The sequence below is a fragment of the Roseovarius sp. THAF9 genome (genome assembly GCF_009363715.1).
GTDB lineage: Bacteria > Pseudomonadota > Alphaproteobacteria > Rhodobacterales > Rhodobacteraceae > Roseovarius.
Map to the genome: position 1 here is coordinate 1682770 of NZ_CP045404.1, position 110305 is coordinate 1793074.

The following is a 110305-nucleotide window of genomic DNA, read 5'->3' on the forward strand; positions in this document are numbered from 1 at the left end:
AGCCCTCAGGGCACAAGTCGAGAAAGCCGGCCTTCTCGTCCGGCAATCCATCGAGTTCGGTGAAAGTTACAGTCAGACGCTCCGCCGCTGGCACGACACGTTCAACGAAAAGTGGGAGCAGATTGCCGAGATGGGCTTTGACGAACGCTTTCGCCGGATGTGGAATTTTTACCTGACCTCTTGTGCGGCAGCGTTTCATGCGGGTAACTGCGATGTGACACAGATCACAATCGCGAGGCCCGCAGAGGAATGCCCGTAACCGATAGTATGCCGACAACCGGTCGAGGCGTCGCCGCCATATTGATGGCGATCCTTGCCTGGTATGCCTCCGAGATGTTTCGCCCGCTCATGCCCGAAGGTACCGGGTTCGGCTGGTTCAACGAGGTGAATGTGGCGCTTGGTCTGTTGATGGGCTGGGTGGTCATTGGCTCAAGGCTTAACTACGGATACAGCAACGCGATCGGCGCAGGCTTGACCGGCGTGGGTGCGATGGTGTTTTGGGCGCTTTTTCTGCAAAGCTTCAACGAGATGCTGCGCCTCGCGCTGGAAAATCGCTATGACGGACCGGTTGAAGGGATCATCGCGATTTTCGAGCTTGGTATCGATTACCTGTTCACCATGTGGCACATCCCGCTGATCGTTCTGCTTGTGGGCGGAGGGATCGTGATCGGCCTCGTGTCGGAATGGGTCGCGCGGCGCTGGCGCTGACCGTATGGGACGCGTCACGCTGAAAGGTCCGATCTGGACGAACGGTTTGTTGCGATGTCTCGGGGCCGGGGACGTCAGCTCGGGCAATCTGGAAGGGCAGGCAGCGGCCCGAGCTGTGTTCTTCGCGAGGGTTGCAGGCTTGCCGTGCAAGACGACGGAACATGGCACCGTGCTTTGCTCTGGTGCGCCGTCGGATGTGGCTCTTTATGAACATGCCGCGCCCGAAATTATGGGATACTTCGGGAGGCTTTCGGCGCAGGATCTTGAGCCGCGTCGTCAGATGATCCTGTCGCGGGCCGCCGCTCGTTCGGCGGCCGCGCGCAATCCGGCCCCGGTGACCCAGCGCAGCCCATTGCGGTCCGACGAGGTCGAGGTCGTGTCGCTCGACACACCGCACGAAGGTTTCTTCCTGACGCGCAGCTATCGTTTATGCCATCCGCAATTCGACGAAAGGATGAGTGCTGCTCTATCGCGCGAGGTTTTCGTCGCCACCGATGCGGCCATCGTGCTGCCCTATGACCCCCTGCGCGACCGAATCCTGCTGATCGAGCAGTTCCGTATGGGGCCTTTTGGACGCGGCGATCCATACCCTTGGGTCTTGGAACCCGTGGCGGGCCGCGTAGATGCGGGTGAGACACCGGAAGAGACCGCGCGCCGTGAGTGCAGGGAGGAGGCCGATCTTGCTCTTTCGCAGCTTGAGCATGTCTCCTCGCATTATTGCTCGCCCGGCTGTTCGACCGAAATGTTTCACTGCTATGTGGGTCTGTGCGATCTGCCTGACCGCGGGCAAAGCCATGGCGGGCTGGATGTCGAACACGAAGATCTGCGCCGCCACGTCATTCGCTTTGATCAGGCAATGGACATGGTCCGCACTGGCGAAGTCAACATCGGCCCTCTGTTTGCACTGCTGCTCTGGCTTGAACGGGAACGCCCACGGCTGACCGCATCCGCTTGAGTTCATGGCGTTTCGGCCTTAATCAGATTTCGAATGCTGATTTAAGGAGCCTCAGCGATGCGGATCGCCAAGGATCTGGCCGACGCGGTCGGAAACACCCCTCTCATCAAACTGCGTAAAGCCAGCGAAGAGACTGGCTGTGATATCTATGGCAAGGCCGAGTTCCTTAATCCTGGCCAATCGGTCAAGGACCGTGCCGCGTTGGCGATCATCACAGACGCAATGGCGCGTGGCGACCTGAAGCCGGGTGGTACGATTGTCGAGGGAACGGCCGGGAACACCGGCATCGGTCTTGCGCTGGTGGGCGCGTCGATGGGCTTCAAGACGGTGATCGTGATCCCCGAGACGCAGAGCCAGGAAAAGAAAGACATGCTAACGCTGGCGGGCGCGGAACTGGTTCAGGTGCCGGCGGCCCCTTACAGCAACCCCAATAACTTTGTGCGCTATTCCGAGCGCCTGGCTCAGAAACTGGCCGAGACCTCGGAGAGAGGCGTGATCTGGGCCAACCAGTTCGACAACACCGCCAACCGTCAGGCCCATGTCGAGACAACCGGCCCCGAGATATGGGAGCAGACCGGTGGCAAGGTCGACGGTTTCATCTGCGCCTGCGGCTCCGGGGGAACTCTGGCAGGCGTGGCAATGGCGCTGCAGTCCAAGGGTGTCAAAATGGGTATTGCGGATCCGATGGGTGCAAAGCTTTACTCTTACTACACCACGGGCGAACTTGAAGCCGAAGGCAGTTCCATCGCCGAAGGAATCGGCCAGGCGCGGATCACCGCCAACCTAGAAGGCTTCACGCCCGATTTCGCCTACCAGATTCCCGATGAGGAAGCGTTGCCGATCGTGTTCGACCTGCTGGAGCATGAAGGCCTGTGCATGGGTGCGTCCACCGGCGTGAATATCGCTGGTGCGATCCGAATGGCCCGCGACATGGGGCCGGGGCATACCATCGTGACGGTGCTTTGCGACTATGGCACGCGATACCAATCGAAACTGTTCAATCCGGAGTTCCTGCGCGAGAAGAACCTTCCGACGCCAGATTGGCTGTCCGAGGCGCCGCGCAGCATACCCGGGGTGTTTGTCGAATGATGAGAGTGCTGCGCTGTCTGGCCGTACTGGTTCTTTTGATGGCCGGCTACGGGGCAGGGCTGACGACGGCACTCGTATCGACCGCTTCGCCTGCAACAGCGCAATCGCAGGCACCCGACAACTTGCCGGATTACGAAGCTTGGACGCGCGTGGCGACAAGGGCCGATGAAGCCATCGAAACCGGCCGCGCCTCGACCAACGCACTGGAAGCGTTGCGCCGCGAGCTGGCCGACTGGCGGCAGCGGTTCCTCGAGGCCCAGGACATCAATCGCAACGCGATTGAGACCGCACAGCGGCAACTGGAAGCGCTCGGTCCGGCGCCGGCAGAGGGCGAGACAGAACGCGACGAGATCGCGGCGGAGCGCGCCCTTCTGGAAGACCGGCTTGCACGTCTGCGAGAGCCGGTACGCCAAGCTGAACTGTCATTTACCAGGGCCGACGGGCTGATTCAGGGGATCGACACCATCATCCGTGAGCGACAGACCCGGGAAATCCTGGAGTTTGGCGCGTCCCCGCTCAATCCGGTTCACTGGCCGGAAGGTTTCGCCGCGCTCGCGCAGACCGCTACGACTCTGCGATCAGAGGCGACGACCGCCTGGGCCAACCAGGTCCAGCGCGAAGAGACCATGCAAGATATTCCGGCCTTGCTGGTTATGTTTGTGATCGGACTGGTGCTGCTGGCGCGAGGGCGCAAGTGGACTCACAAGCTGAACCGCAGGATTCTGGGCGAAAACCCGGGCGCGGCGCGATGGATCATTGGCTTCATCGTGTCGATGGGCACCCTGTTCCTACCGCTTTTCGGCGTTTATTTCCTGATCGAGGCGGCCTCCAGCACCGGCTTGATCGGGTTGCGCAGCAGTCAGATACTGGACGTTCTCGGCCCGCTGGTCTTTACCTTTCTGTTGGCGCGGTGGCTGGCCTCGCGCGTGTTTCCCGCAAAAGAGGCCCGCACGCTGCCACTGAATCTGTCGCCCGAGAGTCGCCGCAAGGGTCGATTCTACGGAATGCTTCTGGGCGCTGTGGCATCGGGCAGCTTCTTTCTACAGCAGGTTGGCGAAATCTTGCAGTGGAGCCAACCAGCCTCGGTTGTGATCCTGTTTCCCCTGATGGTGCTTTGCAGCCTGCTGCTTTTGCGTATCTCGAGGCTTTTGCGGGAACACGTACGTGCCGACGTGGAGGATGATGGCGAGGAAACCTATCGCTCTCGCATGACCGGAATATTGGCCTTTCTGATGGCTGCGCTGGCCATAGTGGTGCCGGTATTGGGCGCGGTCGGTTACTTCAGGCTAGCGCAAGCGCTGCTTTATCCCTCGCTGGGCTCGATCCAGCTGCTGACGATGCTGCTGGTGCTGCAAAGGGTCGTGGTCGAAGTCTACGTACTTGTGACGCGAAACCGCGCGGGCGCGGCCGAATCCCTGATCCCGATCCTGATCGGAGTGGTTCTCGTCCTTCTCTCCTTACCGGTCTTCGCCCTGATCTGGGGCGCGCGCGTCGCGGATTTGACCGAGCTTTACGCCCGCGCGGCGGAAGGCTTCATGATCGGCGAGACGCGCATCTCGCCAATGATCTTCCTCACGCTCGCCTTTGTGTTCGTGCTGGGATACACCGCGACACGGCTTCTTCAGGGTGCTCTCAAGAACACGATCCTGCCGAAGACCAAGATCGATCCGGGAGGCCGTAACGCGATCCTGTCCGGTGTCGGATATATCGGGATTTTCCTGGCCGCGGTCATCGCCATCACGAGCGCGGGCATCGACCTCACGGCGTTGGGCTATGTTGCGGGCGCGCTTTCGGTCGGTATCGGGTTCGGCCTGCAAAACGTGGTGTCGAACTTCGTAAGCGGCATCATCCTTCTTGTCGAACGGCCCATCTCCGAAGGCGACTGGATCGAGGTGGGCGGCGTGCACGGCAACGTCAAGGACATCTCGGTGCGTTCGACCATCATCCAGACCTTCGATCGCTCTGACGTGATTGTGCCCAATGCCGACCTCGTGTCGGGACGGGTCACGAACTATACTCGTGGCAATACCGTGGGTCGCCTGATCGTTCCGGTCGGCGTGGCATATGGCACGGATACGAAAATGGTCGAGGGAATCCTGCAAGAGGTTGCCGAGGCACATCCGCTTGTCCTGCTGAATCCGCCACCGGCGGTGGTGTTCCGCGGTTTCGGGGCTGACGCGCTGGATTTTGAGATCCGGGCTATACTGCGAGACGTGAACTACGTTCTGTCGGTGCATTCGGAAATGAACCACGAGATCGCCAGCCGGTTTGCGGAAGCCGGAATCGAAATACCGTTTGCGCAGCGCGACATCTGGCTTCGCAACGCCGAAGTGCTGGGCGGTAATGCCGGCAAAGCCGGAGGCGATGACGCAGAAACGCCCTTGCCGGGCACCGCGCCGGCCGCCAGCTTGCCGCGCCAGCGCGACGAACCACCGGACATGGACGGGGATGCCGCCGGCGACAGCGGAGCGGCAGGCGACGGCCGCTGAGTGATGCGCAAGAAAGCTCTTGAACTGGCATGATCGCTAGCGATAAAGAGGCCAGACCGGAGAGGTGGCCGAGTGGTCGAAGGCGCACGCCTGGAACGCGTGTAGGCGGGAAACCGTCTCCAGGGTTCGAATCCCTGTCTCTCCGCCACCGACCTATCATATTGAAAATGAACGGAAATACTCCGAATATCCGCCCCTGATTTCCGGGCTTTGCAGCCTTGTCGCCAACCCAGAGACGCCTCCTAGAGACAGAAACGCGGGCCATGCGGGCATGTGTCTCTGAAGGCCGCATCAGCAGGTTCGGTTTTGGCCAAATTTCCCTGCCAGCAGAGAATTTGCAGGGAATTTTTCTGAATTTTAGTTGGAAATGCGCCTAGCGTCGCTGATTATCTTATTGGGATCCGCGGCTTACGGGGCAATTCCCTGCGCGCGTGAGCAGGGAATATGCAGGGAATTTCGTGCGCTTTGCAGGGACTGCGAGATCTCATGCGGAAAATCTTTGCACGTGCTGCTTGCCACACTGACTCACACTCCGAAAAGGTCTTCCTGTTTGCGCCAGTCGAGCGGGATCTTCATGCGCAGAATCTGCCGGAGCGTGAGCGCGGGCGGAAGGGTGCCATCCCGGATGGCGACCTGGAGCCTCGGGGAGAGGAAAGCCAACGCAGTACGGGTGCGGATAAAGGAGTCGTGATGCCCGGTATTTTTTTCGATCTGCGACAGCGGCGTACCGGCATGCAAAGCGGCGGTCCAGCGATGCGCCTCGGCGAGCGTGCGCAGCAGCACCGGATCGGGCGTGGGCGCGGCAGTGCCAACGACCAGCTTGGCCTCGACACCGCGCCGGCGCAGACCGATTGGCGCGACAATGCTGGTAAGATGCGGCGCGAGGTCTGCGACAGGGATCTGTAGAGCGTCGGACAAAACGGATGGATCGAGATCAAGCCGGATCTCGCGCGGTGCGATGCTGCCGCCGAGAAGCACACGCCGGAGCGGCTTCGGGTCCCGCGCCCGCAACCTGTGCGCCAGGTCCCGTGCCGCCCGCAGGAGATTCGGATCCGCACGGAGATCCGGTGTGTCGCGAAGCCGGTGCTCCATCGTGGCGCCGGCGATATGATCAACGATGGTGGTGGCGACGATGGCTTCGAGCTTGCGACCCGGCAGCCGCCAGCCGGTGGGATCGGGCCCACGCGAGATCAGCCGGTTCGAGACATAGTAGCAATGTGGCGTGTCCTTCCTGATACAGTGGGTCGGGGTCAGCCGGTCGCCGGTCTCGTCCCGCAACTTGCCGGTGAGCAGCGCGGCCTCCGCATTGGTCTTACGCCCGCGCTTTCGTCTTGTAGCCGCTTGCAGCTTGTTCTGGATCCAGAGGTCCTCGTCGATGATCGCTTTGTGCCGTCCCGGCCAGACAAGGTCCTTGTGACGGATCTGTCCGCGATAGACATGGTTGGTGAGGATCTTGTAGATCTGGCCGGTGGAAAGATGCCCGCCACCCTGTTCCCTACCGGAGGCAAAGCGATGTCGCTTGGAACGCAGGGCTCTATCGTCCGCCGCTCGCGCCACCGCGTTGATCTTGCCGTGTATGTTGTAGAGATCGAAGAGGGTGCGCACCGTTTCCGCCTCGGCCGCATTGACCACCAGTTCTCGCGTGTTGGGATCCGGGTGGGGATCGTAGCCTAGCGGGGGCACCCCGGCCATCAAGAGGCCCTGTTTCTTGGAGGCGGCGATCTTGTCGCGGATTCGTTCGGCGGTCACCTCGCGCTCGAACTGGGCAAAGGAGAGCAGCACGTTGAGCGTGAGCCGCCCCATGGACGTGGCCGTGTTGAAGGCCTGGGTGACCGAGACGAAGGAACAGTCCTTCTGGTCCAGTCGTTCCACCAGCTTGGCGAAATCCGCCAGCGATCGGGTGAGACGATCGATCTTGTAGACCACGACCATGCGGATGCGCCCGGCCTCGATCTCCTGCAGCAGGCGTTGCAGGGCAGGGCGCTCGAGCGTGCCGCCGGAGATCCCGCCATCGTCAAAGCGTTCCCTCGCCAGGATCCAACCCTCATGTCTTTGACTTGCGATATAAGCCGCGCAGGCTTCGTACTGGGCGTCCAGCGAATTGAATCCCTGCTCGAGCCCTTCGTCCGATGATTTGCGCGTGTAGATCGCGCAGCAAATCCGGGGCGCCGCCATCAGTGCGTTCCCTTGAGGCCGAAAAACCGCGGACCGGACCAACGTGCCCCGGTAATTGCACGGGCGACCGATGAGAGGGACTTGTAGGGTGTGGCTTTCCAGAGGTAGCCGCTCTCGGTGACCTCGACTGCGTGCGTCACGCCGTTCCATTCACGAAGCAGGCGACCACCGGGCCTGAGCGTCGGCGCGGCGGCTGTGGAACGCCCCGCCACGCAGCGTTCGAGATCGGCCAGAAACCCCTTGGGCAGACCGCCGTAGCTGCGGGCCTGGATCTCGAATGCCAGGATGCGCCGCAGGAAGTATTGGCTGAGACTCTTCGGAACGGGCTCCTCGAAGAGGGTGTTCCAGACCGCAATGAGCGCCGCCCGGTCCATGGTCTCGATCTGGTCCACATTGGGCAAGGTCATGCTTTCTCCGGCGATCCGGTGATGCGGTAGATCGCCGGACCGCCATTCGTCTTCGGGGGAAGGCGGTCGATGGTGTAGTCCGCCTTGCGCACTCCACTAAGTGCGGCGCGCACTGAATGCGGTTGCCAGCCCGTCGCTGTCTCAAGTGCCGGCAGATCCGCGCCGGCCTTGCGCGAGAGCAGCTTGCGGACGAGCGCGGTCTTAGTCGCGGGCTTGCTGGTCCTAGCGTTTGTCATGAATTTCTCCTCTGTTGCGCGGCGCCGTAGGAGGCAGCGCCGTCACCGAGGAAAGTCCGGGCGTCGATCCGGGCGCGTGATAAATGACGCTCTGTTCGGCGCGGATGTCCAATGAATTCGACGGAACATGCTTCCAAAAGACAGTGGCGCGTTCGTCAACCTTTTCAATAGCGTATGGTTGACTTCGAATGTATTTTCGAAGCGAGCTATGAGAAAGAGGAAGACCCTGTAGAGTAGTCTTCCGTTTCCACAGCGGTCGGCGGTGGTTGCGGTGGAATTCTTGGGTTTTCTCGCTCCACCGATCTGGTCCTTGATACAAAGGTGGAGACGAATTCGAAAAAGAAATTACGCAACAAATCTGGCGACCATGTCGCGCACAACGACGAGCCGGTCTCTCAGTCACACACCGACCGAAACGATCTCTTTCCGTCCTTAGCTCTGCTCTGGATTGCCGTGAACAACATCAATGCGAAGCCGCGCCGCGTAAGGCGCGCGTTGAAGGCACAAGAAGATGCGGTCTTGCGATCCATCGAGCGGTTCGGTTTCCGGATTCCGCTGCTGGTGCGACGCAAATCCTGCGGTGACCGGTACGAGGTAGTCGATGGGCATACGCGCCTGACCGCAGCGCAACGCCTTGGTGCCGAAAAACTACCCTGCCTCCTTGTTGATGGGCTGCCCGAGGTAGAAATCAATCGGCTGACCCTTTCTCTCAACAAGCTCCAGGAGAGTGGTGAGTGGGACGCTGATGCGCTGCGTCTTGAGATCAAGGACATCATCGATTTCAGCGGCGACTACGAAATCCCCGGCTTCGAGGTTCCGGAAATCGACCTCATGCTGCAGGACCTGTTGATCGAGGCTAACGATCGCAACCCGCTTGATGATCTCGACTGCGCCGCTGCTGACAGCACCGATCCGGTGACAGTGCTCGGTGAAATCTGGATTGCGGACGGCCAAAGGGTTGCCTGCGGGCGCGCGCAGGATCTGGCCAGCCTTGCCTGCGCCACATCCATAGGCACAACCGCGATGATCATCACAGACCCGCCCTACAATGTGCCGGTGAACGGCCATGTCAGCACGGTTGCTGGTTGACACGCGGAGTTCGCGCAAGCCTCCGGCGAGATGAGTCCTGACGAGTTTGTCGCGTTCTTGGTGGCATGTCTCAGCCCTTCGATTGCGAGTTTGCAGCCGGGCGGGATCTCTTATGTGTTTATGGACTGGAGGCATCAGGGGGAGCTCCTTGCGGCCATCCGTGAATTGGGTTTGGGGGCCATAAACCTCGCGGTTTAGGTGAAGGCGGCCGCCGGAATGGGTGAGCTCTATCGGTCATAGCACGAACTTGTCTACGTTTTGCGAAAGCCCGGTGCACCGCATCGCAACAACGTTGAGCTCGGGCGCTACGGCCGTAACCGGTCTAATGTCTGGGAGTACGGGGGCGCCACTAGCGGCAAAACCGAGCAGGATGACTTCTCCGTGCGCCCGACCGTCAAGCCGGTGGCCATGATCCGCGACGCCGTTCTCGATGTCTTCGCTCCCGGTGAAGTCGTTATCGACAGTTTCCTTGGGTCGGGCTGGACGCTGATCGCGGCAGAGACCGCGCACCGTCGCTGCCTCGGCGTCGAATTCGAACCGGTCTACGTCGACGTGGCGCTACGGCGCTGGATGAGCCTGACCGGGCGCGAGGTTCGACACGCAGCGACCGGAGAGACCTTTGCCCAAGTCGCCGAGCGGCGTTCGATAAAGCTTCTGCCTGCGCCTAATGAGGAGGAAGCCGATGCCTGACGACTATGAAGTCGGCTACGGCCGCCCGCCGGAGAGTGGAAGATTCAGGAAGGGTCAGTCGGGTAATCCGGCCGGACGGCGGGCCGAGCAGGAGCGCTTCGCCTCGGTGCTGCGCGAAGAGCTGGCGAACGATACCGGCCTGCCAAATCAGTCCCTTGATGCGCTGCGCCAAGAACTGGACGCGCATGAGGATGCCATAGGCGGCTTTGACGCCCTTGCAGACCTTTACCTTGATGCTGGTGGACGGCTTCAGTGCCTCAGCGAGCCTTACACAGGCTAAGTTGGCCGAAAATAAGCGATTCCTGCGCCACGAGACGCGCAACGCCCGCAGGAATCAGATCAAAGCCATTTTAAGCGCGGCTGATGGCAGATCACGGCAAGACCTGTTCGATGAGCAGATCCGGAAATGTCCGGGGCAACGCCGCAATGGAGAGCTTCTTCTCCTCGCTGAAAACCGAGCGGGTCAGGCGAAAAACCTACCGGGCCAGAAAACAGGCACGCGCCGATGTGTTCGATTACTTTGAGCGGTTTTACAACCCAACGCGTCGTCATTCGACCATCGGCTATCTAAGCCCCATGACCTTTGAGGAGCACGCTATGAAAGCTTAAGTTGCCGTCCACGAAATCGGCGGCAGGCCAGTACGTTATGGTCGCTAACGTGCCACGGCGAAGAACCTTAGCTGTATTTCGACAGGCCGCAACGCGCTTTGGTTTTGCGTTACAGCAACCCCTTGTCACGGGCCAACATCGCGGCGTGGGTGCGGTTGCGGGCGCCAAGCTTGCGCGACAGGGTCTTCACGTGCAGCTTCACGGTCACCTCTTGAATGTCCAACTCGCGGGCAATCTCTCGATTTTGCTTGCCGTCCGCGACACCGCGCAGAACCATTTGCTCCCGTGGGGTCAGATGGGTTGCAGTTGCACTTGCAGGCGCATCATTCCGGAAATGCTGAGGAAGATAGGTTTCGCCGATCAGCATCTGATTTATCGCCGAAACCAGCTGATCCGGGTCGAGCGTTTTCGGCAGAAAGCCCGCTGCGCCGGCCCGAAGTGCCCGACGCGCGATATCCGGCGGCGCGGTACCCGACAGGATAGCCACAGGACATCCCGATTGCGCCCGCATCCGCGTCAACCCTGCCAACGCATCCATCCCGGGCATTGTGTAGTCCAGAAGGATCAGGTTGAACGGCCCTCTCTCTGCGTTGACCTTCAAAGCCTCGGGCAGCGATCCGGCTTTTTCCACCTGGAACCCGGCCTGGCGGGTCAGGAAATACACAATTGTTTCAAGGACGAGAGCGTGGTCGTCGGCCAGCAATATCCTGTTCATGCGCCGAGAGCTTTCCCTCGATTGGTGCTGCTTTCGCGCCGTGCTCCCAGACTGGGCAGCGACGGTCGACAGCCTCTCTACACTATCCGTAAGCGCCGCGCCATTGTTTACCATGACCGAATGCGCCACATGCGCCCGGATCCCCGCGCGCGGCGCTCACGGATATGTGAAGGCCGGCAGGCCCAAGCTTCGTTCGGCGTATCGCTTCGGACGGGTGTGTGCGCTTGCTATTCGGGGCGGTTAATCTAACCTACGGCAACCTGCCCGATGTGGTGACGCCACTGCGGGACGGGGAGATGGAGCCGCCGGATGTCCGTATTCAAACAATTATTGCTGATCGGCCTTCTGGGCCTGATCAGCTATGGTGGTTATTGGGGCTATGAGACCTATCTTGCACCTCCGGCAGAGGCGGTAGAGATCCGCGGGTCCGGCCCCGTCACCATCGAGACGGCACAGGCCGAAACCGAGCGCATTTACCAGAACGTCGAGGCCGTGGGCACGACACGTGCTGTCAATTCGGTGCAGATTGTGCCCGAAACCGACGGCCGCATTGTGGAACTGGCAATTACGCCGGGTGCCCGGGTTAAAGAGGGCACTGTCCTTGTCCGGCTGGACGATGCGATAGAACGCGCCGATTTGGCCGAAGCCAAGGCGCGGCTGGTCGAGCGCCGCCAAGTGCTGGAGCGGATCGAGCAATTGCGCAGCACCAACGCCGTAAGCCAGGCCACCCAGGAGGAAGCGGTCGCGCGACTGGCGGAGGCCGAAGCGCAGTTGGACCGCGCCCAACAAAGGCTGGACCAGCGGACTATAATCGCGCCTTTTGCTGGCGTTCTGGGTTTGCCGGAAGTCGACCGTGGCGCGCGTGTGACGAGCAATGACATGATCGCGCGACTTGATGACCTCAGCCAAGTGGAGCTTGAATTCTCGTTGCCCGAGACCCTGTTTGCGAAAGTCCGCCGCGGTATGCCGGTCGAGGCGCAGAGCGTGGCCTTCGAGGATCGGGTCTTCGAAGGGCAGATCGACGCCGTGGACAGTCGGATCGACCCGGTGTCGCGGGCGTTTCGGGCGCGTGCCCTTATCCCCAATCCACAAGGCCTATTGCCGGCGGGCATGTTCATGTCTTTGACGCTAACGCTTTCCGAGGACGACGCGCTGGTGGTCCCGGAGGAGGCGATCGTGTTCCAGGCGGCCGAAACCTATGTTTTCGCCATTTCCGACGGTACGGCCACCCTAAAACCCGTGCAGACCGGGGCGCGACAAACCGGCAAGGTTGCAGTTCTGAACGGACTGGAACCGGGCGAGGAGGTGGCGATACGCGGGCTTGGCCGATTGCGCGATGGGGCTGAAGTGACGGTTAAATCGACCGAACCGGCCTCTGAAGGGTCGGAGGGCGATACGTGACACTCTCGGACATCGCCGTGCGCCGCCCGGTTCTGGCAGCGGTGGCCAGTCTATTGATCTTGGTCTTCGGCCTTGCGGCAGTGCAGAGCATCCCCGTGCGCGAATTGCCCGATGTCGACAACGCCGTGGTCACGATCACGACCGAGTATCGTGGCGCGGCTCCCGAGGTGATCGACACCGATATCACTGAAACGCTGGAAGGCGCCGTCGCCGCAATCACCGGCCTGCGCTCGATCAGTTCGGAATCGCGCCAGGGCCGCAGCCGCATCACTCTGGAATTCGAGACCTCGCGCGATCTGGACAACGCGGCCAATGACGTGCGCAACGCCATCGGACGGGTTACCGGGCAACTGCCTGAAGAAGCCGGCGAACCTCGAGTGGTCAAGTCCGACGCCGACGCGGACCCGGTCATGCGGCTGGCCGTGACGTCGGACCGGATGACGACCGCCGAAATCACCGATTACATCGACCGCTTCATCGCCGACCGCATCGCCACGGTTGATGGCGTGGCGGATCTGAACATCTATGGCGAGCGCCCCTTCGCGGTGCGCATCTGGCTTGACCGGCGTGCGCTGGCGGCGCGCAAGCTGACGGTGGCCGATGTCGAAGCTTCTTTGAGGCGCAACAACCTCGAGTTGCCGGCTGGCGAGGTCAAATCGCAGGACCGGCAATTGACCGTCCGGTTGAACTCCCGCCTGAGCAATATCGAGGATTTCCGCGACGTGGTGCTGGATCGTGTGGCGGGCTTTCCCGTGCGCCTTGGTGATGTGGCAAGGGTCGAACCGGGCGTGGCCGATGACAGCACCATCGTGCGCACTGATGGGACCGACGCGGTGGGCATCGCCGTCCTGCGCCAAAGCAAGTCGAACACCCTGGCCATTTCCCAGGCCGTGCGCGCCGAGATCGAGGCGATCACGCCAACCTTGCCCCAGGGCATGACACTGATCGTCGGATCGGATGACGCGCTGTTCGTCGGAGCCTCGATCCGCGAGGTGGTTATCGCGCTCAGTATCTCGCTTACACTGGTGGTTCTTGTCATTCTCGTATTCCTGCGCAGCCCCCGGGCAACATTGATCCCCGTCGTTGCGATCCCCGTGTCCCTGATCGGTTGTTTCATCCTGATTTCCGCCTGGGGATTCTCGCTTAACACTTTGACGCTGCTGGCGCTGCTTCTGGCTATTGGCCTTGTGGTCGACGACGCCATCGTGGTGCTGGAAAACATCCAGCGCCGGATCGAGATGGGGGAGAGTCCGCTTGCCGCCAGCTATCGCGGAGCGCGTCAGGTGACGTTTGCGGTCATCGCCACATCGCTGACCTTGATGGCGGTCTTCGTGCCCCTGTCGTTCATGCCCGGACAGGTCGGGCGCCTTTTCGTCGAGTTCGGATGGGTCATGGCTGGGACGGTGGCGATATCAACCTTCGTGGCCCTGACCGCCTGCCCGGCGCTGGCCTCGAAGGTGCTGCGTCAGCGCGACGGGGTGTCCGGAGACGACGCCGACAAATTGGGATGGGCGCAACGCAAGTACGAAGCGCTGCTGAAACGCGCGGTGCAAGCGCCACTTGTAGTGCTTGCTGTGGCTCTGAGCGTGACCGGGGGCGCTGCGCTCTTCTATGAGGGCCTCCCTCGCGAGCTTGCCCCGCGCGAGGACCGCGGCGTGGGATTCGTGCCGCTGACCGCGCCCCAGGGCAGCACGGTGGAGCATTCCGATATCGCCGCGCGGCAGGTCGAGGGGATTTTGGAACCACTGCGCCAGTCCGGCGTGATCGAGACGGTTTTCACCTTTACCGGCTGGGGTAACCGGGCGTGGCGGTCTTTCGTGGTGTTTCGCCTTGCCCCCTGGGACGAACGTGACATGTCCGTTTCAGAGGTGGTCGGCCAAATCGCACCTCGGATGGGAGACGTGACAATCGCCCGTGGCTTTCCGGTAACGCCGGCCGGTCTCGGCCTGCGCGGCAACTCCACCCCGGTGCGGGTGGTCGTCGGTGGCCCGGATTTCGAGAGCGTCAAGGAATGGGCCGAACTCCTGCAAGCGGAAGCCGAGACCATTCCGGGGCTGGTCAATCCCGAGATCGACTTCGACCAGAATCTGCCGCAACTCGACGTCACGATCGACCGCGCGCGTGCGGATGACCTTGGCATATCGGTGGAAACGATCGCCGGTACCTTGCAGACGCTGCTGGCCTCGCGCGAGGTCACAGGCTTTGTCAGCCGGGGCCGGGAGTACCCGGTGATCCTTCAGGCGCAGGATGACGACCGGAACACGCCGTCGGATATCGACAATATCTTCGTGCGGGCGGGCGACGGCGAAACACTCGTGCCGCTCGGGGCCCTGGTCGATCTGCGAGAGAATGCCGCCGCCCCCAGCCTGCGACGCTTTGATCGCCTGCCGTCCGTTCAGCTTTCCGGGGCTCTGGAACCCGGCGCGCAGCTTGGTACCGTGCTTGACACGATCGAAACGGCCGCGCGGGATATCCTACCGGTCGAGGCCAAGTTGGGGTACGAGGGTCAGTCGCGTACTTTCAAGGACACGTCGGCGGGCGTCGGCTTTGTTCTTGCCCTGTCGCTGCTGATCGTGTTCCTTGTACTTGCCGCCCAGTTCGAAAGCTTTGTGCACCCGGTCACGATCATGCTGACCGTTCCGGCGGGACTGGCCGGGGCGATCTATGCGATGGCGCTGGGGGGACTCACGCTCAATGTTTACAGCCAGATCGGGATCATCCTTTTGGTCGGGCTGGTCGCCAAGAACGGCATCCTGATCGTGGAGTTCGCCAACCAGCTGCGCAATGACGGGCTTGAAACCCGCGAGGCGGTCATTCGCGCTGGCACCCTGCGCCTGCGACCGATCGTCATGACGGTGGTCTCGACCATCCTCGGCGCCTTGCCCCTTGTCATGGCTACCGGCGCCGGCGCCGAAAGCCGACAGGCCATCGGCACGGTGATCGTCGCCGGCCTATCGTTGTCGGCGGTCCTGATGCTCGTGGTAACGCCCGTGCTCTACGACCTGCTGGCACGCTTCACGCGGCCCCAGGGAACCCTGGAAAAGCGTCTAGACCGAGAGCTTTCGCAGACCCGCGCGGCGATGTAGGCAGCCTAGTTGCCCGATCACGCCGGCGGGCTTTCCATGGCTTCCGCGAAATCCGCGATCAGGCGCTCCGTTTCTTTGTGTGAGAGATGCTCGGAGCCCGCCGCCCGCCAAACGACTTCACCCTGGCGATAAACCGTGCCATCATTGTCTATCAACTCGCCCCCCAGCATCACGAATTCCTCTGCCCCGCCATGGCGGGGCGGGGTCGATCGTGCGCCCGGCTACATCCTGTAGATTTAAAAGCCCACGTCGCGCGGCATGTCGCGGTCGAGCAAAAGCATGGCGGTGCCCGTCTCGGTGACGTGATCATACGTCACAAACGCGTCGGCGTCCCGGATGTTCGCGACCCGGCGATCGCTCGGCATGATCGGATTCATTTATGTGTCCTTTTTTATTCCTCAGCAACGAGACTGACCCAGTTGGTCGCCTTCCGGCAAATCAAGTTGAGCCGCCGTGTCACCGGACGATGCGTGCGCTGAATGCGCTCAGCCCTTTGACGGTTTCGGCCTGGCTGTTGCCGGGGGGACGCCGAGCCGAGCATAGAAGCGGTCAAGCTCGTTCGTCGTCGGGTTTTCACCGCAGAATGTCTTCACATAGCCGGGTACCCGCATCACGCGCACCGATGGCTCTTCCTGAACCTGCATCGAGATATAGCCGATCTGGGTCAAATAGACCGTCCGCGCCCGCACATCGGCTTCGGGCGGGTCGTAGCAAAATCGTTCGAAAATCCGCCGGATCGCCTGAAGCCGCGCGTCGTCGGCGCTGTTCACGCGAGACATCACCGCGTCCGACTGGTGCGCCCAGCTTCGAATGGCGAAATCAAGCTGCGGTTCGAACAGGGTGTCATCGTGAAACACCACGATCAGGTTCAGAATGGCCTCGGTGATCGTCTCGGCATAGGCATCTGCGGCGTCCAGAAAGGCCCCGGTGTTCTTTGCGTCCCAGTGTTCGAGCAGCGCATCGAGCAACGCCTGGCGATCCTTGAAAAACCAGTAAAAACTTGTGCGCGCGATATTCAGCCGCGTGGCCAAGAGTTGAATCTTGACCGCGTCGAGTCCGGTCTCGACCAGGGCCTGCTTCGCCGCTGCAAGCCAAAGCTCGCGCGATCCGCGCCAGCCCGAGGTCTTATCGGGCGCCTCCGCCGTCATGTTCTTCACGCTCATAGATTCATGAATAAGCTGCACCATGCCGAGGTTCAACAAAAATATACAGCAATGAACTTTAACTTGACATACATGAACATTTTTTGAAAGGTCGGTTTGTCTGCACAGGAGCCAGCCGTGACAAGCGACCCTCTTCTTCAGCCGTTTCAACTCAAGCATCTGACCTTGAAGAACCGTTTGATGATCACCAGCCATGAACCGGCCTATCCCGAAAATGGCCTGCCGACCGACCGCTACAGGGCCTACCACGCCGAACGGGCGCGCGGCGGCGTTGCCCTGACAATGACCGCCGGATCTGCGGTGGTGTCGCGCGACAGCCCGCCAGCTTTCAACAACATCCTCGCCTACCGCGATGAGGTCGTGCCGCACATGAAGGCACTGACCGACGCGTGCCACGAGTATGGTTGTGCGGTTATGATCCAACTGACCCATCTCGGCTGGCGAACCCGCTGGGACCGCGGGGACTGGTTGCCCAGCCTTGCGCCGGGCCATGCACGCGAACCGGCACACCGCGCCTATCCCAAGAAGATGGAGGACTGGGATATCGCGCGCATTATCGAGGATTACGCCGATGCCGCCGAACGGATGCAGGCCGCCGGTCTCGACGGGATCGAACTCGAGGCCTATGGACACCTGATGGATGCGTTCTGGTCACCGCAGCTTAACCAGCTTGACGGTCATTTTGGCGCACACAATCACGACAGCCGCCTGCGCTTTACGATGGAAGTGCTGACGGCGATTCGCGCCCGCGTGGGCGAGCAGTTTATCGTCGGCATCCGATATGTCGCGGACGAAGACAAGCCCGGCGGGATCACGCGGGAGGACGGGATCGAGATCACCAGGCGGCTGAAATCCTGCGGAATGGTCGATTTCCTGAACGTCATCCGGGGCTACGTGGCCACCGATGCCGCCCTGACCGACGTGATCCCCGTGCAAGGCATGCGATCTAGCCCACATCTGGATTTCGCCGGAGAGATCCGGGCCGAGGCGCACGTTCCCACCTTTCACGCCGCCAAGATCCAGGACGTGGCGACCGCCCGCCATGCCATCGCGTCGGGCAAGCTGGACATGGTGGGCATGACCCGCGCGCACATCGCAGAGCCGCATATCGTCGCCAAGATCATGCGCGGCGAAGAGGACCGCATCCGCCCCTGCGTCGGAGCCAATTATTGCCTAGACCGGATCTATCAGGGGGGCATGGCATTATGCCTGCACAACCCGGCTACCGGGCGAGAGACCGAGCAGCCGCATAAGGTGGCGCCAGCCGAAACCCGGCGCGGCGTCGTCATCATCGGCGCCGGGCCCGCAGGGCTTGAGGCTGCACGGGTTTCGGCGGCACGCGGTCACGAGGTGATCGTATATGAGGCCGCAAAAGACCCTGGAGGACAGGTGCGCCTGACCGCGCAGACCGACCGCCGCAAGGAAATGATCCAGCTGATCCAGTGGCGGTTCGAGGAATGTACACGCATGGGCGTAACCTTTCACTTCAACACCTTCGCCGACGACTTGACCGTTCTGGCAAACGAACCTGACGTGGTTATCGTCGCCACCGGCGGCCTGCCGCAGGTTGAGGTTTCAGGCGGCGGCGAAGATCTTGTCATTTCCAGTTGGGATATCCTTTCCGGAGACGCGCAGCCTGGTACAAATGTATTGATCTATGACGAGGCGGGCGATTTTGCAGCACTTCAGGCTGCCGAGAAGATCGCGGCCACCGGCGCACGGGTCGAGATCATGACCCGCGACCGCAGCTTTGCGCCCGAGGTCATGGGCATGTCGCTGACGCCCGCCATGCGAGAATTGCAAAAGCGCGACGTGACCTTCACCGTGACCTGGAAGCTGGCTTCGGTGGAGCGTGAAGGCAATGCGCTCCTCGCCAAGATCGACAGCGATTACGGCGGTGTCACCGGGCACCGCCAGGTGGACCAGGTGGTCGTAAACCACGGCACTCTGCCGCTCGACGATCTTTACTTCGACCTTCGGCCGGGGTCGTCCAACCTGGGCGAGGTCGACTATGACGCGCTGATAGAGGGAAAGCCGCAGGCAGTGACGCGCAATGAGAGCGGCGCTTATCGGCTCTATCGTGTCGGTGACGCCGTGGCGTCGCGCAACACCCACGCCGCGATCTACGAGGCGCTGCGCCTTTGCAAGGCGCTCTGACATGCGCTCGGTTAAGACGATCCATGTGGTCTCGGCCCATGCCGAGGGCGAGGTCGGCGATGTGATCGTCGGGGGCGTCCTGCCCCCGCCCGGCGAAACACTCTGGCAGCAAAGCCGCTGGATCGCCCGGGACGGTGGCCTGCGTGATTTCGTCCTTAACGAGCCACGCGGCGGAGTCTTTCGTCATGTGAATTTGCTGGTGCCGCCGAAACACCCCGAGGCCGATGCGGGCTTCATCATCATGGAACCGGAAGACACGCCACCGATGTCAGGCTCGAACGCGATTTGCGTGGCAACTGTGCTGCTGGATGGCGGGCTGGTGCCGATGCTGGAGCCAGAAACGCGACTTGTGCTCGAAGCGCCGGGCGGGCTGGTGCGGGTGCGGGCCGAATGCCGCGACGGCAAAGCCGAGCGGATTTTCTTGCAGAACGTGCCTTCCTTTGCCGGCGTTCTCGATGCGGCGCTTGAGGTCGAGGGCCTTGGCACGCTGAGTGTCGACATCGCCTATGGAGGCGACAGCTTCGTCATCGTTCGCGCGGAAGATATAGGCTTTGCTTTGGTCGAAGACGAAGCGCATGACATCGCAACGCTTGGCGTGCGGATCACAGAGGCGGCACATGCTCAGCTCGGTTTCAGTCATCCGGAAAACCCCGATTGGCGGCATATCTCGTTTTGCCTTTTCGCAGGTCCGTTGCGTGACGGCGCGGGCGGGCTGGAAACCGCTGCTGCCGTTGCCATCCGGCCGGGAAAGGTGGACCGTTCGCCGACCGGCACGGCGCTGTCGGCACGGATGGCTGTACTTCAGGCGCGGGGCCGCATGGGGCGCGGCGACCGCCTGACGGCACGGTCACTGATCGGGTCTAGTTTTTCCGGACGGATCGTCGCCGAGACAACCGTCGGGTCCAAGCCGGCAATCATCCCCGAGGTTTCAGGACGTGCTTGGATCACCGGCACGCATCAGCACATGCTCGACTCCTCCGACCCTTGGCCCGGCGGTTACCGACTGTCCGACACCTGGGGCGCGCGCTGACACTCTGGATCGGGCGATCAAGCCCAAAGGGTTCCTCAAAACCCATCTGCGCTGAAGGGGCTCAGGTCGTGGTTAACCGGCTTGCTCACTGCTATGTCGGCCACGATATCGCCAGGCGTGTCTCAATACGATCGAGTACCTCAAGAAGTTCGGCTGTACCGCTGCGCAGGCCTACGCGATCCTCGGCACCGCGCCCGTGCAGGGGCATATCTCGGGTGTGGTGGATATTCCCAACGCCTGCGCCACGCTCTGGTTGCCAAACGAGATCTTCGATTTCGACATCATGCCGGGCTCAGACGCATTGACCAAACATCTCGATGGCTCGGTCGACATCCAGCTGGCCGCAGATCACTGAGACCCCGATTGCCAGACAGGCCACCGGCGTGAACCGTCAATCCGGTTACGCGGAGATTTCAATGCCTTATTATGACTACAGCTGCCTTGAATGCGGTCCCTTCACCGGTTTCGCCGCGATGACGGATTTCGACAAACCTTGCGTCTACCCCACCTGTGAGGCAACCGCCCCCGTGTTCTGTTGCGTGCCCCAGCCTTTGCCAACACGGACGGAGGTAAGCGTGCAGCTATGGCCACCAACGAACACAGCCATCGGCTTGCCCAAATCCACCAGATCCCATAAACGCGGCTGTTCGTGCTGCTTTGCAGGTTCAAAAAAAGCTGCCCAGTCGCACCTTGCACCGCGCGGACGGTTCCAAGAGTTTCCCTTCCTACCGCCCTTGGATGATAAGTCATTGAGCGACAACGCCGTGTCCAAAAACCAACGTTCGACCAAAGGCGATGGATAATATCTTATATGATCGCCTTTGCTGGAGGGCCTGGGAAACTGTTAAAGCGCTCCCATCCGAAGCCCAGAGGCGGTGCAGTGACGTTCTACATGTATTAACCTCGCCTCGACTAACCTGAGTCGTCGGATAAGCGCGCGTCGGACATTCGCTGCGAATGTCATGAATTACCGCTTTGAGCCGTTTGCGGAAGTTGAACTTTACCCCACTGAATTCATGAAATACTCGTCTGAACTGTTGAGCGGACGTTTTGCAATGGTAAGGCCTCAGCCTTCCAAGCATGAGCTAACCTAGTGTCCAAGAGATCATATTGTATATCGATCTGTTCCGCAGCGTTTTGAGGAAAGAAATTTCGTACGAATTGCCTGCAAGCTACACAACTCACTTAACAAAGGTGTCTAGGTTGTCGGGAAGTTTAAGGCCTCAAGAAAGCGCCCTAATGTAGGATGATTAAAATACTAATTAAGTTTCAATAAGTTGAAAAGATAAAGTGGCGGAGAGACAGGGATTCGAACCCTGGGACCCCGTGAAGGGTCAACGGTTTTCGAGACCGCCCCGTTCGACCACTCCGGCACCTCTCCGCGGGGGTCTGGACGGTGCGTTTAATCGCCTTTGGCGGGGCTGACAAGGGGTTTGCCTTGTTTCGCCACGGATTTTGCCTACGTTGAGGAAAGCAATGCTACGTCAGGAGGTATCGTGACCCAGACGCGCCAAATCCGCCCCCTTTTTTTCATGGCCGTTCTCGCAATCGCGACGATGGCCGCGCTTCAGACCCGCGCCGCGGATCGTGATCGGCTAGACGCGTTTCTCGAAGTGACCGGCTTTGGTGTCGCGCTTGACTCTATCGCGCTTGCCGCCGGGGATGCGCCGGCAATGCTGGGGATGCAGGCCAGTGATTTCGGGTCGGATTGGTCGCGCGTGTCAAAGGACGTGTTCGATACCGAAAAGATGCAGACGATGGCGCTCGACATATTGTCCGAAACTCTGAGCGACGAGCATTTGACCCACGCCGCAGAATTCTACGCTTCGCCGCTGGGACAGCGTCTGGTGGAGGCCGAGAATGCCTCGCACATGGTCGAGGATGACGAGGCAAAGCAGCAGAAAGGCCGTGCGCTGGTGGCCGAAAGTGTGGAGCAGGGCGACGAACGCATCGAAACCCTTCAGAACCTCAACGAAGCGGTGGATTCCGACGGAAATTCGGTCCGCGCTGTACAGGAAATCCAGGTTCGCTTTCTGATGGCCGCATCGAATGCCGGCATTCTGAACCAAGAGCTTGACGAAGGCGCGTTGCGCGCGGCCATGAAGGCCGGTGAGGAAGAGATGCGGATGACCATGAAGGCCGGCGCGCTGGCCAATGCCGCATACACCTACAAGGATTTCTCGAACGCGGAGCTGCAGGAATATCTGGCCGCGCTCGAACATCCCGACATGCAAACGGTCTATCAGCTGATGAATGCGGTCCAGTACGAGATCATGGCCAATCGCTTTGAGGTGCTCGCCTCGCGAATGGCCGAAATGCATCCCGGGCAGGAGCTTTGAACTGATATGCATATCGCGAGAACATTGGCCGCCGTCGGCGCACTTTCGGCGGTGCTCTTGGCCCCGGCTGCCGCCACCGCACAGGACGACGACCGGGAGCGCCTGATCGAGTTGATGCGGATCGACGACACCGTAGAGGTGATGCGCAAGGAAGGTCTGCGCTACGGCGCCGAGATCGGTGCGGAGATGCTGCCCGATCTGCCAAAGGACGACTGGGAACGCACCGTCTCGCGCATCTATGATGCCGAGAAGATGGAGGCGGTGATCACCCAAGGGTTCGAAACTGCCCTCGAAGGAGAGGAACTGGGCACTTTGGTCGAATTTTTCGATAGTGGGCTTGGGGAAGAGATCATCGGTCTAGAAATCTCGGCCCGAGAGGCGTTTCTCGACGAGGAAACCGAGATTGCGGCGATGGACGCCTTCGAGATGGCCCGCGGCGACGAAACCGAGCTGTACCAGCAAGTCGAGACGATCATCGCCGACAGCGACCTTGTGGAATACAACGTGATGGGTGCGATGAACGCCAACCTCATGTTCTATCGTGGGCTGGCCGATGGCGGCGCGATCGATCTTGGGGAATCGGACATGCTGGCCGATGTCTGGGCGCAGGAATCGGACATCCGCGCGGAATCAGAGGCTTGGCTTGGCTCCTTTCTGATGATGGCCTATCGCCCGCTGGAGGCGGAGGAACTCGAAGCTTATGCCGCGCTATATCGGACACCCGAGGGGCGCATTCTGAACACCGCGGTTTTCAACGCCTATGACCGCATGTACGACGAAATCTCCTACCTTCTGGGGCAGGCGGTCGCCGAACATATGCGCAGTCAAGAACTCTGATCGGACCCGGCCGGCGCCGAACCGCGCCGGTCGCCCCAAAAAACCGGGCTTTTGCAGGGCACAAGGCTTGACTTTGAGGGGCGCCCCTAGGATAAGCGGCCATCCCGGCGGGGCGACTCGTGCGGGATTTGTTTTTTTGACGCCCGAGGGGCGCGCCGTTCGAGGCACCAAACGCCGGTTGATCCCGGGGCCACAGAACGCGGATGAGAAAAGGAAAGACACATGTTTGCGGTTCTGAAGACCGGTGGCAAACAGTACAAGGTTCAGTCGGGCGATATGCTCCGGGTGGAAAAACTTGCTGCCGACGCCGGTGAGAAAGTTCAGTTCAACGAGATCCTGATGCTGGGCGGCGACGCGCCGGTCATCGGTGCTCCGCTGGTCGACGGCGCAGCCGTGCAGGCCGAGGTCGTGGACCAGGTCAAGGGCGACAAGGTCATCAACTTCGTCAAGCGCCGCCGGAAGCACGGCTCGCAACGGACCCGTGGCCACCGTCAGCAACTGACCCTGCTGCGGGTGACCGAGATCCTTGAGAAGGGCGCGGACAAGTCCGGCGTGAAGGCTGCAGTCGGCGCAAGCGCACTGGCCGTCGGCATGGGCAAGACCCGTTACGCCGACAACAAGGCCGAGCAGGCCGAGATGGCCAAGCGCGTGAAGAACAACGAGGCCGAGGAAAAGAGCGTCGCCAAGAAAGCCGAACCCAAAGCCGAGAAGAAGGCCGAAGAGAAGAAGGCTGCCCCCAAGAAAGCCGCGAAGGCCGAAGGTGGCGACGACCTGAAAGAGCTGTCCGGCGTGGGCCCGGCGCTTGAAAAGAAACTGCACGAGGCAGGCGTGACCACGTTTGCCCAGATCGCGGCATGGACCGCCGATGACATCGCCGAGATGGACGAGAAACTGTCCTTCAAAGGCCGCATCGAGCGCGAAGGTTGGGTCGAGCAGGCCAAAGAACTGGTCAAAGGCTAAGGAGAGACGATATGGCACACAAGAAAGCAGGCGGTTCATCCAGAAACGGTCGCGATTCGGTCGGTCGTCGTCTGGGCGTCAAGAAATACGGCGGCGAGGCCGTGATCCCGGGCAACATCCTGGTGCGTCAGCGCGGCAACAAATTCTGGCCGGGCGACGGCGTCGGGCAGGGCAAGGATCACACCCTCTTTGCGACCGTCGAAGGCTCGGTGCATTTCCGCAAGGGCCTCAAGGGCCGTACCTTTATTTCGGTTCTCCCGGTGGCGGAGGCCGCCGAATAAGCCGAACCTTCAAGGTGTGAAATTCAGGGGGATCGGCACATCGCCGGTCCCCTTTTCTGTTTTTCGGAGGCACGTCATGAGCGTGGCTGTCACATCCTTTCTGGTCTTTGGCGCGTCGCAAGTCGGCACGCCCGGGCCCGCCAACATGGCGCTTCTGGCAACGGGCGCGCGGTTCGGGTTTCGCGCGGCGCTGCCCTTTGTTGCGGGGGTGGTCATCGGCAAGCAGTTCGTGATCTGGCCGGTCGGTTTCGGCCTGATGGAACTGGCCGACCGCGCGCCTTACATTTTCGACATTCTGAAGTGGGTTTCGGCGGCCTATATTTGCTGGCTCGCGTGGAAGGTTGCGCAACTGCGGCTCGGTCCGGCCGACGCGCAGGTGGCCGCGCCCGGCTTTCTGGCAGGGCTGATCGTGCATCCGCTCAACCCCAAGGCCTGGGCGATGATCGTCGCCGGCTTCACCAACTTCGTCGCTGCGGGTACGCCCGCCGTGCAGGCCACGCTGACCATCTCCATCTGCCTTCTGAGCCTGCAATTGCTACTGCACCCGATCTGGACACTTGGAGGAGACCGGATCGCGCGCACCGTGGCGGGAACGCCGGCCGAGCCGCACCTGATGCGCGCCTTGGCCGCGCTGACCGTCGCATCCGTCCTGTTCGTGCTTTTCGGAGGAGACAGCACATGAAGCTTGAGACCATCGCGACCGACAAACTTCTGGAAACCGAACGGTTCGACCTGCGGCCCGTCCGTGAATCCGATGCGGGTCTTATCTCGCTTTATGCCGGCGACGAGCGTGTGGCCCGGTTCACCACGTCTATCCCGCATCCTCTTCCGCCTGGCACCGCCGAAGCCTTCATCGCGCGCGTCATGGATCCGGACCACCCCGAGGATGTCTGGGTGATGGACGGCACGCGCATCGGTGGCGGCGAGGTCATGGGCCTGATCGGCCTGGATCGGATGGACCGCGATCAGTTCGAGATCGGCTATTGGGTCGCGCCGGCCTATTGGAACAGCGGTATCGCCTCGGCGGCCGTCGAGGCGATCCTGTTGGCCAATCCCCAGAACGCGCAGACAATCTTTGCCAGCGTGTTTCAGGACAATGCCGCCTCCGCCCGGGTGCTGACGAACTGCGGTTTTCGTTATCTCGGCGATGCGGAAAGCTTTTCGGTCGCACGGAAGGCCAATGTCCCGACCTGGACCTACAGCCGGGCGATGGACAATGGCTGAAACTGTCTTTGCCCGCACGCCGCGCCTTGTCTGGCGCGCAGGCACGCCGGATGACGTAGAGGCGCTTTACGCGATCGTCAGCGATTTCGACGTGGTTCGCCAGACCGAGACCTGGCCCTGGCCCGCGGACCTGTCCTTCACGCGCTCGCGCTGTATCGTCACCGCGTCGGATCAGGGCGCATCAGGTGTGGTCTGCCAAGGCGACGAGGTCGTCGGCTATCTCGGTCTCAGTCCCGAGGGCAAAATCGGCTATATGTTTGGCAAATTCTATTGGGGCCGGGGTCTGGCCACCGAGATCGGAGCCGCCGCGGTTGCATATGCATTTGACCGCTTTGACTGGCAATGTCTCGAGGCTTGTGTCTTTGCCGACAACCCGGCTTCTGGCCGGGTTCTGGAAAAGCTGGGATTCGAGGAGGGCAACGCCTGCCAAGGTCCCTGCCGCGCACGCGGCGGGGTTTACCCAATTCGCACCTTCCGGCGTCCCCGGGCTTGAGCCGGGCCGCATTTGGTTCTACGGACGGTTTCTGACGCCATCTGAGGCTATGACATGAAGTTTCTCGATCTCGCCAAGGTTTACATCCGCTCGGGCAGCGGCGGCAACGGTTGCATCAGCTTCCGGCGCGAGAAGTATATCGAATACGGTGGCCCCGACGGTGGCGATGGCGGCGGCGGCGGCTCGGTCTGGGCCGAGGCGGTTGACGGACTGAACACGCTGATCGACTTTCGCTACCAGCAGCATTTCTTCGCCGACAACGGCACGCCCGGCATGGGCAAGCAGCGTACCGGCGCGGACGGCGACGACATCGTCCTGCGTGTGCCCGTGGGCACCGAGATCCTGGACGAGGACCAGGAAACGGTGATCGCCGACCTGACCGAAGTGGGCGAGCGCGTTTGCCTGGCCAAGGGAGGCAACGGCGGCTGGGGCAATTTGCGTTTCAAGACCTCTACCAACCAGGCGCCACGCCGCTCCAACCCGGGGCAGGAGGGTGTCGAACGCACCATCTGGCTGCGGCTCAAGCTGATTGCCGATGTGGGACTGGTCGGGCTGCCCAACGCGGGCAAGTCGACCTTTCTGGCCGCGACGTCGAACGCGCGGCCCAAGGTCGCCGACTATCCGTTCACGACTTTGCATCCCAACCTCGGTGTCGTCGGCGTCGACAATACTGAGTTCGTCGTGGCGGATATCCCCGGCCTGATCGACGGCGCGTCCGAGGGGCGGGGCCTGGGCGACCTGTTTCTGGGCCATGTCGAGCGGTGTGCAGTACTTTTGCATCTGATCGATGGGTCATCGGGCACCTTGATCGAAGACTACAAGACGATTGTCCGTGAACTCGAAGCCTACGGCGTCGGGCTGTCAGACAAGCCCCGCGTGACTGTGCTGAACAAGATCGACACGCTTGACGAGGAAGAACGCACGTTCCTGCGCGAAGAGCTCGAGGCTGTGGCGGGCCCCCCAGTCATGCTGATGTCGGGGGTGTCGCGCGAGGGTGTCACCGAGGTGCTGCGTGCTTTGCGGGCGCATATCGACGAGGGCCGTCTGCGCCAACGGTCCGTCGATGACGAGGATGCACCGTGGCAGCCGTAGCCGACGCCAAGCGTCTCGTGGTCAAGATCGGCTCGGCCCTTCTGGTCGACCGCCAGACGGGCCAACTGCGCCGAGACTGGCTGGTGGCGCTGTCCGAGGACGTGGCCCGTCTGCGGGCGCGGGGCACGGATGTTATCCTTGTGTCTTCCGGCTCCATCGCGCTGGGACGAGGCGTCCTGAAACTTCCCTCCGCCGACTTGTCACTGGAACAGTCGCAAGCCGCCGCCGCCGTGGGCCAGATCCAGCTCGCCACCGCCTATACCGAGGCGCTGGCCGCACATGACATCATCGCGGCGCAAGTGCTGGTCACATTGGAAGACAGCGCCGACCGCCGCCGCTACCTCAATTCCCGGGCGACTATGGAACAGCTTTTGTCACTGGGCGCGATCCCCATCGTGAACGAAAACGACACGGTCGCCACGGACGAGATCCGCTACGGCGACAACGATCGGCTGGCCGCGCAAATCGCGGTGACCGCCGGGGCCGATCAACTGATCCTGCTCAGCGACGTGGACGGCTTTTATTCGGCCAACCCGCAGACCGACCCGACCGCCAAACGCTTCGACGTTATCTCGGAAATCACCCCCGAGATCGAGGCCATGGCTGGTGCCGCAGGCTCCGGCTTGTCGAAAGGCGGCATGAAGACCAAGCTGCTGGCGGCGCGGACGGCCACCGCCGCCGGCTGCGACATGGCGATCACCGAAGGGTCGGTGCTGCACCCGGTCCGGGCTTTGGAACAGGGTGCTCCGGCCACTTGGTTCACCGCCCAAGGCGACCCGCAGCAAAAACGCAAGCAATGGATTGCCTCGATGAAGCCCAAGGGCCAGATTGTCGTCGATGCCGGCGCAGTCAAGGCGCTTCGGGCAGGCTCCAGCCTGCTGGTTGCCGGCGTGGCGCAGGTTTCAGGCCGGTTCGAGCGCGGTGACGCGGTCGAGGTCGCCGACGAGACGGGCGGTATCCTGGGTCAGGGTTTGACGCGTTACGACGCATTGGATGCCGAACGGATCAAGCGCCTGCGCTCGGACCAGATCGAGACCGTGCTGGGCTATCCCGCCCGTGGTCCGTTGATCCATCGCGACGATATGGCCATATGACCGAACGACTGCTAGGTTCGGCTGAACAAACAGGTGCCTTGATGAAAGATCTCGACAACATACCAGCTCTGATGGCCGAGATCGGCCGGCGCGCCAAGGCCGCCGCCTCGGTGCTCGCCACCGCCACGGCAGAGGCCAAGACCCGTGCGCTGACCGCCGCGGCGGATGCGGTGTGGGCCAGCCGCGCCGACATCCTCGAGGCCAACGCCAAGGACCTCGCGTTTGGCCGCGACAAGGGCCTGTCGGACGCGATGATGGACCGCCTGATGCTGGACGAAGATCGGATCAAAGGGATCTGCGATGGTCTGCGTTCGGTCGCCAGCCAGGACGATCCGGTGGGCGAGGTGATCGAAGAATGGGACCGCCCGAACGGCCTGCATATCCGGCGCGTGCGCACGCCGCTTGGCGTGATCGGGGTGATCTATGAAAGTCGCCCCAACGTCACGGCGGACGCGGGGGCGCTCTGTCTGAAATCTGGCAACGCGGTGATTCTGCGCGGCGGCTCGGAAAGCTTTCATTCCTCCGGCGCCATTCATCGCTGCCTCTGCGCCGGCCTGACCGAGGCCGGTCTGCCGGAGGACGCGATCCAGCTCGTCCCGACTCGCGACCGCGCGGCGGTGCAGGAAATGCTGACGATGACCGGCACAATCGACGTGATCGTGCCGCGCGGCGGCAAGGGGCTTGTCGGCCTCGTTCAGAGCGAGGCACGGGTGCCTGTCTTCGCGCATCTCGAAGGCATCGTGCATATCTACATCGACAAGCATGCAGACCCGGAAAAGGCGCTGCGCGTCGTTATGAACGCCAAGACCCGCCGCACCGGCATCTGCGGTGCCGCGGAATGTCTGCTGGTGCACGAGGACGCTGTCGACACGATCGGGCAGGGCGTGATCCGGGCCTTGGTCGAAAAAGGGGTCGAGGTCCGAGCCGATCCTGCCCTGCAGTCGGTGCCGGGCACGGTTCCGGCCGGCGATGGCGACTGGGGGTTCGAGTTCCTGTCGATGGTCATGGCCGCGAAAAAGGTGGGCGACGTCTCAGACGCTATCGATCACATTCGGAAATATGGCTCGCAGCATACGGACTGCATCATCACCGAGGACGACGCGACGGCCGAGCGTTTCTTTGCCGAACTCGACAGCGCGATCCTGATGCGCAACGCTTCGACGCAGTTCGCGGATGGTGGAGAATTCGGCATGGGCGCGGAAATCGGCATTGCGACCGGCAAGATGCACGCCCGCGGTCCCGTGGGCGCCAGGCAATTGACCAGCTTCAAGTATCTCGTTGATGGCGACGGCGCTATCCGCGCCTGAGCCGCACTTCCGCCGCGTCGTCAGACACGACCGCCGAACAATCCAGCCGTGCGTCCCACGCGGCTGCGGGCAATATCACGAATTGCACATGCGCCGGCGCCGGAAGCGCTGTACCTTGTGTGCCGTTCAGCATGTCCCATAGTGTGGCGTCCACGTTCATCCGTTCGGCCGTGGCCCGGATGACCCAGCCGTCCTCTGACAGTGTCATGACAATGCGGCCCCCATAGGGCACCGCCTGTTCGGCGCAGAGCAGTGCCAGCAGGACCGCGCGCACCTCGGTACGCGGGTAGTAGCCGGCGGGAAATGGCTCAATCTCGGTCCGGTCGTCGGCATGAAGATCCCTGAGGATCGAGTTGACCTCCTCGGCGCCGGTTTCCTGTTCCTTGCAGGCGACCCCGAAGGCCAGGCGAAAGAAACGGATGCGGGCATTGGCATGGGCCACGCTGTCCGCGACCAGCGAAAGTTCGGGCGAACCGGCGGCGTTCGACAATTCCAGCAATTCGAGCCCGTTGCTGACCGCGCCGATCGGGCTGATCAGGTCATGACAGATACGAGAGCCTATCAATGCTGCGATAGCGTTGGTATCGTTTGCCAAATCGTTTCCTTTCGCGCGGAGCCCGCAGATGTCCGACATGAACAGCATTCTCGAGCCCGGCATGCTTGTGGTCCACCCCGATCAGCCTGATTGGGGCACAGGGCAAGTCCAGTCCAACATCGGTGGTAAGATCACGGTGAATTTTCAGGATGTCGGAAAAGTGGTGATCGACGGCTCCCGCGTTGAGTTGATGCCGGTGACTGAACCATAAGTAACGTTACCAAAACGTTAACACGCAAAGGTCCGCTCGCAAGCCGCCTTCTTGCTGCGGGCAAAGATGCGCCGCGGAACTTCAAGAGGTTGCAGCGCGGGACGGAAAGGCTTTAAAACCCGCGCAGCCAATCTGAACGGACCCATTGATGTATTCGCGCGACGTGCAGTTCACCGTAAGACTCGCCCGCTCCGAGCAAGACCTGCACGCGGCGCAACGCCTGCGCTACGACGTCTTCGTCGCCGAACTGGGCGGCGACGGTCCGCTCGTCGATCACGACGCGCGGCTGGAGCGTGACCGGTTCGACCCTTATTTCGATCATCTGCTTTTGGCCGACGAGTCCCGCGGCGGCGAGATTGTCGGCGTCTACCGCGTCTTGCGCGATGACCAGGCTGCCGAGGCGGGTCAGTTTTACTCCGAAGATGAATACGACATTTCGGTCCTCAAATCCTCGGGCCGGCGGATCATGGAACTGGGCCGGTCCTGCCTTGCCGAGGGCTATCGCGGTGGCGCGGCCATGTATCACCTGTGGAACGGCCTTGCGCGCTATGTGGCCGATCATGGCATCGAGATCCTGTTCGGCGTCGCCAGCTTTCATGGCACCGATACCAGCTCCCTGGCGCAGCCGCTATCGCTGCTCCACCACCGCCACCTCGCGCCCGAGCCATTGCGGGTCCATACCGTGCCCGCCCATTACCAGCCGCTTAATCTCGTGCCGGAAGACCAGATCGACCGGCGGGCGGCCATGTTACAGGTGCCTGCGTTGATCAAGGCCTACCTGCGGCTTGGCGGCTTTGTCGGTGAAGGCGCGTTCATAGACCACAGGTTCAACACCACCGATGTCTGCCTCGTTATGGACACCGCGCAACTGAACGCCCGGCAAAAAGCGATCTATTCCAAGGGGGCCGACCTATGAGCAACACCTGGGAGTCGCAGCGTCCCGCGCGCGTGGATCGGGTCACGGGGACAGGTTGGCTGATACTGGCGCTGCGCCTTGTGGTGCTGTTGGCAATCATCGTGCCGGGCGTCATCGCGGTGCTGGTTCTGCGCCTTGTCGAGACATTTTTCTTCGACCGCCGACGCCCATTGACCGCGCGCTTGCAACGCTGGGCCATCTGGGCCGGGCTGCACGTGATCGGATTGCGGTATCGCCGCGAAGGCCGGCCCATGCAAAGCCATGGCGCCGTGGTGGCCAATCACGCCTCGTGGTTGGATATCTTCGCTCTCGGGGCGGGGCAAGCGATCACCTTCGTGTCCAAGGCCGAGGTGGCGGGCTGGCCCGGTATCGGTTTTCTTGCGCGGATCGTCGGCACCGTCTTCATCAGCCGCAACCCCCGGCAGGCCGACGCACAGCGCAACCAGCTGAAAGCCGAGCTTGACGCCGGTCGAAAGCTGTTGTTCTTCCCTGAGGGCACCTCGACCGACGGTATGCGCGTGCTGCCGTTCAAGTCGAGCCTCTTTGCCGCGTTCTCCGATCTGGAGGCGGGATTGCGGATTCAGCCGGTCACGGTTGTCTACATCGCGCCAGATGGGCTGGAAGAGCCGCGCTTTTACGGCTGGTGGGGCGACATGGATCTCGGGCCACACATGTTGCAGGTTCTGTCGCGATTTCCACAAGGCGGCGTGCGCGTGATCTATCATGAACCGATAAGTGTCAGCGATTATCCCGATCGCAAGGCGTTGGCCCGAACGCTCGAGGCGAAAGTGCGCAGCGCGATGCCGCCCGAAGTCGCTTTGCCGGGCTGAGACTGCCGCGCAGTCCCGCCTCAGCGCATGGCCGCGATCAATTCGCCCAAGGCGGCGCTCGGGTCGTCCTCGCGCCAGATTTCGTCACCGACACCGAAAAAATCAGTCATGGAGGACAGCTGTGATATCGTGGTGGCGTCAAGTGCGCCCTCTGCCACCACCGGCACTTCGATCACCTGTGACCACCACTCGAAAAGCTCCGCCTCGGCCTGCGACCCGTCGCCAAGGGCGGAGACCCCTGCGGGGCCGAAGCTGATGTAATCGGCGCCTGCTTCGCCCGCGCTCATCCCGTCATGGCGCGAGGTGCCGCAGAAGGCGCCGACGATGGCGTCCGGGCCAAGCTCCTTGCGCGCTTTGCGCACGGTGCGGGACCCGTCCGTCAGGTGCACGCCGTCCAGCCCCAGCCGTTCGGCCAGCACGAAATGCGTGTCGATCACGATGGCGACGTCCTGCCCATGCGCGACCTCGCGGCAGGTATCGGCGGCGCGGCACAACGCGGTCTCGTCATGGGTCGACAGGGCCAGCCGCACGCAGGCGATCTCGTGGTCGCGCAGGACCCGATCCAGAATGGCGGGAAACCGCGCCAGTTCGATCTCGGGCGGGGTAATCAGATAGATTTGCGGCTGCTCGGGGTCTGCCATGGTCTTGTCGTCCTGTTTTTGCCCCTATAACCGGGATTTGCAAACGCGTCTACGGTACGCGAACGCGGTCTTTTGCGCTTTCCCGCACGTCCGGGCTGGATTATGGCGGGCACGTTGGAGGAACAGGATGCCAAGCGAAAACACACAGCCGCGCTTTGTGCTCGTCCGTCCGCAGATGGGCGAGAACATCGGCGCCGCCGCGCGCGCGATGTGGAACTTTGGCCTCGACCGCATGGTCGTCGTGGCCCCGCGCGATGGTTGGCCCAATCCCAAGGCGGTGGCCATGGCCAGCGGCGCGGGGCGGTTGCTGGATGACGCGCGCCTGGTCCCCGACCTGACAGCTGCGGTCGAGAAGGACAGTTTCGTCATGGCCACCACCGCCCGGGTACGAGGCCTGACCAAGCCCGTCTTCAGCCCCGAAGAAGCCATGGCCGAGGCCGCCAGGCGCCTGTCGCGCGGTGAGCGTGTCTCGGTGCTGTTCGGGCCGGAACGGGCCGGCTTGGAAAACGAGGATGTGTCCCGCGCCAACGCGATCATCAGCGTGCCGGTGAACCCTGAATTTCCCAGCCTGAACCTTGCTCAATGCGTGCTCTTGTGCGGCTACGAGTGGCGCCGCGCGTCGCAGGCGGTCGAGGCTGCCCGCGTCGATATGGCTGGCACCGAATGGGCCAACCAGAAAGAGATCGAGGCGCTGTCGGCGCATTACGAGGAACGCCTTGAAGACGCCGGTTTCTTCTTTCCAGAGGCCAAGGCTCCCGGCATGAAGATCAACCTGCGCAACATGTGGAGCCGGATGCCCCTGACGCGGGCCGACGTGCAGACACTGCATGGCGTACTGCGGCAAATGGTGCGCTGGAAGGAGCGCGGTTGAAGCGCCGCGCGGCGCGAATTAACTTCACGCGAAAGTCAGAGGGCGGAACATGAGCGAAAAACGCAGCATTTTCCAAGAAGTGTCAGATGCGGACACCCCGCGGCAGACGCCGCAAGGCGGGATGATCGACGCAGGCCGCCGCGGTGCAAGGGGCGCTGTGCGTTTGTGGCTGATGCTTCTTTTCGCGCTGGTGGTCGTGATGATCGCCGTGGGCGGCCTCACACGCCTGACCGACAGCGGCCTGTCGATCACCGAGTGGAAGCCGGTGACCGGCGCTCTGCCGCCGATGGACGCGGTCACATGGGAGTCGGAGTTCGAGAAATATCGCGCCATTCCCGAGTACCAGTTGCAGAACAAGGGGATGACGCTTGCCGAGTTCAAGGTGATCTACTGGTGGGAATGGGGCCATCGCCAGTTGGGCCGCGTGATCGGCCTTGTCTGGGCCTTGGGCTTTCTGGGATTTCTGCTTTTGCGTAAGATCCCGCCCGGCTGGACAAGTCGCTTGCTGCTATTGGGAGGTTTGGGCGGACTTCAGGGCGCCATCGGCTGGTGGATGGTCAGTTCTGGTCTTTCCGGGCAGATGCTGGACGTGGCCAGTTACAGGCTGGCCGTGCATCTTGGGCTTGCCTTCGTGATCTTGGGCTTCATCGCGTGGTACGTGATGTGTCTTGGGCGGGAAGAGCGCGAGCTGATGCAGGCCCGGCGCAGCCGCGAGGGCAAGCTTTTCGGCCTGTCCACTGGCTGGCTGCATTTCGCCTTCCTGCAGATCCTGATCGGCGCACTTGTTGCGGGCATCGACGCGGGACGCACCTTTACCGACTGGCCGCTCATGGCGGGGGGCTTCCTGCCCGTGGATTTCTGGATGCCGGAGCTTGGCTTTAGAAACTTTTTCGAAAATCCCGGCATGGTTCAGTTCATCCACCGCATGACCGGCTATCTTCTTCTGATTTTCGGCATCGTTGTCTGGCTGAAAGGTCGCCGGTCGGCCCATGCGCTGACCCGCGGCGCGTTCAATTTCGCCTTCCTCGCGCTTTGCCTTCAAATCGTGCTCGGCATAATGACGGTTCTCTATGTTGCGCCGTGGCAACTTGCCATCGCGCACCAGCTGCTCGCGGTGATCCTCTGGGTCCTGATCCTCAGGACGCGGTTTCTCAGCCAGTATCCCATTGTACGGTCGGTGCGCGGATGAGCCTGCCCAACGCATTCGATGCGCTCATGGCTTATGAGCGGGAAACCCAAGCCCTGGCCCGCATCTCAGCGCGGCTGAGCTGGGATCAGGAAACCGTGATGGCCCGCGGCTCGGCCGGGCAGCGGGCCGAGGAACGCGGCGCGATGGAAAGCGTGCTGCATTCCAGGCGCACCAACCCGCAAATCGCGGAGTGGCTGGAGCAGGCCGACCCGCCCGACGCGGACGGCGCCGCGCAATTGCGGCTGATCCGCCGCAGCTATGAGCGGTCGGTCAAGGTGCCGGCCGATCTGGCCGCCGCGCTGGCCCGGCTGACCAGCCGGTCGCAAGGCATATGGGCCGCCGCGCGTGCCGAGGACGACGTGGCCGCCTTCCTTCCCACGCTGGCCGAGGTGGTCAAGCTCAAGCGGGAAGAGGCCGCGGCGCTGGCGGGCGACGGCGACCTTTACGATGCGCTGGTCGACGATTTCGAGCCGAACGGCAAAGCGGCCGAATTCGCCGCGATGTTCGACGAGATGCGTCCGGGCCTGGTGGCACTGCGCGAACGCGCCCTGAACGCCCCGCAGGTGACGCCGCTTTCGGCTACGTTCGACGCCGATACGCAGATGGCGCTTGGCCGGGAACTGGCAGAAACCTTCGGCTATGACCTGTCCCGGGGTCGCATCGACCGGGCGGTTCATCCGTTCTCCAGCGGGTCGGGCGAAGACGTGCGCATCACCACCCGCACCGCCGAGGATGATCCGTTCAACTGCCTCTACTCGACGATCCACGAGGTCGGCCATGCCTGCTATGAGCAGGGCATCGACCCAAAATTCCTTCTGACCCCGGCGGGGCAGGGGGTGTCGATGGGCGTGCATGAAAGCCAAAGCCGGATCTACGAGAACCAGCTTGGCCGCAGCCGCGCCTTCTGTGGCTATCTCTATGGCCGGATGCGCGACTTGTTCGGGGATTTCGGCGTCAGGGACGAAGACGCCTTCTATGCGCTCGTGAACCGCGTGCATCGGGGGTACATCCGGACCGAGGCTGACGAGGTGCAGTATAACCTGCACATCATGCTGCGGTTCGATTTGGAACGGGCGCTGTTCGCGAATGATCTACAGGTCGATGATCTCGAAGCGGCCTGGAACGATCGGTTCCGGGCGGATTTCGGGTATGACGTCAACCGCCCCTCGAACGGCGTGCTTCAGGATGTGCACTGGTCCGTGGGGCTCTTCGGGTATTTCCCGACCTACAGCCTTGGCAATGTCTATGCCGGCTGCCTTCATGAGGCGCTGCGCAAGGATCTGCCCGACCTCGATGACCAACTGGCAAAAGGCGATCTTTCTGCCGCGACGGGCTGGCTGCACGAGCGGGTTCAGTGCCACGGCGGACGTCATGAACCCAAGGATGTCATCACGCTCGCATGCGGCAGCGCGCCTGGCGCAACGCCGCTGATGTCCTACCTCGAAACCAAGTTCGGCGCGCTTAGCGACAGTTGACGCATCACTGCATCCGCAACGCGCCGTCGAGACGGATGACCTCGCCGTTCAGGTAATCGCATTCGACGATGAACCGCGCCAGCGATGCGTATTCGTCCGGGTCGCCCAGCCGCTTGGGAAAGGTCACGTCCTGCGCCAGCCCGTCTTGCACCTCCTGCGGCAGGCCCTTTAGCATGGGCGTCGCAAAGATACCCGGTGCGATGGCCATGACCCGGATGCCGTCGCGGCTCAGGTCCCGCGCCATGGGCACGGAGAGGCCCACGATACCGCCCTTGGACGCGGCATAGGCGGTCTGGCCCTTTTGCCCTTCGAAGGCGGCTATGGATGCCGTGTTGATGATGACCCCACGCGTGCCGTCGGGCGCGGCGACATTCTGCGCGATTTCCTCGGCGGCAAGGCGGGCCACGTTGAACGTGCCGATAAGGTTGATGTCGATAGTGCGGCGGAAGCCATCAAGACTGTGCGGCCCGTCGCGCCCCAGCGTCTTTTCTCCGGTTGCGATGCCCGCGCAATTGACGGCAGCGGTGATCTTGCCCATGGCGTCCTTGGCGGTGGCAATCGCGGCCTTGACCGAGGCTTCATCGGTGACGTCCGTTTCGGCAAAACTAGCCCCGATCTCGGCGGCCACTTCGGCGCCGCGCTTCGCGTCGCGGTCCAGCAGGGTGACTTTGGCCCCTTGCGCGCGAAAGTGCCGTGCCGTCGCTTCCCCCAGGCCCGAGGCGCCCCCGGTGATGATTGCGGCGGTGTCTGAGATTTGCATGGAGCCTCCGGCGGTTTGAAATGAACAAGTGTTCAGCTATTCCAGAAACCGTGCCCTGTCAAAGCCGTCGCCGGACAAGTTTGGAGCTGAGGCCAAGGCCGACCACGGTGATCAAAATCCGAAAGATGTGATGCAGCGTCACGAAGGCCGGGTTGGCGGAAAGGCTGAGGGCCACCAGCGACATCTCGGTCACGCCGCCGGGCGCGAAGCTGATCAGCAACACGTCGAACGGTTGCTCCAGCACCTGCATCAGCGCCAGCGCAAAGATGATGGCCAGTCCCAGCATCCCTCCGACACACAGGACAGTCAGCCCGACGCCCCGTAGTACCAACCCGCCGGACAGCCCCGTGAACCGCATGCCAAGCGCCGTGCCGACGACAATCTGCGCGACGTTGATCAACCATTGCGGGACATCGACGTGATAAAGCCCGGTCAGCGACAGTATCGCCGCTACGGACAGAGGCCCGGTCAGTTGCTTTGCCGGAAGGCGCAGCACATGCCCAAGGCCAATTCCCGCAGCGCCGGCGCAGGCAATCAGGGGAAAGGCCGACCACGATACCTCGCCACGAGCCAGCGTGACTCCTGCGGAGCTGCCGACCGGATGGCCGACCCAAAGCGACAGGCCGATGGGCAAGAGCGTGACCACCGCGATGATTCGCAGGAATTGTTGCAGCGTCAAACGGGCCGGATCGGCACCGGCCTCCTCGCCCATGGCAATCGATTCGAACAAGCCGCCGGGCGCCGCGCCGTAGAACGCGGTGGGGCGGTCATACCCGCCGATGAAGCGCAAGACGCTGTAGCCATAGGCGTGGGCGACGACGACGAACAGCGTCAGGGCGGTGAAACTGACCGCAAGACGCGAGGCCTGTCCAAAAAGTTCGGGCGTGACCTGCGCGCCGATCATCAGGCCGATGACCGAAATGAAGACGAGACGCAGCATGGGGGGGAAACGGTAACCATCCGGTAAACGGGCCGACGCGGTTGTCGCCACGAGACCGGACGCGACCAGAGGCCCGATCAGGAACGGAAGCGGTATCGAGGCCGCTTGCGCGCCGAAGGCCGCGGCGCAGGCTAGAGCCAGCAGCGCAAGTGTGGTCAGGATAGATCCCATGCGCCCCTTCAACCACCCAGCGCGGGGAACGGCAAGGCGGCGCCGCGCCAAGCGCGGCCGAACTTATGCGAACTCCACGAATTTCGAGAACGGCATCTCGCGCAGCCGCGTTCCCGTGGCCGCGAAAATGGCCGCCGCAAGGGCAGGGGCGGCAGGCGGCACGGGGGGTTCCCCTACGCCAAGCACCTTGTCACCGTTTTCAAGTCCGCGCACCTCGATTACCGGGGCCTGGTAAAGGCGCAGCCCCTGGAACGCGTCGAAATTGGTCTGCTCGGCGCGGCCGTCGGCATAAGTCAGTTCGCAGTTCATCGCATGACCCAAGCCAAATATGACCCCGCCGGCCACCTGATTCTCGAAATTCAGCGGATCGATCACCGTGCCAACCTCTGCCGCGACCCAGGCCCGCGTCAGCTTCAGGCCGGCCTCGGTGGCCTCGATCTCGATCACCTCAGCGCAGGGCACGCCAAAGGACTTGGTGAAGGCAACACCGCGCCCCACGCCATCGGCCGGGTTCGGCCCGGACCAGTTGCTCATCTCGGCCACGGCCTCCAGCACGCCACGGGCCAGCGTGTCATTGCACAGCCGCAGACGCTCTTCCATCGGGTCGGCCCAGGCGGCGTGGATCAGTTCGTCCAGTCCGGCATTGTAGAAAAACCCGTTCGTCGACGCGCCGACCGAGCGCCAGGACGAGATTGGCGCAAGCGGTGGCGCGCGATAGCCGGTCACCCGGTGATGCGGGAGCGCAAAGGGTTGCTCGAAGGCACCGGCCACGATCTGGCTGTCGGGGCCGGGCACGCTCAGCCCCTGCCGCCCCATTTGCGAGACGATGACCGACGGCATGGCAATGCCAAGGTCAAAGGCCTCGACCCGGCCCTCACGCACGGTGCCGCGCATCCGCGCCATGGCGATCTGGCGCGGAAAATCGTGGGTCATGTCTTCTTCGCGGGAATAGGTCAGTTTGACCGGCGTGCCTTTCATCTGCATCGCGATCTCGGCGGCATGCCGCACCACCATGTCTTCGAGCCGGTGCCCGAAACTGCCGCCGATCATCTGCACATGCAGGGTGATGTTTTCCTCCGGTACGCCGGTAATGCCCGACACATTGGTCAGAACGTTGCGCGGGATCTGCGTGCCGGTCCATATCTCGACGGCATCATCATCGACGCGCACGGTGGCGTTGACCGGCTCAAGCGGGGCATGGGCCAAGTAGGGCGCGCGGTACTCGGCCTCGATCACATCATCCGCGCCAAGCGCCGCGTCCATGTCGCCGTCGTCGCGCTTGCGGCTGTCCTGCGTGTCTTCGGCGAAACTGTCGGAAAGCGCCTGCCAATGCGCCTCCATCGTTCGCGGCAATGGCCCATCGGGCCAGCTTGCCGCGATGGCCTTGGCCCCTTCCATCGCCCGCCAGGTGTTATCGGCCACGATGCCCAGCCCGCCGGTTATTTCGACCACCGTTTGCACGCCGCGGATCTTGAACGTCTCGGCGGTGTCATAGCTGCCAAGCGCCCCACCAAGCGCAGGGTTCAAAAGCACCGTCGCGTGGACCATTCCGGGCAGGTTCACGTCGATCCCGTAGTCCTGCGTGCCAGTGGACTTGGCGACCATATCCAGGCGCGGGATAGGCTGGCCGATCAGCCGCCACTCCGATGCGGGTCGCAGGGCAACGTCGGTCACCGGGTCCATGTCCGCCGCCACAGCGGCCAGCTCGGTATAGGGGAGGGCGGTGCCGTCCGGCAGGATTACCGCACCGTCGCGTGTGGTCAGTTCGCTGGCCGCGATACCTGACTGCGCGGCGGCGGCAGCTTTCAGCGTCTCGCGGGCCGATGCTCCCGCCGCGCGCAGCTTGTCGAACCCGTCGGGCGTGGTGGTCGAGCCGCCGGTGATCTGCAACCCCAGGAACTTCGCCCCCGCCGACACGACCGAGCCCGCGACCTGTTCCCCAAAGCCGCCACCGGGGGCGAGGAAGGCCGCCGCCTCGTCCGCCAGCGCCCGGTTCCAATAGGCGACGTCCGGCGGGCCGGGATCAACCGCGATCTGGTCGAGCGTCACGTCCAGTTCCTCGGCCAGCAGCATCGCCTGAACCTGGTAGGCGCCCTGGCCCTTGTCGGCGCGGGGCGTGATCAGTGTGATGCCATCGGGGCGGATCAGCACATAGGGGGTCAGGGCCGCCTCGCCGTCGTTGAGCCCGCTCAGCAGCGGATTGCGGTATGGTGTCTTGTAGCGCCAAACGCCAAAGGCAACGCCGCCCGCCGCGGCGACGGCGCCCACCAGGAAACTTCGGCGCGCGATCTTACCGACCCGGCTCATCTTACGCCTCCTTCAGCTTGGCGGCGGCGGTCTTTACGGCCGCACGGATGCGCGGATAGGTGCCGCAGCGGCACAGGTTGCCCGACATGGCGTCGTCGATCTGCTCGTCCGTGGGATCGGGCGTTTCCGAGAGGAGCGCCGCGGCCTGCATGATCTGCCCCGACTGGCAATAGCCACATTGCGCGACCTGGGTCTCGATCCATGCCTGCTGCACGGCATGGCGCGTCTCGGGGCTGCCCAGCCCGTGAATGGTGGTCACCGGGCCCGAGACGTCGCGCGCGGCAACCTGGCAGGATCGTACGGCTTCGCCATCTATGTGCACCGTGCAGGCCCCACATTGCGCGATCCCGCAGCCATACTTGACGCCGGTCTTGCCCAGCACGTCGCGCAGCACCCACAGAAGGGGCATCGCGTCCTCGACCTCGATCTCGTGGTCCGTGCCGTCGATCGTCAATTGCATGGTGCCTCCCGCCGCATTCCGCTTTTATCGCAACGATAAACCGCGCGGTTCAATTGTCGAGAAGAACGCCACGTGAGCCGCGCGTTTCTAAGGTCACCGTCCAAGCGGTGTCTGCATTTCCGGTACTTCGGGGAAGTGGCGGACCGAGGAGGATTCGAACCCCCGACCCCCTGATTCGTAGTCAGGTACTCTATCCAGCTGAGCTATCGGTCCGTGAGGTCGAGCATCTAGACCCATGCGCCGGCTATTGCAAGGGGGTGGTACGGGATTTTCCGAGGAAATTCCCTTAGTCCACGTTCAACCCGCCACGGGGCAGGCAGACGCAGAATACCGTGCCCGTCTCATCCGTGCTTTCAAGTTCGAGCGTGCCGCCATGGCCACGGATCAGCTCTGCCGCGATCGAGAGGCCAAGGCCGGTGCCGCCCTTCGTGGCGCCGCCCTGAAACGGCTGGAACAGGTGGTCGCGCGCCTTGGGTGGAAGGCCCGGCCCGGTGTCGGAGACGCGAATGAGCCACGCTTCGCTGGTTTCCTGTCCAGAAATCGCAATCTCTCCGGGCTTGCCGCTATTGACGATGGCCTGACGTGCATTGCGCACGAGGTTGGCGATCACGCGGTACAGCTGTTCGTGATCGGCGCGCAGGACAAGCCCTGTGGGCACATCTTCGGCAAAGCTGACATCGGCGTCACCCACCGCCAACCGCTCGCTTTCGATCACGTCCGAGACGACGTCGATGAGCGCGAACCGGCCCAGGGTCGGCGGCTGCTCCTCGGCCTTGCCATAGGCCAGGGTCGACTCGCACAGGTGCACCGCGCGGGCGATGGAATTGACCAGCTTGGGTGCCATGCGCTTGACCGCCGGGTCCTCGCTCATCTCGATCCGGTCGGTGAACAGCTGCGCCGAGGTCAGGATATTGCGCAGGTCATGGCTGACCTTGGCCACCGCGCCGCCCAGCTGGGCCAGCCGCTCGCGCTGGCGCAGGGACGAGGTCAGCTGGGTCTGCAAGGACAGCAACGCTTCCTCGGCCTGCCGGATCTCGGTGGTGGTGGAGCGGGGGGTGATCACGCGGTTGGCATCCTCGGGCGCCTCGGCGTAGCGGGTCATGTTGCGCGCCACGCTGGCGATGGGGCGCACGAGAAAGCCGCGCACAGCGAAATAAAGCAGGGCGGCGGTCACTACCGAGATCATCGCCGACAGCAGCAGGATGCGCAGGCCGTAGTCGACCATCGCCGCGCGCAGATCGTCTGTCAGCAGCGTGACCTCGATCAGCAGCCCGCCCATCTGGGAAGGGTCGCCGATGACGCGGATCATCTCTGGCTCGGTCCGCACAAGGCGCGTCACCGCATCCCCGATCAGTTCCAGCGGCGGCGCATCACGCAAATCAAACGTGTCGACGATGGGCGAGGGCATGGGCGCCGACAGCATAAGCTGGCGCGCCTCGTCGCGGCGCAGCACCACGTTGAAGACCCCTGCGTTCTGTAACAGCTCTTCCTGCAACTCGTTCGAGATCTCATCGTTGGCCAAGAGCGCCAGCGACGCAATCTGCGCGCGCTCCAGCCGGTCCATCAGGAAATCTTCGCGGTAGCGGGCGATGGACGGCACGAAAATCAGAATCTCGGCCAGCATAACGAAGACCACGGTCAGGATCAGGAACCGTCCCGAGAGTGATTTCAGAAACCCCATCTTCCCGTTCCGTCGTCTCGTTTCCTAGGGCAGCCAGCGCTGGACCAGCCGCACGACCCGCTTGACACCATCGCTTTCGAACAGTCGCGGCGTGAAATAGGCCCCCGCCGCGCGCTTGTTGATTTCACCCAACGTGGGATAAGGCGCAACCATGGCGCTGATATGCTTCATTTTCAAGTTGTTGGCGAGGGCCAAAGCCCATGTGTGGATCAACTCGCCCGCCTGCGCGCCGACGATGGTGGCCCCAACGGGGCGGCCGCCCACGACCATGACCTTGACGAAGCCCGTGGTTTTACGTGTGGCGATGGCCCGGTCGTTACCGTCATACTCGGCTCGTACGACTTCCAGCTTCGAGCCGTGTTCCTTGCGCGCCTGCGCCTCGGTCAGGCCGACCTGCGCCAGTTCAGGGTCGGTATAGGTGGTCCAGGGCAGGTGCGCGGTACTCGCCTTGGCGGGCAGGCCCAGTACGGCGGAGCGGATGACGATACCCGCGTGATACCCCGCGACATGAGTGAATTGCAGGCCGCCGGCGACGTCGCCGATGGCGTAGACCTTTGAATTGCTGGTCTTCAGCTTCGCATCGACCTTGATGCCCGCCTTGGTGGTCTTGATGCCCGCCGCGTCGAGGTTCAGGCTGTCGATGTTGGGCTTGCGGCCCACGGCCATCAACAAGTGCGAGCCCTTGAAAACCTGCCCGTCCTTGGTTTCCACTTCTATCGCCCCGGCGGTTCCGCGTACTTGTGCCGCGGTGGCGCCCTCAATGATCTCCAGCCCCTCCGCGCGCAGGTGGTCCAGCACCAGTGCCGCCGCTTCGGTGTCGTCCTTCCCAAGCGCCTTGTCGCCTTCGATCACCGTGACCTTGCAGCCCAGCCGCAGATGCGCCTGCGCCATTTCCATGCCGATAGGGCCGCCGCCAATGACCAGCAGGTGATCGGGCTTTTCGCGCAGGTCGAACAGGGTTTCGTTGGTTTCGTATGGGACGTCCTCCAGCCCCGGAATGGGCGGCACGAAAGGCGAGGAGCCGGTGGCGATGACGATGCGCCGGGCGCGGATGACGGTGTCGCCGGCCTTGACCTCGGTGGGCGAGATGAACTGGCCGTAGTCGCGGATGACCTTGACGCCAAGACCCTCGAACCGCTCCTGGCTGTCATGCGGGGCGATGGTCGAGATAACATCGTGCACGTGGTCCTTGGCGGCGGCATAGTCCACGTTGGGCGTGGCATTGCCGACGCCGTAGGGTGCGGCATGGGCTTGGCCGTAGGCAACCTTGGCCGAGGCGATGAGCGCCTTGGAGGGCACGCAGCCGAAGTTGAGGCAGTCACCGCCCATCTCGTGCCCCTCTAGCAGGACCACGTCGGCGCCCATCTGCACGGCGCCGGACGCCACGGAGAGACCGCCGGAACCGGCCCCGATGACGAGGATGTCAGTCTTGATATCGGCCATGACTCAGATGTCCTTTTTGCCGCGCACGGTCTTGATGAGGATAGGGAGGGCTGCCAGCACGCAAAGCCCGAGGATGGGGCCGATCACCTGCGGCTCCCACAGTAGGGACAGGTCGGGACGTTCGCCACGGTCGAAGACCTCGCCCAGGCCGACGCCGATCCATGTGAACACGATGGCACCGGGAATGATGCCGACCGCGGTGGTCCAGAGGAAATTGACGAAGCGCACGCCGACCAGAGCGGGCAGCAGGTTGGCCACGAAAAACGGCACCACAGGCACGAGGCGCATCAACAAAAGAACATTGATTTCATGCTCGTGCAGGCCGGTCTTGAACTTCTTCAGTGTTCCTTCGGAGGCGTCCATCTTGGCGGCGAGCGTTCGTCCAAGGCCCCAGCGCGCGGCGAGGAAGATGGCCGAGGCGCCGATGACCGCCGCCGTGACGTTGAACGTGGTGCCCAGGAAAAGACCGAAGAGAAACCCGCCGGTGACCGAGGCCACGGCTGCGCCGGGCAACGAGAAAGCAACAATGGCCACGTAGACTGCCACGAAGATGCCTGCCAGGAGGACGTAGTTTTCGTCGCGGAACGCCAGCAAAGCCTCGCGATTGTTGGCCAGCGTGTCGAAGGTCAGGTAGTCGCCCAGCGTGAAATACCCCACGATGGCGGCGATCAGGATCACGGCCAGGGGCGCGTGGCGGATATAGGCGGGGCGCTTGGTGTCGTCGGTCGTGGCCATGTGGGGATCTAGGTCCGGTGTGATTGCGTGTCCTTCCTAGATGCGCGATCGTCAGGCCCCGCACCAGACGCTTCACGCGGGGGTGATACAGGGTGAAGGGTTTGGGGCCATTATGTCGGGTTCGGGGCCGGTTTGTAACAAAGCCAACCGTCCGGGCAGGGTTTTTGTTGCAAAAGCCAATCGGATGTTTGACTTGGGGCCCGCGCGCCCCTATAGACCGGGCTTCAATACGAATTCCGGCTTTCGCGATTCCTGAGCGAGGCCAAGAACACCGGAGAGCCGAGCGATGAAACGCACGTATCAACCTTCGAACCTGGTCCGCAAGCGGCGCCACGGTTTCCGCGCGCGCATGGCCACCAAGGCCGGCCGCAAGATCCTGAACGCGCGTCGTGCGCGTGGCCGCAAGTCGCTGAGCGCGTAAGCGCCAGCCAGGATCCGTACGGACATGACACCGCCGGAGGCCCTCGTGGAAGACACGGGGAACACGCCCCCGGCGGTTTCCGTTTGTCTGGACGTTCTCAAGAAACGCCCTGATTTCCTGGCCGCCGCAAGGGGGCGCAGGCAGGCGATGAAGGGGCTGGTATTGCAGGCCCGCGAACGGCGCGACGACCGCGCGACGATCCGGGTGGGGTACACCTGCTCCAAGAAGGTGGGCAATGCCGTCACCCGGAACCGGGCCAAGCGGCGGCTGCGCGAAGTGGCCCGCAAAGTGCTGACAAAACATGGAAAACCCGGACATGACTATGTGCTGATCGGGCGCGCCGGGGCCACGGTGGAGCGTGATTTCCAAGGGCTGTGCGAGGATCTGCGCCGGGCGCTGGCCTCGGTGCACAGGTGAGCCCGCTGGCGCATATCATGGCGCTGCCGGTCAAGGCGTACCGGCTGATCTTCAGCCCCTGGGTGGGGTTCAATTGCCGGTATCAGCCGACATGCAGCCAGTACGCCTTGGACGCCTTGCGCGCCCACGGGGGCCTCAAGGGCGGGTGGCTGGCCGCGCGTCGGATCGCACGGTGCAACCCCTGGGGCGGCTGCGGCTATGACCCGGTACCGGGCAGTGAGGGCGCGCGCGATGAAGCGTCCTGAAACGCTGGCGCAGATGAACGCGGCGCTGGGGCGGTTCGCCACGGATCATGGCGTCGAGACGGGTCTGGCCTATCGCCCGGGTCCCACCGACATCTTCATTTCGCCCTACAGCAAGTGCGGCACCACCTGGGTCAGCCAGATCGCGCATGGCTTGCGGTCGGGCGGGGACATGGCGTTTGACGAGATCACCGACGTCGTGCCGTGGCTGGAACTGGCCCACGATATGGGGCGGAACGTTAACGACCCGCAAGCCTACAGTCCGAAGCTCTTCAAGAGCCACCTGCCATGGGGGGTGATTCCCGAAGGCGGGCGCTACATCGTCGTGCTGCGTGACCCGGTGGATGCGATGGTGTCGCTTTACCGGTTTTTCGATGGCTGGGTGTTCGAGCGCGGCGCGATTTCGCTGGAGGATTTCGCGGAGTATTACCTGGATCGGATGGGCCGAGAGGATTACTGGAGCCACGCATCCTCCTGGTGGGGCGTGCGCGGGCGGCAAGATGTGCTGCTGATGGCGTATGAGCACATGAAGCAAGACCTTGCGAAGAGTGTCGCGCAAATTGCTGATTTCATGAAGGTTTCAGATGCGCGGACACGTGACGTGGCGCAGGCGCAGGCGACGCTGGACTTCATGAAGGCGCATGGGCAGCAGTTCGACGATCACCTTGTGCGGCAGGCACGCGACGCCGCCTGTGGCCTGCCGCCGGACGGTGAGGCCAGCAAGGTGGCGGGCGGACAGGCCGGGGCGGGCCGCGCGCAGATCGGCGACGTGATGCGCGAGGCTTATGCAGATAAGTGGCGCGCGACGATGGGCGCGACGCATGGGCTTGAGAGCTATGAGGACGTGCTTGCGCGGCTGAAAGGTTAAGCGGGCTTTGAGGCGCCGGGCGCAGGTCCGGGCGGGTAAACCAGTGCGATTCGGTCCAGATCGGCACGTCGGTATTGCGTCGGTATTCGGGTGGTATCGCGACGGTGCGAATTTTCGCGGTTTGACGGTTTAACGCGGCGGCCGGACGTGACGGATTGTTAACCGGTGCGCGTGGGTTTTCACCCCCCCCTACGAGGTTCCGGGACGGGGGCGGAAACGCATCGCGGCGACGGGAGGGACCCCGCCGCCGCGACTTCGTGAGTGGTATCAGATGTCAGCCCTTGGCGATGGGCGTGTCTTCGCGCGTGGGCACGTCGGGCTCCAGCCCCCAGCGCAGGCCGTCGAGACCGGCGGCCATCTCGTCGTCGGTGTTGCGCAGGCCGATCGTCACCTTGAGGATCAGCGCGGTCACGAGGCCTGTCACCAGGCCCGCGCCGAGGCAGACCACGATGCCGATGAGTTGCATGGTCAGGCCGATCTGGCCGTGCTGGAAGGCGTACTCGCCCTCTTCGAACCCGAAATAGCCGCCGCGCGGGGTGCCGGCCTCGAGGATGCCGACCATGATCAGGCCGTAGCTGCCCGCACCGAGGAAGAGCGGCAGCAGCTTGTGCTCGTCGAATTCGCGCTTCAGCGTGAATTCATAGACGATGTAGGAGATGACCGGCGCGCCAAGCGCCACCAGGAACATCTGGCCCGGCTGGTAGACGTCGAAGCCGCAGGCGCCGGCCACGTAGCCCGCCAGTGGGCCGAGCAGCAGGTAGGCGTATTTGCGCGTGGCATAGGCGAGGATGCCGCCCGTCACCGCGCCACCGGCCCAGGACATGGCGTAGTTGTTCACCGCAAGGCCAACGCTGGTTTCCGCCATGGTGACGCTGACCGCCAGCGCCTCGGGGTCGAAGAAAAAGAGGCAGGAGACGATGACCATGGGAAGGCCCGCGAAGATGGTCAGCAGGCCCACCGCCGCCAGCCCGATGCTGGGCGCGTGGTAGCCCGAGACCATCGGGTGCGGATTGAACATGCCGGGACGCTGGCCCAGCATCGGCACCAGCGCCAGCGCCATGCCCGTGGGGAAGAGATAGACGAAGCCCACGCCGAAGAAATCGTGGAAGCCTGCATTGGTGAGCGGGCCGACCGAGCCCCAGGTGTAGAAGCTGAGAATCGACGAGGCCACGGCGGCCACGACGCAGAGCACGTAATAGGCCGACGCCTTGATCCGTTCGGAGACGGCGAAGTGGAAGAGGATGTTAACGATTCCGGCAAAGACCGCGAGGAAGAACACGAAGATCTGGAAGGTGTTCAGCCCCGGAAAGGTCGCCGGATCGGTGGTGGAGGCGTTGGCGTTCAGCATCCCGCCGAAGAGCCACCAGTCGCGCAAGCTGTCGCCCATGGTGGCGCCTTCCATGATGTAATACTGCGCCGCCCAGAAACCGAAGCCGATGGCGAAATAGGTGGCGAAGCCCAGAAAGAAGCCCATGACCTTTTCGATGGTCGAGTTGAACAGGCTTTTGCGCCGGGTGGTGCCGGCGTCGATCATCAGCAGGCCGACGACGACGGTGATCGCGCCCACGGTGCCGGAAAGATAGACGAGGTTCTGGACAAGGGAATTTAGGGTGACCTGGTCGGCCTGAATGGCTGCGAGATCCATTTTGGGTGTGTCCTCCACTGTTGGTTTTCTGTGTCCGTCCGGACCCGGTATGTGCTGGCGCGCAATGACGAACCAAAAATGTACCGAAAAGCGACCGACGGCCTGTTATGTTTTTTATTATGCTTAAATGTTGCGCAAAAAATCGCGTCTGTGAAGGTTAAAATAGGGAAAAGCGCAAATCAGGCGCAGGTTTGCGCTGGTCTCAGATCTGAAAATGTTCCAAATTTGAACCAAAAACGAGATGTCAGCCGCGGGCGTGAAAGATGAAGCCCAGAAGGTTCAGAAGCAACTGCGCGGCGAGGATCGAGGTGGAGCCGGTGGGATCGTAATCCGGGGCGACCTCGACCAGGTCGATGCCGACGATCTCGTGGTCTTGGGCGACCTGTTGCAGGATTTCGAGTACGTCGTAATAGAGGAACCCGCCATGGCTGGGGGTGCCGGTGCCGGGCGCGATGGAGGGGCAGAAGGCGTCGATGTCGATGGTGATGTAGACGCGCGTACCCTCGGGGATGCGGGCGGCGGTGGCCTCGGGCCCCAGCTTGCGCACTTGGCGGACGGACAGAATATCCGAGCCGCGCGCGCGGGCGTCGTCATAGCCCTCCTTGGCGGTCGAGCTGACATTGCGGATGCCCAGTTGGGTGAGGCCGGTGACGAAAGGCTTCTCGGCGGCGCGGCGCATGGGGTTGCCGTGGCCGTAGCGGACGCCATGACGCTCGTCGACGAAATCGAGGTGAGCGTCGATCTGCAATACATGGATGTCGCCCTGATCGTCAAAGGCGTTGATGCAGGGGATGTTGATAGAGTGATCGCCGCCGATGGTGACGGGCAGGGCGCCGGCGGCAAGGATGGCGCGGACGCCGGATTCTATGTTGGCGTGCGAGGTCATCGTGTCGGTGTGAACGATGTCGGCGTCGCCGATATCGACGATACGGACCGAGCCGGGCAGGTAGGTGGCGTCATCCTCGTGGTCATAGGCGCCGGCATGGCCGAAGCTGAAGAGCGTGGACGCCTCGCGCACCCCACGGGGGCCGAAGCGGGCGCCTGAGCGCCATTGGGTGCCGGCGTCGAAGGGCGCGCCGAGGATGGCGACATCGGCGCCGATGCGGCTCCAGTCGGCAACATAGGGCCGCTTGCCGAAGGTGGAGATGCCGACGAAAGGCAGGTCGAGCCGGCCGCTCTCGTATCCGTGGGTTGTCATGGGGCGTATCCTTTGGTTGCGGGGACGCTAGCGTGTGGCGGGCGCGCAAGGCAAGGGGGCGTGCGTGGGTTTTCACCCAACCTACGACGTTGCAAGCCACGGCATGCGGCGGGGCAATGTCATCTGCGCACACGGCCCCATTCGCCCCTTTCCATTCCTGCCAACCCGTGCAATAGGGAACCGCCAAACGAGACACCCCAAGGAGATGCGCCATGGAGATTCGTGAGGCCCTCACTTTTGACGATGTTCTGCTGGTTCCCGCGAAGTCCAGCGTTCTGCCCACCACGGCGGACACGCGCACCCGCGTGACCCGGTCGATCGACCTCAACATCCCGCTTTTGAGTTCCGCCATGGACACGGTGACCGAGGGGCGCATGGCGATCTGCATGGCGCAGACCGGCGGCATGGGGGTGATCCACCGCAACCTGACTGTGGAACAGCAGGCCAAGGAAGTGCGGCGGGTGAAACGCTTTGAAAGCGGGATTGTCTACAACCCCGTGACCTTGAGGCCGGACCAGACGCTGGCCGATGCCAAGGCGCTGATCGAACGCTACAACTTCACCGGCTTTCCCGTGGTGGATGAAAAGGGTCACGTGATGGGCATCGTGACCAACCGCGACATGCGCTTTGCCACCGATGACGACACGCCGGTGCACGTGATGATGACCAGCGACAACCTGGCGATCTTGACCGAGCCTGCGGACCGCGAGGAGGCCAAGAGCCTGATGAAGGCGCGGCGGATCGAGAAGCTGCTGGTGACAGACGGGCAGGGCAAGCTGACCGGCCTGCTGACGTTGCGCGATACCGAGCAGGCGGTGCTGAACCCGTCGGCCTGCAAGGACGGGCTGGGACGGCTGCGCGTGGCGGCGGCCTCGACGGTGGGTGACGCGGGTTTTGAGCGGTCCGAGGCGCTGGTGGATGCGGGCGTCGACATGATCGTGATCGACACCGCGCATGGCCATTCCGAAGGCGTGGCGCAGGCCGTGGAGCGGGCAAAGAAACTGTCGAACGAGGTTCAGATCGTGGCCGGCAACGTGGCCACGGCAGAGGCGACCCGGACGCTGATCGGCGCAGGCGCGGATGCGGTGAAGGTCGGCATCGGGCCTGGCAGTATCTGCACCACGCGGATGGTCGCCGGTGTGGGTATGCCGCAACTGACGGCGGTGATGGATTGCGCCGCGGCGGCGGGCGACACGCCGGTCATCGCCGATGGCGGCATCAAGTTCTCGGGCGATTTCGCCAAGGCGATCGCGGCGGGCGCGTCCTGCGCCATGGTGGGCAGCATGCTGGCCGGCACGGACGAGTCCCCCGGCGAAGTGATCCTGTACCAGGGGCGCAGCTTCAAGGCCTATCGCGGGATGGGCAGCCTGGCGGCGATGGCGCAGGGCTCGGCCGACCGGTATTTCCAGAAGGATGCCGCCAGCGACAAGCTGGTGCCCGAAGGGGTCGAAGGGCAGGTGCCCTACAAGGGCAGCGCCGGCACGGTGCTGCACCAGCTGGTGGGGGGCTTGCGGGCCGCGATGGGTTATACCGGATGCGCCACGGTGGACGAGATGCGCAAGGGATGCGAATTCGTGAAGATCACCGGCGCGGGCCTGAAGGAAAGCCATGTGCATGACGTGCAGATCACCCGGGAAAGCCCGAACTACCGGATTGGCTAATCCGATTCAGATCAATGGTTTACGCGCCGAAGTTAAGGTTGCGAAATGACCCCCGGCGCGCGCGTGCAGGCCGCCATCGAGGTGCTTGATGCAATGGCTGGCGGGCTGGCCGCCGAACAGGCGCTTACGCGTTGGGCGCGAGGTGCGCGCTATGCGGGGTCCAAGGATCGGGCGGCAGTCCGCGACCACGTGTTCTCGGTGTTGCGCACCCGCCGAAGCTGTGCGGCGCTTGGCGGCGGCGAGACCGGCCGGGCCCTGATGCTGGGGCATCTGCGCGTTGAGGGCGGTGACCCCGAAGCGATGTTCACCGGGGAGGGCCACGCCCCCGCGCCCCTGACGGCGGAAGACCGCGCAGCAGGCAGAGCCCCCACACCTGAGGAGGCGCGCGACCTGCCGGACTGGCTTTGGCAGCGGTTCGAGGCGGGTCTGGGCGCGCAGGCCGCCGCTGACGCGGCCGAGGCATTGCGGCACCGGGCGCCGGTCTGCCTGCGACACAATCCCCGCATGATGTCTATCTCTCAAGTAATTGATATGCTGCTGAAAGACGGTGTTTCGACGATCCCCGTGGCAGAGATGGATGGCGCGCTTCACGTGACCGAAGGTGCACGGCGCGTCGCGCAATCAACTGCATTCCGCGAAGGACATGTGGAGTTGCAGGATGCCAGCAGTCAGGCGGCCATGGCGGCCCTGCCGGTGCCCGAGGGCGCGCGCGTGCTGGACTTCTGCGCCGGGGGCGGCGGCAAGGTTCTGGCGCTGGCTGCCCGGCACGAAGCAACGTGGTTTGCCCATGACGCGGCGCCCGACCGGATGCGTGACCTGCCCGCACGCGCCGCGCGGGCCGGGGTTAAGGTGACGCAGCTCGATCAGGGGGCCGTGACAGAAGCCGCGCCGTTCGACGTCGTGCTCTGCGACGTGCCCTGTTCGGGCAGCGGCACGTGGCGGCGTACGCCCGAGGCCAAGTGGGCCCTCACTCCGGAACGGCTGCACGCGCTTTGCGACACGCAGCGGAATATTCTTGAGCATGTGCAGGCACTTCTGCGCCCCGGAGGCCTGCTGGCCTACTCCACCTGCTCGGTTCTGGCCGAAGAAAACGAGGCGCAGGTGGCCGGTTTCGAGGCGGCGTATCCGGGCTGGACCCGCGAGGACACGCGCCGCTGGCCGATTTCGGACATTGGCGACGGATTCTACCTGGCCACGCTGCGCAAGCGCTGAAAGCCTGCATCCGGCACAAGCAGAACAACCTAGACGTGTTGGCTTTTTCAGCGTTAATCTAACTTTAAGCCCTGCCGTCTAGACCGTCGGCCAGGACCTTATCGTTGGGGAGCTGCCGGTTGGCATTCACTACCGGAACCGTTTTGCCGTTGCGTGATGCCGCGGCCCGGATCAAGCCACGCGCCGGGGCGGTGCTGGCAGCGGCACTTTTGTTCGGCGCGGCGGCGGTTTTCCTGCCTGATCCGACATTACAGATCGCGTGCGTCTTCACCGCGGCAATCCTGATGAATTCGGCGTTGTGGATCGGCATTGTGAACGCGGCCGAGGCGCGGTTTCGCAAGGGCCTGGTCGATGCGGCGGCGGATTTTCTGGGCGAGGATGCGACACCCGCCATCGTGACCGGGCGCGACGGCGACATCCAGTATGCCAACCGCGCCGCGATGAGCGCCTTTTCCGCCGACGAGGCGACGACGCTGGCCGGGGCGCTGAAACACGCGGTGGCGAACCCGGGGCCGATCCTCTATCGCCTGGAGAGCCGGGCGCAGGTGCGTGGATCGGCGCATGAGGACGTGGTCACCCGCGCCGGACATCTGCGCATCGGCGTGCATCGCGCCGCGGCCGACCGGTATATCTGGCGGATCGAGAAATCCGCCGACCGCCCTTCGCGCGAGACCGACCCGGTGCCGCTGCCGATGCTGACGGTGGGACGGGGCGGGGCCGTTCTGTTCATGAACACGGCTGCGCGGCAGTTGGTGGGGGAACGTGTGCGGTCGCTGGACCGGATCTTTCCCAAGCTGCCGCTGCGCTCGGGCCAGATCAACGACATCACCACGGCCGAGGGGCACAAGCCATGCCTTGCCGTCGAACTGGAAGGCGTTGCCGGGCGGCGCGAAGTGTTCCTGCTGCCCGGTGTGGCCCCGACCGAGCGGCAACCTGACGGCTGGGCCTTCTTCGACGAATTGCCTGTGCCTTTGCTAAAGCTGGCGCGCTCGGGCGAGGTGCAGATATCGAACCGTCCGGCGCGCGACCTTCTGGGCGTGGAAGAGTGCTGCGGCAACACGCTGTCGGAGCTTATGGAGGGGCTGGGGCGGTCGATACCGGACTGGCTGGAGGATGCGGCCAAGGGGCGCGGCGGGGTGCAGTCGGAGTTTCTGCGCGTCAAGCGCGACGACCGCGAGACTTTCGTTCAGGTCACGTTGAATCGCGCGACGGAAGCGGGCGAAACAGTGCTGATCGCTGTTCTGAACGACGCGACCAAGTTGAAGACGCTGGAAGGGCAGTTTGTACAAAGCCAGAAAATGCAGGCGATCGGACAGCTTGCCGGTGGCGTGGCGCATGATTTCAACAACCTGCTGACGGCCATCGCGGGGCATTGCGACCTCTTGCTGCTGCGCCACGACCAAGGCGACCCGGATTACGGCGACCTTATTCAGATCAACCAGAACGCCAACCGGGCCGCGGCGCTGGTGGGTCAGCTTCTGGCCTATTCGCGCAAACAGACCCTGCGCCCCGAGGTGATGGACCTGCGCGACATGTTGTCTGATCTGACCCATCTGTTGAACCGGTTGGTGGGCGAGCGGGTGATCCTGTCGCTGAAACACGACCCGACGCTATGGTCGATCCGCGCGGACAAGCGGCAGTTGGAACAGGTGCTGATGAATCTTGTGGTCAACGCCCGTGACGCGATGCCCGAAGGCGGCGACATCCGAATCGCGACCGAGAACGTCACGTTCGACGAGCCCCTGCGCCGCGACCGCGCCGTGGTGGCGCCGGGGCGCTATGTCCGGGTGAGCGTGAGCGACGAGGGGGTGGGCATTGCCAAGGACAAGCTCCAGAAGGTGTTCGAGCCGTTCTTCACCACCAAGCGCACCGGCGAAGGTACGGGGCTTGGGCTTTCGACTGCGTATGGGATCGTCAAGCAGACCGGCGGCTTTATCTTCGCCGACAGCCAGCCGGGCGAGGGCACGGTCTTTCAGGTCCTTCTGCCCGCCCATGAAAGCGCCGAACCGCAGGACGCCGAAATCGCGACCCCGGCGCAACTTGCGTCCAAGACCGACGGCGTCGTGCTTTTGGTCGAGGACGAGGCGCCGGTCCGAGCCTTTGCCAGCCGCGCCCTGCAACTGCGCGGCATGACGGTACTGGAAGCCGATTCGGCCGAGGCGGCGCTTGAATTGCTGGAAGACACGACGCTTGAGGTGGATGTTTTCGTGTCGGACGTGGTGATGCCGGGTATCGACGGCCCCGCTTGGGTCTTGCAGGCGCTGGAAAAACGCCCGAAGACACAGGTGGTGTTCATGTCGGGATATGCCGAGGAAGCGTTCGGTGAAATCCAGTCGCGCATTCCCAACTCGACTTTCCTACCCAAGCCGTTTTCGTTGACGGAGTTGACCGAGACTGTGCAGCACCAGCTGAACCGCGAGTGATCGCAGCTGGCCCGCGCCGGTTTCGCCCTGCTGCAAACGCCGGATCGCAAAGGCCGGGTTTCGCATGCAGGACCACCTGTGCGAAAACATGAATGTTGGCGATGTCCGCCGGAATCGGCTTGACGGCGTTCGGATCAGGAGATCATGCTGCGGTCAATTTCAGAGATGTCGCGTCCAGAGCTGTCGTGCCTGCGCGCGACACACGCGTTGCACACATCCTTAGCGTCAGTGATGCGGCGGCAGCACGCCATTGGCTAAGGGCGAGAACGCCCCATCAGCTTCGATTCCGTCGTAAAGCTGATATTCGACCGCGAACTTCCGGCGATAGCGCTGCTCGACTTGCTGGTCGAGGGTCAGCGCCATGGTCGGCGAACTGTTCATGCGCCGCGTCTCGATCTCCACCTGCAGCCGCTCTGACAGGAAACGTCGCAACCCGTCCTGATCTTCGTAGCGAAACAGATGCGTGACCGCGGTGCCGTTGTTCTGCGGCTCCAGGAACTTGGTTTGCGAGCCGACTTGCGCATAAGCCGCACGCTTGCCCTTCATGTACTCGGTCACGAATTCGTCGAAGCTGATCCCGTGGGTCGAATTGCGAGCCTGTTCCTGTCCCGGACGCTGACGATAGCGATACCACGACCCCAGCCAGTCGAGCGGCTCGCGCATCACCGCCAGCACGTCGAATCCCTCGCCCATGAACTTCTCGATGGCAGGGCGGAAGAAGCGGTTGTAGCGAAAGACCGGGGCGTGTTTCAGCTCGGGCGGCTGGCGCACGACGATGGCCGCGCGGGGCGCAAGGGCGGCCTCGTAGGCGGTGGTGCCGGTCTTGGGCACCGACAGGAAAACGAGCTTTTCGTTTGAAAACACCAACATAGAAGTTTTTGCCCGTTTGCCTGCCCTCGGTAACCCCTCTTTAACCCATCGCTGCAAATATCGGAAAGGAACAATTTGATTGAAATGTTCTCCTTTTGTCTCCATAAGGTGCGGAACAAGAGGTGAACGAAAGCAGCCGCCAGACAGCGATAGACGCCCCGTCTGGCGTGTGAAATAAGGGAAATGACAGGTATGGCAACGGCAGATCTTTTGAACATGGACAGCAAGAAAAACGCAGACCGCCAGAAGGCGCTGGACAGCGCGCTGGCGCAGATCGAACGGCAGTTCGGCAAGGGCTCGATCATGAAACTGGGCGCCGACAACCCGGCGCAGGACATCGAATCGACCTCGACCGGCTCGCTTGGCCTCGACATCGCGCTTGGCATCGGCGGGTTGCCCAAGGGCCGGATCGTTGAAATCTACGGGCCCGAAAGCTCGGGCAAGACGACGCTGACTCTGCATTGCGTGGCGGAGGAGCAGAAAAAGGGCGGCGTTTGCGCCTTTGTCGACGCCGAGCACGCGCTGGACCCGGTCTATGCCAAGAAGCTGGGCGTGGATCTGGACGAGCTGCTGATTTCGCAGCCCGATACGGGCGAGCAGAGCCTGGAGATCGTGGACACGCTGGTGCGGTCGGGTGCCGTGAGCATGGTTGTGGTCGACTCGGTCGCCGCGCTGACGCCGAAGTCGGAGCTTGAGGGCGACATGGGCGACAGCAGCGTGGGCGTGCATGCTCGCCTGATGAGCCAGGCCATGCGCAAGCTGACGGGCTCGATCAGCCGCAGCAAGTGCACGGTGATCTTCATCAACCAGATTCGCATGAAGATCGGCGTCATGTTCGGCAGCCCCGAAACGACCACGGGCGGCAACGCGCTCAAGTTCTACAGCTCGGTGCGTCTGGACATTCGCCGGATCGGCTCGATCAAGGACCGCGACGAGGTGGTGGGCAACCAGACCCGCGTGAAGGTCGTGAAGAACAAGGTGGCGCCGCCCTTCAAGCAGGTCGAGTTCGACATCATGTACGGCGAGGGTATCTCGAAACGCGGCGAGTTGCTGGACCTTGGGGTCGCGGCCGGCGTGGTCGAGAAATCGGGCAGCTGGTTCAGTTATGGCGACGAGCGCATTGGCCAGGGGCGCGAGAATGCCAAGAATTTCCTGAAGGAAAACAAGAAGATCGCCTTCGAGATCGAGGACAAGATCCGCGGCGCGCACGGTCTGGATTTCGACATGCCAGATGGTGGGGACGAAGATGACGAGGATATCCTCGAGGCGTGAGGGTTCGGCTCGACTGGATGAAACAGGCCGGGTCCGAAAGGCCCGGCCTTACTCGTTGGTTGGTCTGGGTTATGCCCAAACCCAAATAGTGCAGCCGCCGCCAGCGCCGTAACAGGTAGGCACCATGAATGGCGAATCCGGGCCGGGCATCACAAGCGCCATGTGGATCGGAACAGAGATGGCGGTTTCGTCGTCGCGCTTGCGAAACTCCTTGCGCGCCAGTTCCTGAAGCGATGTCATGTCGATGTTGCAACTTTTGTCCATTCCGCGCGGCGGCTGAACGCGCTTCACATGGCCCACGACGCCGTCGCCAATATCCAGCGTATATGCGTCAGGATTGGCGATGAGTTCAGCAGCGGTGACAGTCTTTTCGGCGGCGGCGGGGCCGGCAATGAGGGCGGCCGCGATGGCGGCGATCAGGGCATTGACTGGTTTCATATCGTGTCCTTTCTGAGGGGTGACAGGCCGTGATGGCGCGTCCTGCCTTTGGGTCGGAGTTCAGATGGAACCGGTTCAAACTCCGCGGGGCTGTGGACAGGACAAGCGCTTGTGTCTACATGGGTCCGACGCAACTTTTGCCTTCGGACCAGACCCTCATGCCCACGCTTAACGAGATCCGCTCGACCTTCCTCAGTTTCTTTGAACGCAACGGCCACGAGGTTGTGCCGAGCAGCCCGCTTGTGCCGCGCAACGACCCGACGCTGATGTTCACCAATTCGGGCATGGTGCAGTTCAAGAACCTGTTTACCGGGGTGGAGAAACGCGACTATTCCCGCGCGACCACCAGCCAGAAATGCGTGCGGGCGGGGGGTAAGCACAACGACCTCGACAATGTCGGGTACACCGCGCGGCACCATACGTTTTTCGAGATGCTGGGGAATTTCAGTTTCGGCGATTACTTCAAGCGCGAGGCGATCCCTTATGCCTGGGACCTGCTGACCAAGGATTTCGGGATCGACAACTCCAAGCTCTTGGTCACGGTTTACCATACCGATGACGAGGCGGCGGAGATCTGGAAGAAGCATGCCGGCCTGAGCGATGACCGGATCATCCGCATCGCCACGGATGACAATTTCTGGTCGATGGGCGCCACAGGTCCTTGTGGGCCGTGCACAGAGATCTTCTATGACCACGGGCCCGAGATCTGGGGTGGGCCTCCGGGCAGCCCGGAAGAGGATGGCGACCGGTTCATCGAGATCTGGAACCTTGTTTTCATGCAGAACGAGCGGTTCGAGGATGGCAGCCAGGTGGATCTGGACATGCAGTCGATCGACACCGGCATGGGGCTGGAGCGGATCGGCGCGCTGTTGCAGGGCAAGCACGACAATTACGACACCGACCTGATGCGCAGCCTGATCGAGGCGAGCGCGCATGTGACGGATGGTGCGCCCGACGGGCCGGGCAACGTGCATCACCGGGTGATCGCAGACCATCTGCGCTCGACCTCGTTCCTGATTGCCGACGGGGTGATGCCGTCGAACGAGGGGCGCGGTTACGTGCTGCGCCGGATCATGCGCCGGGCGATGCGGCACGCGCACCTGCTGGGCGCGCAGGATCCGGTGATGTACCGGCTGGTGCCGAACCTCGTGGGCCTGATGGGGCAGGCCTTCCCCGAGCTGGGCCGGGCGCAGCCGCTGATCGAGGAGACGCTGGAACTGGAGGAAAAGCGGTTCAAACAGACGCTGGACCGGGGTCTGCGCCTGTTGGATGACGAGTTGGGCAAGCTGGGCGATGGCGCCGCGCTGCCCGGTGAAGCGGCGTTCAAGCTGTATGACACTTACGGCTTTCCGCTGGACCTGACGCAGGACGCGCTGCGCGAGAAGGGCCGTGAGGTGGATGTGGCCGGGTTCGACGCGGCGATGGAAGAGCAGAAAGCCAAGGCCCGCGCGGCTTGGTCCGGCAGTGGCGAGGCGGCGGACGCGACCGTGTGGTTCGATCTGGCCGAGAAACACAGTGCCACGGATTTCCTCGGGTATGACACGGAGACGGCCGAGGGCGTGGTGCAGGCAATCGTTGTCGACGGCGAGGCCGTGGACAAGCTGGGGGCCAACAAGGCGACGGGCTGGGTCGTGGTCAACCAGACGCCGTTCTATGCCGAAGCGGGCGGGCAGGTGGCCGACCATGGCTATCTGCGCAGCCTGGAAGGCGCCAGCGAAGCGCGCTTTGCCGGGCAGGTGAGCGACGTGCAGAAACGTGCGGGGGGTCTGTCAGCGCATTTCGTGACCGTCGAGGACGGTGCATTGAAGGTGGGCGACCCGGTGAGGCTAGAGGTGGATCATAAGCGCCGGACGGCGATCCGCTCGAACCACTCGGCCACGCACCTGCTGCACGAGGCGCTGCGTAAGGCGCTTGGCGATCACGTGGCACAGCGCGGGAGCCTAAATGCGCCAGATCGGCTTCGGTTCGATTTCAGCCATGCCAAGGGCATGACGCTGGAGGAAATCCGCCGAGTCGAGGAAGAGGTCAACGCCTATATCCGCCAGAACGGCAAGGTCGAAACCCGGATCATGACGCCCGACGATGCGCGCGCCATCGGGGCGCAAGCGCTCTTTGGCGAGAAATACGGCGACGAGGTGCGCGTGGTGTCGATGGGGTCCGAGGACGGCTCGGGCAAGGGGCTGGACGGTCAGACCTATTCGATCGAGCTGTGCGGCGGCACGCATGTGCGGCAGACCGGCGATATCGGCTTGTTCGTGATGGTGGGCGAGGGCGCGTCGAGTTCCGGCGTGCGCCGGATCGAGGCGCTGACCGGGCCGGAGGCGTTCAAGTACCTCAGCGAGCAGGATCACCGCATGGCGGCGCTGGCGTCGGAACTGAAGGCGCAGCCGGATGACGTGCTGGACCGCGTGCGCGCGCTGATGGACGAGCGCAAGGCGCTGGCCAACGAGGTGACGCAACTGAAGCGGGAGCTGGCGATGGGCGGCGGTGGCACGTCCGGCCCCGAGGCCAAGGACGTGAATGGCGTGAAGTTTCTTGCCCAAGTGTTGTCGGGCGTGTCGGGACGGGACCTGCCGCCGCTGATGGACGAGATGAAGACGCGGATCGGCTCGGGCGCGGTACTGCTGATCGCCGATGCCGACGGCAAGGCCGCCGTGGCCGCGGGCGTGACGAAAGACTTGACCGACAAGCTGTCGGCGGTCGATCTTGTCCGGGCCGCCGTGGCGGAACTGGGCGGCAAGGGCGGCGGGGGCCGACCCGACATGGCGCAGGGTGGCGCGGCGAGCACCGACAATGCCGAGGCCGCCATTGCGGCGGCGGAACAGGTGTTGCAGGGCTGAGGCCCGCTTGAGAAGGGGAACGACATGGCGGCCTACCTGATTGCGCGGATCAACGTGACCGATCCCGAGGATTACAAGGCCTACGCCAGCCAGACCGTCGCGCTGGCCGAGGAATTCGGCGGGCGGTTCCTGGCCAATGGCGGAACGCAGACTCAGGTCGAGGGGATCGGCCCGGACCGCAATGTGATCATCGAGTTCCCCGACCACCAGGCGGCGTTGGACTGGTACAATTCGGATGCGTATCAGCGCATCCTGCCCATCGCGACGTCATCGAGCACGCGCGACATCGTCATCGTGGACGGAGTTTGAGGAGTTAAGACATGCCCGCATTGTGGATTGCCCATGTGACCGTGACCGACGAGGAGGCCTATGGCCGCTATGCCAAGCTGGCCGGTCCGGCGATCGAAGCGCATGGCGGGCATTTCATCGCCCGCGGGGCGCGGTATGTGCAGTTGGAAGGCAACGACCGGGCGCGCAACGTGGTGGCGAAGTTCCCGACGCTGGAGGCGGCGGAGGAATGCTATCGCTCGGCCGCTTACCAAGAGGCGCTGGACCATGCGCGGAACGCGTCCGAACGTGATCTGGTGATCGTGGAAACCTCGGAATAGTGCAGGGCCAGCTGGCCGAGATCATGGCGCGGCACGCGGGCGCGGGCCGCGTGGCGTGGATCGGGCTGCGCCCGGAGCGACTGGCCGATCTGGTCTCTGTCGAGGCCGCGGAACTGACCGAGGCCGGTCTGAAGGGCGACCATGCGCGCAAGGGCAAACGCGCGCTGACCCTGATCCAGGCCGAGCACCTGGCGGTGATCGCGGCGCTGGCCGGGATCGGGGAGGTGCCGCCGGAGGTTTTGCGGCGCAACCTGGTGGTCTCGGGACTGAACCTGACGGCGCTGCGCAATCATCCCGTTCGGATCGGCGAGGCGCTGATCGAGTTCACCGCACCCTGCGCGCCCTGTTCGCGGATGGAAGCCGCGCTTGGGCACGGCGGCTACAACGCCATGCGCGGGCATGGCGGGTGGTGCGCGCGGGTCCTGGATCCGGGACGGATCGCTGTGGGCGATAGCGTCGCACGGGCTGGACCTCGGGATCAGGCGCTCTAGGCTTCCCTTCGATCTGAACGGAGGTGCCGATGCGACTGTTTTCCCTGATCCTGATGCTGATCCTGCCCGGTGCGGTGGCGGCGCAGGACTGGAGCCTGCTGAAAGAGCCCGGCACGGTGGCGCTGATGCGCCATGCGTTGGCGCCCGGCGTGGGCGATCCGGCGAATTTCGAGCTGGAGGATTGCAGCACGCAGCGCAACCTTGACGACCGGGGCCGGGCGCAGGCCCGGAAAGTCGGCGCGGCGATGCGCGAGGCGGGCGTTGAGTTCGATGCCGTATGGACGAGCCAGTGGTGCCGCTGCGTCGATACGGCGGAGTTGCTGGACATGGGCACGCCCGAGGAATTTCCCGCGCTCAACTCGCATTTCGCGGGGCAGGGCGACCCCGAGGCCCAAGCGGCGGAAGTCATGGCGCGGATCGCCGAGACACCCGAGGATGCGCGGCTCTTGCTGGTGACTCACCAAGTGAACGTGTCGGAACTGAGCGGCACCGGCACCAGCTCCGGCGAGATTATCGTGACCCGGCGCACGGATAATGGCCTGGAAGTGGTTGGGCGCATTGCCATTTCTCCGTGAGCGGGATTACTCGAAGCGTTCGCGGTCAAGTACCACCTTGCCCGACATGATCTCGCCGATATAGCCGCAGGGATCGGGGCGTTGCCGATAATGCGCCCAGGCGCGGCGCAGGAAGGCGTCCGGCGCCATGAGGTAGATGAAAGGGTTGATAGACTCACGGCTGAGCGGCGTGTCCATGTCGACCGCGGCCTCGAACCGGGCGATGTCGGCGGCGGGCAGGGATCGGACCTGCATCACATGCGCCACGTATTCGTGAGTGGCAAGGCAGCTGTCAAAGGGGCAGGGCACGGCGTCGAACGCGGCATGCGCAAGTTCGTGGGTCAGAATACTGTTGAAATACGTCTGCGTATCGACGAAGGCGAGGCTGCTGTCGGGGTTGCGGGCGGCTTCCATCGTTGCGGGAGTCAGCAGCTCGATTTCCTCTTCACCGCAATGATAGACACCCATGCAGCCGGATTTCAGCGTGTCGCGCTGGATGACCGTGACGCTATGGGTGAGCGGCACGTTACAGGTGCGCAAGGTCTGGAGGGCATCGGTCACGGCGGTGCATATTGGGGCCGCGTCCGCGGAAGACCCCGCCCGGACGGTCACGGGGGTGCCGGGGCAGTCGATGTCGTCCGCAAGGCTGACCTGTGCGCCGACGAGCAGGGCAAGCAACGTGCAAAGGATGAAACGGCAGGACAGTAGGACCATCCCTGCACCCTATCATGGCCGGGCCGTTCGCACTTGATGTAGATCAGTCGCAGCGCGAGCGACCGGTGCCGTCCTATTCGAGGTCGGTTTGTATCCACTCGGGGCTGAGGTGGATGTCCGTCGACACCAGCCGCCCGGGGCCGAGATTGACGAATTTGTGCGGCACTTCGGCCGGGGCCAGCAGAACGTCGCCCGCCCCGGCCTCGATCTCCTGATCGCCTATGGTGTAGCGGGCGCGGCCTTCGCGGACGATAAAGACTTCGTCATACGGGTGCGTATGCAGACGGGCGCCTTTGCCGGCTTCCTCGATCTCGACAAACAACACGGTGACGTCCGTACCGAGGGTCTTGCCCTCGAAATGACCCGCCCAAGAGTCGGCGTTCTTGGCCCAGTCGGCGCGGGTCAGTTTACGAGGGGTATCGGCCATGGGTCACGCGGTCTTGGCGGCGCGCTTGCGCTCGTGTGGGTCGAGGTGGCGTTTGCGCAGGCGCAGGGCATTGGGCGTGACCTCGACCAGTTCGTCGTCGTCGATATAGGCGATGGCCTCTTCCAGCGACATCTGGACATGCGGGGTCAGGCGCACGGCCTCGTCGGTGCCCGATGCGCGGACGTTGGTCAGTTTCTTGCCCTTCAGCGGGTTCACTTCCAGGTCGTTTTCGCGGCTGTGCTCGCCGATGATCATGCCCTGGTAGATCTTTTCCTGCGGGCCGATGAACATGCGGCCGCGCTCTTCGAGGTTCCACAGGGCATAGGCCACGGCCTCGCCCGATTCCATCGAGATCAGCACGCCCGCGCGGCGGCCCGGGATCGCGCCCTTGTGCGGTGCCCAGCCGTGGAAGACGCGGTTCAGCACGCCGGTGCCGCGCGTGTCGGTCAGGAATTCGCCGTGATAGCCGATAAGGCCGCGCGACGGGACCAGTGCTATGATGCGGGTCTTGCCGGCGCCGGCGGGCTTCATTTCGGTCATTTCGCCCTTGCGGGGGCCGGTCAGCTTCTCGATCACGGCGCCGGAATGGTCGTCGTCGACGTCGATGGTGACTTCCTCGATGGGTTCCAGCTGTTCGCCATTCTCGCCTTCGCGCATCAGGACACGGGGGCGGGAGATGCTGAGTTCGAACCCTTCGCGGCGCATGTTCTCGATCAGGACGCCCATCTGCAATTCGCCCCGGCCCGCGACGTCGAACGCCTCGCCGCCGGGCGTGTCGGTGACCTTGATGGCGACGTTCGTTTCGGCCTCTTTCATCAGGCGTTCGCGGATCACGCGGGACTGCACCTTTTTGCCGTCGCGGCCCGCCAGCGGACTGTCGTTGATGCCGAAGGTGACGGAGATCGTCGGCGGGTCGATGGGCTGTGCGGCCAGCGGTTCGTCCACGGCCAGCGCGCAGATCGTATCGGCCACAGTGGCCTTGGACATGCCGGCAAGGCTGACGATATCGCCCGCCGTCGCTTCGTCGATGTCCTGAAGTGTCAGGCCGCGGAAGGCCTGGATCTTGGCGACGCGGAACTGTTCGATCTTCTGGCCCACGCGGCTGAGCGCCTGCACGGTCGCGCCAACCTTGAGGCGGCCGGATTCGACGCGGCCCGTCAGCAGGCGGCCCAGGAAGGGGTCGGCGCCCAGGGTAACGGCCAGCATGCGGAAATCATCATCGGCGCGCTTGACCTGCTTGGGCGCGGGCACGTGATTGACGATCAGGTCGAACAGCGCGGTCAGGTCCTTGCGCGGGCCGTCAAGCTCGTGATCGGCCCAGCCGGAGCGGCCCGACGCGTACATATGCGGGAAATCCAGCTGATCTTCGTCGGCATCCAGCGCGGCGAAGAGGTCGAAGCATTCGTCCAGTGCGCGGTCGGGCTCGGCATCGGGCTTGTCGACCTTGTTGAGTACCACGATGGGGCGCAGGCCGAGGGCGAGCGCCTTGGAGGTGACGAACTTGGTCTGCGGCATCGGGCCTTCGGCGGCGTCCACAAGCAGAACCACGCCGTCGACCATGCTGAGGATGCGCTCGACCTCGCCGCCGAAATCGGCGTGGCCGGGGGTGTCGACGATGTTGATGCGGGTCTGTTTCCATTCCACGCTGGTGGCCTTGGCGAGGATGGTGATGCCGCGCTCGCGCTCCAGGTCGTTGCTGTCCATCGCGCGTTCGGCCACGGCCTGGTTCTCGCGGAAGGCGCCCGACTGCTTGAGAAGCTCGTCCACGAGGGTGGTCTTGCCGTGGTCGACGTGGGCGATGATGGCGATGTTACGCAGGTCCATTGGGGTATCCTTGGTGGTTTGAGGCAGGCCCTAAGGGCTTTGCCCGCCGATTGCCAGAGGGAAAAAGGTGTTACGCGGCGATGGTGGCGCCGCGGTGCGGCAAAAGCCGCAACAGGGTTGCGCCGAGGGGGCGGGCGGTGGCCCCGGTGCCCAGCTTGAAGCGGGCGAGGCCGGGGGCGGCCTCGGTATCCAGCGTGCCGAGGTCGAGCCGGGTGAGCCCGCGCTGATGCAGGTAAGTGGTGGCTTGCCACATCAGCAGGGTGTGGGCGTGGGTGCGACGCGCGGCGGGAGCGGCCCAGCCGACGTGATAGGTGGCGGTGGTCCCGTGCAGCAGAAAGAGCAGGTAGGCCAACATCCCGGCGCGGTCATGCGCTGTGAAAAGCCGCGTGGCCTGCCGGTGGGTGGCGGCGAAGGCGCAGGTGAATTCTGGCGGCAGGGCGCGGTAACCCCTGGCGCGTTGCTGGTGCTGGTCAAGGATCAGCAGGTCGGCGTCGCGGTCGGGATCGAACGGGCGGTGATGAGTGCGCAGTTGTCCGGCCTGTGCCGCGCGCAGGCGGTTGCGCCATTTGCCGTGCAGACCGGCCAAGAGAGCGTCCGGGCCGGGGGTGAGGTCCAACTCGACCACGTGGGCCGGAGTGAGCAGGGCGCGGTAGCCATGCGATTGGTACAGGCGGGCGGTTTCGGGCGTGTCAGGCTGAACGACGGAGGGGCCGGGCAGAGGAATGAGGGCCGCTGTCGGCTTTATGCCTGGTGCCAGTAGGGGGCCGCGCGGCAAACATGTCAGGCGCAAAGGGCCGATGCGGCGGCGCAGGATTTGCGCGGTGCCAAACGTGCCGGAACCATCAGTCAGCGCATACCACCCGACATCAGCCCCGATGGCGCGCATCGCGGCGCCGTAGCGCGGGTGCTGTTGCACGGCGCAGGGGCCGGGCGGCTGGAGGGCGGTGTCGCTGAGGAGCCAGGCAAGGGACATTCTGCCATTAAGGCGATGATAACCTAAATCATGGTTAATGGCGCTTATGGCGAAGGCAAGGAAACCCGTCCGCGGTGTCGACGCGCCCAGCGTGCGGCCCACGGCCTATGCGGCGTGGCTGGTGGCGGTGGTCCTGTCCGTGCCGGTCTTCGTGGTGCTGAGCGTGATCGACTGGATCTGGTAGCGGCTCAGTCCCAGCGGACGTTGTTGCGGCGCATGTACCAAAGCGACAGCGGCGTCTCGATCACCAGCGCGATGACGATGGTGAAGACGACCCAGTTGGTGTCGAACAGCCACAGCGAAAAGCGCGTGCCGGTGCCCCAGAAGAGCCAACCGTTGATCAACAGCATCACGCCGGTGACGCCAAGATCATACAGCCCCATGCGCGACACGTGGCGCGGACGCAATGTGGGATAGAGAATGAAATAGGCCACCGCCAGGCAGGTGATGACGGTGACCAAGGCCTGTCCCTCGGGCGATAGGGCGGACAACATCGGTCAGACTTCGATCAGAACGGGATCTCGTCGTCGTAGTCGCGCGATGGCGAGGGTTGCGAGCGGCCCTGGTCGGACGGGCCCGACGAGCCGCCGCCGTAGTCCTGATCATAGCCACCGCCGCTGCCGCCGCCATAGCCGCCGCCACCACCACCGCCGCCGCTGTCGCGGCCGTCGAGGAAGGTCATCTCGCCCGCGTAGGGGCGCAGCACGACTTCGGTCGAATAGCGATCCTGGCCGGACTGATCCTGCCACTTACGGGTCTCCAGCTTGCCCTCGATATAGACCTTGGAACCTTTTTTCAGATATTGCTCGGCCAGCCGCACCAGCGCTTCGTTGAAGATGGCAACGGTGTGCCATTCGGTGCGTTCGCGCCGCTCGCCGGTGTTGCGGTCCTTCCAGTTCTCGGACGTGGCGATGCGCAGGTTGCACACTTTGCCGCCGTTCTGGAACGTGCGCACCTCGGGGTCGCGTCCCAGGTTGCCGATGAGAATGACTTTGTTGACGGAACCGGCCATGGCGCCCTCCTGCTGCGGTCTGATGGTTAACGTTCACCTTACATCACCCCCAAGGGATGAAGAAAAGACTAAAATTCAGGGAATATCCCCGGCTGGACGCGCCGGACAGGAATGCGGCGCGCGACTCTGGCAATTTGAGCCGCGTTCGGTATAGTGCCGCCCGAGACGGTCAGGCCATTGCCCTGGGACAGCGGCGTGACGCTGACCGGCGTGGGACAGTAAGGGGATGATGTTCAGTATGCGCAAGCTGGCAATCGCGGTGACCGCTGTGTCACTGGCCTGGCCGATGGCGGCCACGGCGGATATTCTCTCGACCAAGGGCAAGAAACGGATCTTCAGTTCGCAGACGCGGGTGCTCGATACCCGCGCCAAGCAGCAATACAACGCCTCCGTGAAACTGCAGCCGCAGAAGATACACACGCCCAGCAAGTGGGATGAGGCTGCGCCCGCGCTTGGGTACAATGGCAAGTACAAGGGGCAGTACCTGAACGTCGCCAAGGATTCGGCGCGGCGGCATGGCATCCCCGAGAACCTGTTCCTGCGGCTGGTGCAGCAGGAATCAGGCTGGAACCCGCGGGCCAAGTCGCACAAAGGCGCGATCGGGCTGGCGCAGCTGATGCCGGGCACGGCGAACTATCTGGGCGTCGATCCCAACGACCCGCGCCAGAATCTGGACGGCGGGGCGCGGTACCTGGCCGAGCAGTACCGTACCTTCAAGTCCTGGAGGCTGGCACTGGCGGCGTACAATGCGGGGCCGAAGGCGGTGCAGAAATACAATGGCATTCCGCCCTACAAGGAAACCCGCAACTACGTGAAGATCATCTACGGGCAGTAGGCCGCGCCACGCGACTCAGCCCTCGTAATCTTCGTCGGAGACCTTTTCCATCCAACGGACGGCGTTGCCGTCGATGCTTTCCTGTATGGCGATATGGCTCATGGCCGTGTCCGGCGCGGCCCCGTGCCAGTGCTTTTCGCCTGCCGGAAACCATACCACGTCGCCTTGCCGGATCTCCTCGACCGGACCGCCCTCGCGCTGAGCGCGGCCCTGCCCGAAGGTGACGATCAGGGTCTGGCCGGCGGGATGGGTGTGCCATGCGGTACGTGCGCCGGGCTCGAACGTGACATGGGCGCCAACGGCGCGGCCCGGTGCCTCGGCGGTGAAGAGCGGGTCGAGCCGCACGGTGCCGGTGAAATACTCGGCGGGGCCGGGGGCGGACGGGTTGGCGCCGGGGCGGGTGATCTTCATGGGGTGGCTTTTCGGGGTGTCATAGCTGTCAGTCCGCGCCGCATTCAGCCGGTGAAGCCGATCTTGTGCAGGTGGATCTCGTTCGAGGGATGCTTTTCCGCCCCCACGACCCGTCCATTGTGATGGTTGTAAAGCGTGCGCCAATAGGGCTGGATGATCACGCCTTCCTCGCGCAGGATGGATTGAAGGCGTTCCATCGTCTGCCGCCGGGTGTCCACGTCGGGCACCGACAAGGCGCGGTCCAGCAGGCGGTCGAATTCTTCGTTGGCAAAGCCGGTCTCGTTCCACACGGCATCAGATCGGTAGGCGAGGTCGAGCACCTGCACGCCCAAGGGGCGGTGGTTCCACTGGGTGAGCGAGAACGGATAGTCCCGCCAGTTCTGCCAGAAGGTGGCACCGGGCTGAACCGTGCGTCGCACGGTCAGGCCGGCGTCGCGCAGCTGCGCCGTGACCGCGTCGGCGGTGTTGCGCTGCCATTCGTCGTCTACGGTGATCAACTCGTGCGCGTAGCCCAGCATGCCGATTTCCTCGAGGTCGGCGCGGGCCTGCGCGGCGTCAAACGGCGCCGGGCCAAGATCGGCATGGGCGGGGTGGATCGGGCTGACATGGTCGTTGGCGGCAACGGTGCCATACCCGGAATACCCCAGTTCGAGACAGGTCTCGTTGCGCACGGCCAGCGCCAGCGCCCGGCGCAGGGTGGCGTCGGCATAAGGGTAATCGCCGTTAAGCTCGGCCTTGGCATTGCCGCGGATGACGATGGTGGCGGTGCTTTCGGTCTCGGTCCGGGTCCAGCCGATGGCGTCCAGCACCTCGATGAAATTGCCGACGGATTCGTAGAGCAGGTCGACCTCGTCGGCCTCGACCGCGTCGATCCAGTTGGACGGGTTGGTGCCGAGGTCGATGAATTCCACCCGGTCCAGGTAAGGCCCCCCCAGAACGTCCGTACCCCACCAGTCGTGATCGGTGTTGCGCTCCAATACGCAGCGCTGGCCCACGACCAGCTCGACCGGGCGGAAGGGGCCTGTGCCAATGCCATGCTCGAACGGGTCGCCGCCGCCGTAGCTGGCATGCATCACCGCCGCCGGATAATCCGACAGGTTGGCCATGAGCGCGATATCGGGGGTGGCAAGCGTGAGCACCAGCGCGGTGTCATCGACGACCCGCACCGCATCATCGCGAATCTGGCCCGAGGCCGGATCGCAGAGGCTCTTGAGGCGAGAGGCCATTGAATTGCCCTCGACGCTCGCGTCGCACCAGCGCTCGAGGTTTCGCGCCACGTCGCGGGCGGTGAACGGATCGCCGTTGTTCCACGTTACCCCGCCGCGCACGTTCAGGCGATACTCGGTCGCGTCTGAATTCACATCCCAGTTTTCGAGAAGCATCCCGCGCACGGTGCCGTCGCGGCCGTATTCCACGAGGTATTCCAGGAAACCGCGGGTCTGGTTGCCCATCTCGCTCCAGTCATAGGTGCGGGGATCGCGGAGTTCCTTGACGTTCTGCTGGATGCGCAACGTGCCGCCGGGCACGATTTGGGCCGGGTCTTGGGCGTGTGCCGGGGCCGGCAGGCCGACCATCGACAGGGCCAGCGGCGCCGAGAGGCCGAGACCGCAGGCGCGGGTCAGAAACTCGCGCCGGTCCATCGTGCCACGCCTCAGCGCGCGGTTCAGCGCGGGCAGGGCGGGATGCGGCGGGACGTCGGAGCGAGAGGACATTGGCGCGGGCCTTGAAACAAGCTTTGCGAATAGAAATGAGGCGTCGGGTTTCAGTTTCCATCCCGGCTGCGCGGAAATCAACCGGGTGGCGCTGAAATACCTGTGAAGCCGTGCAGTCTCAGGCCGCTTTGCGCGGGGCGGTGCGGCGCAGGTCCGAGGGCGATTTGCCCGTATGACGATGGATGAAGCGTGAGAAATAGGCCGCACTGCTGAAACCCAGCTCGGCCGCGACCTGGTTGGCGGGGCGGTCGGTGGTTTCGAGCTTGTCGCGGGCGGCGTGCAGGATCCGGCCCGTCAGCATGGCCGAGGCGGTCAGCCCGGCAGTGGACTTGCACACCCGGCTGAGATGCGTGGGCGTCACGCCAAGGTGGCGCGCCAGGTCCTGCATCGACGTGCCGGTGGTGTAGTCCCGCTCGATCAGCGCGGCATAGGCCTCGACCAGCCGGTGCGCGGCGGTGGGGTCGGCGACCTCGTCATTGGTGCTGAGCATGGCGCGGCGCAGCCAGACCGTCAGAAGCTGGGCATGGGCGGTCATCGCCTCGTCCATGAAGTTTCGGGCCTCGTTCTGTTCGCGCTGCATGGTCTCCAAGAGCGTGGTCAGGTCGGCCTGCGCCCGCGGGTCGCGGACGCGCAGCAGCACCGGCTCGTCCGGCATGAGGATGCCGGTCCGGGGCGGGATGCGGCAAGCGAGACCGAAGCTTTGCGATCCGGGATCGAGCGCGAAAAGCGCGCCGGCGGGCAGCACGAGCGCGGTATGCACCGCCAGCCCGCGCCGCCGACCGCCGATCAGGCAGCGCCCTTGTCCGCGGGTGATCCACAGGAACACGTGGTAGGGGTCGCTATGCGGCAGGCTGGCGCGCCATGCGCCCGGTCCGATCCACTGCGCGAGCGTTTGGAGTTGCGGATGGGATGTCACTGTCCGGAACCTCGATTGTCGTGATTCTGCACGGATGGCGCAGGGTTTCCATCGAATTGAGGTCAGGAATGTCCGATTCTGTACAGGGGTTACAAGATCAAAGCGTGGCGGCGGCAAGGGTTTGCCAGTTTTTCATGCGGGCGCGGAACCAGCTGCGCTGGCGCTTGGCATATTGCCTTGTGGCGATGATGGCGGCTTCGCGCGCCGCATCGAGCGTCATCTCCCCCTTGAGATGGGCGATGAGTTCAGGCGCGCCGATGGCCTTGGAGGATTGATGCGCGGGTGACCATGTGGCGAGGTTATCGCGCGCCTCGTTCAGCGCGCCCGCGTCGAGCATCAGATCGAAGCGGCGTTCGATTCGCGGGGTCAGCCAGTCCTTGGGCGCGTCGATCAGCAGGCAGGTGGCGTTGTCGGGCGGCAGGAGCGGGGGCGGTGTGGCGTCCTGCCATCGGGCCAGGGGCGTGCCGGTGGCGCGCTGTACCTCCCAGGCGCGCTGGACGCGCATCGGGTTGACGGTGTCGATGCGCGACCGGGTTTCCGGGTCGAGATCGTCCAGCAGGCTTGCCAAGCCCTTGACCGCAAGCTGCGCGTCTGCTTCGGCCCTGATTTCGGGTGGGGTGGCGGGGATCTCGGCCAGCCCTTCGGTCAGGGCCGAAAAGTAGAGACCGGTGCCGCCGATGATGATCGGGCGGGGACCGTCCCGCAGCAACGGTGCGAGGTCGCGCAGCCAATGGCCGACGGAATAGGCGGCATCGCCCGGCACATGACCGTAGAGCGCGTGGGGCGCGCGGGCTTCCTCGTCCGGTGCGGGGCGGGCGGTCAGGATGCGCCAGTTGGCGAAGACCTGCAGCGCGTCGGCATTGATGATCCGCCCGCCGTCGCGTTCCGCCAGGGCCAGCGCCAGGGCGGACTTGCCCGAGGCGGTGGGACCGGCGATCAGCACGGGCCGGTCGGAAGGGATATCGGGAAGGGCGGTCATGGCCTCCGTTTAGGACGTTTCTGCGCCGGTTTTAAGCGCCTTGCGGCGAAATTCGCGCGACGGGTCCGGCGCGGGCCGGTTTGACGATTGAACCCGGGAGCATTTTCGCCCATTTTGCGCGCCAAGAGACGACCCGCACCGGGACCGTTCCAAGACCGCGCATAAGGAGCCGCCCCATGCCAGACGCCGACGCCCCCGAGACCACGTTCAAGCGGGTCCTGCTGAAAATCTCCGGCGAGGCGCTGATGGGCGACGCGAGCTATGGGCTGAACCCGCCGACGGTGGAGCGGATCGCACGCGAAGTGAAATCGGTCCACGACATGGGGGTCGAGATCTGCATGGTGATCGGCGGCGGCAACATCTTTCGCGGGCTGCAAGGCTCGGCGCAGGGGATGGAGCGGACGACCGCCGATTACATGGGGATGCTGGCCACGGTGATGAACGCGCTGGCCATGCAAAGCGCGCTGGAAAAGCTGGGCGTCTTCTGCCGGGTGATCACGGCCATTCGCATGGACGAGGTGGCCGAGCCCTATATCCGTCGCCGCGCGGTACGTCATCTGGAGAAAAAGCGGGTCTGCATTTTTGCCGCCGGCACCGGCAACCCCTATTTCACCACCGATACGGCGGCCACGCTGCGCGCCAACGAAATGGCATGCGAGGCGATCTTCAAGGGCACCAAGGTGGACGGGGTCTATGACAAGGACCCGATGAAAAACGACGACGCCAAGCGGTTCGACGAGGTCAGCTATGACGAGGTGCTAGCCAAGCACCTGGGCGTCATGGATGCCAGCGCCATCGCGCTGGCGCGGGACAACAGCTTGCCGATCATCGTCTTCAGCCTGGACGAGCCCGGCGGCTTCCGGTCGATCCTTGACGGGACAGGCACATATACCAAGGTGGGCGGCTAGGATCGTCTGCGCGAAATCCACACGAAACCTGAGGCTCTCGTACGGGACTGAGCCCTATACAATCGACGCGACTTGCCGGTATAGAGGCAAGACCATCGTTCGGCAGAACCAAGGGAATTAAGATGAGCGACGACTTCGAACTGGACACCAAGGACCTGGAGCGCCGGATGGAGGGCGCGATGAGCAGCCTGCGCACGGAATTCGCCTCGCTCCGGACGGGCCGGGCCTCGGCCTCGATGCTGGAGCCGGTGATGGTGGACGCCTATGGCGCGATGACCCCGATCAACCAGGTGGGCACGGTCAATGTGCCCGAGCCGCGCATGGTCACGGTCAATGTCTGGGACAAGGGCCTTGTGAACAAGGTGGAAAAGGCCATCCGCGAAAGCGGGCTGGGCATCAACCCGCAGATGAACGGAACGATCATCATGCTGCCCATCCCCGAGCTGAACGAGGAGCGGCGCAAGGAACTGACCAAGGTCGCCGCGCAATACTCCGAGAACGCCCGGGTGGCCATTCGCAACGTGCGCCGCGACGGGATGGACCAGATCAAGAAGGCCAAGGCCGACGGCATGTCCGAGGATGACCAGAAATTCTGGGAAAACGAGGTGCAGGAGATGACCAACCAGCACATCAAGGCCGTGGACGAGGCGCTGGAGGCCAAGCAGGCCGAAATCATGCAGGTCTGACAATGGCAGAGGCGCGCGACATGCAGGAGACATCTGCCGGACGGGGTCCGCGCCATGTGGCGATCATCATGGACGGCAATGGCCGTTGGGCGCAAAAGCGCGGGCGGCCGCGCCTGTTCGGGCACCATGCTGGGGCCCGCCGAGTGAAGGAGATCGTGACCGCTTGTCCCGATTTCGGGGTGGAGTATGTCACGATCTTCGCCTTCTCGACCGAGAACTGGAAGCGTACCCAGACCGAAGTGGCCGGGCTGATGAGCCTCTTTCGCCGCTATATCATGAAGGAAATGCAGGAATTCGTACGCGAGAACGTGCGCGTGCGGTTCATCGGCGACCGTCCGCGGCTGGACGCCAAGCTGCGCCGGCTGATGGACGATGCCGAGGCGATGACTCAAGGATGCACCGGCACGAACCTGACGATCGCGCTGAACTATGGCGGGCGCGACGAGGTGAGCCGTGCCACGCAGCGCTTGGCCCGCGACGTGGCCGAAGGCCGGCTATGCCCCGAGGACGTGAACGAGGAAACCTTGCCCAAGTATCTTGATACCTGCGTGCTGCCCGATCCCGACCTGGTGATCCGTACCTCGGGCGAGGCGCGGATCTCGAACTTTCTGCTGTGGCAGTCGGCCTATGCGGAATACGAGTTCATCGACACGCTCTGGCCCGATTTCACGCCGGATATCTTCGGCGAGCTGCTGCGCGGCTACGGCGCGCGCGACCGGCGGTTCGGGGCCGTGACCGCATGAGCGCAGCCGGCGCGAAGTGGTCCGACCTGCGCCGGCGGGCGCTGTCGGGCGTGCTGATGCTGGTGCTGGGGGCGTTCGGCGTCTACCAGGGTGGGCTTTTTTTTATTGTGATGGTCTGTGCCATATGTGGCGCCATGGTATGGGAAACCGCGCGCATGTTCGCCACCCGTCAGGCCGTGGGCCTTGGCATCGCCGCCGCGGTGGTGATGCTCGCGCTGAATTTCCTGCCCGGCACCTTTGCGCTGCCCTTGATGCTGGGGCTGGCGCTGGTGGCGGCCAGCCAGACCGCCGAGGACGGGCCGCTGGCCTTTCTCGTGATCTCTTGGGTGCTGCTGGCCTGTTTTGCGCTGCTCTGGGTGCGGGCGGGGCATGAAACGCTTTGGATTCTTTGGCTGATCCTGGTCGTCATCGCCTCGGACGTGGCGGGGTATTTCGCCGGGCGGATGCTGGGCGGGCCGAAGTTCTGGCCGCGCTTCAGCCCCAAGAAAACCTGGTCCGGCACCATCGCGGGCTGGCTTCTGGCCGGGATCGTGGGGCTGTTCTTTCTTCAACCCTTGGGCATGGGGCTGGAACTGATACCGATGTCTATGCTGGCGGGCTTTGCCGGGCAGATGGGCGACATCGCCGAAAGCGCTGTGAAGCGCCGCAAGGGGATCAAGGACAGCTCCAGCCTCATTCCCGGGCATGGCGGCGTCTTCGACCGGTTTGACGCCATGCTGGGCGGCAGCGCCGCCGCGCTGCTGTTCTGGGCGGTAGGCCTGATGCCGGGGGCGGGCGGATGAAGCGGATCAGCATCCTGGGCGCCACCGGCTCGGTCGGGCAGAACACGCTGAGCTTGATACAAGGCGAGCGCGACCAGTTTCGCGTCGTGGCTTTGACCGGGGGGCGCAACATCGCGCAACTGGCGCAGGACGCTATCGCCTGCGACGCCGAGATTGCCGTCACCGCCCATGAAAGCCTGCTGGACGACCTGCGCGCCGCGTTGCGCGGCACCGATATCGAGGCCGCCGCCGGCGCGACCGCGCTGACCGAAGCGGCCGCGCGGCCCGCCGACTGGGTGATGTCGGCCATCGTCGGCTTTGCCGGGCTGGCACCGGGGCTGGCGGCGTTGAACGAAGGCACGACACTGGCGCTGGCCAACAAGGAATCTCTGGTCGCCGCCGGTCAGCTTCTGATGGGCACGGCGCGGCGGGCGGGCGCCCGCATCCTGCCCGTGGACAGCGAACATTCCGGTATCTTCCAGGCGCTGGTTGGCGAGGATGCCGCCGCCGTGCGGCGCATCATCATCACCGCCAGCGGCGGCGCGTTCCGTGACTGGCCGCTGGAGCAGCTTATCCACGCCACCCCCGCCGAGGCCGCGACCCATCCCAACTGGGACATGGGCCAGCGGATCACCATCGACAGCGCCTCGATGTTCAACAAGGCGATGGAAATGATCGAGACGCGCGAGTTCTTCGGCGTCGCCCCCGACCAGATCGAGGTTTTGATCCATCCCGAATCCCTGGTGCACGCGATGGTGCATTACGTGGACGGCGCGGTAATGGGCCATATGGGGCCGCACGACATGCGCCACGCCATAGGGTACGCGCTGAACTGGCCCGAGCGGCGCGACCTGCCGGTCGCGGCGCTGGATCTTGCCGCCACCGGCACGCTCAGTTTTCAGACGCCGGACACAGAGCGGTTTCCGGCTCTGCGCCTGGCGCGCGAGGTGATGGAGTCGCGTGGCCTGATGGGGGCGGTGTTCAACGGCGCCAAGGAACGGGCGCTGGACCATTTCATCGCCGGAAAGATCGGCTTCATGCAGATGAACGGAATCGTCGAAGAGGTGTTGGCGCGGCTTGCCGAGCATGACAAGATCGCGCAAAGGCCGATGACCCTTGATACAACAGCCCGCGCGGACCATCTGGCAAGGATGTATGTCGACAGCGTGGCGAAAGAGCAGGACGGATAACAGACCTTGGACGGAATAAACTTTCTCCCGCAATTCGGTGGCCTTGCCCTGACCCTTCTGGCCTTTCTCGCCGCCCTATCGGTGATCGTGGCGATCCACGAATACGGCCACTACATCGTCGGGCGCTGGTGCGGGATCAAGGCGGATGTTTTCTCGCTGGGCTTCGGGCCGGTGCTGTTCAGCCGCGTGGACAAGCACGGCACGCGCTGGCAATTGGCGGCGCTGCCCTTTGGCGGCTACGTCAAGTTCATGGGCGACGCGAATGCCGCCAGCGGCACCAGTGACGGCAGCGTCGCTGAAATGCCGCCCGAGGAGAAGCGCAAGACCATGCTGGGCGCGCCGCTCTGGGCGCGGACGCTGACTGTGGCGGCGGGGCCGGTCTTCAATTTCATCCTGTCGATCCTTGTCTTCGGCGCCATCATGATGAGCCAGGGCAAGGTGACCGAACCTTACGTGATCTCGGATCTGCGCCCGCTGCCTTTCGACGGTGTCACGCTGCAACAGGGCGACGAATTGCTGGCGATCGAGGGGCGCGAGATCCCGACGATGATCAACATGGACGAAGCCGACGAGGAAGCGTTCCGCGCCTTTATCGACGCGCTGCCGCGGGAGCCTTTGCTGAGCTACGAGGTGCGTCGCGATGGCGAGGTCATCGAGGCGATGGGCCCGCACCCGCAGCCGCCGCTTGTCACGCAGCTGTCGCCGCGCTCGGCGGCGTTCGAATCGGGGTTGAAGCAAAAAGACGTGATCGTCGGCCTCGAAGGCGAGCGCATCTATGCCTTCAACGAACTCAAGGACGTGGTCGAGGGCTCGGACGGGGCAACGTTGGCGCTGGACGTGTGGCGCGATGGCGAGGTGATGGATTTTGACCTGACTCCACGCAGGGTGGACGAACCGCAGGAAGACGGCGGGTTCGAGACGAACTGGCGGATCGGCATCGTCGGTGGTTTGCCCTACGAGTTGCAAACCGGGCCGCGCGGCTTTGGCGAATCCCTGTCGGGCGCCGTGGCACAGACCTGGGCCGTGATCTCAGGCTCGATTTCGGGCCTCTATCACATGATCACGGGCGCGATCAGCAGTTGCAACATGTCCGGGCCCATCGGCATCGCAGAGGTGTCGGGCGCCATGGCCAGCCAGGGCGTGGACAGCTTCATCTGGTTCATCGCGGTGCTGTCGACCGCCGTCGGCCTGCTGAACCTGTTCCCGATCCCTGTTCTGGATGGCGGGCACCTGGTGTTTTACGCCTATGAGGCCGTGGCGGGACGCCCGCCCAGCGACCGGGCGCTGCGGATCATGATGACCGTGGGCCTGACGCTGGTGCTGGGGGTGATGCTGTTCGCCTTGTTCAACGACATTTTCTGTCCTTGACCGGACCGCTGTGCGACGCCGCCTGAGGGGCGCGGGGCAGGGAAGGGCGCGGCGGGAGCGCCGTCATGGAATTGCCATAATTCCTGCCCGACTATCGTCACAAAGAAATCGGATAACTGCGGGTACTGCCTGACTGAATACGAATCGAAAGCCCGAAATCACATGCAACACGTTCTGAACGGATATCGCGGGATGACCCTGTTGGTGAATCTCAACTGGGATCGCATTCTTTATCTTGCCACCATCGCTGTCGCCCTGTGGGCTGGCGCGTTCGTCGGTTCGCTCTGAAGCGTGGCGCCCGGGCTGCGGCCAGGAGGTCGCAGTCGCTTAAAAATTTCCCATACTCGTTTTGACAACCCCCACCGGACCCGGTAGTGCTTTTGGCCACTGGGATGGCTGATTGGGTTCGCTAATGAAACTGTCGATCGGGTTGGGGACGAAGCGCTTTTCAGGGCTTTTTTCAACGCATTTTCTTTCGTTGCTTTTCGCGGCTGGACTGATGGCCGCCGCCCTGTCCGCCGCATCGCCGGCCGAGGCGCAAAGCTATCGCTTCACCAACGTGTCCATCGAGGGCAATCAGCGGATCGAGGGCAGTACGATCCTCAGCCAGGCGGGCATTGCCCGAGGCGAAACAATCAGCGCCGGTCAGCTGAACGACGCCGCGCAGCGCATTCGCGCCAGCGGCCTCTTCGAAGAAGTCCAGGTGGTTCCGCAGGGCAACACGCTGGTAATCCGGGTCATCGAGTATCCGACGATCAACCGCGTCGTGTTCGAGGGCAACCGCCGCCTGAAGGATCCCGATCTTCAGGGCTTTATCGAAAGCGCCCCGCGCCAGGTGTTCAGCCCCACCCGCGTGGACCGGGACGTGGCGACACTGACCGAGGCTTATGAACAGAACGGCCGCGTGTCGGCCCGTATCCAGCCCAAGGTGATCCGCCGTAGCGACAATCGTATCGACCTTGTCTTCGAGATTTTCGAAGGCGGTGCGATCGAGGTAAACCGCGTCAGCTTTGTCGGCAACCGCGCCTATTCCGACCGCCGCCTGCGCCGCGTCGTGGACAGCAAGCAGGCGGGTATCCTGCGCGCCATCGTCTCGCGCGATACGTTCAATGCCGAGCGACTGGAATTCGACAAGCAGGTGCTGCGCGATTTCTACCTGTCACGGGGCTATGTCGATTTCCGCGTGACCGGCACCAATGCCGAGCTTGCGCAGGAACGTGACGGCTATTTCGTGACGTTCAACGTGCAGGAAGGGCAGCAATTCCGCTTTGGGCAGATCACCACCACGAGCGAGATCCCCGAGGCCAATGCCGCCGAGTACCAGGACGTTCTGCGGATCCGGTCGGGCGTGGTCTATTCACCGACGCTGGTCGAGAACTCGATCGCGCGGATGGAACGCCTGGCGATCCGTCAGGGCGTCGATTTCCTGCGGGTCGAGCCGGTCATCACTCGCAACGAGCGGGATCTGACGCTGGACGTGGAATTCATGCTGGTGCGCGGGCCGCGCGTGTTCGTGGAACGCATCGACATCGAGGGCAACACCACCACGCTGGACCGCGTCATCCGCCGCCAGTTCACGCCGGTCGAGGGCGATCCCTTCAACCCCCGCCAGATCCGCGAAGCCGCCGAGCGCATCCGCGCGTTGCGCTATTTCGAGGACGTCGACGTGAATGCGCGCGAAGGGTCGGACCCCAACCAGGTCGTGGTAGATGTAGATGTCGAGGAAACCACGACCGGCACGCTGTCCTTCGGCGGCAGCTACAGCTCGGACGGCGGTTTCGGCCTGACGCTGGGCTTTTCCGAGCGCAACTTCCTGGGTCGTGGCCAGCGCGTAACCGCGCAGATCTCGGCCTCGGCGGACACGGCCAACTACAACCTGGCCTTCGCCGAACCGGCCTTCCTGGGCCGCGACGTGGAATTCGCGATCCAGACCTCGCTCTTGGAAACCGATAGCAACAACAGCCTTTATGACACGGTGCTGGGCGAGTTCCGGCCAAGTCTGACCTTTCCCGTTTCCGAAAACAGCCGCCTTTCGCTCTACTACAGGGCCTCCTATCAGGAGATGGATGACTATACCGGCGTCTCGCCCACGCTCGCCGCCGAAGTCGCGCAAGGCGATTTCTTTACCAGCGGTATAGGCACGCGCGTCGTCTTCGACACGCGGCGCACGGGACTGAACCCCAATGCCGGCGTTCTGCTCGATGCAGGCCTGGAATATAACGGGCTTGGTGGAGACCTCGAGTACATGAAGTACTCCATGCGGGTGGCCGCGCAGCGACTTGCCTTCAACGAAGAGATCACGCTGCGCGCCTCGCTCGAGGCCGGCGCGCTGGACTTCATGGGCGGTGATCGGTCCCGCGCCATTGACCGCTATACCGGGCAGGTCATGCGCGGCTTCGACGCCAACGGCATGGGCCCGATCCAGAATGGCGAACATCTGGGCGGCAACCTCTATGCCGTGGCCAAGTTCGACGTGGAGTTCCCGCTGGGCACGCCCGAGGAATTCGGCCTGTCGGGCGGCGCGTTCTATGATGTCGGCGCGATCTGGAATGTCGACACGATCGGCGCGGCGCAATCGACCGGGTTCAAGCCGCGCCACGTGGTTGGCCTGTCTCTGTTCTGGGAATCGCCGTTCGGTCCTCTGCGGCTGAACTTCTCGAAAGCGCTCAAGAAGGAACCGGGCGACATCGAGCGCGAGTTCGATATCACGGTCCGCACGGAATTCTGATATGACGCCGCTACGGGCCCTGCTGATGTCGGTGGCCCTGCTGGCGGCCCCGGGGTGGCTCGTCGGCGGCCCCGTTCCCGCGGCGGCGCAAAGTGTCGGCGTCGTGCAAAGCGATATCCTGGTGGTGGACCCCGAACGCCTGTTCGAGGAAACCCGGCTTGGTCAATCGATCACCAACCAGCTTCAGCAGGAGCGCGAAGACCTGATCGCGCTCAACCGCAAGTTGGAGGCAGAGCTCGAGGCCGAAGAGCTGGCCCTGACCGAACAGCGCGACTCCACCTCGCCCGAGGAGTTTCGCGACCTTGCCGACGCTTTCGATGAACGGGTGCAGCGCATTCGTGCCGACAGCCAGCGCCGCGTGCGCGAGCACGAGCGCAACCGCGAACGCGCCCCGCTGGAATTCATGCGCCGGGTCGAGCCGGTGCTGGTCGAGCTGATGCGCGAGGCCGGGGCCGCGGTGGTGATGGATCGCCGCACCGTGCTGCTTCAGGCTGACGTGGTCGACATCACCAGCGCCGCGGTTCAGCGCATCGACGCCACGCTTGGCGCCGCTGCGCAGGACGAGGGCGACGCCGGTACGACCGAAGGGACAAACGATCCGGCAGATCCCGTTCCCGTCACCGACCCGGAAACCGCTCCCGCCGAATAGCCAACCGGACCCCCGCCGTGCTTGCCCCGCTGACCCCAACTTGGTAAGCGGGGACACCGGGGACGGACCTTGTTCGCGGCCAAAGGCAGAAGGAACACGAAGCCCATGACCACGTCCCTAGACAGTGCCGATATCGGCCGCATCCAACGGCTGATCCCGCACCGCTATCCGTTCCTGCTGGTGGACAAGGTCGTGGAGATGGACGGGTATCAATCCGCCCGCGGCATCAAGAACGTCACGATGAACGAGCCGCATTTTCAGGGCCATTTCCCGGCCAAGCCGATCATGCCCGGCGTCACCATTGTCGAGGCGATGGCCCAGACCGCCGCCGTCATGGTGGGCGCCGCGCTGGAAATGGAGGACCGTGAGCTGCTGGTCTATTTCATGGCGATCGAGGGCTGCAAGTTCCGCCGCATGGTGGTGCCCGGCGACGTGCTGGAGTTGAAGGTGACCACGACGCGCGGCAAGCCCGGCGGCAAGGTCTGGCGTTTCCACGGCGAGGCGACGGTCGAGGGCGAACTGGCCTGCGAGGCGGATTTCACCGCCATGATGGACATGCCGAAGGAGTAAGCCGCATGGCCGAGACGCGCATTCATCCAAGTGCGGTCATTGAGGAGGGCGCCCAGATCGGCGCCGGTGTCGAGATCGGCCCGTTCTGTCATGTCGGCCCCGAGGCACGGCTGGGCGATGGTGTGGTTCTGAAATCGCACGTGGTCGTCACCGGCGACACGCAAGTGGGCGACGAGACGGTGATCTTTTCCTTCGCCTGTATCGGGGAGATCCCGCAGGACCTGAAATTCGCGGGCGAGAAAACAAAGCTGGTGATCGGCCAGCGCAACCGCATCCGCGAACATGTGACGATGAATTCCGGCACTGAGGGCGGCGGCGGCATCACGCGCGTCGGCGACGATGGCCTCTTCATGGCGGGCTGTCACGTCGCCCATGACGTGCAGGTGGGTAACCGGGTGATCATCGTCAACAACGCGGCCCTTGCCGGGCATTGCGTGGTCGAGGATGACGTGATCATCGGCGGTCTGTCGGGCGTGCACCAATGGGTGCGCATCGGGCAGGGTGCCATCATCGGCGCGGTCACCATGGTGACCAATGACGTGATTCCCTATGGCCTGGTCCAAGCGCCGCGCGGGCATCTGGACGGGCTGAACCTAGTCGGGCTCAAGCGACGTGGCGTTGCCCGCAAGGACATCACGGCGCTGCGTGCCGCGTTCCAGATGCTGGCGCAGGGCGAAGGCGCGTTCCAGGACCGCGCCCGCCGTTTGGGCGAGGAAACCGAGAGTGCCTATGTTCGCCAGATCGTGGATTTCGTGCTGGCCGAAAGCGACCGGTCGTTCCTGACCCCGGGCGCGGGCTGAGGCGCCGATGACGTTGGCGCTGATCGCCGGGCAGGGTGGCCTGCCACCGCAGCTGGTGCGGGTCCTGCTGGCCCGTGGCGAAGTGCCGGTTGTCTGCGAGATCGAGCAGTTCCCGTCGGATGTGAAAGGCGAGCTGCCGCGGCTTGGCTTTCGGCTGGAAACGCTGGGAACCTTCATTGCCACCGCAAAGGAGGTCGGCGTCACCCGCATCTGCATGGCCGGGGCCATGCGCCGCCCGCCGATCGACCCGTCGCAGATCGACGCGGCGACGATGCCGCTTGTGCCCAAGGTGCAGGCCGCGCTGGCCAATTCCGGCGATGACAGCACGCTGCGCATTTTCACCGAGATTTTCGAAGAGGCCGGTATCGAGGTTATTGGTGCGGCCGATATCGACCCCTCGCTGCTGCCGCCCGAGGGTTTGACCGGCAGCCTGCCGGATGGCGTCAAGCAGGACATTACCGTGGCAGAGGCGGCGCTGGCCGAATTGGCCGCCGCCGATGCCGGGCAGGCCGTGGTGGTGCGCGGCGGCAAGGTGATTGCCCGCGAGGACGCGCGCGGCACCGATGCCATGCTGAGCGACCTATGCCCCGAGATCCAGGACCAGGGCGTCTCGCATGACCCGTTCGAGATGATGGGCGACATGCTCGACAGCGTGGCCGACTGGCTGAGCGGCCCGGTGGCCGAGGCGCGGGCGGCAGAGGACACCAGCGATGGCGGCATCCTCTTCAAGGCGCCGAAACCGGGGCAGGAATTGCGCGTGGACATGCCGCTGATCGGTCTTGGCACCGTGATGCGCGCTGCCGAGGCCGAGCTGGCGGGCATCGTGATCGAGGCAGGCGGCGTGATGCTGCTCGACCCCGACGGCGTGGCCGAAGTGCTGCGCGCACAAGGCATGTTCCTGTGGGTCCGGCCACGGGGCGGGGCATGAAGGTTTTCGTCATCGCCGGCGAGGCATCGGGCGACCGGCTGGGGGCCGCGTTGATGGCGGGTCTCAAATCGCTGACGGACGTGGAATTCGCCGGTGTTGGCGGCGATCAGATGCAGGCCGAGGGGTTTACGTCGCTCTTTCCCATGGAAGAGCTGAGCGTCATGGGGCTGGTCGAGATCCTGCCCAAGTATTTCCACCTCAAGCGCCGCATCCGTGAAACCGCCCAAGCCGCGATCGACTATGGCCCGGACGTGGTGATCAGCATCGACAGCCCCGATTTCTGCTTGCGCGTGGCGAAGATCATCAAGGACCGCAGTGATCTGCGCACCGTGCATTACGTCGCCCCCTCGGTCTGGGCCTGGCGGCCCAAGCGGGCCGACAAGATGGCAAAGGTGATAGACCAAGTTCTGGCGCTGCTGCCCTTCGAGCCGCCCTACCTGGAGGCCGCGGGCGTGGACTGTGATTTCGTCGGGCACCCGGTGGTGAATGATGCACCCGCCTCAGACGACGAAATCGCCGCCTTCCGCGCCGATCACGGCCTGGGCGACGCGCCGGTGCTGCTGGTGCTGCCCGGGTCGCGCGGCAGCGAGGTGGCGCGCCTCGGCCCGATTTTCGGCGAGGCGATCCGGCAGGTTTGCGCGGCAAAGCCCGAGTTGCGACTGGTGATCCCGACCGTGGCGGCCCGCGCCGAACAGGTCAGGGCGCTTGTGGCCGACTGGCCCGGCGACCCGGTTGTGGTCGGCCCGACGGGGCAGGGGCAGGCCGACAAGCGGCGCAAAGCTGCGACCTTTGGCTGTGCTCAGGGTGCATTGGCAGCGTCGGGCACGGTTTCGCTGGAACTGGCCGCCGCCGACACGCCCATGGTCATCGCTTATGACGCCGCGTGGCTGACGCGCGAGATAATCCGAAGGATGCTGATCATCGACACGCTGACGCTGGTCAACCTGGTGTCGGAAACCCGCGCGATCCCCGAGTTCAACGGCGAGCGATGTCGCGCGGATCTCATCGCGCCCGGGGTTCTGGACATGCTCGACAATCCCGGCCCACAGCGCGACGCGATGGGCCTAACGATGGAGCGGCTGGGCCGTGGTGGCGAGGATCCCGGCCTGCGTGCCGCCCGCGCGATAATGGACCGGATGCCGGGCTAAGTGGCTGCGCGCCCACGTCAATCGTCCATTAACGGGAATCGCGCAGGCTTGGGGCATGGTACAGCTACTTCCTCTCCGCCGCCGTGGCGAAACGAGCTTCGTGACCCTGACGCTGGCCGAGCGCGATGCGACGACTCTGGTGGACGAAATCGACCACCTGCAAGCGACGGTGCGCATGGTGCGCGACCTCTGGCCGTTCGAGCTGGACGCCTGGGTCGTCCTGCCCGACCACCTGCACGCGGTCCTGATCTTGCCGCATCGTGACGACGACCTTGCCATCCGGCTCTCCACGATCAAGGCGCGTTTCGCCGCGCGGGCCTCTAAACGGGCAATGACTCCCAGCCAGATCGCGGCGGGCGGCGCGCATCTGTGGTGTGTGCAGGACAAGATCGAGCAGATCCGCACCCGTCACGACATGGAGACTTTCCGACGCCATTGCTGGACCGATCCGGTGCGCCACGGCTTTGTCAGCGACCCGCATGACTGGCCCTATTCGTCCTATCACCGCAACAGCCGGACCGATCCGCGGCAGACTGAACCGCTCGCGACCATACGCGCCTCGGCCTAAGCCGCGCGATCAGCCTTTCCAGATCCAGCCACCGCCAAGGATGCGGCCGCCCTCGGTCTCGTAGAACACGCAGGCCTGCCCGGGTGACACACCTTCCTCGGCCACCATCAACTCGACCTCCGCCGTGTCCGGCCCGGTGGGGCGGATGATCGCCTCTCGCGGCGGGCGGGTGGAGCGGACCTTGACCGATACGTGCCACGCGGGACGGCTCTGGAAATCCTCGTCGCCCAGCCAGTTGATCTCGCGCACCGGCACGGTGCGGGTCGCCAACATCTCTTTGGGTCCGACGATTACGCGCTGCGTATCGACGTCAAGTTTCACCACGTAAAGCGGCTCTTCCAGGCCGCCGATGCCAAGGCCCCGGCGCTGGCCGATCGTGTAGTGGATCACGCCGTCATGCCGCCCCAGCACGCGGCCATCGGCATGGACGATCTCGCCCGGCTCGGCGGCCCCCGGACGCAGCTTTTCGATCACCGATGCATAGTTGCCATTCGGCACAAAGCAGATGTCCTGGCTGTCGGGCTTGTCCGCCACGGGAAGTCCATAGCGCGCGGCCAGTTTCCGCGTCGCGTCCTTGGACGGCAGATGCCCCAGCGGAAAACGCAGGAAATCCAGCTGTTCCGGCGTGGTCGAGAACAGGAAATAGCTCTGGTCGCGGGCAGCATCCGCCGCGCAATGCAGTTCCGGACCGCGGTCGCCCAGCTTGCGCTGGATGTAATGCCCTGTCGCCATGCAATCGGCATCAAGGTCCTTGGCCGTCTCCAAAAGGTCCTTGAACTTCACCCGCTCGTTGCAACGGATGCAGGGCACCGGAGTCGCCCCCGCAAGATAGCTGTCGGCGAACTCGTCGATCACCGCGTCCTTGAAGATGTTCTCGTAATCCAGCACGTAATGCGGAAAGCCCATCTCCTCGGCCACGCGCCGTGCGTCGTGGATGTCGACCCCGGCACAGCAGGCGCCTTTCTTGGCCAGCGCCGCGCCATGGTCGTAAAGCTGCAGCGTCACCCCCACCACATCGTAGCCTTCCTCGGCCAGTTGCGCCGCCACGACGGAGCTGTCAACGCCGCCGGACATGGCAACGACGACCCGCGTGTCGGCGGGGGCTTTGGGAAATCCAAGCGAGTTCAGTTCAGGATCGAGCGGCATGACATGGCTCCGGTTTGGCCGGAATATAAGGGCGATCTGGCGCGTGTGAAGAGGGCGCGGTGTGGCCTGTCGCGGCGCCAGTGTCAACCCGCGCGCGCCCCGTGGGCCATGCAGGACGCGCTTTTAGAAAAATCCGATGCATTCGGCCCGCGCTGTTTCACCCAGCATTAAGGACAATTCCCGAATGTAAAGCCGGTGAAATCGTAAGGGGTGAACCAGGATGTATCTTAAGAAAGTCGAAGGCCCCCGCGCCGTGACGCTGCCCGATGGCACGGTCATGACGCGCGCGGACCTGCCGCCACCGGACACGCAGCGATGGGTGGCGTCGCGTAAACTTCAGGTTGTGAGGGCCGTGGCCCACAGCCTGATCACTCAGGCCGAGGCGCAGGACATGTACCAGATCAGCGCCGAGGAATTCAACGAGTGGCTGGACGCCGTTTCCAGGCATGGGGAACGCGGATTGAAGGTGACGGTCGCAAAATGAGTCGACAACCTAAAGTAGTGCGCGCTATTTGTTCTTTTAGAGTAACCACCGGTTAACCAATTTCCCGGAATATCAGGGCGGACAAGGATACAAGCGGAGATTAACGCATGCGCGTTCTATTGATCGAAGACGATCCCAATACTTCGAAAAGCATCGAATTGATGCTGACCCATGCCAATCTGAACGTGTACACCACGGACCTTGGCGAGGAGGGGATCGACCTGGCCAAGCTTTACGATTACGACCTGATCCTGCTTGATCTGGGTCTGCCAGACATGAACGGACACGAGGTCCTGCGGCAACTCAGGCTTGCACGGATCGAAACGCCGATCCTGATCCTGTCAGGGGCGGATGACACCGAGAACAAGATCAAGGGATTTGGTTTCGGTGCCGACGACTACCTGACCAAACCCTTCCACCGCGAGGAACTGGTGGCGCGGATCCATGCGATCATCCGTCGGTCCAAGGGGCATTCGCAGTCGATGATCCGCACCGGCAAGGTGAACGTCAATCTTGACGCCAAGACGGTGGATGTGGGCGGAAAGACGGTGCACCTGACGGGCAAGGAATACCAGATGCTCGAACTTCTCAGCCTGCGCAAGGGCACGACCCTGACGAAAGAGATGTTCCTGAACCATCTTTACGGCGGCATGGATGAGCCGGAGCTCAAGATCATCGACGTCTTCATCTGCAAGCTGCGCAAGAAGCTGGCGGAGGCGACGGGGGGCGACAACTACATCGAAACGGTTTGGGGCCGCGGCTATGTTCTGCGCGACCCGGATCCGACAGAGGGAAAAGGTGACGGCCCGCGGCTCGCCGTGGGCGCCTGAGGCCCGAGGCGGCAGCCCCGTCAGGCAATCCCGATCCCGCAGGATCGCGTCCCAACGCGGTGGCGATACTGTGCCCCGCCTGACACGGAATGCAGTTACGACACGGCCCTCCAGCTGACCGGGTCCGGCATATGTGCCGGGCCCGGTTTCGCATGTGGCGTTCAGCGGACAATAAGGCCGGGTGGCGCGTCGAGCACTTGCGGCAAAGGGCGTTTCCCGCCGCCGACAGGCGCGCTCTGGGCCTAGAATGAAAATCTGCAATTCAGCTTTGGCAAGAAAGGCTTTAACACTTCGGGAAAGACGCCGACTGGCAGCAAGACAGAGAACAGGGCATGACCGCCGAAACACCCGTAGACACCCTGACCGAAACGCAGGCCCACAAAGAGCTGGCCCGCCTGGCCGACGTGCTGGCAAAGGCCAATGATGCCTATCATCGGGACGACGCGCCGCAGATCACCGATGCGGACTACGATGCGCTCAAGGCCCGCAACGCCGCCATCGAGGCGCGGTTCCCCAAGCTCAAGCGCGACGACAGCCCCAGTGACCAGGTCGGGGCGGCCCCGGCAGATCGCTTTTCCAAGGTCACGCACGCGGTCCGGATGCTCAGCCTGTCGAACGTTTTTGACGACGCCGAGGTCGTGGACTTCGACGATCGAATCCGCCGTTATTTGGGCCTCGCTGCCGATGCACCGCTCAAATACACCGCCGAACCCAAGATCGACGGGCTGAGCCTGAGCCTGCGCTACGAGGGGGGCAAACTGGTCCAGGCTGCCACGCGCGGCGACGGTGCAGTGGGCGAGAACGTGACCGCCAATGCCCGGACCATCGACGATATTCCCGTGACGCTGGAAGACGCGCCTGACGTGCTGGAAGTGCGCGGCGAAGTCTACATGAGCCACGCCGATTTCGAGGCGCTGAACAAAAGGCAAGCCGAGCAGGATGCCAAGACCTTCGCCAACCCGCGCAATGCCGCCGCGGGATCGCTGCGGCAACTCGACAGCAGCATCACTAAGTCCCGCCCGTTGCGCTTCTTCGCCTATGCCTGGGGCGAGGTGAGCGAAGCGCTGGCAAGCACGCAAATGGACGCGATAGACCGGCTGGCCGAGTTGGGGTTTTCGACCAACCCGCTGACCGCGCTCTGCGACGGCCCGGCAGAGATGCAGGCGCATTACGACCAGATCGAACAACAGCGCGCCAGCCTAGGCTATGACATCGACGGCGTGGTCTACAAGGTCAATGACCTCGACCTGCAGCGCCGGCTGGGCTTTCGCAGCACGACGCCCCGCTGGGCCACGGCGCATAAATTTCCCGCCGAGCTGGCCTGGACCACTTTGGAAAACATCGAGATCCAGGTGGGCCGCACCGGCGCGCTGTCCCCCGTGGCCCGGCTGACCCCCGTGACCGTGGGCGGCGTGGTGGTCAGCAACGCCACCCTGCACAACGAGGATTACATCAAGGGCCTCGACAGCAAGGGGCAGGAGATCCGCGGCGGCAAGGACATCCGGATCGGTGACTGGGTGCAGGTCTACCGCGCCGGCGACGTGATCCCGAAAGTGGCGGATGTGGATCTGTCGAAGCGGCCCGAGGGCGCGGAACCTTACGTGTTTCCGACCGAGTGCCCCGAATGCGGCTCCGAGGCGATCCGCGAAGAGGGCGATGCCGTGCGCCGCTGCACTGGCGGGCTGATCTGCCCGGCGCAGGCTGTTGAAAAGCTGAAACATTTCGTGTCACGAGCGGCGTTTGATATTGAAGGTCTGGGCGCAAAACAGGTCGAGCAGTTCTATCGCGACGGCTGGATCAGGGAACCGGCCGATATCTTCACGTTGCAGGAGCGCTACGGCAGCGGCGTGAAGCAGTTGAAGAACCGCGAAGGCTGGGGCGAGAAAAGCGCCGAGAACCTATTTCAGGCCATCGAGGATACGCGGACGATCCCCTTTGGCCGGGTCCTGTTCGCGCTTGGCATCCGCCACGTGGGTGAGCAGGCCAGCAACCTGATTGCGCGCAGCTATGGCCGGTGGGATACTTTCACCGCGGCGATGGACGCCGCGAAAGAGTGCGAAGGCCCGGAATGGGACAACCTTCTGGCCATCGACGGGGTTGGCGAGGTCATGGCGCGCAGCCTTGTCACCGCCTTTGCGCAGGATCATGAGCGCGACAGCATCGACCGGCTGACGGCCCATCTGACCATCGAAGAGGCCGCGGCCCCCGCGACGGATGGCAGCCCCGTCGCGGGCAAAACGGTCGTCTTTACCGGCACGCTGGAAAAGATGACCCGCGCCGAGGCCAAGGCACGGGCCGAAGCGTTGGGCGCCAAGGTTTCGGGCTCGGTGTCGGCCAAGACCGACCTGCTGGTGGCCGGGCCGGGGGCGGGCAGCAAGGCCAAGAAAGCCGCCGAGCTGGGCATCGAGACCATCGACGAGGATGGCTGGCTGGAGCTGATCGACGACGCATGACGACCCGGCCGGAAATCCTCTTTCCGCTTTTCGCGGATCTGGAGACGCTGGAAGGCGTCGGGCCCAAGACCGCCAAGACATTGGAGGCGCTGCATATTACGCGTCCCCGGGACCTGCTGTTTACGCTGCCGCATTCCGGCATCGACAGGCGCAAGCGCGACACGGTGCAGGGCGCGGATTTGCCCGGCACGGTCACGGTCGAGGTTCTGGTGGGCCGCCATGACCCACCGCGAAGCCGGGGGCGGCCCTACCGCATACAGGTCGAGGACAGCCGCGTCGCCTTTCAACTGGTCTTCTTCAACGGCCGCGACGATTACCTCAATCGCGTTTTGCCGACCGGCGCGCGGCGGGTGGTTTCGGGCAAGGTCGAGCTGTTCGACGGGATGGCGCAGATGGTGCATCCCGATCACATCCTGCCCGTGGAAGAGGCGGGCGAGATCCCGGATTTCGAGCCTGTCTACCCGCTGACCGCCGGCGTGACGCAAAAGACGATGGCCAAGGCCGCGCGATCTGCTCTGGCGCGTGCGCCGGACCTGGCCGAATGGATCGACCCGTCCCAAAAGGACCAAGCTGACTGGCCCGACTGGCATGCGGCGCTGGACCATGCCCACACCCCCGCCGACATGGCCGACCTCGCCGCGACCGATCCGGCCCGCATGCGGCTGGCCTATGACGAGTTCATGGCGCACCAGCTGACCCTTGCCCTGGCCCGCGCCAAGATGCGGCGCGGCAAGGGGCGGGTCAGCAAGGCCACGGGCACGTTACAGGCACAGATGCGCGCCGCCTTGCCCTACACGCCCACGGGCGCCCAGACCCGCGCCATTGCCGAGATCGCCGCGGACATGGCCGCCCCCCTGCGCATGAACCGCCTGCTGCAAGGCGACGTCGGCGCGGGCAAGACGCTGGTGGCACTGATGGCGCTCCTGGTCGCGGTCGAGGCAGGCGGGCAGGGGGTGATGATGGCGCCCACCGAGATCCTTGCCCGCCAACATCTGGAAGGTCTGCGCCCGCTGGCCGAGTCCGCCGGCGTGGTTCTGGAACTGCTGACAGGCCGCGACAAGGGAGCGGAACGGCGCGCCAAGCTGGAGGCGCTGAAGCGCGGCGACATCCAGATCCTCGTGGGCACTCATGCCGTTTTTCAGAAGGACGTGGAGTTTCACGACCTGCGCCTTGCCGTGGTGGACGAACAGCACCGTTTCGGCGTGCGGCAACGGCTGGAACTGGGGCGCAAGGGCGCCGCTGTCGATGTGCTGGTGATGACCGCCACGCCCATTCCGCGCAGCCTGGCGCTGGCGCAATATGGCGATATGGATGTCAGCATCCTCGACGAGAAACCACCCGGCCGGAAGCCGATCAAGACGGCGCTGACCAACATGGCGCGGATACAGGAAGTGGTCGAGCACCTGAAGGGCGCCATCGCCGAGGGACGGCAGGCCTATTGGGTCTGCCCGCTGGTCGAGGACTCCGAGGTGATGGATCTGACCAGCGCCGAGGAACGGTTCAAGCACCTGCGCGCCACCTTGGGCGAAGGGCGCGTCGGGCTGGTGCACGGCCAGATGCCGCCCGCCGACAAGGACGCCGCGATGGCCGCGTTTCAGCGCGGCGAGACGAGCGTTCTGGTGTCGACAACGGTCATCGAGGTGGGTGTTGATGTGCCCAACGCCTCGATCATGGTGATCGAACGCGCCGAGCATTTCGGGTTGGCGCAGCTGCACCAGCTGCGCGGCCGGGTGGGACGGGGCGAGGCGCAATCGACCTGCCTGCTCATGTACCAGGCGCCGCTCTCGGAGGGCGGTCAGCGCCGGATGGACACGATGCGCGAGACCGAGGACGGGTTCCGCATCGCCGAAGTCGATCTGGAAATGCGCGGCGTCGGCGACCTGATCGGCACGGCGCAATCCGGCCTGCCGCGATTTCGCGTCGCGGACATGGAGGCGCAGGCAGGGCTGATGGCCACCGCCCAGACCGACGCACGAAAGCTGCTGGGGGATGACCCGGAGTTGCAGTCAGAGCGCGGGCAGGCCGCCCGCGTCCTGCTGTGGCTGATGGGGCAGGACGAGGCGATCCGGCTGTTGTCGGTTGGCTGAGGCCGTCGCGCCATTCAGAAGAAATCGAAATGGTCGGCCGTGGTGAAATCCGAGACCGGCTCAGGCTCTGGCGCCATGTCAATGCCGTCGCCTGACCCGCCTGTCTGATAGCTGCTTATCAGGATATCTGACAATTCGTACGCGGTTTCATCTGTGGGCTCTGCAGCCTTGAAATCATGGAAGTCGAAATCTTCGCCGCCTGCGCTTGAGAGCCGAACAGATTGAACCGCCGGCAGGATAAGGGAGGCAGTGGGGTCCTCGTCCTGCTGGATTGCAAGCGTCTCTGGCGTATCGTCCTGTTGCGGTTGAGTGGGGGCACCAAAGGACAGGATATCAGTCCATTTCTTGTGATCTGTGTCCATCATTTTGAGAATTCCTTCTGCATTTCGTTTCACAAAAGGAAGTCGGAGGCGGAGGTCGAGAAGTTCAAAAGAAAAGCGTGTTAAAAAAATCGATCAATTTAAAGGCGTTAACCAAAGTGCACCGCAAAAGTTCACAAATGTTCTCATAAAGTTCTTTACAAAAGGTTTCCAAAATGAGAACAAAGAGGCAACAGAAGTTAACGGCAACAAGGACACTTCCGATGCTGACCCAGATCAAGACCGCCGCAAGACGCTCTGCCGACACTCTGCTCGGTGATTTCATCGGTGGTGCGGCGCTGGTCGTCACGCTGGTCGGAGGGCTCTACCTGCCGGGACTGATGTAACCGTTTCTGCCTGCGTATATCCCTCGCGCGTCGCGCTTGCGTCTCCTGTCCCCTTGACGCGGCCTGATACTGTCCCCTTTGTCCCGGGTTGTTGCCTCTTCCCCGGACACGACGCGCAAAAGCGGATCACGCATTCCTTCCGCCGCCGCTGTTCCAGCGTGCGGCGGTTTTTTTTGCGCATCGCGCCCAAGATTCTTCGTACGAAGAATCTTGGGGGCGCTCGATTGCAGCCGCGGGCGCCCCGTGACAGGCTGAGCGCGCCAGGACAGGACCATGCACGACCATTCGCACGGCCACAGCCACGTTCCGAAGAAGGAACGCACCATCGCCATCGCCGCCGCCCTGACGGGCGGCTTCATGCTGGCCGAACTTGTGGGCGGGATCCTGTCGGGATCGCTGGCACTACTGGCCGATGCAGGGCATATGCTGACCGATTTCGCGTCATTGATGTTGGCCTGGTTCGCGTTCCGCATCGCGCGGCGGCCGGCCGACTGGAAGCGGACCTATGGCTACGACCGGTTCTCGGTCCTTGCGGCCTTCGTCAACGGGCTGACACTCTTTGCCATCGCGCTCTGGATCGTGATCGAGGCGGTACGGCGTTTGGCGCAACCGGTCGAGGTGTTGGGCGGGCTGATGCTCTGGGTGGCGCTGGTCGGGCTGGTGGTGAACATCGCGTCCTTCTGGGTGCTGACGCGCGAGGACAGCGACAACCTGAACATACGCGCGGCCGCGCTGCATGTGGCGGGGGATCTGCTGGGCTCGGTTGCAGCGATTGTCGCCTCGCTGGTGATCCTCTGGACCGGCTGGATGCCGATCGACCCTATCCTGTCAGTGCTGGTGGCGGTGATCATCCTGCGCTCGGCGCTGAAAGTGGTCCGCGAAAGCGGGCATATCCTGTTGGAAGGCGCGCCCGGCGGGTTTGACCGGCGCGAGGTGGCCGAGGCTTTGACCCGGGATGTGCCGGGTGTGGCCGAGGTCAGCCACGTGCACGCCTGGCAGGTGACGCAGGAGCGCCCGATGGTGACACTGAACCTGTCGGTATGCCAAGGCTTTGACGCCGAAGCGGTCAAAACGCAGGTCAGAGACATCCTGCGCGACACCTATGGGATGGATCATGCAACGATCGAAGTGGTGCGCTGACAAGAGCCTTCGAACGAAGGCTCTCAGGCCGTGGCGCGCGCCTCTTCCATCGCCTCGGTGGCGGCCTCCAGCGTCAGCAGGATCGAGGCATGGCGGTTCTTGTAATCCTGCGCGGGGCGCAACACTTCCAACCCCTCAAAAGGCGCAGGAGGTGTGGGCCCGTCGGATTTCAGCATCGCTTTCAGCGCATCGCGCGCCGCGACCACCTGATCGTAGGTGCAGCCGATGATGCCTCCCCCCACGACGCTCGCCGCCGCCTGGCCCAGGGCACAGGCCTTCACCTCTGCGGCATAGTCAGTGATGCGGTCGCCGTCGGTGATCAGATCCACAGTCACGGTCGATCCGCAAAGCGGTGCACGGCGCTTGACCGTCACGTCCGGGGCCTCCAGCCGCCCGTGATGCGGGATGTCGGCGGCCAGTTCGAGGATCCGCGCGGAGTAAAGCTTGATCAGGTCGGTCTCGCCGCTCATGGCTTTCCCTTTCGTCGTTGACCCCATAGATAAGGGCTGACACCGCCAAGGCAAAAGGTTTTCTGACATGGAATTCGATGTTTCCAGCTTGCGTTTCAACGACCAGGGCCTGATCCCGGCCATCGCGCAGGATGCGGCCAGCGCAGAGGTGCTGATGATGGCGTGGATGAATGCCGAGGCCGTGGCCCGAACGCTGGAGACGGGCCGCGTCACCTATTGGAGTCGCTCGCGGCAGGCGTTCTGGATCAAGGGTGAAAGCTCGGGTCATGTGCAGAAACTGGTGGAGTTCCGGGTGGATTGCGACCGCGACTGCCTGCTGGTGTTGGTCGATCAGACCGGACCGGCCTGTCACACCAACCGACGCAGCTGCTTTTACACGGGTGTTCAGGAGGGGCTCGAGGTCGAGCTTATGGCACCTGTCGTGCCGTGAGTATTTTTGGAACAGTGAAGAGACGGGCGCGTCACATCCCGACCATGGCGCGGATATCCGCCGGGCTCTTTCCCGCCTCGCGGTAGGTCGCGATGCTGCGGGCGTCGTCGCGCTTTGCCAGGCGCTTGCCATCCTCGTCGCGGATCAGGCGGTGATGGTGGTAGCGCGGGAGGGCATGGCCCAGAAGGCTGAGCAGGATCACCTGAATCGGTACGAACCCGAACAGGTCCTCGCCACGGACCACGTCGGTGATGCTCTGCCGGATATCGTCGAGCGCGGAGGCGAGGAAATAGGCGACGATGTCCTCGCCCTTGCGGCTGAGGACCACGTCGCCGATCTCGGCCAGCGCCTGGTCCGGTTCAATCCGATGGGTGCCGGTGTGCAACGGGCCGGTCTCCTCGAAATCTGGATAGAGGCCGCCGAAGTGATCGAGCGCCCGGTCCAGATGCAGGCGCAGCGCATCGCCGGGCTCGCGGCTTGTCATGCTCCGGTGCTTGCAGGTGCCGGGATAGACCTCGTGGATGGCGCCCTCCTGCGGGGCGGCGAGCGCGGCCTGAATCTGGCTGCGGGAACAAGAGCAGGGGTAGAGCAGGCCCATCGATTCGAACCGCTCAAGGGCGGGGGTGTAGCTGCTCAGTTGCTCGGACTGGCGCAAGACGGGCTCGTCCCAGTCGAGACCAAGCCACATAAGGTCGTCCAGGATCTGCGAATCCCATTCCGGTTTGCTGCGTTGCAGGTCGGTGTCTTCCATCCGCAGCAGAAACGCACCGCCGCGCGCCCGCGCCATGTCATGCCCCAAGAGCGCCGAATAGGCGTGACCCAGGTGCAGCGGGCCCGTGGGCGATGGAGCGAAACGGGTTCTGAAAGTCACGCTTTTTCAATTATATATACGGTGGAGTTTATGTTCTGGCCGGGCAGGTGGGGGCCGTACTCGCGAAAGAGGACATTGGCCGCGCCACGATCCAGCCAGCTGTTCAAAGCACCTTCGTATTGCGGGTCGGCCAGCGCGTGGTCGTTCAGGCTGAAGCCCAGCAAGCCGCCCTTGGGCAGCACGTGCATCACCAGGTCGAGGGTCGAGGCCGGGGCCGCGCCCGTGCCGATGACGCCGATGCAGGTGATGGCCTCATAGGCGCCCGCCGGAATAGGATCGGGGTCAGACAGGTCGATGGGTGTGAGGGTGCGATAGACGGCCTTGCGCCTTGCGCCGTCCAGCATCTCTTGACTGGGGTCCATGCCGTCGATCGTGGAGAACCCGGCGAGTTTCAGCGCCAGACCGGACAGCCCCGTGCCACAGCCGTAATCCAGCAGCGGCGCCTCGTGTGACTTGGCGAATCGAAACATCGCATCGGCCACGCGGCCCGGCGTGGCATAGCCGTTATCGGCGATTTCGGCGTCATAGCTGGCCGCCCAAGCGTCATAGAGCGCACGGGTCTCTTCCGGGTCCGCCGCCTCGTAAACCTTATCGAAGAAACTGTCCGACATGCACGAAGAAAATCACACGGTTTCTCCGGCGTCCACTTCTGTTTCGGCCAGCCAGCCCGTCCAGGCTGCCTTGGCCCGGTCGGTATAGGCCTTGTAGCGGTCACGCCGGCCCCGGCGTCCGCCCTTGAGCCCGTCGACGGGTCGAAAGAGGCCGAAATTGACGTTCATCGGCTGAAACGTCTTCGGATCGGCCCCGCCGGTGATGTGGTGGATCAGCGCGCCCATGGCGGTGTCCTGCGGCGGTGCAGGGAGGGGGCGGCCCAGGATCTCTCCGGCGGCCAGACGCCCGGCCAAGAGGCCCATCGCGGCGGATTCGACATAGCCTTCGACGCCGGTGATCTGACCGGCGAAGCGGATATGCGGCTTGGCACGCAGGCGCATCTGGTCATCCAGCAGCGTGGGCGAATTGAGAAACGTGTTGCGATGAATGCCACCCAGACGCGCGAAACTGGCATTCTCGAGCCCGGGAATCATTTTGAAAACATCTGTTTGCGCGCCGTACTTCATCTTGGTCTGAAAGCCGACGATGTTGTAGAGCGTCCCGAGCGCGTTGTCCCGGCGCAGTTGCACCACAGCCCAGGGCTTCACGCCCGGCTGGTGGGGATTGGTCAGGCCCACGGGCTTCATCGGGCCGTGCCGCAACGTCTCGCGGCCGCGTTCGGCCATCACTTCGATCGGCAGGCAGCCGTCGAAATAGGTCGCCGTCTCGCCCTCGTGGAACTCGGTCTTGTCGGCGGCCAGCAGCGCGTCGATGAAGGCCTCGTACTGGTCCTTCGACATCGGGCAGTTGAGATAGGCGGTGCGCTCTTCCTCGGTTTCGCCCTTGTCGTACCGCGACTGCATCCACGCCTGGGTCATGTCGATCGTGTCGTAATAGACGATGGGCGCGATGGCGTCGAAAAAGGCCAACCTGTCGGTGCCTGTCTCGGCCGCGATGGCGGCGCCCAGCCCTTGCGAGGTCAGCGGGCCGGTGGCAAAGATCCAGCGCCCGCTCTCGGGCAGGGTGGACACTTCACCTTCTTCGACCGTGACATTTGGATGCGCGCGCAGCCGGGCGGTGACGCCTTGGGAAAACGCTTCGCGGTCCACGGCCAGCGCGCCGCCCGCGGGCAGGCGGTGGGTCTCGGCCATTTCCATGATCAGCCCGCCCGCTTGGCGCATTTCCCAATGCAGGAGGCCCACGGCGTTCTGCTCGTCATCGTCCGAGCGAAAGGAGTTGGAGCAGACCATCTCGGCCAGGTCGCCGGTCTGGTGCGCGAAGGTGCCGACCTTGGGGCGCATCTCGTGGATGACCACGCGCACGCCCATGTTGGCGGCCTGCCATGCGGCCTCGGACCCGGCCATGCCACCGCCGACGATATGAAGTGTCTCTGTCATGGCCCCGCATTTAAGGGGTCGAGGGCGGTTTGGAAAGGGTCAGCTGTCGCCGGGCAGCCCGGCCACCGGCAAGCCCGAGGGCACGGCATCGGGCACGCCAAGGCGGCCCGTGCGCGAGACCGGGTCGGTCAGCGCATCGAGGAAATCGACAAGCGCGGTGATCTCCATGTTTGTCAGCGGCCTGCGGGGCAGGGTCGCGGCGGCATAGATGCTCAGCACCTCCGCCTCGTCACGCATCGCCGCCTCCAGCCCGGTCTCTTCCGCGCCAACGTTCGGCACAAAGGCCGCCGTCAGGCCGGGGTATTGCGCCAGCCCCGCGCCGGGGTCGGCATGATGCCGGATCATCGCCGCAAGATCACGATAGGCGCCGTTATGGCCATAGGGCGCGGTCAGCGCCACGTTGCGAAGCGACGGCGTGCGGAACTTATAGGCATCCGCAGGATCGCCCGTGATCGCTCCCAGCCCGATATCGGAATTGCCGTTGGCCCCGTGCCCCTTTCCCGGCCCGATCTGGGGCAGGCCAATGGCGTGAAAATCGTGGTCGGTTTGAAACGTGCCGGAATGGCAGGCGGCACAGCCCGCTTTGCCGTAGAACAGCGCCATGCCGCGCAGCTGATCGTTGCTCAGCGCCTCGTCCTGGCCCGACAGAAAGGCATCGAACGGGCTGTCGGTGGCGCGGAATTCGTAGCTGATGAAATCGGCAAGCACGGCGGCGATATGGGTGATGTGCAAAGGCTCGTTCGGGCCGATCAGCCACTCGAACCGGCGGCGGTACTCGGGGATGTCCCAGACCCGCTCGGTGATCTTCTGCCAGGCGCCGTCATAGCCCGCGATCCGCCCCTGCGCCACGGCGTCGGCGATGATGTTCTCGCCGGGGTGTCCGGCCATTTCGTCCACCGCGACCATCGGCAGCAGCGCCTGCGCGGCCAACAGGCTGATGGGGCGCTCCAGCAGGAGCTGCTCGGGGACGCTGATGCCGTAGCGTTCGGTCTTGCTGGCGATGACGCGGCCGTCATGGGTAAAGGCGGTGAATTCCGCCGCGCCCAGGTTGAACAGCGGCGGCGCGTTACGGGGCAGGCGTTTCGGCGCATTGTCGGCGGCCCGGGTGCGGGCAGGCCCAAGCCCCCGACCGCCCTCGCCAAGCGACAGCGACACGCCGTCGCCGCTGCCCATGTCGGGGTGGTGGCAGGTGGCACAGGCGATGTTGCGATTGCCCGACAGGATCGGGTCGAAGAACAGATCACGGCCCAGCAAAACCGACGTGGCCCCCGGTGTGGGAAACTCCGCGCGGTTTGCCGGGTCGGGCAGGTCAGCAGCCTCCGAAGGAATGGCCAGAGAGAGGCTGGCCAGGAGGGACCAGATGCCGAAAACCGCCACCCGAAATGTCATAGCGCCGCAATCATAGCGTCGTGTAACCCCACACGATGCCCCCACGTACGGGTGTAACGGACGGAATGTGGCGACAAAACGGCAATTGTGGAAATAGTGTGGCACGGTTTTGGAAACATTGCCGCCGAGGTGCGAACTGCGCGCGAAGGCCAAGTTTTTCTAGGAATTCGTGAGGTTGGCACAACGAATGTAAAATGAGATGCTGAAAAACGGACCGTAAGGCCCTACTTTGCGTTGCACCAACCTCGGCCCGATCATGACGCAATTGCGGCGACGATAAACCGGCTGTTTCGGAACACAGATGACGCGTTTGGTTAACAATCGGTTAACGTGTTGGTTTGCGCATGGAAATCGCCCTCAGGTTGGCGCGCTGCGCAGTTCACAACGCCGCTCATCGGCCTAAAATTCTCGTTTAAATAGACGCGGATTGAAGTCCATACACCTCAGACGTGTCGACCGCCGCTTTAGTCCTGCTTCCACTCTGGCGGGCGCTTTTCGATGAATGCGCTGATGCCTTCCTCGGTGTCGCGCCACATCATGTTCTCGACCATGACCTCGCCGGTAAAGGCATAAGCGTCGTCCAGCCCCATTTCGAGTTGCTTGTAGAAGGCCTGTTTGCCGATCTTCACCGCCGCGCCCAGCTTGGCGGCGATGGTATGGGCCAGGTCGTCGCCGGCGGCTTGCAGCGCGTGATACGGCACCGCGCGGTTGATCAGGCCCAGTTCGATCGCGCGGTCGGTCTCGATGAACTCGCCGGTGGTCAGCATCTCGAACGCCTGCTTGCGCGGGATGTTGCGGCTGAGCGCGACCATGGGCGTGGAACAGAAAAGCCCGATATTTACCCCGTTGACGCCGAACCGCGTGCCCGTGGCCGCCACGGCCAGGTCGCAGGTCGCCACAAGCTGGCAACCGGCCGCGGTGGCGATGCCGTGGGGCAGGGCGATGACCGGCTGGGGCAGGTCGCGGATCGTGCGCATCAGCTTGCTGCACCGCGAGAAGAGATCGGCGAAATAGGCCTTGCCGCCATCCTCGGCCTGGCGCCCTTGGGTCATTTCCTTCAGGTCATGCCCGGCGCAGAACGCCTTGCCTTCGCCGGCCAGGGTCACGACGCGAATCGAATTGTCCTCCGCGATCTCGCCCAGCGTGGTCTGAAGCGCCTCCAACATGCCGTCGCTCAACGCGTTCAGTTTCTCGGGCTGGTTCATCGTCAGACGGGCGATGGCGCCGTCGTCTTGGCGTTCCAGGATTGTCATCTTGATCCTCCTTGGGGCTTGTGCCTTCTTACGCCGGCACGCGCACGGAGGAAAGCATGCCGCTGAAACTGAATGCAACCGATCTGATGGCCTATATCGACGAGGTCTTCCCGCAGGTGAAAGGCGACTTCACCATCGACAGCCTGGAGGAAATGGCGCTGCGCGTGCGCCTGAACGTCGAAGAGCGTCACCTGCGCCCGGGCGGCACGGTGTCGGGCCCGTCGATATTCGCGCTGGCGGATGTGGCGGTCTACATGGCGGTCCTGTCGATGACCGGACGCGAGGCGCTGGCGGTCACGACAAGCTGCTCCATCGACTTCATGCGCAAACCCGCCGCCAACACGGACCTCATTGCCGACTGCCGGTTGCTGAAACTGGGGCGCGTTCTGGCCGTGGGCGACGTGCTGATCTTCTCGCACGGGTTCGACCAGCCGGTGGCGCGGGCCAGCCTGACCTATTCGATTCCGCCCAAGGCATGAAAAAAGGGCCGGGATTGTACCCGGCCCAGTGGGAAGAGATCCGTATCGGGGACGATTACGGTCTCCAAAAGGGTTTGCGCGCTTCCATGTCGGCCTCGCGCGGGCTGAGGCCGATATCGCGGAGCATGTGGTCGTCCAGCCGCGACAGGTGTCCCCTTGTCTTTCGGCGTTGCGTCCACAGGACACAGGCCCAGGCCAGCTTTACCGCGATCAGCGACAGGACGGGCAGGGTGGTGCGGGCGGAAAGCCCCTCGAGTGCCGTGCGGTCGGTGCGGGTGAAACTGGTCATGGCGTATCCTTTCCTGATAAATTGTATTGACACAATACTGTGTGCTTGCCACAATTAAGGGATACATTGCGAGATTGTTCGAATCCACGGAAATATTGTCATGGGTACAAATTGGCAGCCTGAGCTGACCGACACCGCCGCGCCCAAGTACAAGGCGCTGATGCAGGCGATCCGCACCGGTATCGACAATCACAGCCTTGCGCCGGGCGACAAGCTGCCCCCCGTGCGTGACCTTGCGTGGCGGCTCGGGATCACGCCGGGCACCGTGGCGCGGGCCTATTCGGGCCTGACGGATGACGGTACGCTGGTGGCCGAAGTCGGGCGCGGCACCTTCGTCGCCGAGCCCAAGAGCGTTTCTCATGACGACCTGATCCCGATCGAGGCCGACAGTATCGAGCACAATTCGGATGGCGACGGCTACGCGGTCAACATGATCTCGCCGCACCTGCCGAGCGTGGGGCAGGCGCGCCTGATCCGACAGCTTATGGCGCAGATCGCCGAGGATCCGCCTTCGGGCGTGATGCATTATCCCAGCCGCCGCAACATGCAGCCCGCCCGCGCCGCGGCGGCGGCATTTCTGTTGCGGGCGCCTTTGGGCCGGTTCACCGAAGACGACGTGGTGCTAGCCCATGGCGGGCAGAACGCCATCATCCTGATCATGCAGACGATTCTGTGTGGACGCCGCCCCACCGTACTGGTCGAAGAACTGTGCTATCCGGGTTTTCGCCGCGCCGCCGACCTGATGCGGGCCGAGGTGATCCCGGTGGCGATGGATGACCACGGCCTGCGCCCCGACGCGCTTGAGGCCGCCGCCACGAAACACCAGGCGCAGATGCTGTTCACCTCGGCCGAGGTCCACAACCCAACCTGTCTTTTCACCCCGGCCGAGCGCCGCGACGAGGTCGTCGAGGTCGCCCGCCGCTGCGATCTTCAGATCCTCGAGGACGATTGTTACCGCATCGGCCCGTCGCAGGCCCCGGCCTACAGGATGCTGGCCCCCGAACGCGGCTGGTACGTCGCTTCGCTGTCGAAATCCCTGACGCCCGCGCTGCGCGTCGGCTTCGCACTGGCGCCCGAAGGGCAGTCGATGGCGCTGCGAAGGGCGGCGGAATCTTCGTTTTTCGGACTGGCCACGCCAATCTCGGACCTGATCGCGGCGCTGTTGACGCATGACCGGCTTGACGAGTTGATGAATGCCGTGCGCACGCGGTCGGGCGACTACATCCAGGCCGCGCTGAACGTGCTGGGCGGGCACGATGTGAAATGGCGAAAGGACGTGCCGTTCCTGTGGCTGACCCTGCCGCCGGGCTGGCGCACCTCCGCCTTTTGCCAGGCGGCGGCGGAGCAGGGCGTGCAGGTCCGCTCGGCCGAGGATTTCGCCAGCCGCGACGCAGCCTCGCCCCATGCCGTGCGCATGGCCGTGAACGCGGGCGTCAGCCTGGCCAGTTACGAGGCCGCGATGCAGCGCCTGCGCCGCCTTCTGGACAACCCGCCCGAGGGCATCGGCGTCTGAGCGCGGGCTAGAGCAGTCCGCCCGCGCCCCACGCGAGGCCGAACCCGATCACCAACGCGCTGAGGGCGGCGGCATAGGCCATCAGCTTTATTTTACACAAGGGACGCTCGCCGTAGGTACGCCCGTTGATCCCCGAGACGACGACCTTCTGCGCCTTGCCGTCATAGACGTAATGCAGAATCCAAACCGGCAGCAGGATGCGCCGGTAATGGATGCCCGTCGTGTCGGTGCGATAGCGTATGTCATGCACCCCGCGCTTGTTGATATGCCGCTTGATCCGGTTGCGGATCAGCAGCCGCTTGTCGCGGGCGTTGGCGTCCAGCCCCTGCGCCACGGTCTGATGGTGGCGCTCGGCCGCGAACCCGGCCAGGTAGCCTGCACTATAGGGGCGCAGGCGGTCGGGGTAGAACTCGTGAAGGATGCCGTCGCGGATCAGCGGTGTCACATGGGTCGAGGCCGGCACCAGCAGGTCATCGAAGGCGATGTTCATCGCCCCGCCGGTGGAATGCGTGCGCCGGTTCTTGCCGGACCCGGTGGTGTACTTGGCCCAGTATTGAATGGCCTCCTTGCTGTCGAGGGTCCAGAACGGCGCGTAAAGCCCGCTGAAATACCCGTCTTCGACATGCGCCGACAGGTCTGACGGCGCGGCGATCCGCGCGCGCACCCAGTCCCGCGCATTGGCCCTGGCCGTCTCCAGCGTGACGCGAAAGGGGATCAACGCCATCGTGTCGAACCCCATGTCAGGGTCGGCCAGAACCACCGGCCCGTCGCAATAGGGACACCGCTCGGACAGGGCCGGGTCGGTGAAGATCACGTGCCCGCCGCATGTCTGACAGCTGTGCTCCATCAGGTCCGGGCGGCTTTTCGGCTCTTCGGTGGGCACGTCCGGGTCATAGCCGAACTCGGTCTGCGCCAGGTGGTCGTCGGGCGTGTCGAGCGACCGCACATTTCCGCAACTGTCGCAGCGCAGCCCCTCGGCCTCGGCGCTGTACCGGCACTGCCCGGCGCAGTCGGGACATTGCAGCGCGGCCTGTATCGCCTGTGCGCCGGGAACCGGGCCCGCCATCAGTCCGACTCCGCGATCGCCGCCGCGATCTCCAGCAGGATGCGCAGCCGCAGCCACGCGCGGTCCATGGCGCCGGCCAGGTCCTCGGTTGCCCACCAGTCGCCGATCACCGTGGCTACGAACCACACCGCCATGACCCAGAACGCCACCAGCGACCAGCCGGCAATGCCGCGGATGAATCCGGCCGAGCCGTGCTTCAGTTCATGCTTGGCCTCGTAGACCTTGATGATCTTGGCCACCTGCGCCATGCCAAGCGCCGTGGACAGTGCCAGCAGCAGCAGCGCGGCAAGGGGCGGGCCGGGGAAGTGAATCAGGCTTTCCATGTGAGGTAAAATAATACCTAAATAACAAGTCTTTGTTTGTGAAAGAAAATAACGCGCATTTCCTGCTTGAACTGTGCATCGGAGCCTATATAACCCCGCAATCCGAATTATGACCCTCTGACCCTTGGGGACAAGACCATGAAAACCTTTTCTGCAAAACCGGCAGATATCGACAAGAAGTGGATCGTGATCGACGCCGACGGCATCGTTCTGGGCCGCCTTGCGTCGATCGTTGCCACGCGCCTGCGTGGCAAGCACAAGCCCAGCTTCACACCAAGCCAGGACATGGGTGACAACGTCATCATCATCAATGCCGACAAGGTGCAGCTGACCGGCAAGAAGCGCGAAAAACCCAACTACTGGCACACCGGCCACCCGGGCGGGATCAAGTCGCGCACCACGGCGGAGATCCTTGAAGGCGCCCACCCCGAGCGGGTCGTCATGCAGGCCGTCAAGCGCATGCTGCCGTCGAACCGCCTTGCACGCCGCCAGATGACCAATCTGCGCGTCTACGCCGGCACCGAGCATCCGCACGAGGCGCAAAGCCCCGAAGCGCTGGATGTGAAATCCATGAACAAGAAAAACACGCGGGTGTAAGAGACATGGCTGACGAAATCAAAACACTCGACGGTCTCGAAGCGGCCGTCACCGATGATATCGGCGGTGTACAGGGCATGCCCGAGGAAACGCCGCGCGAGCCCGTCCGCGACGATCTGGGCCGTTCCTACGCCACCGGCAAGCGCAAGGACGCGGTCGCCCGCGTCTGGATCAAACCCGGCTCGGGCAAGGTCTCGGTCAACGGCAAGGAAATGAACAAGTACTTCGCCCGTCCGGTGCTGCAGATGATCCTGCGCCAGCCGTTCACGGTGGCCGGTGTCGAAGACCAGTTCGACGTGCAGGCCACCGTCAAGGGCGGCGGTCTGTCGGGCCAGGCCGGTGCGGTCAAGCACGGCATCTCCAAGGCGCTGCAGCTTTATGATCCCAGCTTGCGCGGTGCGCTGAAAGCGGCAGGCTTCCTGACCCGCGACAGCCGCGTCGTTGAGCGCAAGAAATACGGCCGCGCCAAGGCCCGCAAGAGCTTCCAGTTCTCCAAGCGTTAAGCTTTGGGTTCAGGATTTCGGGAAGGGCCGTCCGGTTGGGCGGCCCTTTTTCCGTGCGGAACATGTCTTTCCATAATGAGCGCCTTTGGCGCGCCGTATCGGTTCGATTGGGGGGCAGCCCCCAAACGAAGCTCGAATTGGGGGCCAGCCCCCAAACGAAGCTCGAATTGGGGGCCAGCCCCCAAACCCCCGGGATATTTTTGGCCAGAAGAAGAGTGGGGCCGGGGCCTATTGGTCAGGCGGCAACAGCCCCAATCCGCGCAGGTAGATCCCGATACCTGATTCCAGCAGATCTTCGGGCGGGAAGGGGCTTTGGGTGCCGGGCGAGTTGCGAGCGAAAAGCTCGACGACACCGTGGCTGAGCGCCCAGACATGGGCCGACACCATCGCCGTGGGCGGGCGCTTGTCCGGAGGGATATGCGCCGACAAGCCCTCGGCGGCGCGTTCCAAAACGGCGCGGGCGCGGCCCGACACGGCGGCGAGGTCGGCGTTGCGGTTGACCGAGATGCCGCTCTCGAACATCGCGATGTAGTGGCCCGGGTACTTCCGCGCGAACGCCAGGTAGGCACGGCCCGTCGCCGCGAACGCGCTCAGCGCCGTCTGCCCGGTGCCATAGGCGTATTCGATCACGTCGGCGAAGATCTCGTAGCCCTGTCGCGCCGCCTCGGCGATCAGGTCCTCGCGTCCGCTGAAATGACGATAAACCGCCGCAGGCGTCACCCCGGCCTGCTTGGCGGCCTCCGAGAGAGTGAACCCGGTCGGGCCTTTTTCCTCGATCAAGGTCAGCGCCGCGTCGACCAGCGCTTGGCGCAGGTTGCCGTGGTGATAGCCCCGCTTAGGCATCCCAGATCTCGGGCCCGCCGCAGACGACCGCATCGGGGACGCCCAGCGATTTCGGCAGCTTGCGGTCGTAGTCGATATTGAGCAGCACGTGCCGGATCGCCTCTACCCGCGCGCGCCGCTTGTCGTCCGAGCGCACCACCGTCCAAGGCGCGTGGGTGCCGTGCGATCGCGCCAGCGTCTCGGAGATGGCCTCGGAATAGGCGTCCCATCTCTTCAACCCCTCGACGTCGATCCAGCTGAGCTTCCATTGCTTCAGCGGGTCGCTCTCGCGCTTCATGAACCGGCGCAGCTGTTCGGCGCGACCGACGTTCAGCCAGAACTTGAAGAGGTGAATACCCTCGTCGGCCAGCATCTTCTCGAAATCGCCGACCTGGTGAAAGAAATGTTCGCGCTGCGCATCGGTGCAAAAGCCAAAGACCTTTTCCACCACGCCGCGATTGTACCATGAGCGGTCGAAGAACACGATCTCGCCGCCAGCCGGCAGGTGGTCGATATAGCGCTGGAAGTACCATTGGGTGGCTTCCGTCTCGGACGGTTTTGGCAAGGCCACGACCCGCGCGCCACGCGGGTTCAGGTTCTCTCGAAACCGCTTGATCGTGCCGCCCTTGCCCGCCGCATCGCGCCCTTCGAAGACGCAGACGACCCGCGCGCCGCTTTCCTTGACCCAGGCCTGCAGCTTGACCAGTTCGATCTGCAGACGGTGCAGATCCCGCTCATAGGCCTTGCGCGGCATCCGGTCGGAATGGGGATAGTCGGACGACAGGATATCGCCCTTGTCGGCCCGCCGGATCGCGTTGCGGACCTCCTCGGGGGCCCCGCTTTTGAAATAGGTGCTGATCGCGCCGTCAAATGGCAGGTCCATGCAGCCACTCCCTTGATTTTCGGGCGATTATGGAATGTTAAGCGGTTTAACGCAATCCGGCGCGAGACGCCGCGCGGTCGATTGCCGCGACCGTGGCCTGGGGCCGCACGTGGTGGGGCATGTGGCCCACGCCGTCCAGCACCGTCAGGTTGCCGTTTCGCAGCTGTTTCGAAAGCGGGATCGAGTGCACGTCCAGCGGCACGGTGTCGTCCGCGTCGCCATGCACGATCTCGACCGGCATCCGCAGCGTATCGCGATACTGCTGCGACATCTCCACGATATGCGGGCGCAGGCCCAGCACCTGCTGGCCATTGGCGCGCAACGTCTCGCGCCGCAGGGTCAGGCCGGGGCCGAGATATTCGGAATACCCCTTTGGCGCGCTTTGCGGCGCGAACGTGCCCTCGATGCTGCGCTCGATCCGCTCTTCCGAGGCCAGCGCGGTGATCAGCGGCACAGCCGCCGCCCCGCCAAGCGCGGTGCCGGTGACGTTGTAGAAGGTGCCCAGTTCCCCGGGCCAGGGGTTCGACACGCCCGCCAGCAGGACCAGCGCCGAGGTTTCCTGCGGCGCGTTCAGCCCCCAGGCCAGCGCAACGGCGCCGCCGAAACTGTGGCCGACCACCACGGGCCGCCGCACGCCGACTTGGGCCGCGGCCTTTTGCAAAAGGGCGGCCTGTTCGCGCGGGCTTTCGCCCTCGGTGCTGCCGACGCCGCCATAGCCCGGCAGCCGCTCGGTATAGCCCAGCCCGGGGCGGTCGAACGCGATGACCCGGTAGCGGGACGTCAGCCGTTTCGCCAGGTCAAAGGTGAAATCCCGCAGATTGCCGCCCGCGCCGTGGATCAGCACCAGGTCCGGGCCCCTTCCCTCGACCCAGACATGCACGCGGGTCCCCTCCACCTCGACAAAACGGCCCAGCGGCGGGTGGGTTTGCTCGGCGGTGCGTTCCTTGATGCCTGCCAGCCCCGCACAGCTCGACAACAGCGCGACGGCGCCAAGCGCCGCCCAGATCAGCTTGCGTTTCATGACCCCTCAAACCCCTTTGATCGTTACCATCGCGAACATAGCCCGACCGTGGCCATATCAAAGGGTGTTGTCTGGTAAATCTCGTTGATCCAGTTGCCGTAAAGCAGGTGCGCATGGCTGCGCCAGCGGTTCTGTGGCGGGCAGGCCGGGTCATCGTCGGGGTAGTAATTGCAGGGCACGTTGATCGGCGTGCCCTGTGCGATGTCGCGGTCGTATTCCTGTTTCAGCGTGTCGCTGTCATATTCAAGGTGGTTGAAGATATAAAGCGCGCGGGCGGTGTCGTCCCGCACCAGGCAGGGGCCGACCTCGTCACTGTCCAGAAGCACGTCCAGCCCCGGAACCGCCTCGATCTCGTCGCGGCGCATCTCGGTCCAGCGGCTGACCGGGATCACGCAATCGTCCGAGAACCCACGCAGGAAGGGCGAGGCAGGCGCCATGTTGCGGTGCCGGAAACAGCCGAACGCCTTGGCGTCCAGCAGGTGTTTCTTCACGCCGTGGAAGTGGTTGATCATCGCCATCCCGCCCCAGCAGACGCCGAAGGTGGAATGCACGTGGGTCTGTGTCCACTCGAACACCCGCACCAGCTCGTCCCAATAGGTGACGTCGCTGAACTCCAAGTGCTCGATCGGCGCACCGGTGATGATCAGCCCGTCGAATTTCTCGCCCGTCGCCTCGACCTCGGAGAATGGACGGTAAAAGCTTTCCATGTGATCCGCCGCGGTGTTCTTGGTGCGATGCTCGGACATGCGGATCAGGCTGAGGTCGATCTGCAGCGGCGTCGCGCCAATGAGGCGGGCGAACTGGTTTTCGGTCTGGATCTTCTTCGGCATCAGGTTCAGCAAGCCGATCCGCAAGGGCCGAATATCCTGCCGCGAGGCCGCGTCCTCGTCCATCACCATGACGCCCTCACGGGTTAGGACGTCAAAGGCGGGCAGGCTGGCAGGGATCTTGATGGGCATGTCGGAACCTGTGTCAGGGATCGGGCTTAGATAAAGGTTTATGCCCTGCGCTCAAGGGCTGCGGCCACCAGCGCCTCGAACCCGTCGGCAGTTGTGACCTGCGAAACCTCGTCATGGTCGAGCGTGATGCCCCATTTCTCCATTGCCGCATAGCGCGGCGCGCGGTGTGCCAGTGCACGGGCATAGGTCCAGCGAATAAACGAATCGGGATCAACATCGCCTTCTTGGACATTGTTTTCGCGCAGATATTCCGCCCAGGCGCCCGCCAGGAATTCAGGCTGATAGCACATCGGCTTGGGCGCGCGGTCGAACCGGCGGATCAGCTCCTGCCGGTGCGCCTCGTCGCCTTTCAGCCCGATCAAAAGACAGTGAGACGCCAGTTCCGTCAGGATCGGATCGTCCGGATCGTCGCCATCGACCCATTCACAGATCGACCCGCCGGTATCGCAGACGAAATGCGGATAGCCGTAAAGCCGCCCCGCGCGTTCGATGAAATGGCCGGTATCCATCAGCGCGTTCATTTCCGCGCGGCGGAACTGATCCTGCCTTAGGCGGTACTCGTCGATTGGCAGCCCGCCTTTGTCCGGGTCGCCCGGCTTACCCAGGTAGGTCGAAACCGGCGAAAGGTTCTCGAACGTGATGTTCGACCCGATATAGATCGAATCCGTCATCAGCAGGTTGCGCAGAAACGGCACCTTCATCGCATGCGCCTTGGCGTTGTCGGCAATCAGCTCGCCCATGTAGCGGGTGCCGATCCGGTAATCGATGGAATAGTGAAACCAATCGCCTGCCTCGCGCAGCATGTTCGACAGGTGGGTCTTGCCCAGCCCCGACATGCCGTAGAACAGCACCCGTTTGTGCGGCGCGTCCCGCCAATCCTGCGCGGTCTGGTAGATCATGGTCCATGCTCCCTTATCGCCGCTTTGGTAGACAGCGGCGCGGAAGGCGTCAAACCTCAATCCGTTGCAGCCAAAGAAAAACCCCGCCGGAGTGGACGGCGGGGTTTTCGCTGGTTGCTTTGTGTCGGCTTTAGAATTTGAAGCCGACCTGGGTGCCGACGGCAATGGCGTCGCTGTCGGTGAACCCGGTCACCGAGCTGTTGGCGCTGCCCACGTCGATATACCGGATGCCCGACGTGATCTCCCACGACTCCGTCTCGTAGGTCACGGCCAGACCATAGCTGACGTAACCGTCCGTACCCGAGAGGTTGCCGACGATATCTCCATTGTCTTTTTCATATCCGATGATCGCCGCACCGCTCCAGTTCTCGTTGAACCGCCGGCCGAGGCCAAGCTCGTAGGTCCAGACATCGCTGGTGCCGCTGGCAATAGACGTGTTCACCGGCGCACCGGTCGAATACGAAAAGAAATCTGCGGGTTGCACGTTGAATGCGGTCCATTCACGCCACTTGATTGACCCGAACAGCAGTGTATTCGCCGCGATGCCGCTTTGGGCGCGCAAGGTAACAGCCTGAGGAATCTCTACGTCGAACGGCGTACCGTTGTTGTCGCGGAACGAATGCTCGACCTTCGACTCATAGGTCAGCGAGAAGCGCATCGCCAACTCGGGCCGCTCATAGGCAGCACCCAGCAAGTAGCCAAGCTGGAAGTCGTTATCGACGCTCAGCGTATAAGGACCAGGGCCGCCGGCGGGCCCAGTGGCGGGCGAGATGACTGTGATGTCGCCTTTCAGCCCCTGGTAGCGAACGCCACCGTACACGCTGACATTGTCCATAACGTCGT

At 63.8% G+C, this 110305-nt stretch carries 115 protein-coding genes, 3 tRNA genes and 1 pseudogene (2 of these 119 running past the window's edge); 70 read left to right on the plus strand and 49 right to left on the minus strand.

Features of this window, described 5'->3' with window-relative positions; translation table 11 throughout:
• The 6 genes from FIU86_RS08285 to FIU86_RS08310 all read left to right on the plus strand — a co-directional run.
• Positions 1 to 259 carry the final stretch of a cyclopropane-fatty-acyl-phospholipid synthase family protein gene (locus tag FIU86_RS08285; protein ID WP_152474652.1) on the plus strand. It extends 980 nt beyond the left edge of the window, so the window shows 259 of its 1239 coding nt (coding positions 981–1239); the start codon falls outside the window, past its left edge; the stop codon is at positions 257 to 259.
• An 8-nt stretch (positions 260 to 267) separates the two neighbouring features.
• Complete coding sequence (locus tag FIU86_RS08290; RefSeq protein WP_152474653.1) at positions 268 to 708, plus strand: TrgA family protein; 441 nt, start codon at positions 268 to 270, stop codon at positions 706 to 708.
• A gap of 4 nt (positions 709 to 712) precedes the next feature.
• On the plus strand, positions 713 to 1663 hold the full coding sequence (locus tag FIU86_RS08295) for an NUDIX domain-containing protein (protein WP_152474654.1): 951 nt from the start codon (positions 713 to 715) through the stop codon (positions 1661 to 1663).
• A gap of 57 nt (positions 1664 to 1720) precedes the next feature.
• Positions 1721 to 2752: a cysteine synthase A gene (locus tag FIU86_RS08300; protein WP_152474655.1), complete on the plus strand. Its 1032-nt coding sequence runs from the start codon at positions 1721 to 1723 to the stop codon at positions 2750 to 2752.
• Positions 2749 to 5241, plus strand: coding sequence for a DUF3772 domain-containing protein (locus tag FIU86_RS08305; protein WP_254703975.1), 2493 nt, complete (start codon positions 2749 to 2751; stop codon positions 5239 to 5241). Before FIU86_RS08300 ends, FIU86_RS08305 begins: the two co-directional genes overlap by 4 nt.
• Before the next feature lie 58 nt (positions 5242 to 5299).
• Positions 5300 to 5389 (plus strand) — tRNA-Ser (locus tag FIU86_RS08310).
• Positions 5390 to 5766: 377 nt separating this feature from the next.
• Here the strand turns inward: FIU86_RS08310 and FIU86_RS08315 are convergent.
• From FIU86_RS08315 to FIU86_RS08325, 3 genes are read right to left on the minus strand one after another with little or no spacing between them, the layout of a single operon-like run.
• Positions 5767 to 7416: a recombinase family protein gene (locus FIU86_RS08315; RefSeq protein WP_152474656.1), complete on the minus strand. Its 1650-nt coding sequence runs from the start codon at positions 7414 to 7416 to the stop codon at positions 5767 to 5769.
• Complete coding sequence (locus FIU86_RS08320) at positions 7416 to 7823, minus strand: DUF2924 domain-containing protein (RefSeq protein WP_152474657.1); 408 nt, start codon at positions 7821 to 7823, stop codon at positions 7416 to 7418. The genes FIU86_RS08315 and FIU86_RS08320 overlap by 1 nt, the downstream gene beginning before the upstream one ends.
• Positions 7820 to 8059: a DUF3489 domain-containing protein gene (locus FIU86_RS08325; protein ID WP_152474658.1), complete on the minus strand. Its 240-nt coding sequence runs from the start codon at positions 8057 to 8059 to the stop codon at positions 7820 to 7822. The genes FIU86_RS08320 and FIU86_RS08325 overlap by 4 nt, the downstream gene beginning before the upstream one ends.
• Before the next feature lie 321 nt (positions 8060 to 8380).
• Between FIU86_RS08325 and FIU86_RS08330 the strand changes: the two genes are divergently transcribed.
• From FIU86_RS08330 to FIU86_RS08345, 4 genes and pseudogenes are all read left to right on the plus strand, one after another.
• Complete coding sequence (locus FIU86_RS08330; protein ID WP_172977470.1) at positions 8381 to 9148, plus strand: ParB N-terminal domain-containing protein; 768 nt, start codon at positions 8381 to 8383, stop codon at positions 9146 to 9148.
• A 258-nt stretch (positions 9149 to 9406) separates the two neighbouring features.
• Complete coding sequence (locus FIU86_RS08335; protein ID WP_152474660.1) at positions 9407 to 9838, plus strand: DNA methyltransferase; 432 nt, start codon at positions 9407 to 9409, stop codon at positions 9836 to 9838.
• Positions 9831 to 10118, plus strand: a complete 288-nt coding sequence (locus FIU86_RS22695; protein ID WP_216647209.1) for a DUF5681 domain-containing protein — start codon at positions 9831 to 9833, stop codon at positions 10116 to 10118. The genes FIU86_RS08335 and FIU86_RS22695 overlap by 8 nt, the downstream gene beginning before the upstream one ends.
• A 77-nt stretch (positions 10119 to 10195) precedes the next feature.
• Positions 10196 to 10447 (plus strand): annotated as a pseudogene (locus FIU86_RS08345) (IS3 family transposase); the annotation flags it as partial.
• Between the two features lie 109 nt (positions 10448 to 10556).
• Here FIU86_RS08345 and FIU86_RS08350 read toward each other — a convergent pair.
• The gene (locus FIU86_RS08350) at positions 10557 to 11162 is read right to left on the minus strand and encodes a response regulator transcription factor (RefSeq protein WP_152474661.1); all 606 of its coding nucleotides are present in this window, start codon (positions 11160 to 11162) and stop codon (positions 10557 to 10559) included.
• A gap of 309 nt (positions 11163 to 11471) precedes the next feature.
• On the opposite strand from FIU86_RS08350, the gene FIU86_RS08355 reads away from it, so the two are divergent.
• Together FIU86_RS08355 and FIU86_RS08360 are read left to right on the plus strand one after the other, a co-directional pair.
• Positions 11472 to 12563 carry an efflux RND transporter periplasmic adaptor subunit gene (locus FIU86_RS08355; RefSeq protein WP_152474662.1) on the plus strand — a complete coding sequence of 364 codons (1092 nt, stop codon included), beginning with the start codon at positions 11472 to 11474 and terminating at the stop codon, positions 12561 to 12563.
• Positions 12560 to 15649: an efflux RND transporter permease subunit gene (locus FIU86_RS08360; RefSeq protein WP_152474663.1), complete on the plus strand. Its 3090-nt coding sequence runs from the start codon at positions 12560 to 12562 to the stop codon at positions 15647 to 15649. Before FIU86_RS08355 ends, FIU86_RS08360 begins: the two co-directional genes overlap by 4 nt.
• A 17-nt stretch (positions 15650 to 15666) precedes the next feature.
• Here FIU86_RS08360 and FIU86_RS08365 read toward each other — a convergent pair whose 3' ends face one another.
• The 3 genes from FIU86_RS08365 to FIU86_RS08370 form a co-directional block, all read right to left on the minus strand.
• Positions 15667 to 15819 carry a hypothetical protein gene (locus FIU86_RS08365; protein WP_216647210.1) on the minus strand — a complete coding sequence of 51 codons (153 nt, stop codon included), beginning with the start codon at positions 15817 to 15819 and terminating at the stop codon, positions 15667 to 15669.
• Positions 15820 to 15885: 66 nt separating this feature from the next.
• A complete protein-coding gene (locus FIU86_RS22535; RefSeq protein ID WP_172977471.1) occupies positions 15886 to 16026 on the minus strand; it encodes a hypothetical protein in 141 nt (46 codons plus the stop codon).
• A gap of 108 nt (positions 16027 to 16134) precedes the next feature.
• Positions 16135 to 17007, minus strand: a complete 873-nt coding sequence (locus FIU86_RS08370; RefSeq protein ID WP_368373158.1) for a TetR/AcrR family transcriptional regulator — start codon at positions 17005 to 17007, stop codon at positions 16135 to 16137.
• Here FIU86_RS08370 and FIU86_RS08375 point away from each other — a divergent pair.
• The 3 genes from FIU86_RS08375 (at position 16930) to FIU86_RS08385 (ending at position 20354) form a co-directional block, all read left to right on the plus strand.
• The gene (locus FIU86_RS08375; RefSeq protein ID WP_152474664.1) at positions 16930 to 18969 is read left to right on the plus strand and encodes an NADH:flavin oxidoreductase; all 2040 of its coding nucleotides are present in this window, start codon (positions 16930 to 16932) and stop codon (positions 18967 to 18969) included. The genes FIU86_RS08370 and FIU86_RS08375 overlap by 78 nt on opposite strands.
• 1 nt (position 18970) lies before the next feature.
• Positions 18971 to 19999, plus strand: a complete 1029-nt coding sequence (locus FIU86_RS08380) for a proline racemase family protein (protein WP_152474665.1) — start codon at positions 18971 to 18973, stop codon at positions 19997 to 19999.
• Positions 20000 to 20087: 88 nt separating this feature from the next.
• On the plus strand, positions 20088 to 20354 hold the full coding sequence (locus FIU86_RS08385; protein WP_302848769.1) for an acetamidase/formamidase family protein: 267 nt from the start codon (positions 20088 to 20090) through the stop codon (positions 20352 to 20354).
• Between the two features lie 936 nt (positions 20355 to 21290).
• On the opposite strand, the gene FIU86_RS08395 is transcribed toward FIU86_RS08385, so the two are convergent.
• Positions 21291 to 21380: transfer RNA gene (locus FIU86_RS08395), tRNA-Ser, on the minus strand.
• A gap of 115 nt (positions 21381 to 21495) precedes the next feature.
• Between FIU86_RS08395 and FIU86_RS08400 the strand changes: the two genes are divergently transcribed.
• From FIU86_RS08400 to FIU86_RS08445, 10 genes are all read left to right on the plus strand, one after another.
• Positions 21496 to 22338 (plus strand): DUF2059 domain-containing protein, encoded by an 843-nt coding sequence (locus FIU86_RS08400; RefSeq protein ID WP_368373159.1) that lies wholly within the window; start codon positions 21496 to 21498, stop codon positions 22336 to 22338.
• A gap of 6 nt (positions 22339 to 22344) precedes the next feature.
• Positions 22345 to 23175 (plus strand): DUF2059 domain-containing protein, encoded by an 831-nt coding sequence (locus tag FIU86_RS08405; RefSeq protein WP_152474667.1) that lies wholly within the window; start codon positions 22345 to 22347, stop codon positions 23173 to 23175.
• A 222-nt stretch (positions 23176 to 23397) separates the two neighbouring features.
• Positions 23398 to 24135, plus strand: coding sequence for a 50S ribosomal protein L21 (locus tag FIU86_RS08410; protein ID WP_152474668.1), 738 nt, complete (start codon positions 23398 to 23400; stop codon positions 24133 to 24135).
• Positions 24136 to 24146: 11 nt separating this feature from the next.
• Positions 24147 to 24416, plus strand: a complete 270-nt coding sequence (rpmA, locus tag FIU86_RS08415) for a 50S ribosomal protein L27 (RefSeq protein WP_152474669.1) — start codon at positions 24147 to 24149, stop codon at positions 24414 to 24416.
• Between the two features lie 76 nt (positions 24417 to 24492).
• The gene (locus FIU86_RS08420; protein ID WP_152474670.1) at positions 24493 to 25098 is read left to right on the plus strand and encodes a LysE family translocator; all 606 of its coding nucleotides are present in this window, start codon (positions 24493 to 24495) and stop codon (positions 25096 to 25098) included.
• Positions 25095 to 25640: a GNAT family N-acetyltransferase gene (locus FIU86_RS08425; RefSeq protein ID WP_152474671.1), complete on the plus strand. Its 546-nt coding sequence runs from the start codon at positions 25095 to 25097 to the stop codon at positions 25638 to 25640. The genes FIU86_RS08420 and FIU86_RS08425 overlap by 4 nt, the downstream gene beginning before the upstream one ends.
• On the plus strand, positions 25633 to 26133 hold the full coding sequence (locus tag FIU86_RS08430) for a GNAT family N-acetyltransferase (protein ID WP_172977472.1): 501 nt from the start codon (positions 25633 to 25635) through the stop codon (positions 26131 to 26133). Before FIU86_RS08425 ends, FIU86_RS08430 begins: the two co-directional genes overlap by 8 nt.
• 54 nt (positions 26134 to 26187) lie before the next feature.
• On the plus strand, positions 26188 to 27225 hold the full coding sequence (obgE, locus tag FIU86_RS08435) for a GTPase ObgE (protein WP_152474673.1): 1038 nt from the start codon (positions 26188 to 26190) through the stop codon (positions 27223 to 27225).
• Positions 27213 to 28319: a glutamate 5-kinase gene (proB, locus tag FIU86_RS08440; protein WP_152474674.1), complete on the plus strand. Its 1107-nt coding sequence runs from the start codon at positions 27213 to 27215 to the stop codon at positions 28317 to 28319. Before obgE ends, proB begins: the two co-directional genes overlap by 13 nt.
• A gap of 41 nt (positions 28320 to 28360) precedes the next feature.
• Positions 28361 to 29626, plus strand: coding sequence for a glutamate-5-semialdehyde dehydrogenase (locus FIU86_RS08445; RefSeq protein WP_152474675.1), 1266 nt, complete (start codon positions 28361 to 28363; stop codon positions 29624 to 29626).
• On the opposite strand, the gene FIU86_RS08450 is transcribed toward FIU86_RS08445, so the two are convergent.
• Entirely contained in the window at positions 29613 to 30221 is a 609-nt protein-coding gene (locus tag FIU86_RS08450; RefSeq protein ID WP_254703976.1) for a histidine phosphotransferase family protein, read from the minus strand. The two genes, FIU86_RS08445 and FIU86_RS08450, sit on opposite strands and share 14 nt — an antisense overlap.
• Positions 30222 to 30249: 28 nt before the next feature.
• Here FIU86_RS08450 and FIU86_RS08455 point away from each other — a divergent pair, with 28 nt between their 5' ends.
• The 3 genes from FIU86_RS08455 to FIU86_RS08465 all read left to right on the plus strand — a co-directional run bounded on the left by FIU86_RS08455 (position 30250) and on the right by FIU86_RS08465 (position 32178).
• Positions 30250 to 30432 (plus strand): DUF3553 domain-containing protein, encoded by a 183-nt coding sequence (locus FIU86_RS08455; RefSeq protein WP_103761327.1) that lies wholly within the window; start codon positions 30250 to 30252, stop codon positions 30430 to 30432.
• 148 nt (positions 30433 to 30580) lie between these two features.
• Positions 30581 to 31348 carry a GNAT family N-acetyltransferase gene (locus FIU86_RS08460; protein WP_152474677.1) on the plus strand — a complete coding sequence of 256 codons (768 nt, stop codon included), beginning with the start codon at positions 30581 to 30583 and terminating at the stop codon, positions 31346 to 31348.
• Positions 31345 to 32178: a 1-acyl-sn-glycerol-3-phosphate acyltransferase gene (locus FIU86_RS08465; RefSeq protein WP_152474678.1), complete on the plus strand. Its 834-nt coding sequence runs from the start codon at positions 31345 to 31347 to the stop codon at positions 32176 to 32178. The genes FIU86_RS08460 and FIU86_RS08465 overlap by 4 nt, the downstream gene beginning before the upstream one ends.
• A gap of 20 nt (positions 32179 to 32198) precedes the next feature.
• Here the strand turns inward: FIU86_RS08465 and FIU86_RS08470 are convergent, their stop codons facing one another.
• On the minus strand, positions 32199 to 32819 hold the full coding sequence (locus FIU86_RS08470; RefSeq protein ID WP_152474679.1) for a thiamine phosphate synthase: 621 nt from the start codon (positions 32817 to 32819) through the stop codon (positions 32199 to 32201).
• Positions 32820 to 32946: 127 nt separating this feature from the next.
• On the opposite strand from FIU86_RS08470, the gene FIU86_RS08475 reads away from it, so the two are divergent.
• Genes FIU86_RS08475 through FIU86_RS08485 form a run of 3 tightly spaced genes read left to right on the plus strand, consistent with a single transcriptional unit; the run spans position 32947 to position 36354 of the window.
• Positions 32947 to 33690 carry an RNA methyltransferase gene (locus FIU86_RS08475; protein WP_152474680.1) on the plus strand — a complete coding sequence of 248 codons (744 nt, stop codon included), beginning with the start codon at positions 32947 to 32949 and terminating at the stop codon, positions 33688 to 33690.
• 49 nt (positions 33691 to 33739) lie between these two features.
• Positions 33740 to 34879: a heme A synthase gene (gene ctaA / locus FIU86_RS08480; protein ID WP_152474681.1), complete on the plus strand. Its 1140-nt coding sequence runs from the start codon at positions 33740 to 33742 to the stop codon at positions 34877 to 34879.
• Positions 34876 to 36354, plus strand: coding sequence for a carboxypeptidase M32 (locus FIU86_RS08485; RefSeq protein ID WP_152474682.1), 1479 nt, complete (start codon positions 34876 to 34878; stop codon positions 36352 to 36354). The genes ctaA and FIU86_RS08485 overlap by 4 nt, the downstream gene beginning before the upstream one ends.
• Positions 36355 to 36358: 4 nt before the next feature.
• On the opposite strand, the gene FIU86_RS08490 is transcribed toward FIU86_RS08485, so the two are convergent.
• The 8 genes from FIU86_RS08490 to FIU86_RS08525 all read right to left on the minus strand — a co-directional run bounded on the left by FIU86_RS08490 (position 36359) and on the right by FIU86_RS08525 (position 44851).
• Positions 36359 to 37114: an SDR family NAD(P)-dependent oxidoreductase gene (locus FIU86_RS08490; RefSeq protein WP_152474683.1), complete on the minus strand. Its 756-nt coding sequence runs from the start codon at positions 37112 to 37114 to the stop codon at positions 36359 to 36361.
• Positions 37115 to 37172: 58 nt separating this feature from the next.
• Positions 37173 to 38225 (minus strand): AbrB family transcriptional regulator, encoded by a 1053-nt coding sequence (locus tag FIU86_RS08495; protein WP_152474684.1) that lies wholly within the window; start codon positions 38223 to 38225, stop codon positions 37173 to 37175.
• 63 nt (positions 38226 to 38288) lie between these two features.
• The gene (locus tag FIU86_RS08500; RefSeq protein WP_152474685.1) at positions 38289 to 40532 is read right to left on the minus strand and encodes a xanthine dehydrogenase family protein molybdopterin-binding subunit; all 2244 of its coding nucleotides are present in this window, start codon (positions 40530 to 40532) and stop codon (positions 38289 to 38291) included.
• Position 40533: 1 nt separating this feature from the next.
• Positions 40534 to 40992, minus strand: a complete 459-nt coding sequence (locus tag FIU86_RS08505; RefSeq protein ID WP_152474686.1) for a (2Fe-2S)-binding protein — start codon at positions 40990 to 40992, stop codon at positions 40534 to 40536.
• A gap of 136 nt (positions 40993 to 41128) precedes the next feature.
• Positions 41129 to 41205 (minus strand) — tRNA-Arg (locus FIU86_RS08510).
• A gap of 73 nt (positions 41206 to 41278) precedes the next feature.
• Positions 41279 to 42673, minus strand: a complete 1395-nt coding sequence (locus tag FIU86_RS08515) for a HAMP domain-containing sensor histidine kinase (RefSeq protein WP_152474687.1) — start codon at positions 42671 to 42673, stop codon at positions 41279 to 41281.
• A 24-nt stretch (positions 42674 to 42697) separates the two neighbouring features.
• Positions 42698 to 44116: an NAD(P)/FAD-dependent oxidoreductase gene (locus tag FIU86_RS08520; RefSeq protein ID WP_152474688.1), complete on the minus strand. Its 1419-nt coding sequence runs from the start codon at positions 44114 to 44116 to the stop codon at positions 42698 to 42700.
• A gap of 3 nt (positions 44117 to 44119) precedes the next feature.
• Complete coding sequence (locus FIU86_RS08525; protein WP_152474689.1) at positions 44120 to 44851, minus strand: TVP38/TMEM64 family protein; 732 nt, start codon at positions 44849 to 44851, stop codon at positions 44120 to 44122.
• A gap of 286 nt (positions 44852 to 45137) precedes the next feature.
• On the opposite strand from FIU86_RS08525, the gene rpmH reads away from it, so the two are divergent.
• From rpmH to FIU86_RS08545, 4 genes are read left to right on the plus strand one after another with little or no spacing between them, the layout of a single operon-like run.
• Positions 45138 to 45272 (plus strand): 50S ribosomal protein L34, encoded by a 135-nt coding sequence (rpmH, locus tag FIU86_RS08530; protein WP_005980833.1) that lies wholly within the window; start codon positions 45138 to 45140, stop codon positions 45270 to 45272.
• Positions 45273 to 45296: 24 nt separating this feature from the next.
• On the plus strand, positions 45297 to 45689 hold the full coding sequence (gene rnpA / locus FIU86_RS08535) for a ribonuclease P protein component (RefSeq protein WP_152474690.1): 393 nt from the start codon (positions 45297 to 45299) through the stop codon (positions 45687 to 45689).
• The gene (yidD, locus tag FIU86_RS08540; protein WP_152474691.1) at positions 45686 to 45934 is read left to right on the plus strand and encodes a membrane protein insertion efficiency factor YidD; all 249 of its coding nucleotides are present in this window, start codon (positions 45686 to 45688) and stop codon (positions 45932 to 45934) included. The genes rnpA and yidD overlap by 4 nt, the downstream gene beginning before the upstream one ends.
• A complete protein-coding gene (locus FIU86_RS08545) occupies positions 45921 to 46799 on the plus strand; it encodes a sulfotransferase domain-containing protein (RefSeq protein ID WP_172977473.1) in 879 nt (292 codons plus the stop codon). Before yidD ends, FIU86_RS08545 begins: the two co-directional genes overlap by 14 nt.
• A gap of 274 nt (positions 46800 to 47073) precedes the next feature.
• On the opposite strand, the gene FIU86_RS08550 is transcribed toward FIU86_RS08545, so the two are convergent.
• Together FIU86_RS08550 and speB are read right to left on the minus strand one after the other, a co-directional pair.
• Positions 47074 to 48444, minus strand: a complete 1371-nt coding sequence (locus tag FIU86_RS08550; protein ID WP_152474693.1) for an ammonium transporter — start codon at positions 48442 to 48444, stop codon at positions 47074 to 47076.
• A 244-nt stretch (positions 48445 to 48688) separates the two neighbouring features.
• On the minus strand, positions 48689 to 49642 hold the full coding sequence (gene speB / locus FIU86_RS08555) for an agmatinase (RefSeq protein WP_152474694.1): 954 nt from the start codon (positions 49640 to 49642) through the stop codon (positions 48689 to 48691).
• 212 nt (positions 49643 to 49854) lie between these two features.
• On the opposite strand from speB, the gene guaB reads away from it, so the two are divergent.
• The 3 genes from guaB (at position 49855) to FIU86_RS08570 (ending at position 54938) form a co-directional block, all read left to right on the plus strand.
• On the plus strand, positions 49855 to 51303 hold the full coding sequence (gene guaB / locus FIU86_RS08560) for an IMP dehydrogenase (RefSeq protein WP_152474695.1): 1449 nt from the start codon (positions 49855 to 49857) through the stop codon (positions 51301 to 51303).
• A gap of 45 nt (positions 51304 to 51348) precedes the next feature.
• Positions 51349 to 52515, plus strand: a complete 1167-nt coding sequence (locus tag FIU86_RS08565; protein ID WP_152474696.1) for an RsmB/NOP family class I SAM-dependent RNA methyltransferase — start codon at positions 51349 to 51351, stop codon at positions 52513 to 52515.
• A gap of 119 nt (positions 52516 to 52634) precedes the next feature.
• A complete protein-coding gene (locus tag FIU86_RS08570; RefSeq protein WP_152474697.1) occupies positions 52635 to 54938 on the plus strand; it encodes an ATP-binding protein in 2304 nt (767 codons plus the stop codon).
• Between the two features lie 225 nt (positions 54939 to 55163).
• Here FIU86_RS08570 and FIU86_RS08575 read toward each other — a convergent pair whose 3' ends face one another.
• On the minus strand, positions 55164 to 55808 hold the full coding sequence (locus tag FIU86_RS08575) for a gamma-glutamyl kinase (RefSeq protein ID WP_152474698.1): 645 nt from the start codon (positions 55806 to 55808) through the stop codon (positions 55164 to 55166).
• 192 nt (positions 55809 to 56000) lie between these two features.
• Here FIU86_RS08575 and recA point away from each other — a divergent pair, with 192 nt between their 5' ends.
• A complete protein-coding gene (recA, locus tag FIU86_RS08580; protein ID WP_152474699.1) occupies positions 56001 to 57080 on the plus strand; it encodes a recombinase RecA in 1080 nt (359 codons plus the stop codon).
• Positions 57081 to 57149: 69 nt separating this feature from the next.
• Here recA and FIU86_RS08585 read toward each other — a convergent pair whose 3' ends face one another.
• Complete coding sequence (locus FIU86_RS08585; RefSeq protein ID WP_152474700.1) at positions 57150 to 57518, minus strand: hypothetical protein; 369 nt, start codon at positions 57516 to 57518, stop codon at positions 57150 to 57152.
• Positions 57519 to 57676: 158 nt separating this feature from the next.
• On the opposite strand from FIU86_RS08585, the gene alaS reads away from it, so the two are divergent.
• From alaS to FIU86_RS08610, 5 genes are read left to right on the plus strand one after another with little or no spacing between them, the layout of a single operon-like run.
• On the plus strand, positions 57677 to 60358 hold the full coding sequence (gene alaS / locus FIU86_RS08590; RefSeq protein WP_152477037.1) for an alanine--tRNA ligase: 2682 nt from the start codon (positions 57677 to 57679) through the stop codon (positions 60356 to 60358).
• Between the two features lie 24 nt (positions 60359 to 60382).
• On the plus strand, positions 60383 to 60667 hold the full coding sequence (locus FIU86_RS08595) for a DUF1330 domain-containing protein (RefSeq protein WP_152474701.1): 285 nt from the start codon (positions 60383 to 60385) through the stop codon (positions 60665 to 60667).
• 11 nt (positions 60668 to 60678) lie between these two features.
• On the plus strand, positions 60679 to 60966 hold the full coding sequence (locus FIU86_RS08600) for a DUF1330 domain-containing protein (protein ID WP_152474702.1): 288 nt from the start codon (positions 60679 to 60681) through the stop codon (positions 60964 to 60966).
• 23 nt (positions 60967 to 60989) lie between these two features.
• Positions 60990 to 61457: an MOSC domain-containing protein gene (locus FIU86_RS08605; protein WP_152477039.1), complete on the plus strand. Its 468-nt coding sequence runs from the start codon at positions 60990 to 60992 to the stop codon at positions 61455 to 61457.
• A gap of 29 nt (positions 61458 to 61486) precedes the next feature.
• Entirely contained in the window at positions 61487 to 62032 is a 546-nt protein-coding gene (locus tag FIU86_RS08610; RefSeq protein WP_152474703.1) for a histidine phosphatase family protein, read from the plus strand.
• 6 nt (positions 62033 to 62038) lie between these two features.
• Here the strand turns inward: FIU86_RS08610 and FIU86_RS08615 are convergent, their stop codons facing one another.
• The 4 genes from FIU86_RS08615 to FIU86_RS08630 form a co-directional block, all read right to left on the minus strand.
• A complete protein-coding gene (locus tag FIU86_RS08615; protein ID WP_172977474.1) occupies positions 62039 to 62725 on the minus strand; it encodes a DUF6639 family protein in 687 nt (228 codons plus the stop codon).
• Between the two features lie 73 nt (positions 62726 to 62798).
• Complete coding sequence (locus tag FIU86_RS08620) at positions 62799 to 63152, minus strand: cupin domain-containing protein (RefSeq protein WP_152474705.1); 354 nt, start codon at positions 63150 to 63152, stop codon at positions 62799 to 62801.
• Between the two features lie 3 nt (positions 63153 to 63155).
• Complete coding sequence (typA, locus tag FIU86_RS08625) at positions 63156 to 64976, minus strand: translational GTPase TypA (protein ID WP_152474706.1); 1821 nt, start codon at positions 64974 to 64976, stop codon at positions 63156 to 63158.
• Positions 64977 to 65046: 70 nt separating this feature from the next.
• The gene (locus FIU86_RS08630) at positions 65047 to 65949 is read right to left on the minus strand and encodes a GNAT family N-acetyltransferase (RefSeq protein ID WP_152474707.1); all 903 of its coding nucleotides are present in this window, start codon (positions 65947 to 65949) and stop codon (positions 65047 to 65049) included.
• 46 nt (positions 65950 to 65995) lie between these two features.
• On the opposite strand from FIU86_RS08630, the gene FIU86_RS22540 reads away from it, so the two are divergent.
• A complete protein-coding gene (locus tag FIU86_RS22540; RefSeq protein ID WP_216647211.1) occupies positions 65996 to 66133 on the plus strand; it encodes a hypothetical protein in 138 nt (45 codons plus the stop codon).
• 4 nt (positions 66134 to 66137) lie between these two features.
• On the opposite strand, the gene FIU86_RS08635 is transcribed toward FIU86_RS22540, so the two are convergent.
• Both FIU86_RS08635 and ssb read right to left on the minus strand, forming a co-directional pair.
• A complete protein-coding gene (locus tag FIU86_RS08635; RefSeq protein WP_152474708.1) occupies positions 66138 to 66443 on the minus strand; it encodes a hypothetical protein in 306 nt (101 codons plus the stop codon).
• Positions 66444 to 66457: 14 nt separating this feature from the next.
• Entirely contained in the window at positions 66458 to 66961 is a 504-nt protein-coding gene (gene ssb, locus FIU86_RS08640; RefSeq protein ID WP_152474709.1) for a single-stranded DNA-binding protein, read from the minus strand.
• 238 nt (positions 66962 to 67199) lie between these two features.
• Between ssb and FIU86_RS08645 the strand changes: the two genes are divergently transcribed.
• Positions 67200 to 67796 carry a lytic transglycosylase domain-containing protein gene (locus tag FIU86_RS08645; protein ID WP_152474710.1) on the plus strand — a complete coding sequence of 199 codons (597 nt, stop codon included), beginning with the start codon at positions 67200 to 67202 and terminating at the stop codon, positions 67794 to 67796.
• Positions 67797 to 67811: 15 nt separating this feature from the next.
• Here FIU86_RS08645 and FIU86_RS08650 read toward each other — a convergent pair whose 3' ends face one another.
• From FIU86_RS08650 to miaA, 4 genes are all read right to left on the minus strand, one after another.
• On the minus strand, positions 67812 to 68207 hold the full coding sequence (locus FIU86_RS08650; RefSeq protein WP_152474711.1) for a cupin domain-containing protein: 396 nt from the start codon (positions 68205 to 68207) through the stop codon (positions 67812 to 67814).
• A gap of 44 nt (positions 68208 to 68251) precedes the next feature.
• A complete protein-coding gene (locus tag FIU86_RS08655; protein WP_254703977.1) occupies positions 68252 to 69919 on the minus strand; it encodes an ABC transporter substrate-binding protein in 1668 nt (555 codons plus the stop codon).
• Between the two features lie 118 nt (positions 69920 to 70037).
• Complete coding sequence (locus tag FIU86_RS08660) at positions 70038 to 70835, minus strand: AraC family transcriptional regulator (RefSeq protein ID WP_152474712.1); 798 nt, start codon at positions 70833 to 70835, stop codon at positions 70038 to 70040.
• 97 nt (positions 70836 to 70932) lie between these two features.
• Positions 70933 to 71814 carry a tRNA (adenosine(37)-N6)-dimethylallyltransferase MiaA gene (miaA, locus tag FIU86_RS08665; RefSeq protein WP_152474713.1) on the minus strand — a complete coding sequence of 294 codons (882 nt, stop codon included), beginning with the start codon at positions 71812 to 71814 and terminating at the stop codon, positions 70933 to 70935.
• Between the two features lie 176 nt (positions 71815 to 71990).
• On the opposite strand from miaA, the gene pyrH reads away from it, so the two are divergent.
• From pyrH to FIU86_RS08730, 13 genes are all read left to right on the plus strand, one after another.
• On the plus strand, positions 71991 to 72722 hold the full coding sequence (pyrH, locus tag FIU86_RS08670; protein ID WP_152474714.1) for a UMP kinase: 732 nt from the start codon (positions 71991 to 71993) through the stop codon (positions 72720 to 72722).
• A gap of 122 nt (positions 72723 to 72844) precedes the next feature.
• Positions 72845 to 73408 (plus strand): ribosome recycling factor, encoded by a 564-nt coding sequence (gene frr / locus FIU86_RS08675; protein ID WP_152474715.1) that lies wholly within the window; start codon positions 72845 to 72847, stop codon positions 73406 to 73408.
• Positions 73409 to 73428: 20 nt separating this feature from the next.
• Entirely contained in the window at positions 73429 to 74151 is a 723-nt protein-coding gene (locus FIU86_RS08680; RefSeq protein WP_254703978.1) for an isoprenyl transferase, read from the plus strand.
• Positions 74148 to 74933, plus strand: coding sequence for a phosphatidate cytidylyltransferase (locus tag FIU86_RS08685; RefSeq protein ID WP_152474717.1), 786 nt, complete (start codon positions 74148 to 74150; stop codon positions 74931 to 74933). The genes FIU86_RS08680 and FIU86_RS08685 overlap by 4 nt, the downstream gene beginning before the upstream one ends.
• Positions 74930 to 76102, plus strand: coding sequence for a 1-deoxy-D-xylulose-5-phosphate reductoisomerase (gene dxr, locus FIU86_RS08690; protein ID WP_152474718.1), 1173 nt, complete (start codon positions 74930 to 74932; stop codon positions 76100 to 76102). The genes FIU86_RS08685 and dxr overlap by 4 nt, the downstream gene beginning before the upstream one ends.
• Before the next feature lie 6 nt (positions 76103 to 76108).
• Positions 76109 to 77470 (plus strand): RIP metalloprotease RseP, encoded by a 1362-nt coding sequence (rseP, locus tag FIU86_RS08695; RefSeq protein ID WP_152474719.1) that lies wholly within the window; start codon positions 76109 to 76111, stop codon positions 77468 to 77470.
• A 499-nt stretch (positions 77471 to 77969) separates the two neighbouring features.
• On the plus strand, positions 77970 to 80198 hold the full coding sequence (gene bamA, locus FIU86_RS08700; RefSeq protein ID WP_152474720.1) for an outer membrane protein assembly factor BamA: 2229 nt from the start codon (positions 77970 to 77972) through the stop codon (positions 80196 to 80198).
• 1 nt (position 80199) lies between these two features.
• On the plus strand, positions 80200 to 80847 hold the full coding sequence (locus FIU86_RS08705; protein ID WP_254703979.1) for an OmpH family outer membrane protein: 648 nt from the start codon (positions 80200 to 80202) through the stop codon (positions 80845 to 80847).
• 105 nt (positions 80848 to 80952) lie between these two features.
• Positions 80953 to 81417: a 3-hydroxyacyl-ACP dehydratase FabZ gene (gene fabZ / locus FIU86_RS08710; protein WP_152474721.1), complete on the plus strand. Its 465-nt coding sequence runs from the start codon at positions 80953 to 80955 to the stop codon at positions 81415 to 81417.
• A 5-nt stretch (positions 81418 to 81422) separates the two neighbouring features.
• Positions 81423 to 82217: an acyl-ACP--UDP-N-acetylglucosamine O-acyltransferase gene (gene lpxA, locus FIU86_RS08715; protein WP_152474722.1), complete on the plus strand. Its 795-nt coding sequence runs from the start codon at positions 81423 to 81425 to the stop codon at positions 82215 to 82217.
• Positions 82218 to 82224: 7 nt separating this feature from the next.
• Positions 82225 to 83145 (plus strand): LpxI family protein, encoded by a 921-nt coding sequence (locus FIU86_RS08720; protein ID WP_152474723.1) that lies wholly within the window; start codon positions 82225 to 82227, stop codon positions 83143 to 83145.
• The gene (gene lpxB, locus FIU86_RS08725; RefSeq protein WP_152474724.1) at positions 83142 to 84293 is read left to right on the plus strand and encodes a lipid-A-disaccharide synthase; all 1152 of its coding nucleotides are present in this window, start codon (positions 83142 to 83144) and stop codon (positions 84291 to 84293) included. Before FIU86_RS08720 ends, lpxB begins: the two co-directional genes overlap by 4 nt.
• Before the next feature lie 55 nt (positions 84294 to 84348).
• Complete coding sequence (locus FIU86_RS08730) at positions 84349 to 84861, plus strand: transposase (protein WP_152474725.1); 513 nt, start codon at positions 84349 to 84351, stop codon at positions 84859 to 84861.
• A 9-nt stretch (positions 84862 to 84870) separates the two neighbouring features.
• Here FIU86_RS08730 and mnmA read toward each other — a convergent pair whose 3' ends face one another.
• Positions 84871 to 86007: a tRNA 2-thiouridine(34) synthase MnmA gene (gene mnmA, locus FIU86_RS08735; RefSeq protein WP_152474726.1), complete on the minus strand. Its 1137-nt coding sequence runs from the start codon at positions 86005 to 86007 to the stop codon at positions 84871 to 84873.
• Between the two features lie 220 nt (positions 86008 to 86227).
• Here mnmA and FIU86_RS08740 point away from each other — a divergent pair, with 220 nt between their 5' ends.
• From FIU86_RS08740 to recG, 4 genes are all read left to right on the plus strand, one after another.
• Entirely contained in the window at positions 86228 to 86491 is a 264-nt protein-coding gene (locus FIU86_RS08740; RefSeq protein WP_152474727.1) for a DUF1153 domain-containing protein, read from the plus strand.
• A gap of 107 nt (positions 86492 to 86598) precedes the next feature.
• A complete protein-coding gene (gene ctrA, locus FIU86_RS08745) occupies positions 86599 to 87321 on the plus strand; it encodes a response regulator transcription factor CtrA (protein WP_152474728.1) in 723 nt (240 codons plus the stop codon).
• Positions 87322 to 87653: 332 nt separating this feature from the next.
• On the plus strand, positions 87654 to 89774 hold the full coding sequence (ligA, locus tag FIU86_RS08750; RefSeq protein ID WP_152474729.1) for an NAD-dependent DNA ligase LigA: 2121 nt from the start codon (positions 87654 to 87656) through the stop codon (positions 89772 to 89774).
• Positions 89771 to 91861 carry an ATP-dependent DNA helicase RecG gene (gene recG, locus FIU86_RS08755; RefSeq protein ID WP_152474730.1) on the plus strand — a complete coding sequence of 697 codons (2091 nt, stop codon included), beginning with the start codon at positions 89771 to 89773 and terminating at the stop codon, positions 91859 to 91861. The genes ligA and recG overlap by 4 nt, the downstream gene beginning before the upstream one ends.
• A 14-nt stretch (positions 91862 to 91875) precedes the next feature.
• On the opposite strand, the gene FIU86_RS08760 is transcribed toward recG, so the two are convergent.
• Positions 91876 to 92226: a hypothetical protein gene (locus FIU86_RS08760; protein ID WP_152474731.1), complete on the minus strand. Its 351-nt coding sequence runs from the start codon at positions 92224 to 92226 to the stop codon at positions 91876 to 91878.
• A gap of 218 nt (positions 92227 to 92444) precedes the next feature.
• Here FIU86_RS08760 and FIU86_RS23015 point away from each other — a divergent pair, with 218 nt between their 5' ends.
• Complete coding sequence (locus tag FIU86_RS23015) at positions 92445 to 92567, plus strand: hypothetical protein (RefSeq protein ID WP_302848763.1); 123 nt, start codon at positions 92445 to 92447, stop codon at positions 92565 to 92567.
• A gap of 273 nt (positions 92568 to 92840) precedes the next feature.
• The gene (locus FIU86_RS08765; RefSeq protein ID WP_152474732.1) at positions 92841 to 93707 is read left to right on the plus strand and encodes a cation diffusion facilitator family transporter; all 867 of its coding nucleotides are present in this window, start codon (positions 92841 to 92843) and stop codon (positions 93705 to 93707) included.
• 23 nt (positions 93708 to 93730) lie between these two features.
• Here FIU86_RS08765 and FIU86_RS08770 read toward each other — a convergent pair whose 3' ends face one another.
• The gene (locus tag FIU86_RS08770; protein WP_152474733.1) at positions 93731 to 94177 is read right to left on the minus strand and encodes an iron-sulfur cluster assembly scaffold protein; all 447 of its coding nucleotides are present in this window, start codon (positions 94175 to 94177) and stop codon (positions 93731 to 93733) included.
• Positions 94178 to 94244: 67 nt separating this feature from the next.
• Here FIU86_RS08770 and hisI point away from each other — a divergent pair, with 67 nt between their 5' ends.
• Positions 94245 to 94607 carry a phosphoribosyl-AMP cyclohydrolase gene (gene hisI / locus FIU86_RS08775; protein ID WP_152474734.1) on the plus strand — a complete coding sequence of 121 codons (363 nt, stop codon included), beginning with the start codon at positions 94245 to 94247 and terminating at the stop codon, positions 94605 to 94607.
• Positions 94608 to 94638: 31 nt separating this feature from the next.
• On the opposite strand, the gene gluQRS is transcribed toward hisI, so the two are convergent.
• The 5 genes from gluQRS to FIU86_RS08800 all read right to left on the minus strand — a co-directional run bounded on the left by gluQRS (position 94639) and on the right by FIU86_RS08800 (position 100108).
• Entirely contained in the window at positions 94639 to 95478 is an 840-nt protein-coding gene (gene gluQRS, locus FIU86_RS08780) for a tRNA glutamyl-Q(34) synthetase GluQRS (protein WP_152474735.1), read from the minus strand.
• Positions 95475 to 96089, minus strand: a complete 615-nt coding sequence (locus tag FIU86_RS08785; protein WP_152474736.1) for a class I SAM-dependent methyltransferase — start codon at positions 96087 to 96089, stop codon at positions 95475 to 95477. Before FIU86_RS08785 ends, gluQRS begins: the two co-directional genes overlap by 4 nt.
• A 12-nt stretch (positions 96090 to 96101) precedes the next feature.
• Positions 96102 to 97466, minus strand: a complete 1365-nt coding sequence (gene trmFO / locus FIU86_RS08790; RefSeq protein ID WP_152474737.1) for a methylenetetrahydrofolate--tRNA-(uracil(54)-C(5))-methyltransferase (FADH(2)-oxidizing) TrmFO — start codon at positions 97464 to 97466, stop codon at positions 96102 to 96104.
• A 39-nt stretch (positions 97467 to 97505) separates the two neighbouring features.
• A complete protein-coding gene (locus tag FIU86_RS08795) occupies positions 97506 to 98855 on the minus strand; it encodes a cytochrome-c peroxidase (protein ID WP_152474738.1) in 1350 nt (449 codons plus the stop codon).
• Positions 98856 to 99319: 464 nt separating this feature from the next.
• Positions 99320 to 100108: an enoyl-CoA hydratase gene (locus FIU86_RS08800; protein ID WP_152474739.1), complete on the minus strand. Its 789-nt coding sequence runs from the start codon at positions 100106 to 100108 to the stop codon at positions 99320 to 99322.
• A gap of 56 nt (positions 100109 to 100164) precedes the next feature.
• On the opposite strand from FIU86_RS08800, the gene FIU86_RS08805 reads away from it, so the two are divergent.
• A complete protein-coding gene (locus tag FIU86_RS08805; RefSeq protein WP_152474740.1) occupies positions 100165 to 100587 on the plus strand; it encodes a PaaI family thioesterase in 423 nt (140 codons plus the stop codon).
• A gap of 55 nt (positions 100588 to 100642) precedes the next feature.
• On the opposite strand, the gene FIU86_RS08810 is transcribed toward FIU86_RS08805, so the two are convergent.
• Positions 100643 to 100876 (minus strand): DUF1127 domain-containing protein, encoded by a 234-nt coding sequence (locus FIU86_RS08810; protein ID WP_152474741.1) that lies wholly within the window; start codon positions 100874 to 100876, stop codon positions 100643 to 100645.
• A gap of 100 nt (positions 100877 to 100976) precedes the next feature.
• Between FIU86_RS08810 and FIU86_RS08815 the strand changes: the two genes are divergently transcribed.
• Complete coding sequence (locus FIU86_RS08815; protein WP_152474742.1) at positions 100977 to 102389, plus strand: PLP-dependent aminotransferase family protein; 1413 nt, start codon at positions 100977 to 100979, stop codon at positions 102387 to 102389.
• 7 nt (positions 102390 to 102396) lie between these two features.
• Here FIU86_RS08815 and FIU86_RS08820 read toward each other — a convergent pair whose 3' ends face one another.
• Positions 102397 to 103455 (minus strand): hypothetical protein, encoded by a 1059-nt coding sequence (locus FIU86_RS08820; protein WP_152474743.1) that lies wholly within the window; start codon positions 103453 to 103455, stop codon positions 102397 to 102399.
• Positions 103455 to 103778, minus strand: coding sequence for a hypothetical protein (locus tag FIU86_RS08825; protein WP_152474744.1), 324 nt, complete (start codon positions 103776 to 103778; stop codon positions 103455 to 103457). The genes FIU86_RS08820 and FIU86_RS08825 overlap by 1 nt, the downstream gene beginning before the upstream one ends.
• Before the next feature lie 138 nt (positions 103779 to 103916).
• Between FIU86_RS08825 and rplM the strand changes: the two genes are divergently transcribed.
• Together rplM and rpsI are read left to right on the plus strand one after the other, a co-directional pair.
• Positions 103917 to 104375 (plus strand): 50S ribosomal protein L13, encoded by a 459-nt coding sequence (gene rplM / locus FIU86_RS08830; RefSeq protein WP_152474745.1) that lies wholly within the window; start codon positions 103917 to 103919, stop codon positions 104373 to 104375.
• 5 nt (positions 104376 to 104380) lie between these two features.
• The gene (rpsI, locus tag FIU86_RS08835; RefSeq protein ID WP_152474746.1) at positions 104381 to 104878 is read left to right on the plus strand and encodes a 30S ribosomal protein S9; all 498 of its coding nucleotides are present in this window, start codon (positions 104381 to 104383) and stop codon (positions 104876 to 104878) included.
• A gap of 228 nt (positions 104879 to 105106) precedes the next feature.
• On the opposite strand, the gene FIU86_RS08840 is transcribed toward rpsI, so the two are convergent.
• The 6 genes from FIU86_RS08840 to FIU86_RS08865 all read right to left on the minus strand — a co-directional run.
• Entirely contained in the window at positions 105107 to 105721 is a 615-nt protein-coding gene (locus FIU86_RS08840; RefSeq protein WP_152474747.1) for a TetR/AcrR family transcriptional regulator, read from the minus strand.
• Positions 105714 to 106583 (minus strand): polyphosphate kinase 2, encoded by an 870-nt coding sequence (gene ppk2, locus FIU86_RS08845; RefSeq protein WP_152474748.1) that lies wholly within the window; start codon positions 106581 to 106583, stop codon positions 105714 to 105716. The genes FIU86_RS08840 and ppk2 overlap by 8 nt, the downstream gene beginning before the upstream one ends.
• Before the next feature lie 46 nt (positions 106584 to 106629).
• Positions 106630 to 107604 carry an alpha/beta fold hydrolase gene (locus FIU86_RS08850; protein WP_152474749.1) on the minus strand — a complete coding sequence of 325 codons (975 nt, stop codon included), beginning with the start codon at positions 107602 to 107604 and terminating at the stop codon, positions 106630 to 106632.
• A gap of 23 nt (positions 107605 to 107627) precedes the next feature.
• Positions 107628 to 108563, minus strand: a complete 936-nt coding sequence (gene metA, locus FIU86_RS08855) for a homoserine O-succinyltransferase (RefSeq protein ID WP_152474750.1) — start codon at positions 108561 to 108563, stop codon at positions 107628 to 107630.
• A gap of 38 nt (positions 108564 to 108601) precedes the next feature.
• Positions 108602 to 109462 (minus strand): ATPase, encoded by an 861-nt coding sequence (locus FIU86_RS08860; protein ID WP_152474751.1) that lies wholly within the window; start codon positions 109460 to 109462, stop codon positions 108602 to 108604.
• Between the two features lie 130 nt (positions 109463 to 109592).
• Positions 109593 to 110305, minus strand: the 3' portion of a protein-coding gene (locus tag FIU86_RS08865) for an outer membrane protein transport protein (RefSeq protein WP_152474752.1). 412 nt of this gene lie beyond the right edge of the window; the window shows 713 of its 1125 coding nt (coding positions 413–1125); its start codon lies off the right edge, out of view — the gene reads right to left on this strand; its stop codon occupies positions 109593 to 109595.

Excerpts from the sequence above, each read along its gene's own strand:
- FIU86_RS08765 (WP_152474732.1), top strand. The coding sequence starts at position 92,841 with ATGCACGACCATTCGCACGGCCACAGCCACGTTCCGAAGAAGGAACGC.
- FIU86_RS08465 (WP_152474678.1), top strand. The coding sequence starts at position 31,345 with ATGAGCAACACCTGGGAGTCGCAGCGTCCCGCGCGCGTGGATCGGGTC.
- speB (WP_152474694.1), bottom strand. The coding sequence starts at position 49,642 with ATGACAACCCACGGATACGAGAGCGGCCGGCTCGACCTGCCTTTCGTC.
- FIU86_RS23015 (WP_302848763.1), top strand. The coding sequence starts at position 92,445 with ATGCTGACCCAGATCAAGACCGCCGCAAGACGCTCTGCCGACACTCTG.
- fabZ (WP_152474721.1), top strand. The coding sequence starts at position 80,953 with ATGACCACGTCCCTAGACAGTGCCGATATCGGCCGCATCCAACGGCTG.
- FIU86_RS08860 (WP_152474751.1), bottom strand. The coding sequence starts at position 109,462 with ATGATCTACCAGACCGCGCAGGATTGGCGGGACGCGCCGCACAAACGG.
- FIU86_RS08290 (WP_152474653.1), top strand. The coding sequence starts at position 268 with ATGCCGACAACCGGTCGAGGCGTCGCCGCCATATTGATGGCGATCCTT.
- FIU86_RS08740 (WP_152474727.1), top strand. The coding sequence starts at position 86,228 with ATGTATCTTAAGAAAGTCGAAGGCCCCCGCGCCGTGACGCTGCCCGAT.
- FIU86_RS08705 (WP_254703979.1), top strand. The coding sequence starts at position 80,200 with ATGACGCCGCTACGGGCCCTGCTGATGTCGGTGGCCCTGCTGGCGGCC.
- rplM (WP_152474745.1), top strand. The coding sequence starts at position 103,917 with ATGAAAACCTTTTCTGCAAAACCGGCAGATATCGACAAGAAGTGGATC.
- FIU86_RS08550 (WP_152474693.1), bottom strand. The coding sequence starts at position 48,444 with ATGGATCTCGCAGCCATTCAGGCCGACCAGGTCACCCTAAATTCCCTT.
- FIU86_RS08505 (WP_152474686.1), bottom strand. The coding sequence starts at position 40,992 with ATGCAATTGACGATCGACGGCACGGACCACGAGATCGAGGTCGAGGAC.
- FIU86_RS08825 (WP_152474744.1), bottom strand. The coding sequence starts at position 103,778 with ATGGAAAGCCTGATTCACTTCCCCGGCCCGCCCCTTGCCGCGCTGCTG.
- FIU86_RS08410 (WP_152474668.1), top strand. The coding sequence starts at position 23,398 with ATGTTTGCGGTTCTGAAGACCGGTGGCAAACAGTACAAGGTTCAGTCG.
- FIU86_RS08460 (WP_152474677.1), top strand. The coding sequence starts at position 30,581 with ATGTATTCGCGCGACGTGCAGTTCACCGTAAGACTCGCCCGCTCCGAG.
- FIU86_RS08365 (WP_216647210.1), bottom strand. The coding sequence starts at position 15,819 with ATGCTGGGGGGCGAGTTGATAGACAATGATGGCACGGTTTATCGCCAG.
- lpxA (WP_152474722.1), top strand. The coding sequence starts at position 81,423 with ATGGCCGAGACGCGCATTCATCCAAGTGCGGTCATTGAGGAGGGCGCC.
- ppk2 (WP_152474748.1), bottom strand. The coding sequence starts at position 106,583 with ATGGACCTGCCATTTGACGGCGCGATCAGCACCTATTTCAAAAGCGGG.
- FIU86_RS08770 (WP_152474733.1), bottom strand. The coding sequence starts at position 94,177 with ATGAGCGGCGAGACCGACCTGATCAAGCTTTACTCCGCGCGGATCCTC.
- FIU86_RS08325 (WP_152474658.1), bottom strand. The coding sequence starts at position 8,059 with ATGACAAACGCTAGGACCAGCAAGCCCGCGACTAAGACCGCGCTCGTC.
- FIU86_RS08485 (WP_152474682.1), top strand. The coding sequence starts at position 34,876 with ATGAGCCTGCCCAACGCATTCGATGCGCTCATGGCTTATGAGCGGGAA.
- typA (WP_152474706.1), bottom strand. The coding sequence starts at position 64,976 with ATGGACCTGCGTAACATCGCCATCATCGCCCACGTCGACCACGGCAAG.
- FIU86_RS22540 (WP_216647211.1), top strand. The coding sequence starts at position 65,996 with ATGGCGAAGGCAAGGAAACCCGTCCGCGGTGTCGACGCGCCCAGCGTG.
- FIU86_RS08525 (WP_152474689.1), bottom strand. The coding sequence starts at position 44,851 with ATGGCCACGACCGACGACACCAAGCGCCCCGCCTATATCCGCCACGCG.
- FIU86_RS08425 (WP_152474671.1), top strand. The coding sequence starts at position 25,095 with ATGAAGCTTGAGACCATCGCGACCGACAAACTTCTGGAAACCGAACGG.
- FIU86_RS08470 (WP_152474679.1), bottom strand. The coding sequence starts at position 32,819 with ATGGCAGACCCCGAGCAGCCGCAAATCTATCTGATTACCCCGCCCGAG.
- FIU86_RS08305 (WP_254703975.1), top strand. The coding sequence starts at position 2,749 with ATGATGAGAGTGCTGCGCTGTCTGGCCGTACTGGTTCTTTTGATGGCC.
- FIU86_RS08320 (WP_152474657.1), bottom strand. The coding sequence starts at position 7,823 with ATGACCTTGCCCAATGTGGACCAGATCGAGACCATGGACCGGGCGGCG.
- FIU86_RS08600 (WP_152474702.1), top strand. The coding sequence starts at position 60,679 with ATGCCCGCATTGTGGATTGCCCATGTGACCGTGACCGACGAGGAGGCC.
- FIU86_RS08545 (WP_172977473.1), top strand. The coding sequence starts at position 45,921 with ATGAAGCGTCCTGAAACGCTGGCGCAGATGAACGCGGCGCTGGGGCGG.
- FIU86_RS08515 (WP_152474687.1), bottom strand. The coding sequence starts at position 42,673 with ATGGGGTTTCTGAAATCACTCTCGGGACGGTTCCTGATCCTGACCGTG.
- FIU86_RS08720 (WP_152474723.1), top strand. The coding sequence starts at position 82,225 with ATGACGTTGGCGCTGATCGCCGGGCAGGGTGGCCTGCCACCGCAGCTG.
- FIU86_RS08850 (WP_152474749.1), bottom strand. The coding sequence starts at position 107,604 with ATGAAACGCAAGCTGATCTGGGCGGCGCTTGGCGCCGTCGCGCTGTTG.
- FIU86_RS08585 (WP_152474700.1), bottom strand. The coding sequence starts at position 57,518 with ATGAAACCAGTCAATGCCCTGATCGCCGCCATCGCGGCCGCCCTCATT.
- rpmH (WP_005980833.1), top strand. The coding sequence starts at position 45,138 with ATGAAACGCACGTATCAACCTTCGAACCTGGTCCGCAAGCGGCGCCAC.
- recA (WP_152474699.1), top strand. The coding sequence starts at position 56,001 with ATGGCAACGGCAGATCTTTTGAACATGGACAGCAAGAAAAACGCAGAC.
- FIU86_RS08490 (WP_152474683.1), bottom strand. The coding sequence starts at position 37,114 with ATGCAAATCTCAGACACCGCCGCAATCATCACCGGGGGCGCCTCGGGC.
- obgE (WP_152474673.1), top strand. The coding sequence starts at position 26,188 with ATGAAGTTTCTCGATCTCGCCAAGGTTTACATCCGCTCGGGCAGCGGC.
- ctaA (WP_152474681.1), top strand. The coding sequence starts at position 33,740 with ATGAGCGAAAAACGCAGCATTTTCCAAGAAGTGTCAGATGCGGACACC.
- FIU86_RS08760 (WP_152474731.1), bottom strand. The coding sequence starts at position 92,226 with ATGATGGACACAGATCACAAGAAATGGACTGATATCCTGTCCTTTGGT.
- FIU86_RS08655 (WP_254703977.1), bottom strand. The coding sequence starts at position 69,919 with ATGTCCTCTCGCTCCGACGTCCCGCCGCATCCCGCCCTGCCCGCGCTG.
- FIU86_RS08595 (WP_152474701.1), top strand. The coding sequence starts at position 60,383 with ATGGCGGCCTACCTGATTGCGCGGATCAACGTGACCGATCCCGAGGAT.
- FIU86_RS08405 (WP_152474667.1), top strand. The coding sequence starts at position 22,345 with ATGCATATCGCGAGAACATTGGCCGCCGTCGGCGCACTTTCGGCGGTG.
- bamA (WP_152474720.1), top strand. The coding sequence starts at position 77,970 with ATGGCCGCCGCCCTGTCCGCCGCATCGCCGGCCGAGGCGCAAAGCTAT.
- hisI (WP_152474734.1), top strand. The coding sequence starts at position 94,245 with ATGGAATTCGATGTTTCCAGCTTGCGTTTCAACGACCAGGGCCTGATC.
- FIU86_RS08445 (WP_152474675.1), top strand. The coding sequence starts at position 28,361 with ATGAAAGATCTCGACAACATACCAGCTCTGATGGCCGAGATCGGCCGG.
- mnmA (WP_152474726.1), bottom strand. The coding sequence starts at position 86,007 with ATGCCGCTCGATCCTGAACTGAACTCGCTTGGATTTCCCAAAGCCCCC.
- rnpA (WP_152474690.1), top strand. The coding sequence starts at position 45,297 with ATGACACCGCCGGAGGCCCTCGTGGAAGACACGGGGAACACGCCCCCG.
- ligA (WP_152474729.1), top strand. The coding sequence starts at position 87,654 with ATGACCGCCGAAACACCCGTAGACACCCTGACCGAAACGCAGGCCCAC.
- FIU86_RS08610 (WP_152474703.1), top strand. The coding sequence starts at position 61,487 with ATGCGACTGTTTTCCCTGATCCTGATGCTGATCCTGCCCGGTGCGGTG.
- FIU86_RS08605 (WP_152477039.1), top strand. The coding sequence starts at position 60,990 with ATGGCGCGGCACGCGGGCGCGGGCCGCGTGGCGTGGATCGGGCTGCGC.
- FIU86_RS08815 (WP_152474742.1), top strand. The coding sequence starts at position 100,977 with ATGGGTACAAATTGGCAGCCTGAGCTGACCGACACCGCCGCGCCCAAG.
- FIU86_RS08315 (WP_152474656.1), bottom strand. The coding sequence starts at position 7,416 with ATGGCGGCGCCCCGGATTTGCTGCGCGATCTACACGCGCAAATCATCG.
- FIU86_RS08295 (WP_152474654.1), top strand. The coding sequence starts at position 713 with ATGGGACGCGTCACGCTGAAAGGTCCGATCTGGACGAACGGTTTGTTG.
- ctrA (WP_152474728.1), top strand. The coding sequence starts at position 86,599 with ATGCGCGTTCTATTGATCGAAGACGATCCCAATACTTCGAAAAGCATC.
- miaA (WP_152474713.1), bottom strand. The coding sequence starts at position 71,814 with ATGACCGCCCTTCCCGATATCCCTTCCGACCGGCCCGTGCTGATCGCC.
- dxr (WP_152474718.1), top strand. The coding sequence starts at position 74,930 with ATGAAGCGGATCAGCATCCTGGGCGCCACCGGCTCGGTCGGGCAGAAC.
- FIU86_RS08575 (WP_152474698.1), bottom strand. The coding sequence starts at position 55,808 with ATGTTGGTGTTTTCAAACGAAAAGCTCGTTTTCCTGTCGGTGCCCAAG.
- FIU86_RS08840 (WP_152474747.1), bottom strand. The coding sequence starts at position 105,721 with ATGCCTAAGCGGGGCTATCACCACGGCAACCTGCGCCAAGCGCTGGTC.
- FIU86_RS08685 (WP_152474717.1), top strand. The coding sequence starts at position 74,148 with ATGAGCGCAGCCGGCGCGAAGTGGTCCGACCTGCGCCGGCGGGCGCTG.
- FIU86_RS08615 (WP_172977474.1), bottom strand. The coding sequence starts at position 62,725 with ATGGTCCTACTGTCCTGCCGTTTCATCCTTTGCACGTTGCTTGCCCTG.
- FIU86_RS08355 (WP_152474662.1), top strand. The coding sequence starts at position 11,472 with ATGTCCGTATTCAAACAATTATTGCTGATCGGCCTTCTGGGCCTGATC.
- guaB (WP_152474695.1), top strand. The coding sequence starts at position 49,855 with ATGGAGATTCGTGAGGCCCTCACTTTTGACGATGTTCTGCTGGTTCCC.
- FIU86_RS08805 (WP_152474740.1), top strand. The coding sequence starts at position 100,165 with ATGCCGCTGAAACTGAATGCAACCGATCTGATGGCCTATATCGACGAG.
- rpmA (WP_152474669.1), top strand. The coding sequence starts at position 24,147 with ATGGCACACAAGAAAGCAGGCGGTTCATCCAGAAACGGTCGCGATTCG.
- FIU86_RS08795 (WP_152474738.1), bottom strand. The coding sequence starts at position 98,855 with ATGACATTTCGGGTGGCGGTTTTCGGCATCTGGTCCCTCCTGGCCAGC.
- FIU86_RS08455 (WP_103761327.1), top strand. The coding sequence starts at position 30,250 with ATGTCCGACATGAACAGCATTCTCGAGCCCGGCATGCTTGTGGTCCAC.
- FIU86_RS22535 (WP_172977471.1), bottom strand. The coding sequence starts at position 16,026 with ATGAATCCGATCATGCCGAGCGATCGCCGGGTCGCGAACATCCGGGAC.
- FIU86_RS22695 (WP_216647209.1), top strand. The coding sequence starts at position 9,831 with ATGCCTGACGACTATGAAGTCGGCTACGGCCGCCCGCCGGAGAGTGGA.
- FIU86_RS08620 (WP_152474705.1), bottom strand. The coding sequence starts at position 63,152 with ATGGCCGATACCCCTCGTAAACTGACCCGCGCCGACTGGGCCAAGAAC.
- metA (WP_152474750.1), bottom strand. The coding sequence starts at position 108,563 with ATGCCCATCAAGATCCCTGCCAGCCTGCCCGCCTTTGACGTCCTAACC.
- FIU86_RS08650 (WP_152474711.1), bottom strand. The coding sequence starts at position 68,207 with ATGAAGATCACCCGCCCCGGCGCCAACCCGTCCGCCCCCGGCCCCGCC.
- FIU86_RS08520 (WP_152474688.1), bottom strand. The coding sequence starts at position 44,116 with ATGGCCGATATCAAGACTGACATCCTCGTCATCGGGGCCGGTTCCGGC.
- lpxB (WP_152474724.1), top strand. The coding sequence starts at position 83,142 with ATGAAGGTTTTCGTCATCGCCGGCGAGGCATCGGGCGACCGGCTGGGG.
- trmFO (WP_152474737.1), bottom strand. The coding sequence starts at position 97,466 with ATGACAGAGACACTTCATATCGTCGGCGGTGGCATGGCCGGGTCCGAG.
- FIU86_RS08475 (WP_152474680.1), top strand. The coding sequence starts at position 32,947 with ATGCCAAGCGAAAACACACAGCCGCGCTTTGTGCTCGTCCGTCCGCAG.
- recG (WP_152474730.1), top strand. The coding sequence starts at position 89,771 with ATGACGACCCGGCCGGAAATCCTCTTTCCGCTTTTCGCGGATCTGGAG.
- FIU86_RS08420 (WP_152474670.1), top strand. The coding sequence starts at position 24,493 with ATGAGCGTGGCTGTCACATCCTTTCTGGTCTTTGGCGCGTCGCAAGTC.
- FIU86_RS08645 (WP_152474710.1), top strand. The coding sequence starts at position 67,200 with ATGCGCAAGCTGGCAATCGCGGTGACCGCTGTGTCACTGGCCTGGCCG.
- FIU86_RS08300 (WP_152474655.1), top strand. The coding sequence starts at position 1,721 with ATGCGGATCGCCAAGGATCTGGCCGACGCGGTCGGAAACACCCCTCTC.
- FIU86_RS08380 (WP_152474665.1), top strand. The coding sequence starts at position 18,971 with ATGCGCTCGGTTAAGACGATCCATGTGGTCTCGGCCCATGCCGAGGGC.
- FIU86_RS08500 (WP_152474685.1), bottom strand. The coding sequence starts at position 40,532 with ATGAGCCGGGTCGGTAAGATCGCGCGCCGAAGTTTCCTGGTGGGCGCC.
- FIU86_RS08565 (WP_152474696.1), top strand. The coding sequence starts at position 51,349 with ATGACCCCCGGCGCGCGCGTGCAGGCCGCCATCGAGGTGCTTGATGCA.
- FIU86_RS08350 (WP_152474661.1), bottom strand. The coding sequence starts at position 11,162 with ATGAACAGGATATTGCTGGCCGACGACCACGCTCTCGTCCTTGAAACA.
- FIU86_RS08495 (WP_152474684.1), bottom strand. The coding sequence starts at position 38,225 with ATGGGATCTATCCTGACCACACTTGCGCTGCTGGCTCTAGCCTGCGCC.
- FIU86_RS08635 (WP_152474708.1), bottom strand. The coding sequence starts at position 66,443 with ATGTTGTCCGCCCTATCGCCCGAGGGACAGGCCTTGGTCACCGTCATC.
- FIU86_RS08630 (WP_152474707.1), bottom strand. The coding sequence starts at position 65,949 with ATGTCCCTTGCCTGGCTCCTCAGCGACACCGCCCTCCAGCCGCCCGGC.
- ssb (WP_152474709.1), bottom strand. The coding sequence starts at position 66,961 with ATGGCCGGTTCCGTCAACAAAGTCATTCTCATCGGCAACCTGGGACGC.
- rpsI (WP_152474746.1), top strand. The coding sequence starts at position 104,381 with ATGGCTGACGAAATCAAAACACTCGACGGTCTCGAAGCGGCCGTCACC.
- FIU86_RS08430 (WP_172977472.1), top strand. The coding sequence starts at position 25,633 with ATGGCTGAAACTGTCTTTGCCCGCACGCCGCGCCTTGTCTGGCGCGCA.
- FIU86_RS08730 (WP_152474725.1), top strand. The coding sequence starts at position 84,349 with ATGGTACAGCTACTTCCTCTCCGCCGCCGTGGCGAAACGAGCTTCGTG.
- frr (WP_152474715.1), top strand. The coding sequence starts at position 72,845 with ATGAGCGACGACTTCGAACTGGACACCAAGGACCTGGAGCGCCGGATG.
- FIU86_RS08370 (WP_368373158.1), bottom strand. The coding sequence starts at position 17,007 with ATGGCTGGTGATCATCAAACGGTTCTTCAAGGTCAGATGCTTGAGTTG.
- alaS (WP_152477037.1), top strand. The coding sequence starts at position 57,677 with ATGCCCACGCTTAACGAGATCCGCTCGACCTTCCTCAGTTTCTTTGAA.
- FIU86_RS08785 (WP_152474736.1), bottom strand. The coding sequence starts at position 96,089 with ATGTCGGACAGTTTCTTCGATAAGGTTTACGAGGCGGCGGACCCGGAA.
- FIU86_RS08810 (WP_152474741.1), bottom strand. The coding sequence starts at position 100,876 with ATGACCAGTTTCACCCGCACCGACCGCACGGCACTCGAGGGGCTTTCC.
- FIU86_RS08800 (WP_152474739.1), bottom strand. The coding sequence starts at position 100,108 with ATGACAATCCTGGAACGCCAAGACGACGGCGCCATCGCCCGTCTGACG.
- FIU86_RS08820 (WP_152474743.1), bottom strand. The coding sequence starts at position 103,455 with ATGGCGGGCCCGGTTCCCGGCGCACAGGCGATACAGGCCGCGCTGCAA.
- pyrH (WP_152474714.1), top strand. The coding sequence starts at position 71,991 with ATGCCAGACGCCGACGCCCCCGAGACCACGTTCAAGCGGGTCCTGCTG.
- FIU86_RS08680 (WP_254703978.1), top strand. The coding sequence starts at position 73,429 with ATGCAGGAGACATCTGCCGGACGGGGTCCGCGCCATGTGGCGATCATC.